Consider the following 112207-nt stretch of genomic DNA (forward strand, 5'->3'; position numbering starts at 1 on the left):
TTCTCAGGCTCTCTTGACTATTCTGTATTGTTCGACGGATCGCCTCTGTCGTTGTGGCGCTGCCGTGAAGAACCTGGCCCATAGTGCATCCTTCCATTCTTGGGAAAACAATGCACCATCAAATGCCAGGATCAAACACCTAGAATGCCGTCGCGGTGCAAAACGACCCCCTGTAGCCACGGGTCTCCGTTCTGCATCGTAGCACCTGTCATGGATGTAACGGCATGGAATCCTGGGGTCTCCGCTTCGCTTCGCCCTAGGATGACGAAGGCGCGGTTCGCGCCCCACCCCACCATCCCGTGCCGCGACCGTCCTTTTGCGCTTCCGCCGCCGGGACCTGGCGACACTTTTCCAACAAAGCCCCGTTCCTTGGAAGGATTTAACTCTACAAACCCGATGGAATTAACCGACGATAGAAAGGCAATCCGGTTTTGTCAGGATTAGGGAGCCTTTCATGTCAACCATTTCACGACGCATTCTGCTTCTGTCGTCCGCCGCGCTCGCGGGCGTTGCCTATCTCGGCCCGGCCGCGGCGGAGGATCTCAAGATCACCATCGGCTACCAGACTGTGGTCGAGCCTTCGAAAGTGCCGCAGGCCGACGGCGTCTACGAGAAAGCGACCAAGGCGGCGATCGACTGGCGCAAATTCGATTCCGGCGCCGATGTCATCGCGGCGGTCGCGTCCGGATCGGTCGATATCGGCTATGTCGGCTCGAGCCCGCTGGCCGCGGCCGCCAGCCGCGAGCTGCCGATCCAGACCATTTTCGTCGTCGGGCTGATCGGCCCGTCGGAGGCGCTGGTCGCGCGCAACGGCGCCGGCATCGAGAAGGTCGCCGACCTTGCCGGCAAGAAGGTGGCCGTGCCTTTCGTGTCGACCACGCATTACAGCCTGCTTGCGGCGCTGAAGCATGAGAGCGTCGATCCGAAGTCGGTCGAGATCCTCAACCTCAGGCCGCCGGAAATCGCCGCTGCCTTCGCGCGCGGCGACATCGACGCGGCCTATGTCTGGGATCCGGCGCTCGGCCAGGTGAAGACGTCAGGCAAGGTGGTGCTTGATTCCGCGCAGGTGGCGGCCTGGGGCGCGCCGACCTTCGACGCCTGGATCGTGCGCACCGACTTCGCCGACAAGCACCCGGAAGCGGTGCGCGACTTCGTCAAGGTGACCGGCGACGCCTATGCCAAATTCCTGGCCAAGCCCGAGGCCTGGTCGGTATCCTCGCCGGAAGCCGGCAAGATCGCCAAGCTCACCGGCGCCAAGCTGGAAGAGGTGCCGGAACTGCTCAAGGGCTATGTCTTCCCGACGCTCGACGAGCAGGCCTCGGACAAGTTCCTCGGCGGCGCTACGGTCAAGGCGATCGCGGCGACGTCCGCCTTCCTCAAGGAGCAGGGCAAGATCGACGCCGTGCTGCCCGACTACTCGAAATACGTGACGACCAAATATGCCAGCGAGGCGCTCGCCTCGAACTGAGCGTTTCTCCCGGCAATTCCGGAAGGAAGACCGCCTTTCCTGGAATTGCTCAACAAGCGCGGCCCCTCTTCCCTGGCCTTGCGCTTGCCTGCCCCGGGACCGCTTACGATGAGCGGCCACGGGGCGGGCCCCCTCGTTTGACGGAGGCCTGGATCCCGATGCCGCATCTCGCCCTCGACAAGGTCAGCGTCCACTATGACGGCCAGCCGGAACCAGCGGTCGAGCGCGTCTCGCTCGACATCGGCAAGGGCGACTTCGTCGTGCTGGTCGGCCGCTCGGGCTGCGGCAAGACCTCGCTGCTCAACGTCGCCGCCGGGCTGGTCGAGCCGGCGCGCGGCCGGGCCACGATCGCCGGCCAAGTCATCACCGCGCGCGGACCGGACCGCGCCGTCGTCTTCCAGAACGATGCGCTGTTTCCGTGGCTGACCGCGCGCGAGAACGTCGCCTTCGCGCTCCGGCTGCGGGGCGTGCCTGCGGACAAGCGGGCGCGGCGCGCCGACGAATTGCTGTCGCTGGTCAAGCTCAACGGCGCCGGCGACAAGCGCATCTGGGAGCTTTCCGGCGGCATGCGGCAACGCGTCGGCCTAGCGCGCGCCTTGGCCGCCGAGCCGGACTTCCTTCTGCTCGACGAGCCGCTCGGCGCGCTCGATGCGCTGACCCGCGAGCGCATGCAGACGACGCTGCTCGATCTGTGGGCGGCTGCCCGGGTCGGCGTGCTGATGGTGACGCATGGCATCGAGGAAGCGCTGGTGCTCGCCACGCGCATCGTCGTGCTGGCGCCGGGGCCCGGCCATGTGGTGCGCAGTTTCGAGACCCATTTCGGCCGGCGCTATGCCGCGGGCGAGCCGATCCGCGCGATCAAGGCCGATCCGGCCTTTGCCGCGGCCCGCGCGGAGCTGACGGATGTGATCTTCCAGGGAGAAGCGGCATGAGCATCGGCAGCTACACGGTGCGGGCCGGAGCAAAGGTCGGTGAGAATGACGGTCTGTCGGTGCCGTGGTCGCGGCCGCGTCGCAAGCGGGCGGGCGTTTTGGCCCGCCTGATTAGCGCCCTCACCATTCTAGCGCTGTTGGCGGCATGGACGGTGTCGGCCCGGCTGCAGCTGGTGTCACCGGTCTTCCTGCCCTCGCCCGCCGCCGTCTGGGCGAAGTTCGTCGTGGTCGCCCGCGACGGGTTCGTCGATGCGACGTTGCTGCAGCACGTCACCGCCAGCCTCTGGCGGGTGTTCGCCGCGCTGATCGTGGCTATCGTCGTCGGCGTTCCCGTGGGGCTCGCCATCGGCATCAGCCGGATCGGGCGTGGCGTATTCGATCCGCTGCTCGAATTCCTGAGGCCGATCCCGCCGCTCGCATATTTGCCGCTGATCGTCATCTGGTTCGGCATCGGCGAGCCGTCGAAGATCCTGGTGATCGCCATTGCCATGCTGGCGCCGGTGGCGCTGTCGACCGCCGCCGGCGTGCGCGGCGTCTCGCGCGAGCGCATCGACGCGGCGCGTTCGCTGGGTGCGACGCGCAGGCAGGTCGTGCGCCACGTCATTTTGCCCAGCGCCTTGCCCTCGATCCTCACCGGCCTGCGCATAGCGCTCGGCGCCGGCTGGTCGACGCTGGTCGCGGCCGAACTGGTGGCGGCGACGCGCGGGCTCGGCTTCATGATCCAGTCGGCGGCGCAGTTCCTGGTCACCGACGTCGTGGTGATGGGCATCCTGGTGATCGCGACCATCGCCTTCGCGCTGGAATTCGTCATCCGCCGGGTCGAGCGGGCGCTGGTTCCCTGGGCGGGCAAGGATTGAGCGGAACAAAGATTGAGCGAAACAGGGAGAATGACGATGACGCATTCCGCCGCCGTGCTTTTCGCTGAGGTCGGCAACTGGCTGCTTGCCAGGTCGAAAGAGAGAGAAACGCCTGAGACCGAGCAGTCGCAAGGCGACCCGAAAGCGCCGGCACCGGTGGGGCCGGACGCCGAGCGTGACCGCCTGCCGCCGCGCGACGAGAGTTTCTATTGGGCCTGGCAGTACTGGTCGCAGTGATCAGCCCCCAATAGACCGGTCCTTTCCCTAATCAGCAAACGAGGAGATGCCCATGAGCAACCTAGCCGCCGTCGACCAGATCATTCCGCCAGCCGATGTCATTCCGCTGACCGCCCGTGTGGGAGCGGAAATCAGGGGCATCCGCCTTGGCGGAAGCCTGTCCGATGCCGCTATCGCGGCGATCAACCAGCTTCTATTGCGGTACAAGGTCGTCTTCTTCCGCGGCCAGGACCATCTCGACGATTCCGAGCATGAACTGTTCGCGCGGCGCCTGGGCGATCTCGTGCCGCATCCCACGCAGGGTCCGGTGGCGGGCACGGCCTCGATCCTCAACCTGGATTCGAGCCGCGGCGGAGGCCGCGCCGACCAATGGCACACGGACGTGACCTTCGTGGATGCCTATCCGAAATTCTCCGTCCTTCGCGGCGTCGTCATCCCCGCGGCCGGCGGCGATACCATCTGGTCCAACACGCATGCCGCATATGAAAGCCTGCCGGCGCCGCTGAAGCTCTTGGCGGACAATCTCTGGGCCATCCACAGCAATGCCTACGACTATGCCGCCGTGCGGCCGCGCGCCACCGCCGAGGAAAGGAAGCATTTCGATGAGGTCTTCACCTCGACGGTCTACGAAACCGAGCACCCCGTGGTGCGCGTGCATCCGGAAACCGGCGAGCGGTCGCTGCTTTTGGGCAATTTCGTCCAGCGCTTCGTCGGCCTGTCGAAGAACGACTCGGCAAAACTCTACGAGCTGTTCCAGAGCTATGTGACCACGCCGGAGAACACGGTGCGGTGGCGCTGGCATGCCGGCGACGTCGCGATCTGGGACAATCGGGCCACGCAGCACTATGCGGTGAACGACTATGGCGACCAGCAGCGGATCGTGCGCCGCGCCACCGTCGATGGTGACGTGCCGGTCAGCGTCGACGGACGCCGCAGCGTGACCCACGTCAAGACGGCCAAGCCGGCGGCGAAAGCCGCGTGAAGGCTGCCAGGGCGGCACCCTCCTTCTCCCTTTGTGGGAGAAGGTGGGCGCTGTCCGCTCAGAGGCGCGAGCGGTTCGCCCATCTGAGGCCGAGCAGGCCGACCAGCACGGTGACGAGGCCGATATAGAGCCATTGCCGCTGGCCGGTCATGAAGCTGCCGTGGACCAGCCCAAGGCCCTGCAGCGACCACAGCACGCCGATCGCCAGCACGAGCAGCGCCAGCAAATTCCTGATCAGTCGCATCAGCGAGATCCCCCCGGAAAGTCGATCCTCCACCCGAATGCATGCGCAATAAAGGAACGCAAGGAAGCGAAGCTATCGCTCCCTCTTCTACTTGCTGACTGACGGCCGATCCTATTCAGGACTTCCTGCAAACCGGCGCGGTCTTCACAAAGAATACGCCCGGGCACACCGGAAATGTCATGACAAACTGTTTCGCGGCGACTCCAAACGTGTGCATTTGCCATGGAACCGCCAGACGGTCGCCGCATTTCCCGCCTCAATCGACACATACGGCGGGTTGTCTATCAACGGAGCCCACCCCTAAAAGATGAAGAAAACCAACCGCACCGCGCTTGTCGCGGTAACGGTCGCGGCTGGCCTGATGGCTGGCGCCTCGACCGCCTCCTCCGCTGCCGCGCAATGCGGCCGCGCCTCCTGGTACGCGCTGCATTCCAGAACCGCTTCCGGCGAGCGCATGAACCCCGCCGCGCTGACCGCCGCGCACCGCTCGTTGCCGTTCGGCACCAAGCTCAGGGTCACCAACAAGAACAACGGCCGCAGCGTCGTCGTGCGCATCAACGATCGCGGACCTTTCGTCCGAGGCCGTGTGCTCGACCTCTCCCGCGGCGCCGCCACCCAGCTCGGCTTCATCGGCTCGGGCCACACAGCCGTGTGCATGGCGCGCGTCTGATATGTCCGACATGTCCGGCAAGAGGGGCCGGACATATTTCCGACACAGTTCGGCAACGCACATTGAGCCGGCTCGGCCGTTCGAGGCGGATTTCCAACGCTTTGGACGAAAGAAGCATTGATCACGCGACGTGACGTATTGCATCGCAACAATATCTTGTTAACCTCGCTGCGAGACATTCAAGGCTCGGCGCTGCTCGTCGGCCCTTTGGTCGCCAGGCAGCAGCGGGGTTCCCGATGTTCTACCAGCTCTACGAATTGAACCATGCGGCGCTGCAGCCCGCCCGCCTCTATGCCGATGCGGTGCGGCTTTTCTACTCCAACCCGCTCAATCCGATCTCGCACACGCCGCTCGGCCGCTCGGTGGCGGCGACCGCGGAGCTCTTCGAGCGCACGACGCGCCGCTACGGCAAGCCGCAATTCGGCCTGACCCAGACAGTGGTCGACTGGAAGACCGTCGACGTGACGGAAAAAACTGTCTGGTCGAAGCCGTTCTGCAACCTCGTCCGCTTCGAGCGCTCGCTGCCGGCCGGCCGCAAGGCCGATCCGAAGCTGCTGATCGTGGCGCCGATGTCCGGCCACTACGCGACGCTGCTGCGCGGCACGGTCGAGGCCATGCTTCCCCACGCCGACGTGCACATCACCGACTGGGTCGATGCCCGCGTGGTGCCGCTGTCGCAGGGCAGCTTCGATCTCGACAACTATATCGACTACGTCATCGAGATGTTCCATGCGCTGGGTCCCGATACCCATGTGATGGGGGTCTGCCAGCCGTCGGTGCCGGTGCTGGCGGCGGTGGCGCTGATGGAAAAGCGCGGCGATCCCTTCGTGCCGTCGACCATGACGCTGATGGGCGGCCCGATCGACACCCGCCGCAACCCGACCGCGGTCAACCTGCTGGCCGAGGAAAAGGGCATCGACTGGTTCCGCGACAACGTCATCATGCAGGCGCCCTGGCCGGTGCCGGGCTTCGGCCGCGAGGTCTATCCCGGCTTCCTGCAGCTTTCGGGTTTCATGAGCATGAACCTCGACCGCCACATCATCGCCCACAAGGACTTCTTCATGCACCTTGTGAAAAACGATGGCGACAACGCCGAGAAGCACCGCGACTTCTATGACGAATATCTGGCGGTGATGGACCTGACGGCGGAATTCTATCTGCAGACGGTCGACACAGTGTTTGTGCGCCATGCCTTGCCGAAAGGCGAGATGACGCATCGCGGCGAGACCGTCGATCCCAAGGCGATCCGCAACGTCGCCCTGTTCACCGTCGAGGGCGAGACCGACGACATTTCCGGCCTCGGCCAGACCCAGGCCGCGCACGACCTTTGCGTGAACATCCCGTCCGACCGGCAAGCCCACTACATGCAGCCGGCCGTCGGCCATTACGGCGTCTTCAACGGCTCGCGATTCCGCTCCGAGATCGTGCCGCGCATCGTCGACTTCATCACCAGCTATGGCCGCCAGACCCGCGTGGCCGCGAAGCCGAGGCTGGTCCGTTCCGCCAAGAGCTGAGCGAGTGGCGCGCCCGACCCGGGCCGGCGCCGGAATGCTTGGCGCTTTTTGTCCGGAAATTTTAGTAGAACCAAATATTTAGCGCGGCGCGGCGGCAGGCGGCTTCCGGCATTCGCCGACGCCGCTGTTGCCAAAGTGCCGCTGTCGGGACCGCGCGGGTAACCATGCCGTCAAACTAGCCGTTGTCTCTAATTGACACGGACTGTAAATCGCCTTTAACGTTTCGTTAATAAAAGAACAGGGCGGACCGGGGGACAATGACTTCCTCACCGATGGCGCGGATGCTGCGTTTGTGTGCAGTCGCAGGGCTGGCGATCTCGGCCCATTGGGCGGTGCCGGCATGGGCGGCGGGCGCCATGACCACCGGCGGCCTGACCTCGCAGCCGATCGGACACTATGATTTCTGCAAGGCGCATCCGAGCGAATGCAACATCCGCCCGGCCAATCTCGCGCCGGCCAAGCTGACCGACGGGCTCTGGCGCAGGCTGACCAATGTCACCGCCAGGGTCAACGCCGCCGTCAAGCCGCTGAGCGATCTCGACAATTACGGCAAGGACGAGGTCTGGACCTATCCGGACAACGGCTTTGGCGACTGCGAGGACTATGTGCTGGAGAAGCGGCGCCAGCTCTACCGCATGGGCGTGTCGCTCGCCGATCTGTTGATCACCGTCGTGCGCAAGCCCGACGGCGAAGGCCATTCGGTGCTGACGGTGCGCACCGACCGGGGCGACTACGTCCTCGACAATCTGACCGACAAGGTCAAAGCCTGGGACGAGACCGGCTATCGCTATCTGAAGCGGCAGGCGATCGACAACACCGGCCGCTGGGTCTCGATCCGCGACGGCCAGCAGGTGCTGGTCGGCTCGGTGCAGTAGGCAGAGCTGGCGGCGCCAACCTCAGTTTCGTCATTCTAGGGCGAAGCAAGGAGCGCAGCGACGCAGCGTAGACCCTAGAAGGGCTTCGCCGCTAATCCAAAACCGCGAACGTTGTCATGAGCAACGCGCCGACTATCGCCTCAACGCGGCCCGGACCGATGCAGTGATCTTCCGCAGCTCCGCCTCGTCCAGCTTCTCGATGCTCTCGGCCAGCAGGTTCGCCAGCTCGGTCGCGGCGGGCGACAGGCCCGACGTGTCGATCCTGACCCTCGGATGCGAGGTTTCGGCGAGGCGGGCGAGGTCCTCGGCGTCGTCCCAGATGATGTTGAAATAGCCGATGATCTTCTGGATCAACGTCCAGGTCGGGGTGCCGCGCCGGCCGTGCTCGAGCGCCGACAGATAGGCGGCGCTGACGCCGATGGCCTCGGCCATCGCCTTCTGGCTGACGCCGCGCTCGGCGCGCAGCGCGCGCAGCCTTTCGCCGAACGGGGTCATGACCGCATCCTCATGCGCGGGTCCGCCTCAGCCGGACATAGAGAGCGCCCGAACCGCCATGGTTGCGGGCGGCATGGTCGTGGCTGGAGACCAGGTGTCGGAAAGCCGGCGTCGACAGCCAGTGCGGCACCGAGCGCCGCAGGATCCCGTCGCCGCCGGAGGATGAGCCCTTGCCGGTGATGACCAGCACATAGCGGATGCCGCCGGCATGCGCGCGATGCAGGAAGGTTAGCAGCAGCGAATAGGCCTCGTCCTGCGTCATGCCATGCAGGTCGACGCGGCCCTCGATCGGCAGCCGGCCTTTTTTCAGCTTCTCGTGCGTCTGGTCGTCGAGCGCATGCGAGACATGGTGCGGCTTCGGCTTCGCGGCTGTGGCCGCAACACCGTTGACCGGCGCGGGCATAGGTGCCGGCTTCGGCTCGATAATTTCGGGAATCTCGACCGCGGCCTTGCCTTTCAGCGGCCGCGTCGTCTTCGCCACCAAGTTCCAGAGGATGCGGTCGTCCTCGCTGAGCGTGTCGTCGCGGCGGGTCACGCGCCCCTCCTCTCGACCAGCCCGCGCGGGACAAGCGCGTAGAAATCGGCGGCGTTGCGCACCACACCGGCGATCTCGCCGGCGGCGTCGCCGGAGCCGGCGAAGAGGTCGCCGCGAGCCGGACCGGTGATGGCCGAGCCGGTGTCCTGCGCGATCATCAGCCGCCGAAACGGATTTCCATCAAAAGCGGTGAGCGTCGGCGCGTCGATGTAGAAAGGCGTGCCGAATGTGTGCAGCAGCCGGTCGACGGCGACGGAGCGGCCGGGCGTCAGCGGTACCTTGGCGGCGGCGATCGGACCGAGCGCCGGATCGTCGACCGGCGCCTCGCGGAAGAAGATAAAGGATCGGTTCTGCCAGAGAATCTCGTCGACGCGGTCGGGATGCGCCTTGAACCAGGCGCGGATCGACTGCATCGTCACCTTTTTCAGCGGGATTTCGCCGAGCTCGCTCAAGATCCTGCCCGGGCCGGTGAAGCGCTGGCCGGATTTCGCGGCATAGGTGACGCGGCAGAGCCTGCCGTCGGTCATCCTCAGCCGCGCCGCGCCCTGCACATGGATGAAGAATGCGTCGACCTTGTCGGCCAGCCAGGCGATCTCGAGGTTCCGGCCGGCGAGCGCGCCGCGCTCGATCTCGCCGCGGTCGAAATATTCGACGGGGCCTGCCGCCGTGTCGCGCGCGAAGGCGAGATAGGGGTCCATGCCGGCAGGGCGGCTCTTATCGTCGATGTCGATCAGGTCGGCGGGGCGAGAAAGCAACGGCACGGTGAACCGCGCCGTCCCGGCCGGCGAAGCCTCGACCTCCGGCTCGTAGAAGCCGGTGACGAGCCCGGCGCCGCCGTTCTCCGCCGCCACCGAAGCGGGAACGAAATGGCGCTCGAAGAAGGACCGCGCCTCGGACCGATTCGCCGGCGAAACGCTGCGCGCCTCGGCATAGGCCGCGGCGAAAGCGTCGAACGCGACGCCGAGCGAACCGGTGCGATAAGGCTTGGTCGGCACGTAGAGAGCGCAGCGTTTGAACGCGGCGAAAGCGTCGAGGTGGTCGTCCTCGCCCCAGCCGGGCAGGTCGGTGAAGGATTTTCCGTTGAATGTAGGAGAGAGCGGCACGACTGGCCCCGCCGCTTTATCTCAGTCTTCTTCTTCCGTTGCGACCAGCTTCCAGTTCGGATCCCGCGAGCGGGTATCGCGGAAGAAAGTCCAGACGTCCTTGACCTCGGCAACCTTCTCGGGATCGCCGTCGATGACGGCGCCGACCTTGTCCCGGGTCGCCGAGATCAGCTCGCTGACGATGCGTAGCGTGATATGCGCCTCGGTGCCCTTCATCTCGGCGGCGACGACGTCGACCTTGTCGATGCCGACGAAGGAAGACTGAATCTTTTCCGCTTTCGCCTCGCGCTCGCCGATCGCGGCGGCGAAGCTGTCGTAGACCTCACGCGACAACAGGTTCTTCAGCGTCTTGCGGTCGCCGTCGGCAAAGGCCATGACGATCATCTCGTAGGCCATCTTGGCGCCGTCGATGAAGGTTTTTGGGTCGAAGGACGGGTCGTTGTCCTTGATCGCGCGCAGACCCTTGTTGAGGTCGGTCTCGGGCTTGGCGAAGGCGTCGATGGCGGCATAGGTTTCGGCCGCCGTTTCGCCCGGCATGCGCTTGCGCGGCAGCGACACCACATTCTCGGACTTCTGCGCCGCGTCCTGCTCGCGCGTGCGGCTTGCCGAATAGGGATCGAAGGGCGGGCGTTCGTTTCCGGTGCGACGTCCCAGCACGTTGCGCAGCTGGAAGAAGATCACAACCGCCGCAATCAAGAAGAAAATCGTACCGAAGTCGAAGAAACCCATATCTTCCGCCAATTCGATCCCTGTCCTGGCCGGACCACCAGAGCCCCTAGGATGGCGGCGGTCGCATAGCGTTCATTACCCAAAGCATATAGAACGGCGGGCGCAATCATTCAAATCAAAGCCAGCCATACCTATCTAAAGACCCCAGTGCCAGCGGCGATTGCCCGCGTGGCCTCCAAAAGAAGAAAGCGATCGGTCGAGACTTGCGACTTTCACTCTTCCCGCTGTTCCTGCTCCTGCTGCCGCTGCTGGAGATCGCCGGCTTCGTCATCGTCGGCCGCGAGGTGGGCGCCTTGGCGACGGTCGGGCTGGTTCTCCTGTCCACCATTGCCGGCAGCCTGCTGCTTCGGCATCAGGGTTTCGGGGTGATGGCACGGGTGCGGACGGAAATGGATGCCGGGCGCGATCCCAGCCGCCAGCTCGCGCATGGCGCGATGATCGTGCTGGCGGCGATCCTGCTCATCATTCCAGGCTTCATCACCGACATTGCCGCCATCCTGCTCCTCCTGCCGCCGGTGCGCGATCTCGCCTGGCGCCTGCTCAAGAACCGGATCGTGCTGGCGACGAGCCTCAGCAGCGGCTTTCGCGCCCGCCGCGACAAGGTCATCGATCTCGACGACAGCGACTATTCGCGCGAGGACGATTTCAAGCGCGGGCCGGACCACAATTCGCCCTGGCGACGGCTCAAGGACGACTAGTCCCGTTTCACGGGTGATTGCGGCTCCTTTGAGCGTTTGCGCATCGGCGCGGCCCGTCTTGCCATCGTCCCGTGCCAGCGACGCGATGATCGCCAATATCGATTTCAATCGACCGAAGCAGGAGGTTTCAGTGTCGCTCGAGCTCATCAACCCACAGGATCTGCCGGTTCCGGAGATGTACACGCAGGTTGTCGTCGCGACGGGATCCAGGCTGGTGTTCGTCTCGGGCCAGCAGCCAGAAGGCATAGACGGCAAGCTCGTCGGGCATGGTGATTTTGCCGCGCAGGCGCGCCTGGCATTCGGCAATCTCGGCCGGGCGCTCAGCGCGGCAGGCGCACGGCCCGGGCAGGTTTGCAAGATCACGATCTACATTGTCGACTATAAGCGCGATGACCACCTTCCGATCCTCGAAGAAGCCCAGATTTCGCTGTTTGGAGATCACAAACCGGCGAATGTGATCGTCGGGGTCGCGATAATGTCCCCAGGCTACCTCATCGAGGTCGACGCGATGGCGGTCATTTGACGAGGCCGTCAGAAGCTGGCGTCGCCCGGGTCGCTGCCCCTTCCTGGGCGGCGGGCCGCAAAACTTGTCTTGTCCTGCCGAGCATGGTAGCGAACCCCCGATTTCAATCCGGTCAGCAATGCTGCCCAGGCAAAAGGACTAAGGCTCATGGCCAGCAATGATGATGCCGCGGCGGGCGCCGCCAACGGCAACGGCAACCAGGCACAGCCCTCGCTGAACGTGCTCGCCCAATATGTGAAGGACCTGTCCTTCGAAAGCCCCGGCGCGCCGAACTCGCTGCGCGGCCGCGACAAGGCTCCGGGCATCGCCATCAACGTCAACGTCAACGCCAATCCGCTTTCGGACAAGCAGTTCGACGTCAACCTGACCTTGAACGCCAAGGCTTCCTTCGACCAGGAAGTGCTGTTCAACGTCGAATTGGTCTATGGCGGCGTCTTCGCCATCAGCGGCTTCCCGCAGGAGCACATGCTGCCGATCCTGTTCATCGAATGCCCGCGGCTGCTCTTCCCGTTCGCCCGCCAGATCATCGCCGACGCGACCCGCAATGGCGGCTTCCCGCCGCTGATGCTCGACCCGATCGATTTCGCGCAGATGTTCCAGCAGCGCATCGCCGAGGACCAGGCGGCGGCCAAGGTCCAGGTGAGCTGAGGCGAGCCTGCCGCACTCCTATCAGAGGCCCGGCCGCGCGCCGGGCTTTTTTGTTAAATGTTGGAGATTGGCGAGGCCGTCCTTTCCATCGTCATCCTAGGGCGGAGCAAGAGCGAAGCGACGCGCGCAGACCCTAGGATCCATGCCGTTATGCTAAGGCATTGCTGCGCTTACAGAATTCTGCACCGTTGCACTCTACGGCGAGGGTCACGGCATCGATACTCGGGTCAAGCCCGAGTATGACGAAGGGATGGGCGATTCGGCTAATCTCCGACGTTGAAGCGCCCGCTCAACCCGCCGCCGCCACCTTCAGCCACAGCGCCTTTTCGCCGAGCGTGCCGACCAGGCCGGCATGCGCCGCCCGATCCGCCTCGGTGAGGCGCGGCGGCAGGGCGATCGGCCTTGCGCCGATCGAAATGTCGATGTCGGCCACCTCGCCGTTGCCATTCATCTGCACGGCCACGCTCTCGAGCACCAGCGCCGCCTGCTTGCCGCCGATGAGCTCGATATAGACCTCGGCCAGCAATTCGGAGTCGAGCAGCGCGCCGTGCTTGGTGCGGCGGGTGTTGTCGATGCCATAGCGCCGGCAGAGCGCGTCCAGCGAATTCGGCCCCATCGGATGCTTGCGGCGCGCCAGCGCCAGCGTGTCGACGATGCGGCCGGGATCGATGGCCGGATGGTCGAGCCGGCTGAATTCGAGGTTGAGGAAGCCGATATCGAAAGTGGCATTGTGGGCGATCAGCTTGGCGCCGTCGGTGAAGGCCAGCCACTCCTCGACGACTTCGGCGAAGGTCGGCTTGCCGGCCAGGTCGGCGGCGCTGATGCCGTGCACGGCCTGCGCCTCGGCGTGAATCGCCCGGCCTTGCGGATTGATGAATCTGTGGAAGGTGCGGCCGGTCGGGAAGCGGTTGACCAGCTCGACGCCGCCGAGCTCGATGATGCGGTCGTCGCGCAAATCGAGGCCGGTGGTTTCCGTATCGAAGATGATCTCACGCATTCGAATCAGTTCGCTCCAAAGCGAGCAGAATCATACACCAGAACAAAATGGCAATGGGGACTGCTGACGGCCTGCCTTCAGGATTGGGCCTTGCCGGACTTTTCCCCCGAGAGTTCGGCGATGATCGCCTTGACCGCCGCACGCGCGGCATCGAAGCCCTGGCCGGTGTCGACGATGAAATCGGCCTGGCGGCGCTTCTCGGCGTCCGGCACCTGCTTGGCCAGGATCGCGGCGAATTTTTCTTCGCTCATGCCCGGCCGCTCCAGCACACGGGCGCGTTGGACCTCCGCCGGCGCGGTGACCACCACGACCTTGTCGACGCGCCCGCGGCCGCCGGTCTCGAACAGCAGCGGGATATCGAGCACGACGATCGGCGCGCCGGCGGCACGGTGGAGGCCGAGAAACGCATCGGCGTCGGCGCGCACCAGCGGATGGATGATCGCCTCCAGCGTCTTCAGCGCGGCGGGATCGCCCAGCACTTTCTCGGCCAGCCTGGCGCGATCGACCACGCCGGCTTTCGTGGTGCCGGGAAAGGCCGCCTCGACCAGAGGCGCCGCCTTGCCGGCATAGAGGCGATGCACTGTCTCGTCGGAATCATGCACCGGCACGCCGGCGTCGGTGAACATCTTTGCGGTCGTCGACTTGCCCATGCCGATCGATCCGGTGAGGCCGAGCACGATCATGTCCCTGCCAGTCATCTCAATGCGCTTCGATGTCGGCGACGATCATGCGCCGCAATTCCGGCGTCACCTCCGGCCGGCTGCCGAACCAGCGCTCGAAGCCGGGCACCGCCTGGTGCAGCAGCATGCCCAGCCCGTCGACCGTCTTCAGGCCACGCGTCCTGGCGGCCGCGAGCAGCGGCGTTTCCAGCGGCACATAGACGATATCGGTGACGATGGCATGGCCGGGCAGGCCCGCCGGATCGGCGGCGAGGCTGTCGTTGCCATGCATCCCGAGCGCCGTTGTGTTGATGAGCAGGCCGGCGTCGGCAAGCAGCTCGCCGATCGCGGCGGCGCCGTGCGCCGAGACGCCGGCGCCAAAGTGGCGGCCGAGTTCCTGGGCTCTCGCGAGCGTGCGGTTGACGATGCGGATGTCCTTGATGCCGCGCTCCTTCAGCGCATGGATGACGGCGCGGGAAGCGCCGCCCGCTCCCAGCACCACCGCCGGGCCGTTTTCCGCCCAATCCGGCGCATGGTCGTCGAGGTTGGCGGCGAAGCCGTAGCCGTCGGTATTGCCGCCCCAGAGAACACCGTCCTCGAGCCACAGCGTGTTGACGGCGCCGATCTCATCGGCCGCATGGTCGCGGCGGGCCACTGCGGCGAAAGCGGCTTCCTTGTGCGGAATGGTGACGTTGCCGCCGCGAAAGCCGTTGTCGCCAAGCGATGTCAGGAAGGCGGCGAAATCCTGCGGCCTGACGTCGATCGCTTCGTAGCTGCCGTCGATGCCGTATTTCGCCAGCCAGTGGCCATGGATCTTCGGCGAGCGCGAATGCGCGATGGGGTGGCCGGTGACGAAGGCCTTTTTCTCAGCCATCGATCGCCCCCAGCGCGCGAAGCTCCTTCAGCAGGGCCAGCAGCGGCAGGCCGACGATGGTGAAATAGTCGCCCTCGATCTTCTCGAAGAGCTGGATGCCCTCGCCCTCAATCTGATAGGCGCCGACGCTTCCCAGCGCCTTGGCGCCGACCCGAGCCAGGTGCCGGCCGACGAAGGCGGGATCGAGCTTGCGCATGGTAAGGCTGGCGACGCCGACATGGCGCCACAGCACCTCGCCGTCGCGACAGAGCACCGCGGCGCTGTTCAGCTGATGGGTCTTGCCCGACAATGCCAGGAGATGGCGGCGGGCGCCTTCCATGTCGGCCGGCTTGTGGAATATCTCGTCGCCCAGTGACAGCGTCTGGTCGCAGCCGAGCACCAGGGCGCCCGGCCGGCGTTCGCTGACTTCGGTCGCCTTGGCTTCGGCGAGGATCGAAGCGACGTCTTCGGGAGACACGCCGCTGTCTTTCAGCGGCGCCTCGAGCGCGCGCTCGTCGACATCGGCCGGGACCGCCTCGATGTCGAGCCCGGCATTGATGAGCATCGCCTTGCGGAACGGGCTGCCCGAAGCGAGGATGATTTTCTCGGCCATGGTTTTTTCGCGCCCATCGCGTCCCGGTTTACCGGGGCAATGGGTTATCTGTTCTTGCCGCGCAGGGCAACGATCGCCGCCGCCGTTTCCTCGATCGAGCGCCGGCTGACGTCGATCATCGGCCAGCCATGTCTGGTGCAGAGCTGGCGCGCATAGGCGAGCTCCTCGTTGATCGCGGCGCGGTCGATGTAATCGGTCGGCACATAGGCGCTGGTGTTGCCGAGGATGCGGTTTTGCCTGACGTGCGAGATGCGCTCGGCCGTGGCGACCAGGCCGACGATCAGCGGCGTCTTGGCGGCGATCAGGCTTTCCGGCAGCGGCACGCCGAGCACGATCGGGATGTTGGCGGTCTTGATGCCGCGGTTGGCGAGATAGATGCTGGTCGGCGTCTTCGAGGTGCGCGAGATGCCGATGAGCACGATATCGGCATCGTCCATGTTGGCCGGCAGCTGGCCGTCGTCATGCTCCATGGTGAAATTCAGCGCGTCGATGCGGCGGAAATATTCGGCGTCGAGCACGTGCTGGGCGCCGACGCGGCGGCCGGCCGGCGTGCCGAGATAGGACTGGAAGACGGCAAGCACCGGCTCCAGCACCGAAACGCAAGGCAGGCCCATGGCGGCGCAGCGCTCGTCGATCGAGCGCGCCAGCTTCTGGTCGACCACCGTGTAGAGAATGATGCCCGGCTCCTCCTCGATATCCTCGAACACCTTGGCGACCTGTTTTTCGGTGCGGATCAGCGGATAGATGTGCTCGATGGCGCGCGCATCCTTGTATTGGGCGGACGCCGCGCGGCCCGCCGCCAGCAACGTCTCGCCGGTGGCGTCGGAAATCAGATGCAGATGGAAGAAGCTCTGGGGTTTGTTCACAGGGGATGGGTCCTGGCTGTGGGCAATTGTGGACAAGGCTGGACGGAGAAGTCCGGCCGTTCGGGGCGACTGTATCAGATGACGGGTTGTCCACAATTCGCCCCGCTGTCGGCTCTATCGCGGCGCTGGGGACAAAACCGGGGATCAATTTTTCCAGAGCGGTTTCGTCCACAGCCACGAGTTCGATCGCGGAACGCCAAGCCGCTGACTCGAAAAGCGGAATCCGGTCCTTCCCCAGATCCCTCCAATTTGCGAACAGGACCGCGCGACAATATGCTGACTGGCCTTTTCGGGCGGCAGACGGGACAGGTCGCAACCACCACAACCAACAGACTCTTAGAATCAGAAGACTCTTTTAAAATAGATATTTGATTTAAGAGACCGCGCATGATCCCGAACCGGAGGTTCGGAAAGGATCATGCGCCAGATGAAAGTGCTACAGCGTCCTTTGCGCGTCTTAGGACGCGCGGCGCTGTAGGGAGGCGAGCGCTGGATGACTGGGAAACGGATCATGCTGGACGTCCTCAAGGGCGAGACGGTTTCACCGCCGCCGCTCTGGCTGATGCGTCAGGCAGGCCGCTATCTTCCGGAATACCGCGAGACCCGTAAGCGGGCCGGATCCTTCCTCGATCTCTGCTACGATCCAGACCTCGCCGTCGAAGTGACGCTGCAGCCTATCGAGCGTTTTGGCTTCGATGCCTCGATCCTGTTCTCCGACATCCTGGTCGTTCCCAACGCGCTGGGCCGCGAGGTCCGCTTCGAAGAGGGGCGAGGACCGATCCTGAAGCCGATCGCCGCGGCCGAGATTGCGGCGCTGGACGGCGAAACGTTTCACGTGAATCTCGAGCCGGTCTACGAGACGGTCCGACGGCTGCGCGCCACGCTTCCCGACCAGACGACGCTGATCGGCTTCTGCGGCGCACCCTGGACTGTCGCGACCTATATGATTGCCGGCCACGGCACGCCGGACCAGGGGCCGGCGCGGCTCTTCGCCTATCGCGAGCCGGAGGCCTTGGCGCGGCTTCTGAAGATACTGGCCGATCACTCGGCCGCCTATCTCATCCGCCAGATCGAGGCCGGCGCCGATGTGGTGCAGATCTTCGATTCCTGGTCGGGTGTTCTCGATGAGCCTTCCTTCGAGGCGTTCTGCGTCGAACCGGTGGCGGAGATCGTCCGGCAGGTGAAGGCGGCGCACCCGGATGTTCCGGTGATCGGATTTCCGAAGGGCGCCGGCGAGCGCTATCGCGACTACAGGAAGAAGACAGGCATCACGGGCCTCGGCCTCGACTGGACCGTGCCGCTGTCGATGGCGAAGGAGTTGCAGGGCGAAGGCGCCGTGCAGGGCAATCTCGATCCGCTTCGCCTGGTCGCCGGCGGCAGAGCGCTGGCCGACGGCGTCGACGCCATCCTTCGCATGCTGGGCGACGGGCCGCTGGTCTTCAATCTCGGCCATGGCATCACGCCGGAAACGCCGGTGGCGCATGTCGAGGCCATGGTGAAAATGGTGAGGAGCCACCGATGACCGACACGGCTAACGAGAACGGCGCCGGCCGGGCGATGAAGCGCATGACGGTCGGCATCGTCGTTCTCGTCGCGCTGACGGCGCTCCTCTATTTCGCGGCGCCCGACAGTTTCTATCCCTGGGCGAAGGCCATCCATGTCATTGCCGTCATCTCCTGGATGGCCGGCATGCTCTATCTGCCGCGGCTCTTCGTCTATCACGTCGATGCCGAGAAGGGCTCCGTGCAATCCGAGACGTTCAAGGTGATGGAGCGCCGGCTGCTGAGGGGCATCATCAATCCGGCGATGATCGTCACCTGGATGTTCGGGCTTTGGCTGGCCTGGAAGGGGTTCAATTTTCAGGGTGGCTGGCTGCACGCCAAGATCGCGGCGGTGCTTCTGCTTTCGGGGCTGCACGGCTATCTCGCCGGGGCGGTGCGGAAATTCGCCGAGGACAAGAACGAAAAGCCGGCCAGGCACTGGCGGATCGTCAATGAAATCCCCACATTGCTGATGATCGCCATCGTCATCCTGGTCATTGTGAAGCCGTTCTGAGGCTCGAACGACCCCGCAAAAGGCGGCTTGCTCTTTCAGACGACCGACGATAAAAGACGGGTCTTCCTTCCCGTCATGCGCCGCCCCTTTCTCGCTTTCGGCCGCGCCCGGCATTTGTCGCATCCAGCCGATTTTTTTCTCCCCAAAGCCTGCCCAGAGTCCATCTAATGCAAGAAATGAAACTCACCGAGTTCAAGAACAAGAAGCCGCCGGAGCTGATCGCTTACGCCGAATCGCTCGAGGTCGAGAACGCCAGCGTGATGCGCAAGCAGGAGCTGATGTTCGCGATCCTGAAGAAGCTCGCCACCCAGGACGTCGAGATCATCGGCGACGGCGTGGTGGAGGTGCTGCAGGACGGTTTCGGCTTCCTGCGCTCGGCCAATGCCAACTACCTGCCCGGTCCCGACGACATCTACATTTCGCCTTCGCAAATAAGGCGCTTTTCGCTGAAGACCGGCGACACCGTCGAGGGACCGATCCGCAGCCCGAAAGAGGGCGAGCGCTATTTCGCGCTGCTCAAGGTCAACTCCATCAATTTCGACGATCCGGAGAAGATCCGCCACAAGATCCACTTCGACAATCTGACGCCGCTCTATCCGACCTCGCGGCTGAAGATGGAGGTCGACAATCCGACCACCAAGGACATCTCGCCGCGCGTGATCGACCTGGTGGCGCCGATCGGCAAGGGCCAGCGCGCGTTGATCAACGCCCAGCCGCGCACCGGTAAGACGGTGCTTTTGCAGAACATCGCGCACTCGATCACCGCCAACCATCCGGAATGCTACCTGATCGTGCTTCTGATCGATGAGCGCCCGGAAGAAGTGACCGACATGCAGCGCTCGGTCAAAGGCGAAGTGATCTCCTCGACCTTCGACGAGCCGGCGGCGCGCCATGTGCAGGTCGCCGAAATGGTGATCGAGAAGGCCAAGCGCCTGGTCGAGCACGGCCGCGACGTCGTCATCCTGCTCGATTCGATCACGCGCCTCGGCCGCGCCTACAACACCGTCGTGCCGTCATCCGGCAAGGTGCTGACCGGCGGTGTCGACGCCAACGCGCTGCAGCGGCCGAAGCGCTTCTTCGGCGCGGCCCGCAACATCGAGGAAGGCGGCTCGCTGACCATCATCGCCACCGCGCTGATCGACACCGGAAGCCGCATGGACGAAGTCATCTTCGAAGAGTTCAAGGGTACCGGCAACTGCGAAATCCAGCTCGATCGCAAGGTGGCCGACAAGCGTATCTACCCGGCGATCGACATCCTCAAATCCGGTACCCGCAAGGAAGACCTTCTGGTACCGCGCTCGGACCTGCAGAAGATCTTCGTGCTGCGCCGCATCCTGGCGCCGATGGGAACGACCGACGCGATCGAGTTCCTCATCGATAAGCTCAAGCAGACCAAGACCAACGGCGATTTCTTCGATTCGATGAATACGTGATTGGGCGACCGTCCCCCTTGTGGAGACGGTCGATCCGCGCAGCGCTCCCCCTTCTCCCCTTGTGGGAGGAGGCACTATCGCCGCAACAGCTTCTCCATCTCCGTTGGATCCGTCACCGCCGGCAAGCACACCTGGCCGCTGCAGAACCAGGCGCCCGGCCTGTCCGTCGGCGGCAGCACGCCGCCCGGCAGAAGCGGTCGATTCGCTTCCGTACCGACCGCCACGACGATATCGATCCGGCGCGGATCCGGATTCCGATTCGCAGCCGGAACAAGGCTTGCTGACTCTGGGTCGTCGATGAGGATCAGCTTCAACGGCTCGAGCGCCAGGGCGCAGGCGTTGACGATGCCGGCCTGGCCGTAGGCCTGCTGCGCGGCGCGACCCATGGCATGTTCGGCCGTCGTCCAGGCTTCTTCCCAAAGATCGGGGTCGCCGGTGAGCGAAGAAAGCCGCACCAGCGCTTCGACGATCTGGCTGGTGGCCGAAGGGATCGCCTCGTCGACATCGCCGCGGATGCGGATCGGGACGTCGCCGCTGTCGGATGCCGTCAGATAGTAGCCGGTCTTTTCGCCGTCCTGATGCCAGCGGTCGAGCTCGGCGATGAAACGCTTGGCGTGGTCGGAATAGGCTGGATCCCCGGTAGCCTCGAACAGCGCGATCGCCGCATTGGTCATGGCGGCATAGTCGCTCGACAGCGCCGGAAACAGCTTCTTGTCGCCAAGCATGGAATGCGCCAGCCGGCCGTCCTTGCCGGCAGCGACGATATGGGCGAAGGCCCTCGCGGCAGCGTCGATCCAGTCAGCTCGTTCGAGCGAACGACCTGCCTCGGCGAGGGCGGCGATCATCAGGCCGTTCCAATCGGTGAGCGCCTTGCCGTCGCGGCCGGGCCTGATGCGCTTTTCTCGGGTGGCCAGCAGCTTCGCTTTCAGCGGGGCGATTTGGTCGCGGTCAGCGACGCCCTGGCGCTGTTGAGCCTCGCCCTGGCGGATGATCGGCTTGCCTTCCCAGCCAGGCGGGGCGACGAGCTCGAAATATCGGAAGAACGCGGCCGGATCGCCGTGAAGCGCGGTTTCGACCTCTTCCCGGCTCCAGGTGTAAAAAAGCCCCTCCTCGCCTTCGCTGTCGGCGTCGAGGCTGGCGGCGAAGGCGCCGCCTTCGACCCGCATCTCGCGTAGCAGCCAGGCGACGGTTTCTTCGATTCGTATCCGGAACAAGTCGTTGCCGGTAGCGGCATAGGCCCAGTTGCACATACGAACGAGCTGGGCGTTATCGTAAAGCATCTTCTCGAAATGCGGCACCAGCCATTTGGCGTCGGTCGAATAACGGCTGAGGCCGCCGCCGACATGATCGTAGATGCCGCCGGCAAGCATCTTTTCCAGGCTGATGAGCACCGCGTCGCGATGGGTGGTCCGGCCGTCGCGCAGCCAGGACAGCCAGAGGGTCTGCATGAAGGGCGCATTGGGGAATTTCGGCGCGCCGCGCAAGCCGCCGAGGTCGCGGTCGATCATGCCGTCGAGGCGGGCGGCAAGATCGGCAAGCGTGTCGCCGTCGAGCGCCGTCTTGCCTTTCGCGCCGGCCAGCCGCTGCTCGACATGGACGGTCAGGCCATCGGCGCTTTCGGCGAGGCTTTGCTGCTTTTCGCGCCAGGCCTTGTCGACCGCTTCCAGCACCTGAACGAATCCCGGCCGGCCATAGCGCGCCTCGCGCGGAAAATAGGTGCCGCCCCAGAAGGGCTTGCCGTCGGGCGTCAGGAACATGGTCAGCGGCCACCCGCCCTGCTCGCCCATGGCATGCAGCGCTGCCATATAGATCTGGTCGATGTCCGGACGCTCCTCGCGATCGACCTTGATATTGACGAAGAGCCGGTTCATGACGGCGGCGACGGCGTCGTTCTCGAAGCTTTCATGCGCCATGACATGGCACCAATGGCAGGCGGCATAGCCGATGGAGAGCAGAATCGGGCGCCCGCGTTCCCTGGCTTCGGCAAGGGCGTCCGGCGACCAGGCTCGCCAGTGCACGGGATTGTCGCTGTGCTGCTGCAGATAGGGGCTCGCCTCTTCGGCAAGCAGGTTTCGCGCGGGCAGGGTCACGATGGGCGGCTCGGTTCGTTGATGGCAACGCAATTCCGCGAAAGCCGCGGCTTCCGTGCGGAACGGCGCGTGAACAAGATACCTAGGGTGGTTCGGCAGGTCGGGCAAATGGTAACTTCGAAGGATACGATCGCGGCGCTGTCGAGTGGCCGCTTGCCCGCCGGCATCGCCGTGATCCGCGTCTCCGGCCCCAAGACTCGATTCGCGGTCGAAACGATCGCCGGCGGCACGGTTAAGGATCGGTTTACCACGTTGCGCAAGCTGAAGGCGCCCGACGGCTCGGTCATCGACCACGGGCTCGTCCTGTTCTTTCCGGGGCCCGGCAGCTTCACCGGCGAGGACGTTGCCGAGTTCCACGTCCACGGCAGCCGCGCCGTCGCCGCGAGAATGCTGGAGACGATCACCGGCTTCGAGGGCGTCAGACATGCCGAGCCCGGCGAATTCACCCGGCGCGCATTCCTTAACGGGAAACTCGATCTGGTCGAGACGGAGGCATTGGCCGACCTCGTCAACGCCGAGACCGAGGCCCAGCGCCGCTTCGCCGTGCGCAATGCCGAGGGAGCGCAGAGCGCGCTCTATTCGAGCTGGCGCCGACGGCTGATCGAGGCGCGGGCGATGATCGAAGCCGAGATCGACTTCGCCGACGAAGAGGACGTGCCAGGTTCCGTGTCCGACGCGGTCTGGGCCGATGTGGCAAGAATGATCGATGAGATCGGACACCACATCCGGGGATTCAAAGCCGCCGAGGTCATCCGCGATGGATTCGAGGTGGTTATTCTCGGGGCGCCGAATGCCGGCAAGTCCAGCCTGTTCAATGCGCTGGCCCGACGCGAGGCTGCGATCGTCACCGACGAACCGGGAACGACCCGAGACCTGCTTGAAGTGGTGCTTGATCTCAACGGGATGATGGTGCGGGTGGTCGATACGGCTGGGCTGCGCGATGGTAGCGGCAAGGTTGAAGCGATCGGGATTGAAAGAGCGCGCGCCCGGGCCCGTGAAGCGAACCTTGTCTTGTTGCTGGAAGACATTGCCAACCCGCTGGCGGTGGGCGCAGTTCCCGACGATATTCCTTCGCTGAGGATAGGCACGAAGGTCGATCTCGGCGCAGCGCCGTCGCATGCGTATGACCTGGTGATTTCCTCGACGACCGGAACCGGCCTTTCGGATTTGCTGGACGAGATCGCACGGCGCGCGGCGTCGGCAATCGGAGACACCGGAGACGTCCTGCCATCCAGGCTGAGGCATGTCGAATTGCTGGCCGAAGCTCAGGATTTCCTCTCGGCTGCCGTAGTGGGATTGAGCCAGGAGTTGCGGGCGGAGGAATTGCGGCTGGCAAGCGAGCGGCTCGGGCGGATCGTCGGCGCGGTCGATGTCGAGGATATGCTCGACGTCATCTTCTCGCAGTTCTGCATCGGTAAGTGATTCACGTGAAACACCGATTCGCCATCGAGCGAGCGATTGACTCACGTGAAACATCCACAAGCGGTATCGGACAGATGTTTCACGTGAAACGAGTGCGGGCTTCGTCCTTGACAGCGAAGGCCGTCGGGGACATGTGTCAACCGATCTCTGAAAGCGGATTCTTGAAATGACCGATCACTATGATGTGGTGGTGGTGGGCGGCGGCCATGCCGGATGCGAGGCGGCCAGCGCTGCCGCGCGCGCCGGCGCCAGGACGGCACTGGTGACGCTGCGTTTCGACACGATCGGCGTCATGTCCTGCAACCCGGCGATCGGCGGCCTGGGCAAAGGCCATCTGGTGCGCGAGATTGATGCCATGGACGGATTGATGGGGCGCATAACAGACGCGGCCGGTATCCAGTTCCGTCTGCTCAACCGCCGCAAGGGCCCCGCCGTGCGCGGTCCGCGCGCCCAGGCCGACCGCAAGCTCTATCGCCTCGCCATGCAGGCCGCGATCCGCGAGCAGGCCAATCTCGACGTGGTCGAGGGCGAGGTGCTCGATCTGGAGATCGAGCTCGGCCGGATCGCGGCCGTGCTGGTCTCCGGCGACCGGCGCCTCGCTTGCGGCGCCGTCGTGCTGACCACCGGCACGTTCCTGCGCGGGCTGATCCATATCGGCGAGAAGAAGATCGTCGCCGGCCGCATGAACGAGCAGGCAAGCCACGGGCTTTCGGCGACGATGGCTCGTGCAGGCTTCAAGCTCGGACGGCTGAAGACCGGGACGCCCCCTCGCCTCGACGGCCGCACGATCGACTGGGCGTCGCTGGAGAGCCAGGCGGCGGACGAGGACCCGGTGCCGTTCTCGCTGATGACCGACCGCATCGCCAACCCGCAGATCCATTGCGGCATCACCCGCACCTCGACGGCGACGCATGAGCTGATTCGCCTCAATCTCGGCCGTTCGGCGATGTATTCCGGCTCGATCGAAGGTGTCGGCCCGCGCTACTGCCCTTCGATCGAGGACAAGATCGTGAAGTTCGGCGATCGCGAAGGCCACCAGATCTTCCTCGAGCCGGAAGGCCTCGACGACAACACCGTCTATCCGAACGGCATTTCGACCTCCCTGCCGGAAGACGTGCAGCTCGACATACTGAAGACGATCCCCGGCTTGGAGAAGGCGACGATGCTGCAGCCCGGCTACGCGATCGAATACGACCATGTCGATCCGCGCGAGCTCAAGACAACGCTGGAGACGAAGCGCGTCGAGGGCCTGTTTCTGGCCGGGCAGATCAACGGCACCACCGGCTACGAAGAGGCCGGGGCGCAAGGCCTGCTCGCCGGCATCAATGCCGCGCGCAAGGCGTCGGGCGGCGAGCCGGTCGTGCTCAGCCGCACCGAAGCCTATATCGGCGTGATGGTCGACGACCTGACCAGCCGCGGCATCGCCGAGCCCTATCGCATGTTCACCTCGCGGGCCGAGTTCCGGCTTTCGCTGCGCGCCGACAATGCCGATGAGCGGCTGACGTCGCTGGCCGGCCGGCTCGGGATTGCCTCGTCGGAGCGCATGCAGCGATTCGACGGCATGGCGAGCAAGCTCGACCATGCGCGGGCGCTGGCAAAGTCGATTACATTCACGCCGAACGAAGCGGCGCGGCATGGGCTGGAGATCAACAAGGACGGGGTGCGTCGCTCGGCCTACGAGCTGCTCGCGCATCCGGGCGTCGATATGGCCTGGCTGATTCGTGTCGAGCGGGGTTTCGCCGCGCTTGACGCCAAGACGGGCGAGCGGCTCGAGACGGAAGCGAAGTATGCCGTCTATCTCGAACGGCAGCAGGCCGACGTCGCGCAGATCAGGCATGAAGAGTCACGGCTCATTCCGGAGAGCATCGACTTCTCCGAGGTGCCGGGCCTTTCCAACGAGCTGAAGCAGAAGATGAAGATGCGGCAGCCGCGCTCGATCGCCGACGCGCAGCGCATGGAAGGCATGACGCCGGCGGCGCTGGCGATCATTGTCGCCCATGTCCGCAATGCCGAGCTCGCTGCGCGAAGGTCGGTGGCGTGAGCGCCGATGCCTGGGCGGAGTTGCAGAAAGCGGCAGGTCCGGTTTCACGTGAAACATTCGAACGCCTGCAAGTCTTCGAGCAGCTCTTCCTGAAATGGAACCGCAGCATCAATCTGGCGGCGCCGTCGACACTGGACGATGTCTGGCGCCGCCACATCCTTGACAGCGCGCAGCTTGCCCGAATCGCACCCGCCGCAATGCGCTGGGTCGACCTCGGCTCGGGCGGCGGTTTTCCCGGGCTGGTGCTCGGCTTCCTGCTTGCCGAGCGGCCGGGCGCCTCGATCGATCTGGTCGAGAGCAACCGCAAGAAAGCATCGTTCCTGCAATCCGTCATCGGCCAATTCGACCTGCCGGCGCGCGTCCTGGCCAAGCGAATCGATGACAGCTATCCCCTTGTTTCCGAACCGGAAATCGTGACGGCGCGGGCATTGGCGGCGCTTCCGGACCTGCTTGATCTGTCGACGCCGTGGCTGACCAACGGGGCGCGCGGGCTTTTCCACAAAGGCCGGGATTACCGGGCCGAAGTGGAAGAAAGCGCTCACCGCTGGGCCTTCGATCTGGTAGAACATCCAAGCATGACCGACCCTCATGGCGTCATCCTCGAAATCACCGATCTGCGCCCGGCGACCCCGCAATGAATTACTGGCATAAACCCATGAAAACTGGACCGCGTATCATCACCGTCGCCAACCAGAAGGGCGGCGTCGGCAAGACCACCACGGCCATCAACCTCGCCACGGCGCTGGCGGCGATCGGCGAGCGGGTGCTGATCGTCGACCTCGATCCGCAGGGCAATGCCAGCACCGGGCTGGGCATCGACCGCAAGGACCGCACCGTCTCGTCCTATGACGTGCTGACCGGCGAGCTCGAGCTGGAAGCGGCCGCGGTGCCGACGGCGGTGCCGGGCTTGTCCATCGTTCCTTCGACGCTCGACCTGCTCGGCATCGAAATGGAGATCGCCTCGGCGCCGGACCGGGTGCTGAGGCTGCGCAACGCGCTGCGCGCCGCGGCCGAGCGTTCGGCGCCGTTCGGCTACGTGCTGATCGACTGCCCGCCCTCGCTCAATCTTTTGACCTTGAATTCAATGGCGGCAGCCGATTCCGTTCTGGTGCCGCTGCAATGCGAGTTCTTCGCGCTCGAAGGTCTAAGCCAGCTCCTCGAAACGGTCGAGCAGGTGCGCGGAACGATCAATCCGGATCTCACCATCCAGGGCATCGTGCTCACCATGTATGACGGGCGCAACAACCTCGCCAATCAGGTGGTGCAGGACGTGCGCACCCATATGGGCGACAAGGTCTATGAGACGATCATCCCGCGCAACGTGCGCGTCTCCGAAGCGCCGTCCTACGGCAAGCCGGCGATCCTTTACGATCTCAAATGCTCCGGCAGCCAGGCCTATCTGCAGCTCGCCTCGGAAGTGATCCGCCGCGAGCGCAAGCTGCGCGCGGCTTGAGGCGAACAGGCCGAATTCCATTGACGAATAGCCGATTCGATTCCGAAACGATCTGGACAGGGTAATGAGCGAAGACCAATCGAGAAAAAGACTGGGCCGTGGCCTTGCGGCGCTGATCGGCGAGATCGACCGTCCGGCGGCGCCGGAAAAGCCGAGCGCGGTCACCGCGGACGGCAAGGTGCCGATCGAGTTCGTCAGCCCGAATCCAAAGAACCCGCGCCGGCATTTCGGCGACGCCGAGCTTACCGATCTCGCGCAGTCGATCCGCGAGCATGGCGTGGTGCAGCCGGTGGTGGCGCGGCCCTCGCCCTCATCTCCCGGCCGCTACGAGATCATCGCCGGCGAGCGGCGCTGGCGGGCGGCGCAGCGCGCCGGCCTGACCGAGATTCCGCTCATCGTGCGCGACGTCAACGACCGCACGGCGCTGGAACTGGCGATCATCGAGAACGTGCAGCGCGCCGACCTCAACCCGGTCGAGGAAGCGCAAGGCTACCAGCAGCTGATCGACGAGCACGGCTACACCCAGGCCGATCTCGGCCAGGTGATCGGCAAGAGCCGCAGCCATGTCGCCAACACGCTGCGTCTTTTGAAGCTGCCCAATGTCATCCGCGACATGCTGGTCGATGGCGATTTGTCGGCCGGCCATGCCCGCACGCTGGTCACAGCCGAGGATCCGGCCGGCCTTGCCAAGCGCATCGTCAAGGAGGGGCTTTCGGTGCGCCAGGCCGAGGCGCTGGCGCAGATGCCCGCCGGCCCGACGCCCGCCAAGGTGAAGTCCGCGGCGAGCGCGCCGGAGAAGGACCCCGACACGCTGGCGCTGGAGAAGCTGATGACCGACACGATCGGCATGATCGTGTCGATCGAGCACAAGGGCAAAGGCGGCACGCTGCGGGTCAGCTACCGCACGCTGGACCAGCTCGACGAGCTGTGCCGGCGCCTGAAGGACGAGCGGTAAGTTGCTGATGCGCAAGGAATTAGCCGGCTAATGAAAGTTCTGGCTTAAGGCCGGATGTGCCTGATATATCGGTGATAGACGCGTGAAGGGGGGGCGATGTGCCGGCCCTTTTTCTATGGCGATTGGCAATCGGCGAGGATCTGCAAATCTCCCCTCTGAGAAAGGTACGCTGTCTCGCCAACGCATCCGTCGTCATTCTAGGGCGGAGCAAGGAGCGAAGCGACGCGCGCAGACCCTAGAATCCATGCCGTTACATGGGAGCGCCGCAACGGCGCAGAACAATCACCAGCCAATTCCGCGAAAGAGCTCGAACCATTCCGGGTTGGCTTTCTCTATGAGCTCGACCTTCCATCGGCGGGGCCAGCGCTTCGGCGATGTCGAAATACTCCCCGTACCAGACCAAACGCTGCACGCCGTAGCGGCTGGTGAAGCGCGAGCCTTTGCCGGTTTTGTGCTCCGGCATCCGACGAGCAAGGTCGTTGGTGACACCGATATAGATCGTGCCGCCTTTCTAGCTCGCGGTCATATAGACGTAGCCTGTCATATTGCGATCTTAGCTGGCGCTGTCGCTAGCGGCTATTCTGGACGGCAGCATTCTACGGCCAATGTCACGGCATGGATTCTAGGGTCTGCGCGCGTCGCTTCGCTCCTTGCTCCGCCCTAGAATGACGAAGGATATGTTGGCGGGACAGCGCCCCCCTCTGGCTTGCCAGCCATCTCCCCCGCAAGGGGGGAGATCAGCCGGCATCTCGGCTCTCGCCAATCGCCGGGGTTGCTCTCTACTTCTGCCCCAATCTCGCGCTCTCAATCGCAATGCCGAGCAGCGCTTGTCTTGTCAGCGTCTCCAACAGGTCCGGCCGTCTGGCCAGCGCAGCCGCCGGTGCCGGGTGCTCGGCTTGACTGTGCCGGGCTTCGGCGTACGCTTAAATCAGCAAGTTAAATCATATGCCCTGGCGTGCCGATCAGTCGCGGCGTGGGCTATTTGCCGCGATCGACGTGAAGCGGCGCCACAAGAAGCGATCCTGCCGACGCGCCTGACACAAATGGGAGGTGTAGATGGCGGTCAGCTGGCAATTGTCTGGAAGTTACTTCGAAAATTGTAGCTGCGATGTCGTATGTCCTTGCCTGCTGTCCACCAATGCGCAGCTGACATCGAAGCCGACGAAAGGCGTTTGCGACGTCGGCCTGGTCTTTCATATCGACAAGGGCAATTTCGGCGACGTTCGATTGGATGGCCTCAGCGTCGCGATGGTTGCCCACACGCCGGGTCCGATGGCGGACGGCAATTGGACGGCTGCCGCCTATATCGACGAACGCGCCGATGACAGGCAAACGGAGGCGCTGGGCGCGATCTTCACCGGCGCCGCGGGCGGTCCGATGGCCTTGCTGGCACCCATGATCGGCACCAATCTCGGAGCCAAGAAGGTTCCGATAAGCTACCGGATAGACGGCAAGAAGCGGTCGGCGGAGATTGCGGGCGTCCTGAAGATGGCGGTCGAACCGCTGCCGACAATGCGCGAGGACGGGCAGATGTGGGCGGCCACCGGCCATCCGATCAATCCCGACTGGCTGGCTCTGGCGTTGGGGGCGGAGGGCAGCACGTTCAGCGACCATGGCATGAGTTGGGACAATTCGCGCCGGAACGGACATTACGCGCCGATCAATTGGTCCGGCCAGCAATAGCGCCTGGCGGCATGCTCGGACCTCACTCGCCCATGGCGCTGACGTTGCAGCGAAACATCGTTCTGGCGCTGCTGATCGCTATCGCGGCGGCGGCGTGGACCTTGCTCATCTGGCAGCAGATCGGCAACGACGCGGACATGCGCATGGACATGTACTCACCCACCATGGGCATGACGGCGCCGCTGTTTCTCGCCGCCTGGATGATCATGATGGTTGCGATGATGTTTCCAACGGCCGCGCCGATGATCCTGACGTTTCACCAGGTCCAGGCCGGCAAGCAGGGTCGCGGCGAAACCTTTGTCTCGACCTGGGTGTTCATGGCGGGCTACCTGCTAGTTTGGGGGCTGATGGGCGTTCTCGCCTTTGCCGGCGCGGCGGGCGCGGAGATGCTCGCCGAGCATGTGGGATTGTCCGCGGCGGCGGCGGCGCGCATCGGCGGCGTGCTGTTGATGATGGCGGGCGCCTATCAGCTCTCCCCGTTGAAAGATCTGTGCCTCGCCAAATGCCGGACGCCGATCGGCTTCATCCTAACCTCGTGGCGTGATGGTCAGTGGGGCGCGGTGCGCATGGGCCTGGAACATGGCCTCTTTTGCCTGGGCTGCTGCTGGCTGTTGTTCCTTGCTCTCTTTCCTCTCGGGATCATGAACCTCGCCGCTATGGCCGTGGTCACCTTGCTGGTTTTCGCGGAAAAGACCCTCGCGTCAGGAGCGCGGATAGCGAAGCTGTCGGGTGTCGCTCTGATTCTCTACGGCGCGGCGGCACTGGTCTTTCCACAAGCGCTGCCAACCTTCCAGCCGGCGGACGCCATGATGATGAACTGAGCGGCAGGACAAGTGCGATGGCGCGCGAAGGGGGCCGTTTACGCCTGATATATTGGTGATAGCCGGGAAGGCTACGCCGGCTTTTGTTAGCGGCGGTAATTGGCGAAAACGGCCGCGACGGCTGATCTCCCCCCTTGTGGGGGAGATGCCCGGCAGGGCAGGGGGGCGTGAAGGAATGCTTCGTCTGAAAGGTTCGGCCACTCGCACGACTCCACGGGGAGGCTGCGAGACCGATTGAGGCGCTGGCGGGACAGCGCCCCCCTCTGTCCTGCCGGACATCTCCCCCACAAGGGGGGAGATCAGCTAATCGCTTACCTTTGCCCCAGCCGAGCGCTTTCCACCGCGATGCCGAGCAACGCCTGCCTTGCCAGCGCCTCGGACAAATCCGGCCGTTTGCGGGTCTGCAGCACCGCCGTCTGCAGGCGGTTGAGCGCCCGCCCAAGCGCCTCGACATTCCAGCGCTCCAGCGTTTTTTCCACCAGCTTGCGGCGCGAGAAGAAGACAGGCGGGCGGGCGCCGGCCACGACCGAGGCGGCGTTGCGGCCGCCGGCCTCCATCTGGCCGCGCATCAGCTGGATCGCCTGCAATTGCCGCATCGCCGACGACAGCACCAGGAAAGGGTGGCCGCCCGACTGGCAGTGGCGGGTGAAGGCGGTGTCGAAGTCGCCGACCTTGCCATCGAGCATGGCGTCGACCGCGGCGTCGAAGGAAGCGCCGGAGACATCGCCCGACAGCGCGCCGACGTCGTCGATGCCGATCTCCTTGCGGCCGTGCGCGTAGAGAACCAGTTTCTCGATCTCGCCGCGCGACGCAAGCCGGTCGCCGCCAAGATTGCGGCGCAGCGCCTGGCGGGCGTCGAGCGTCATCGACATGCCGGCCTTGCGCAATTCGTCGTCGATCACCGAATCCAGGTCGCGGGCCTCGTCGGCGTAGCAGGGCAAGGCGATGGCGTTGCCGGCGGCCTCGACGATGGCCCGAAGCCCAGTGCCCTTCTTCAGGTCGCCCGCTTCAATCAGAATGATCGCGTCCCGCGCCGGTTCGGCCGTCAGCGCCTTGATGTCGTCGGCCAGCGCCTTCTGGCCGCTGGCGTTGCGCACCCAGAGCAGACGCCGGTCGGAGAACATCGGCACGGTGCGGGCCTCGTCGAGCAGGCGGCCCTCGTCGCGGTCGACCTCCGCGCCGTCGAGCTTGACCACCGAGAACGGGTCGTCGAGCGGCAGGCCGGTCTTGCCGGCAAAAGCCTTGGCCCGTTCGGCGACAAGGCCGCGGTCGGGGCCGTAAAGCAGCACGATTGCCATGGCCGGATCCGGCTTCGCGAGCCACGAATCGACCTCATATCCCTTCTTCTGTGCCATACGGGCTGAGTTAGCATGAGGCGGGGTGGGGGAACCAGCGTTTCGGTGCATCGGGCGTGCGGCGCATGTGCCGCGAGCATTTTGGTTGACACCGGCCGATCACTCGGGCCTGGGAGCCAATGTCAAAGGTCGGCGCTGCCCCTCACCTGCCGGGCACTTCTCCCCGTATAGTGACGGGGAGAAGGGGGCTGGCCGCAACGCTGGTATCTTCTCTGCAACGTTGGAGATTTGCGAAATCAACGGCGAGAGAGCCCCTCTCCCCGTCACTATACGGGGAGAGGATGCCGGCAGGCAGGTGAGGGGCAGCGCCAACGCTGACAAAACTTGGCCGCTGACCGAACCTACCGCTTTTGCCTCCTCTTGCGCCTAAAGCTCTGCCGGCATTCGCCAAATTGCGCATGGCCCGAAAACATCGACAAGAAATTTCGCCGCCATATCTGCATCTTGGCGCCTGCGTGCCGCATCGGGTCCACAGGGCCGACGACCGGAGGATGGCCGCGCTCTGATCCGGCGAAATCGCACTGGTCTGGCGGCGCGGATGTGCCACTATCGCACCGGCAACATTGGAGGATGAAGGTCATGGCCGATGCTGGAATGTTGCGCTTTCATGTGCCCGAGCCCGAGGTCCGGCCCGGCGGCACGCCCGATTTCTCGAATGTGACCATTCCCAAGGCTGGCTCGGTGCCGCGCCCGGAGATCGACGTCGATCCGCGCACCATCCGCGACATGGCATTCTCCATCATCCGGGTGCTCAACCGCGCCGGCGAGGCCGTCGGTCCATGGGCCGGGCTGCTCACCGACGAGGAGCTGCTCGAGGGCCTGCGCAACATGATGCGGCTCAGGACCTTCGATGCGCGCATGCAGATGGCGCAGCGCCAGGGCAAGACCTCCTTCTACATGCAGCATCTCGGCGAAGAGGCGGTGAGCTCGGCCTTCCGCAAGGCGCTCAAGCCAGGCGACATGAATTTCCCGACCTATCGGCAAGCCGGCCTGCTGATCGCCGACGGCTATCCGATGGTCACGATGATGAACCAGATCTATTCCAACGAGGCCGATCCGCTGAAGGGCCGGCAGCTGCCGATCATGTATTCGTCGAAGGAGCACGGCTTCTTCTCGATCTCCGGCAATCTGGCGACGCAATACATCCAGGCGGTCGGCTGGGCGATGGCCTCGGCGATCTCGAAGGATTCGCGCATCGCCGCGGCCTGGATCGGCGACGGCTCGACGGCGGAATCGGATTTCCACTCGGCGCTGGTCTTCGCCTCGACCTACAAGGCGCCGGTCATCCTCAACGTCGTCAACAACCAGTGGGCGATCTCGACCTTTCAAGGGATCGCGCGCGGCGGCTCCGGCACTTTCGCCGCGCGGGGCCTGGGCTTCGGCATTCCGGCGCTGCGCGTCGACGGCAACGACTACCTCGCCGTCTATGCGGTGGCCAGGTGGGCGGCCGAGCGGGCGCGGAACAACCTCGGGCCGACGCTGGTCGAATATGTCACCTACCGCGCCGGCGCGCATTCGAGCTCGGACGATCCGTCCGCCTATCGGCCGAAGGCGGAGTCAGATGCCTGGCCGCTCGGCGACCCGATCATCCGGCTGAAGAACCATCTCATCCGCCAAGGCGCCTGGTCGGAGGAGCGCCACACCCAGGCAGAGGCGGAGATCCTGGAGACGGTGATCGCGGCGCAGAAGGAGGCCGAGAGCCACGGCACGCTGCATGCCGGCGGCAAGCCCTCGACCCGCGACATGTTCGAAGGCGTCTACGCCGAGATGCCGCCGCATCTCAGGCGTCAGCGCCAGCAGGCGGGGGTCTGACCATGCCCAGACGGACGATGATCGAGGCGATCCGCGACGCCATGGACGTGTCCATGGGAAGCGACGAGCGCGTCGTTGTGTTCGGCGAGGATGTCGGTTTCTTCGGCGGCGTCTTCCGCTGCACACAAGGGTTGCAGGCCAAATACGGCAAGAACCGCTGCTTCGACGCGCCGATCAGCGAATCCGGCATTGTCGGCGCCGCCATCGGCATGGCCGCCTATGGGCTGAAGCCGTGCGTCGAGGTGCAGTTCGCCGACTATGTCTACCCGGCCTACGACCAGATCGTCTCGGAAGCGGCGCGGCTGCGCTACCGCTCGAACGGCGACTTCACCTCCCCGATCGTGGTGCGCATGCCGACCGGTGGCGGCATTTTCGGCGGCCAGACGCACAGCCAGAGCCCGGAAGCTCTATTCACGCATGTGTCGGGCCTGAAGACGGTGGTGCCGTCCAACCCGCACGACGCCAAGGGGCTCCTGATCGCGGCGATCGAGGATCCGGACCCGGTGATCTTCCTCGAGCCGAAGCGGCTCTACAACGGTCCCTTCGACGGCCATCACGACCGGCCGGTGACGCCATGGTCGAAGCATCAGCTCGGCGAGGTCGCCGACGGCCATTACACCATCCCGCTCGGCAAGGCGGCGATCCGAAGGCCGGGCTCGGCCGTCACCGTGCTCGCCTACGGCACCATGGTCTATGTCGCGCAGGCCGCGGCCGACGAGACCGGCATCGATGCCGAGATCATCGATCTCAGGACGCTGTTGCCGCTCGATCTCGACACCATCGTCGCGTCGGTGAAGAAGACCGGGCGCTGCGTCGTGGTGCACGAGGCGACGCTCACCTCCGGCTTCGGCGCCGAGCTGGTCGCGCTGGTGCAGGAAAACTGCTTCTACCATCTGGAATCCCCGGTGGCGCGGGTCGCCGGCTGGGACACGCCCTACCCGCACGCACAGGAGTGGGAGTATTTCCCCGGCCCGGCGCGGGTCGGGCGCGCCCTCGTCGAGACGATTGAAGCTTGAAGAAGAGGGAAGCCTGAGGATGGGTGAATATGTGATCAAGCTTCCCGATGTCGGCGAAGGCGTCGCCGAGGCCGAGCTTGTCGAGTGGCATGTCAAGATCGGCGACCTGGTGCGCGAGGACGCTGTGCTGGCGGCGGTCATGACCGACAAGGCGACGGTCGAGATCCCGTCGCCGGTCGACGGCGAGATCCTTTGGCTCGGCGCCGAGATTGGCGACACGGTGGCGATCGGCTCGCCGATCGTGCGACTGAAGGTAGCCGGCGAGGGGAATGTGAAGGGCGGCGCCAATGAGAGCAGCGAGAACACCACCGCCGCTGGGGCGGACCACGGTTCTCGCCCTCCCGTTCAGTCCAGCCAAGAAACAACGCCGTCATCCTCGGGCTTGTCCCGAGGATCCACCGCCCCCTCAGGATTGGCAACGTCGCATCCTTCCAGGCCGGCAGATCCTCGGGACAAGCCCGAGGATGACGGCGTAAAAACGAATCGCGCCACGCCTGGCCCCTTAGGCGCACCACGCGCCGAAGGCGAAAAGCCGCTGGCTTCACCCGCCGTTCGTCTGCGCGCCAAGGAAGCTGGCATCGACCTTCGCCAGGTTGCGGGCAGTGGCCCGGCCGGGCGCATCAGCCATGGGGACATCGACGCCTTCCTGGCGCGCGGGCCGCAGCTTGCCCGCGCCACCGGCCTTGCGCCGAAGGACGGCGTCGAGGACATCAAGGTTGTCGGCCTGCGGCGCAAGATCGCCGAGAAAATGTCGCTCGCCAAATCGCGCATCCCGCACATCACCTATGTCGAGGAGATCGACGTCACGGCGCTGGAGGAGCTGCGCGCAACCCTCAACAAGGAGAAGCGCGGGACCAAGGGGGCGGAAAGGCCGAAGCTCACGCTGCTGCCCTTCCTGATGCGGGCGATGGTCAAGGCGATCGCCGACCAGCCGAACCTCAACGCGCTGTTCGACGACGAGGCCGGCGTCATCCATCGGCATGAAGGCATCCATATCGGCATCGCCGCGCAGACGCCCACCGGACTTGTGGTGCCGGTGGTCAAGCATGCCGAGGCGCGCGACATCTGGGATTGCGCCGCCGAGGTCAACCGGCTTGCCGAGGCGGCCAAGTCCGGCACGGCGAGCCGCGAGGAGCTTTCCGGCTCGACCATCACCATCACCTCGCTCGGCGCGATGGGCGGGGTCGCGACGACGCCGGTCATCAACCATCCGGAGGTGGCGATCGTCGGCGTCAACAAGATGATGGTGCGGCCGGTATGGGACGGCACCCAGTTCATCCCGCGCAAGATGATGAACCTGTCGTCCAGTTTCGACCATCGCGTCATCGACGGCTGGGATGCCGCGGTGTTCGTGCAGCGGATCAAGGCGCTGCTGGAGACGCCGGCGCTGATCTTCGTGGATTGAGGGGGAACATCCGAGATGATGGCGGGACAGCGCCCCCCTCTGCCTTGCCAGGCATCTCCCCCACAAGGGGGGAGATTGGACGTCACGCCGGATTTCGCCAATCACCAACGCTCCCGAAATGAGCGAGGCGCCGAAGCTGCTGATCTCCCCCCTCGTGGGGGAGATGTCCGGCAGGACAGAGGGGGGCGCGAAGGATCTCGACGGAACGTTCCCTCGGATCGAAGGATCACGTCATGAAAGAAATCTCCTGCAAGCTGCTCGTCATCGGCGCCGGTCCCGGCGGCTATGTCTGCGCCATCCGCGCCGGCCAGCTCGGCGTCGACACGGTGATCGTCGAGGTTGCGAAGCCGGGCGGCACCTGCCTCAATGTCGGCTGCATCCCGTCCAAGGCGCTCATCCATGCGGCGGAGGAGTTCGAGAAGATCGCTCACGTGGCCGGCGGCAAGGACCCGCTCGGCATCAAAATAGGCGAGCCGACGCTCGATCTGACCAAGACAGTGGCGTGGAAGGACGGCATCGTTAGCCGGCTCAACAGCGGCGTGGCCGGACTGCTCAAGAAGGCCAGGGTCAAGACCGTGCATGGCTGGGCGACGTTCCGGGACGGCAAAACCGTCGAGGTCGAGACCGAGACCGGCACGCAGGTGATCCGCGCCGAGACGGTGGTGATCGCGACCGGCTCGGCGCCGGTGGAATTGCCGTTCCTGCCCTTCGGCGGACCGGTCATCTCGTCGACGGAAGCGCTGGCGCTGAGCGAGGTGCCGAAGAAGCTCGCCGTGGTCGGCGGCGGCTATATCGGGCTGGAGCTCGGCATGGCCTTCGCCAAGATGGGCGCCAAGGTGACCGTGGTCGAAGCGCTGCCGCGCGTGCTCGCGCAATATGACGCGGAATTGACGCGGCCGGTTCTGAAGCGGCTCGGCGATCTCGGCGTCGAGGTGATGACCAATGCCAAGGCCAGGGGGCTGTCGACCCAGGGGCAGATGGGCAAGGGCGACGCGCTGCTGGTCGAGACGGCCGACGGCAAGAACGGCAAGGTCGCCGCCGACAGGATCCTGGTCACGGTCGGCCGCAAGCCGCTCACCGAGGGCTGGGGGCTGGAGCAGATCGACCTCGATATGGCGGGAAAATTCATCCGCATCGACGACCAGTGCCGGACCTCGATGCGCGGCATTTTTGCCATCGGCGACGTCACCGGCGAGCCGATGCTGGCGCACCGCGCCATGGCGCAGGGCGAGCTGGTGGCCGAGATCGTCGCCGGCCACAAGAGAAGCTGGGACAAGCGCGCTATTTCCGCGATCTGCTTCACCGATCCGGAGCTGGTCACTGCGGGCCTGTCACCGGACGAGGCGAAGGCGCTCGCCGGCGAGATCAAGATCGGCCAGTTTCCCTTCGCCGCCAACGGCCGCGCCATGACCAAGCAGGGCGAGGACGGCTTCGTGCGCGTCGTCGCCCGCGCCGACAATCATCTGGTGCTCGGCATCCAGGCGGTCGGGCAGGGCGTGTCGGAACTGTCGGCGGCGTTCGGCCTGGCGCTGGAAATGGGCGCGCGGCTGGAGGACATCGCCGGCACCATCCATGCGCACCCGACGCAGGGCGAAGGTTTCCAGGAAGCGGCGCTCAAGGCGCTCGGCCACGCGCTGCATATTTAGAGCTCCCCCTTCTCCCCTTGTGAGAGAAGGTGTCGCCGAAGGCGACGGATGAGGGGTGTTCCAGGGAACGCCGACGTCTCATTCCGTCCAAAACCCCTCATCCGTCTCGGCGCTGCGCGCCGATCCACCGCCCGGGCCACGGGTCTCGCCCCGTCCTTCGGACCCCACAAGGGGAGAAGGAGAGGGCACAACTCAGCTCGCCAGCCGGCTCACCATCTCGTGCTGGGCGTAGGCGCGGCCGAAGCGGTTGGCCAGGAAGGCGTCGAGGGCGATGTCCTCCTGGCGGACAAAACCCCGGGCCGGCAGCGAGCCGTCGGCCAGCATGTCGAGCACGGCGCAGATACCGGAGGCGGTGGTGATCTGGATGGCGCTGCGCACGATGGTGCCGGCGCGGTGCGAATAGATCTTGTTGGCGTAGGTTTCCTGCAGCAGGCGGCCGTTCTTGCGGCCCGAGACCGTGACGAAGACGATGACGACATCCTGCAGCGTCGCCGGAAGCGCGCTTTCGAAAATGTCCTTCAGAACGTCGCGGCGGTGGCGGAGCCCCAGATCGTTGAGCAGTGCCTTCATGATCGCGGCGTGGCCGGGATAGCGGATGGTGCGGTAGTTCAGCGTGCGCACCTTGCCTTTCAGCGTCTCGGCCAAAGTGCCGAGCCCGCCCGAGGTGTTGAAGGCTTCATAGGTGACGCCGTCGAGCGAGAATTCCTCGCGCTCTTCCAGCGGCGGCACCTCGATCAGCTCGCCTTCGACGATCGCCTCGCAGGGCTCGCAATATTCGTTGATGACGCCGTCCGTGCTCCAGGTGAGGTTGTAGTTCAGCGCGTTCGACGGATATTGCGGCAGCGCGCCGACGCGCATGCGCACACTCTCCAGCGTGTCGAAGCGGCTGGCGAGATCGTTGGCGACGATCGAGATGAAGCCGGGCGCCAGGCCGCATTGCGGGATGAAGGCGCTCTTGGCGTCGCGCGCCAGTTCCTTCACGCGCCGGGTCGAGACGACGTCCTCGGTGAGGTCGAGATAGTGCACCCCGGTGGCGGCGGCTGCCTCGGCGATGCGCGTGGTGAGGTGGAAGGGGGCGGCGCTCAGCACGGCGAACTTGCCGGCAAGGGTTTTCTCCAGCGCGCCTGGTGCTGCGATGTCGAGCTCCTGCGTCTCGACGCCGGCCGGCAACTCGGCGGCGGCAAGCTGGGCGGCCGAGCGATCGACGAGCGTGACGTGGTAGTCGCCCGTGGAGCTGAGCATCTCGGCGATGGTCGAGCCGATCTTGCCGGCGCCGACGACAACGATGTTCTTCATGGTCAATACCCCTGCCAATTCGAGTTGCCGGGAATCATCGCAGCTTGCCTGTCGAAAGGAAGCGTGGAATCTGGCAAAGTGAAGCCCATGTTTAGGCAATATGCCGAAGGAGATCGTCGAAATGATCAGCGATGCGGAACAGGCCCTGCTTTCGCTTTTGCGCGCCAACGCGCGCGCTTCGACCGCGGAGCTGGCGAGGAAGCTCGGCGTGTCGCGCACCACGGTGCAGAGCCGCATCGAGCGGCTGGAGCAGCGCGGCATCATCGCGGGCTACGGTGTGCGGCTATCGCCCGACTATGAGCAGGGACTGGTCCGGGCGCATGTGCTGCTCACCGTCACGCCCAAGCTCGCCGACAAGGTGGTGCGCGCCTTGCAGGCGCTGCCGCAGGTGCGGACGCTGCATTCGGTGAGCGGCAACTTCGACATGATCGTCATCGTCGACGCGCCGTCGATCCGGGACCTCGACGCGCTGCTCGACCGGATCGGCGCTATGGACGGGGTGGAGCGGACCTCGTCGTCGATCATCCTGTCGACAAGGGTGGATCGGTAGGCGGGATCAGGCGGGACAGCGCCCCCCTCTGCCCTACCGGGCATCTCCCCCACGAGGGGGGAGATCAGATTTCACGCCGGCTTTCGCCAATCTCAAACGTTGCAGGAATGAGCAAGGCGCCGAAACTGACAATCTCCCCCCAAGTGGGGGAGATGGCCGGCAGGCCAGAGGGGGGCGCGAAGGAATGAGGCGTCCATTTTTTGCTCGCCCGTAATTTGACTCTACGCCCTCCTCCGTTCCGGTCCCTCATCCAGCCACGCCAAGTCCTCCGGCGTAAGCTCGATATCCAGCGCCCTGAGGCTGTCCTCCAGCTCGTCCAGCGTGCGCGGGCCGATCAGCGGCACCGACGGGAAGGGCTGCGCCAGGACGTAGGCCAGCGCGACATGGATCGGGCTCTTGCCCAGCCGCTTGGCGAGCTCGATGGCGCGGTCGCGGCGGCCGAAATTCTTTTCCGAATACCAGACCCGCACGAGCTCCTCATTGTCGGTCCGGTCACGCCCGGCGCGCTCGGTGAAGAAGCCGCGGCCCTGGCTCGACCAGGCGAAGTTGGGCATCTGCCGCGCCGCCAGCCAGGCTTTCCAGGCATCGGTGGACGAGGTGATGCAGCCCGCCCAGATCGGCTCCAGCATCTCGGCCAGCGAGAAATTGTTGGAGAGGGCGCCGGGCTTCTGCTTGCCGTTCCTTTCGGCATAGGCGATTGCCGCGTCCATGCGCTCCATCGTCCAGTTGGAGCCGCCGAACAGGCCGCGGATGCGGCCGGCCTTGGCCTCGCGGTCCATGGCGTCGACGAACTCGCCGACCGGCACGTCCGGATTGTCGCGATGCATGAAATAGATATCGACATGGTCGGTCTGCAGGCGGTCGAGCGACTGGGCAAGCTGCTTGCCGATGACATCGGGATAGCAGAGCGGCGAATGCGCGCCCTTGGCGATGATGACCGACTGCTCGCGCACGCCGCGATTCTTAAGCCACTGGCCGAGCAGCGTCTCGGTGTAGCCGGCGCCATAGACATAGCCGGTGTCGAACAGATTGCCGCCGGCCTCGAAGAAGGCGTCGAGCAGGATCGCACCGGAAGAGAAGGTGCGGAAATCCTCGAAGCCGAGCGCCAGCCGCGAGGCTGGGCGCGGCAGGCCCGGAATGGCGCGTTTGCCGATGGCGGTGCCGTTGGTTTGCAGCGGCCGGCCGGCGATGGTGTTGACGCGCTTAGCCGGCTTTTCGATCTCGTACTCCAGTCCGACCGCTGCCCGCCATCTGTCCAAAACACGCAGATTGTTGAGGCTGTCGGCCCAGCCCATGCCCGGCCAGGCGAATTCCTGCCGGCCGGCCAGGATCGCCTCGCCGGCGGCATCGACCTCGAAGGAATAGAGGTGGCGCGTCTCGTTGACGCTGATCGTCTCGCGCTCGCCGCCGGACCGGATCACCTCGATCCGGCCCGGTCCGACATCGCGATTGCCGCCGGCGAACCAGAAGTCCGGCACCTCGATCTGGCCCTTGGTGCCAAGGATGCGCAGCACATTGTCCTGGTTGAGCGAAATGCTGCAGGAGACCTCGGCGACGATGCCGCCGGGAAAGTGCAACAGTGCCGAGGCCCATTCGTCGACGCCGGACTGGCCGAGATGGGCGGCGCCCGCGACCTTGTCGGGCTCGAGCAAGGGCTGCCCCGCCGCGGCGCCGGCGATCAGCCTGGCCATCGACACCGGATAGCCGCCGACATCGAGGATGCCGCCGCCGGCCAGCTCGTTGGCATAGAGCCGGTGCTCCGGCATGAAGCCCGGCATGGCGAAGCCGAAGCTCGACTTGATCATGCGCACCTCGCCGATGACGCCCGACTTGATCAGCTCCACCAGCTGCAGCGTCTGCGGGTGCAGCCGGTACATGAAGGCTTCGCCCAGAAACGTGCCGGCCTTGCGCGCCGCGTGCATCATGGCGTCGGCCTCGAAGGCGGTCAGCGCCAGCGGCTTTTCGCACAGCACATGTTTGCCGGCTTCGGCGGCCTTGATCGCCCATTCGGCATGGCCGGGATGCGGGATCGAGATGTAGACGGCGTCGACGCCGCGGTCGGCCAGCAGCGCGTCATAGCCGTCGAGGATGCGCGCGCCGCGGAAAGTCTCGGCAAGACCGGGCTTGCCTGGATTGCGGGCGCCGAGCGCGACCAGCTCGCCGGTGCGCGACCGCGCCACGCCGCCGGCAAAGGACCTTGCGATGCTGCCGGGTCCAAGAATGCCCCAGCGGATTTTTCCAGATGTCATGTCGAATTCTCCATGGGTCGCCGCCACGCCTTCGCAAGCGGGCGGAAAAGGAAGTCAGCGGATCCTCGCGCCTGTCTTGTCGAAGAGCAGCGAGCGCTCGGCCTTGATCGCGACGGTGAAATGTTCGCTGCTGGCGCGCTGGCGGGCGGCCTCGCGCTCGATGATCAGCTCCTCGGGTCCGGCATCGGCGTAGACATAGCTCACCGAGCCCAGATGCTCGGCGACGTCGGCCTTGACCGGGATGTCGCAATCGCCCTCGCCGGCCTCGAAGAAATGCTCCGGCCTGACGCCGAGCACGACGTCGGCGCCGATCGCAGGCATGGCCTTGCACACCGGCTTGCGCAGCCTGGCGCCGCCGTGATTGACGAGCTCGATGATTGCTGCGCTGTTGGACGTCTCGACGACCTTCGCCGCGATGAAATTCATCTTCGGCGAGCCGATGAAGCCGGCGACAAAGCGGTTGGCCGGATCGTCATAGAGGTCGAGCGGGGCGCCGATCTGCTCGACATTGCCGCCTTTGAGCACGACGATGCGGTCGGCCAGCGTCATCGCCTCGGTCTGGTCGTGCGTCACATAGATCATGGTGACGCCGAGCTCCTTGTGCAGGCGCGAGATCTCGACCCGCATCTGCACCCTCAGCTCGGCGTCGAGATTCGAGAGCGGCTCGTCGAAGAGAAAAACCTGCGGCTCTCGCACGATGGCGCGGCCGATGGCGACGCGCTGGCGCTGGCCGCCGGAGAGTTGCTTCGGCCGCCGCTGCATCAATTCGTCGATGCGGAGGATCTCGGCGGCGCGCTTCACGCGCCGTTCGGTGTCGGCTTTCGGGTTGCCGTTCATGCGCAGCCCGAAGGAGAGGTTCTGCTCCACCGTCATGTGCGGATAGAGAGCGTAGGACTGGAACACCATGGCGATGCCGCGGTCGGCCGCCTCGACGTCGTTCACCAGCTTGCCGCCGATGGCGATCTCGCCGCCGCTGATGTCCTCCAGCCCGGCGATCATGCGCAGAAGCGTGGACTTGCCGCAGCCGGAGGGACCGACAAAGACGACGAACTCACCGTCGGCGACGTCGATGTCGGCGCCGTGGACGACCTCGAAATTGCCGAAGTGCTTGACGACGTTGCTAAGTGTGACCGCTGCCATCTCGCTCCTGTCCTATTTGACCGCGCCGGCGGCGATGCCGGCGATGAAATGACGCTGCAAGAGCACGAACACGATGAGCATCGGCACGGTCAGCATCACCGCGCCGGCCATGATGCCGCCCCACGAGACCTTGGTCAGGCCGATCAGCGTGCCGAGCGCCACCGGCGCCGTCATCGCGCCGGGCTGGCTGTTGATCAAAAGCGGCCAGAGATAGTTGTTCCAGGACGCAAGGAAGAGGATGATGGCCAAGGCCGCCAGCATCGGCCGCGCCAGAGGCAGCGCGACGAACAGGAAGATGCGCCATTCCTTGACGCCCTCGACCCTTGCGGCGTCGAACAGCTCGGCCGGCATCATCGAAAAAGCCTGGCGCATGAAGAGCACGCCGAGCGAATTGAACAGCGGCGGCACGATCAGCGCGATCCAGGTGTTGGCGAGCTGGAAGTCGCGCGCCACCATGATGAATTGCGGGATCAGCACCACGGCATAGGGCAGCGTGATGGTGCCGAGGATGATCGCCACGACGATACCCTTGCCGAGGAACTCGTAGCGCGCCAGCGCCCAGCCGGCCATCGAGGTGAGCAGCACCGAGAGGAAGGTGTAGGTCACCGCCACCGAGACCGAGATGCCGATGGCGCCAATGAAATTGGTGTCGCGCTGCAGATTGTTGACGTTCTCGAGGAAATTGTCGTGCGGCAGAAGCTCGATGCTGGGGCTGAAGATGCCGTTGTCGGGCATGGTGGAGAACACCACCATCATCCACAGCGGAAACAGCCAGACCAGCGCCAGCGGCGTCAGGACAAGATGCAGCAGGATGCTGCGGCCGAGGCGTCTTTGGGAGCGCGAGGTCATTTCGGCTCTCTCGTCAGCCAGAGCTGCACCAGGGTGATGGCGATGGCGAGGCCCGCCATGGTGTAGGCGACGGCCGAGGTATAGCCGAAATTGAGCGAGCGGAAGCCCTGCCGGTAGAGCAAGAGACCCAGTGTCTCGGTGCCGCCGCCCGGTCCGCCGCGCTCGGTGATCAGGAACGGTTCGGTGAAAAGCTGCATGGTGCCGATGATCGACAGCACGGCGCAGAAGACGATGACCGGCTTCAACAGCGGCAAGGTGATGTGGAAGAACTGCCTAACCTTGCTGACACGGTCGAGCGTCGCCGCCTCGTAGACGTCGTCGGGAATCGACTGCAGGCCGGCAAGGATGATGATGGCGTTGTATCCGGCCCAGCGCCACGTCACCGCGATCATGATCAGCGCCATGGCCGGCGTGACGTTGGAGAACCAGTCGATCTTGGGCAGGCCGACGCCGTTCAGGAGCTTGTTGACGATGCCGAAATCGAGGCTGAACATCAGCCGGAACACCGCCGAATAGGCCACCTCGCCGACCACGACCGGGGCGAAGAAGGCGAAGCGGTAGAGGCCGCGCGCCTTGAGCAGCGGCGAATTCAAAAGCACCGCCATCACGATCGCCAGCGAGATCATGACCGGCACCTGGATGACGAGGATGAGCAGCGTGTTCTTCAGCGCGTTGAAGAAGGCGGGGTCGCCGATCAGGCGGCCCCAGTTGAAGGTCGGCGCGAAGCGCCACGGCACGGTGCGTGTCGCCTGGAAGGAGATCAGGAACGAGCTGATGATCGGCCAGATCCAGAAGATGGCGAAGATCAGCAGATAGGGCGTGAGGAAGCGATACGCGGTGGCGTTGCGGTAGCGCATCGTGCTCCTCCTTCCTTTCCTGTCGCGCCTTCTTGACCAGCGCAGTTTCGATATTCGCCTGGAGTTTGCCTGAGCAGCGCCATTGTCGATCTAGGCGCTGCCCTATCTTGCCTTCTCCCCTGTGGGAGAAGGTGGCCGCGAAGCGGCCGGATGAGGGGTGTTCCAGCTTGGCAACGACGGCAGTCCGTCCAACACCCCTCATTGGTCTTGGCGCTGCGCCAATCCACCTTCTCCCCCACAAGGGGAGAAGGAAAAGTGGCGCTCACTTGACCGGCAGGCCGGTCGCCGCGGCGATCTGGCTGGCGGCGTCGTCGAGCGCGGCCTTGGCGTCCGCGTAGCCGCCGGCCAGATACTTGGTCTGCACGGCGCGCACGATGATCTCGGCGTCGCTCTGGAACGGCGTGCCGCGGCTCGGCGCGACCTTTGGCAAGGTGGCAAGGATGTCCTTCCACACCGCCTGGTCGCCCCAATAGGGCTGGCCGTGCGCGACGTAGGGATCCTCGAGCGCCGAGATCAGAGAGGGCACCAGGCCGAAATCCTTCAGCATGGTGATCTGACCCTCATTGGTCTCCAGCGTGTATTTGAGATAGGCGTAGGCCGCTTCCTTGTTCTTCGAGGCGGCGGTGATGGCCAGGGAGGAGCCGCCGAGATTGGCGGCGCGCGGGCCGTCGGCGGTCAGGCTCGGCATCAGGTAGACGCCCCATTTGCCGTTTTCCTTCGGCGATTCGGTGCGGATCGTGCCCTCGTACCAGCCGCCATAGACCTGGGTGGCGACGGTGCCGGCGGTGTTGTTGGTGATCTTGGTCGACCAGTCGGCCGAAGTGACGATGCCGGCGTCCTTCATCTCCTTGACCTTGGTCATGGCGTCGACGCATTTCGGCTGATTGACCGTGATCGACTGGCCGTCCTCGGCGAAATAGGCGCAGCCCTGTTCGTTCGAGATCATGCGGAAGAATTCGGTGTCGCCGTTGAAATCGGCATTGGTCATCGAGACGCCTGGATTGGCGGCCTGGATCTTCTTGCCGGCGGCGATGAAATCGTCCCAGGTCTTGATCGAGGCCGGATCGACGCCGGCCTTCTCGTAGAAGTCGCGGCGATAGAAGACGGCGACCGGGCCGGAATCCCAGGGCATGGCATAGGCCTTGTCGCCGACCTCGAGCTCGGTGCGCTTGAAGTCGGGGAATTTCTTCTCATCGTCCGCCGTGTAGCCCAGCGTGTGCAGGTCGACGAAGCAGTCGGGGAACTGGCTCCAGTAGTTCTCGGCCTCGCCGTTCTCGATCGAGACGATGTCCGGCAGGCCGACGCCGCCGGCGGCGCAGCCGGCGATCGACTTGTCATAGGTCGGCTGGTTGCCGAGGTCCTGAACCGTGACCTTGATATCGGGGTATTTCTTGTTGAAGCCCTCGATCGTCGACTTCAGCGACGAAGCGGCGATGTTCCAGCTCCAGATCGTCAGTTCGCCGGATTGCGCCAAGGCCGGGCCGGAGCCCAGGGCAAGCAAAAGCGTGGCGCAGGTCAGTGTGGTGCGCATTGAAATCCTCCCATTTCGTTTGCTCTCTCACCGTGAGCATGGCTAGAATATGCGGCGCGGAAGGCTTGTCCCCGACAAAGGGAATAAGAAGTTGGCGGAAAGTAAGATGCCGGAGCGTCCGTTCTATCAGCCAGGCGCGGGCGTCGAAGGCCTGCCTTTCGCCATGCAGATGTTCCACAACCACCCGCTGGTGATGCTGAAGCCGCATTGGCACGCCCAGGTGGAAGTGAATTTCATCGTGCGCGGCAGCGTGCATTACCGCATGGCCGAGCATGAGATCTCGCTGTCGGCCGGCGAGATGTGCCTGTTCTGGGGCGGGCTGCCGCACCAGATGGACGATCTCTCCGACGACGCGATCTATGCCGGCGCGCATCTGCCGCTGGTGCATTTCTTCAGGCTGCATCTGCCGGCCGATGTCCGGCACCGGCTGATGACCGGCGCGACACTGGTGACGAATGCCACCGACCAGTCCGACAACGACAATTTCAAGCGCTGGAACGAGTATGCGCGCTCGGGCGATGCGGCCAAGGCCGAACACGCCGTCAACGAGCTGCTGCTGAGGCTTGAGCGGGTGCGTTTCGAGCCCTACCGGCTGGTGCCGGAAACGGCAATCGGACACGGCGCCGGCAGCCCCTTCGACCAGCAGTCCTCGCGCAATGTCGGGCGCATGTGCGATTTCATCGCCGAGAATTTCCTCTACGACATCGACTGCGTGAACATCGCCTCAGCGGCCGACATCCATCCGAAATACGCCATGAGCCTGTTCAAGAAATCGACCGGCATGACGCTCAACGAATATGTCAATCTCTTGCGGCTGAGTTACGCGCAGGCGCTTCTGATGCATGAGGGCGCCAATGTGCTGAAGGTGGCCATGGACTCGGGCTTCGGCTCGCTCAGCGCCTTCAACAAATCCTTCCGCAAGCTTGCCGGCATGTCGCCCTCCGATTTCCGCCGGGCGGGAGCCGCGCGGTAGCGGAACGCTCTAACTCTTTGGAACATATCCCCTTCAAGCAAATGTAAGCGCGCCTTAAGAAAATTCTGCGCAGCGTCAAGTGAACCGTGGATTTGTCCTAATCATTAGGTAAGGATGCGACGCATGGCCGGGGGTGCACAGGAACGGATTCCGTTTAACAGCGAAGTTTTTCGCTGGGCGAGGAACCGTGTCCACGGCGATATCAAGGAAATTGCACGGCGGATCAACGTAAGCCCAGACAGGCTTGCGGAATGGGAATCAGGCGACAGATCGCCCACGGTCAAACAGGCGAGACGCCTAGCTGATATCTACGATCGGCCGTTTCTGGAGTTCTTCTCCAAGGAAATTCCCCACGTGCCGCCGACTGAGCTTGTGCCCGACTTTCGTTTTCATAGTGGGGGCACGCCAGGGCAAGAACTCGCTGCTCTGGAGGAGGTCCAGCGGTGGGCGGAAGAACAACGGCTCAACGCTCTAGATCTTCTGGAAATCATCGGAGACGAACCACCAAAATTCCCGTCCGATCTATATTCGTCGGTGAATGATGACGTCGAATCGATAGCTGAGAAGGTGCGTGACACCATCAAATTCAGCGTCGAAAGACAGCTTTCCATACGATCTGATCAACGCGACCAATTCCCAAATTTTCTCAGGCGCAAATTCGAAGAAATCGGAGTTCTGGTTCTTCGCATGAACGGGATAACGCGGCTTCGGACGAGGGGTATTTGCCTGTTCGCGGAGCCGCTTCCAATTATTGTGTACGGAGGCGAGGCACCTAGCGCGCAGGCATTTACGCTTTCGCACGAGCTTGCCCATATCCTGCTTAGGCAAAGCGCCATTAGTGGCCCACCCAGGTTTGGAGGGGCAAAGGGCCTCAAACAAATCGAGGCATGGTGCAACCGCTTTGCAGCGGCCTTTCTTATGCCGAAGAAGGCCATCGAAAAAGAAATGGGCGGCCTGAAAGCGCCAATGGATGAGATTGGAGAAAAAGAGCTCCGGTCGATGGCAAATCGCTATGCCGTAAGTCGTCATGCGATGCTGATCCGGCTGGTAGCGCTTGGGTTCGTGAAGCCCGCTTTTTATTGGTTCGTCAAGCGCCCCGAGTTCATCAAAGAGGAAGAGGAATACGTGGGAGGCGGAAGGCCGAAGTATTACGGCCAGCGCTATCGCTCAAGTCGCGGTGATTTCTATACGGGACTGGTTATCGAAGCTTGGAACAGCGGACGAATTACAAACCACAACGCGGCAGAATTCATGGGGATCAAGAGCCTGTCGCACCTATACGACATAAGGAACCACTTCGGGGACTAGAGTGCCGGCTTATTGCCTCGACACGTCTGGCTTCAGTAATCCTCTGGAGAACCTTCCGGAGGATATTTTCGCATCCCTGTGGGCGCAAGTTTCGAAGGTAGTCGAGGCGGGCAAGCTTTGCTGCAACCAAGAAATCCTGGACGAACTTGATTCCATTGAAGGCAAGATCGGCGAGTGCCTAAAATCGTGCGCTGAATCAATGTGTTACGAAGTCGGCGATGACAAGTGGCCGTGGACGGAGTACCTTGATTGCGTCGAGATGCTAAAGGCCAAGTACGAATCGGTGATTTCCGAATATAACGGAAACCGCAAGGGCACAGTTGGCTTGAATGATATTTCAATCATAGCGCTGGCGATGACCTTGAAGCTTCCGGTGATAAGCATGGAGAAGCCGAACACGTACCAGCAGAGCGCCAAGAAAATGCGCATTCCGGACATCTGCAAGATGGAAGGCGTGGCGCACCTGTCGTTCAATGAGTTCCTAAGAGCGGAAGGGATATCGATATGACGTTGTCGCTTCCTCGACCTCGGCCTGGGCGGAATAGGTGACGGTGATCTTTTCGCCAGGGTCTTCACCTCGTTCCCGAACCGGCGGACTTCGCAAGCCTAAAGACCGGAGTTTTCGAGCGGCTGGCAGCGGCTATACAAGTGCGTAAGACGGTTCGAACAGAACATACCAGTCCCGTCAGGCAGCTGGAGTTCCCACGGCCGGGAAGCTGACGATCACGGCGAGCCCTGGATTGTTGTCCTCCAGCGTGATGGTGGCGCCATGCAGGTCGGCCACCGCCTTGACGAGGCTGAGGCCCAGGCCGCTGCCAGGCGTCGTGCGGCTGGAATCCAGCCGGTAGAGCCGCTGGAAGACTTTTTCGCGCTCCTCCGCCGGGATGCCGGGACCGTTGTCGCTTACATGGACCAGGATTCGGTCGTCCTGCCCGGTCACCGCCAGCTCGATCGACGTGCCCGGCGGGCCGTGCCCGAGCGCGTTCTCGACCAGATTGGCGAGCATCTGCATCAGCAGGTCACGATCGCCGTGGATATACCATTTGGTGTCCGGAACGAGTTTTGTGGACAGGGACTTCCCGTCATCCTCCGCTACATCGGCATAGACCTCGCCGATGGTGCCGACGACGCTGCCGACGTCGAGATCGACGAAGCGCGCCTTGCGCGCGCCGGCCTCGATCTGGGCGATGCGCAGCAGCGCGTCGAAGGTCTCGTTGATCTGCCGGCTTTCGGCGCGGGCGTCCGACAGCTCGGCCGCGACTTCCTCGCCTGCAGCCGTCTTGTCGGCTGCCTGCTCCAGGATCATCTGCAGCCGGTTGAGCGGCGTCTTGAGGTCATGCGCGATGTTGGCGCTGACCTCCCTCATGCCGTCGACCAGCGCGGACAGCCGGTCGAGCGCGGCGTTGACCTGGGCGGAGACGGCGTCGATGTCGTCACCATTGCCGATCAGCGGGATGCGCGCGTCCAGCCGTCCGTGCGAGACGTCGACCATGGTGGCGGCGATGCCGTCGAGCCGCCGCTGGACACGCGAGGCGAGCAAGGCGCCGCCGGCGATCGCGAGCCCGGTGATGAACAGCATGCCCCAGCCGAAGCTCATCAGCACGATGGTCTCCAGCTCGTCGGTCTCGGCCAGCGAGAAGGCGACCGTGAGGCTGTTGCCGCCGACCTCGCCCGTATAGGCGCGATACATCGTGTCGGGCGGCACCCCCGGCAATCTGGCGGCAAACATGGAGAAACCGTCGGGCAGGCCTGAAGCGGTGAAATTTCCGGCCAGATGGTTGCCGTCGGCGTCGCTCAGCGAGAAAAGCTGGTCCTTGTCGGGGCTGAGGTCGGCGTTGTTGTTGACCGAGGCGACAAGGTCCTCCTTCTCGTTCCCGGCATAGGTCAGGGCCACGACCGTATAGGTTTCCTTGATCGATTGATCGAGCCGTCTCGCGAGGTCCGCGCTCATCAGCTGGTAGACGACAGCGCCGGACAGGATGAAGGCGAGCACGAACAGGAAGGCAAAGGTCAGCGCCAGCCGGAACGGCGTGCTGCGCAGCAGGCTGACGCGTGTTTCTTTCATCGCTCAAACTATTTGTTCTTACGCAATTCCGAACGGAAAACCGTTACACACTTTTCCTGGAATTGCTCTAGACGGACTTCGGCCAGAACAACCACAGCAAGGCCAGTGCCGCCAATATCCAAACCGCGATCATGAAGATCAGCCCCGCCTTGCTGACCGGCTTGGCGCGGCGCGTGGCCTCGTCGCGGAATTCCTGCATAAGACCGGCAGGGACCAGCTTCACCGCCAGCATGATGCCGAGCGGGACGATCAAAAGGTCATCCAGATAGCCGAAGACCGGGATGAAATCCGGAATGAGGTCGATGGGGCTGAGGGCATAGGCCGCGACCGCACCGGCAACGGCCTTCGCATACCAGGGAACGCGCGGATCGCGGGCAGCGAGCCACAACGCCACCACGTCGCGCTTGATGCCGCGCGCCCATCGCTTTGCAGTGTCCAGCATCGACATGCCGCTTATATACGGGCAGCTTGTCGGGCATGCGAGATGCGATCAGGCCTGGATCGTCAACCTTGGGGTCAACCTTGGGCGTGCAGGCTGTAGCCGGTGTTGCGCACGGTGTGGATGAGCGCCAATTCGAACGGCCTGTCTACCTTGGCCCTGAGCCGGCTGATATGGGTCTCGACGACGCTGGTCTTGGGGTCGAAATGGAAATCCCAGACGCGCTCCAGCAGCATGGTGCGCGTGATGACGCGGCCCTCGCCGCGCATCAGCACCTCGAGCAGGCTGAATTCCCGGGGCTGCAGGTCGATCACCTGGCCCTGCCGGGTCACGCGGCGCATGATCAGGTCCATTTCGAGATCGGCGACGCGCAGGCTGGTCTTCTGCTCCTGCGCCGCCGGCCGCCGGCCGAGCGCGTTGATGCGGGCGAGCAGCTCGGAAAAGGCGAAAGGCTTGACGAGATAGTCGTCGCCGCCGGCCTCGAGCCCTTCGACCCGGTCGTCGACGCCGCCGATCGAGGTCAGGAATATGGTCGGCGTCGTGACGCCCGCCGCGCGCACCGCCTTGATCATCGACAGGCCGTCGAGGCCGGGGACCATGCGGTCGGCCACGATGACGTCATAGGCATCGCGGGTCGCCGCGACGAGCGCGTCATGGCCGTTGCGCAAGAGGTCGCAGGCGTGCCCGGCTTCGCAGAGCCCCCTGACGATGTAGTCGGCCGTCCTTGGGTCATCCTCAACCAGCAGAAGTCGCATGTTGGCGTATCGTCCGGATTCCATCGCAGACGCCATGGTAGCATCGGCGATGAGCCATTCCCACAAGCCGGGCTTACGCGCGCCTGTCCAGCTCCTTACAAATTCGTAAGAATGACCGAAAATACTGATCGGGCCTCGCAATGAGGTTGGAGAAAGGCTAGTGGGGTAACGTCCCGCCCGGGCCGGAGTGACCGAAACCGAATGGCTTACACATTGCTCAAGTCAGCGCCGAAAGCGTTCGACCAGCACAGGCGCCTGATCGTCGTCCAGGCCGCAGCGGTGGTGGCCATCGTGCTGCTGCTGTTCTCCAAGCCGTTTCTCAGCGAGGGATCGAGCGGGCACGAGCTGGTGGAGACGGCCGGCTTCGGCCTCGTGCTGATCTGCTTCCTCGGCCGGCTGTGGAGCATCCTCTATGTCGGCGGCAGGAAGAACGACGAACTGATCGTCTCGGGTCCGTTCTCGATGACCCGCAACCCGCTCTATTTCTTCTCGACCATCGGCGCGGTCGGCATCGGGCTGATGTTCGGATCGGTGCTGGCGGCCGTGACGCTCGGCCTCGCGAGCTTCCTCGTCTTCCGCTTCACCGCCGGCCGGGAAGCCGAGTTCCTGTCCGGCAAGTTCGGCGCCGCCTACACCGCCTATGCCGAACGAACGCCGCGTTTCTGGCCGAACCCAATGCTTTACCGCGACCAGGATCAGTGGGTGTTTTCCACCGGCGCGCTGAAAAGCACGTTCCGGGACGGGCTTTATTTCCTGGCCTTGTTCCCGCTCATCGAGACGGTCGAGCATTTTCGCGTGATCGGCATGCTGCCGACCTTGTTCACGATCTACTGATCGCGATCGACCCGATTGCACCCAAAAGAAGTCAGCGGCAACGCCTTGAGTCCGGGCTGGCGAAGCATATACGTAGATATAACTTTGGCGGTCGGCTGGCGCGATGGACGTTCGCATATCGAAACACAATAGGCTCTCGGTGTTCGAGCTCGACGCCTTGCGAGAAGCTTTCAAGCGATCGGTCCGCGAGAACAACGTCACCGAAATCAAGTGGGCCGAGCACGCCGAGCTTTTCGTGAAACGCATGATCCGCAAGGAAAGCCGCGCAATCCGAGGTTGACCTGACCTGCCCGATGCCTCGGCTTAAAGCACGTCGCGTGGGAAAGATTCACGCGCCCCGCTTTAAATCTTTGATTTCAAGCATGTCTTTGTCCCGAAACCGGTCCACGGGAGACATGCTTTAGGTCCGGCCGCCGCCGCGCGCGGCGCGCCTCGTGCTTTCCAAAAGGATCGCCAGACAGCCGACCAGGATCAGGACGCCGCCGGCGAGCGGCGGCAACGCAAGCAGCTTCACGGCGCCGGCCACCAGGGCAATCAGGAGCAGCGACAGAAGCGCGAGACTGCCGTCGTCGACGAACATGCCGATGAGCTCCTTCAGGACAAGGCGGATGATCCTCATCGGGCAATTCCTTCAGCGGGCGCCGCGTGGCTGCCGCGCAGCCGTCGCACCATGGCGAAGGATGCGGCGGCGATGACGGCAAAGATGGCAAGCAGCGCAAGGTCCTCGCCTGGCCATTCGGCGCCGAGGCCTTCGCCTGTCCAGAACACGCCGAAGCTGGTCAGCATCAGGCCGACGACGAATTTGAGCGCATTTTCCGGCACGCGCGCCAACGGCCGGTGCACGGCCAGCCCGATCAGCATCACCAGCATGAAGGCCGCCAGCGCGCCGAGGCCGGCTTGAAGCGTCCGGCCGTGGGCGCCGCCGACGGCAATGACGATGAACACCACCTCGACGCCCTCGAGCAGCACCGCCTTGAAGGCGGCGACGCCGGCCAGATAATCGGCGCGGCGGTCTTCGGCCTGGTGGCTGAGCGCGTCGGTCTCGCGCGAAAAGGCGGCCTCCTCGTCGCGGAGCGCGATGACGCCGGCGCTGCGCAGGATCGCCTTCCTGAGCCAGCGCATGCCGAACAGGACCAGAAGCACGCCGACCGCGAACTGCAACGGCGTGATGGGGACGAGCGCCAGCAGCGGCCCGAAGGCCAGCACCAGCGCGGCCAGCACCGCGAGCGCCGATGCGGCGCCGGTCAGCGCCGGCCGCCAGCCGCGCGTCACGCCGACGGCGAGCACGATTGTGAAGGCTTCGACCACCTCGACGAAGGACGCCAGGAAGGAAGCCGCAACGGTGGAGAGAACGGGCGTCAGCTCATGCATGAACGGGTGCCGGGCTCCGTTTTTGCCGCCCCCTTGCCGGATGGCGGGCCGGTTCGGCCTTGTTCAGCAGGCGATGAAGCACAAAGTATGGCGGATGGACAAATCAGGCGCCGGCGACCGGACATTCGACGGCGGAGCAAACTTGCGCCCATGCGCGGGCCGGTGCCATAACTCCATGCTCATCGGAGGAAGCGGCTTCAGATGACGTTATCGGTGAGGGACCTTTCCTTGCACACGCCGATCGACGGCCGGCACCGGCAGATGCTGATCGATGGTGAATGGCGCGATTCGGTGAGCGGCCGGACTCTCGAGACGCGCAACCCCGCCACCGGCGCCGTGATCGGCACCGTGCCGCTGTCGGATTCCCGGGACATCGACCTGGCGGTCGCGGCGGCGCGGCGGGCCTTCGAGGGGCCGTGGAGCCGCTTCAAGCCCTATGAGCGCCAGCAGCTGCTGCTCAAGATCGCCGATCTGATGGAGCGGCATTGGGAGGAGCTTGCGCTTTCCGACACCACCGACATGGGCATGCCGGTCACCCGCACCTTGGCCAACAAGAACCGCGTGCTCGGCATGCTGCGCTTCTACGCCGGCATGGCGACGTCGATCCATGGCCAGACCATCGGCAACTCGCTGCCGGGCGAGATCGTCTCCTTCACGCGCAAGGAGCCGGTCGGCGTGGTCGGCGCGATCATCCCCTGGAATGCGCCCACCGCCGCCTCGATCTGGAAGATCGGCCCGGCCCTGGCCACCGGCTGCACCATCGTCCTGAAGCCCTCGGAAGAAGCGCCGCTGACGCCGCTTCTGATCGCCGACCTGATGCAGGAAGCCGGCGTGCCGCCCGGCGTCGTCAATGTCGTGACCGGAACCGGCGCGGAGGCCGGCGCGCCGCTGGCCGCGCATATGGATGTCGACAAGCTGGTCTTCACCGGCTCTACCGCCACCGGACAGGCGATCCTGCGCGCCTCCGGCGCCAACATGAAGCGCGTGTCGCTGGAGCTCGGCGGCAAGTCGCCGGTGATCGTCCTGGCCGATGCCGACATCGAGCGCGCCGTGCCGGTGGCGGCGATGTCGGTCTTCGCCAATTCGGGCCAGGTCTGCATCGCCGGGTCGCGGCTCTTCGTCGAGCGGCCGATTTATGAGGAGTTCGTCGAGCGCGTGGCTGGTTTTGCCGCCAGGCTCCGGATCGGCGACGGCGCCGATCCGGAGACCGAGATCGGGCCGCTGATCTCGCCAAGGCAGCTCGAGCGCGTCGGCGGCTTCATCGCGGACGGCGCGCGCGAGGGCGCGCGGCTGGTGACGGGCGGTCAGCGCATCACCGAAGGCGCTTTGGCCGCCGGCAATTTCATGACGCCCGGCATCTTTTCCGGCGTCACCGACGGCATGCGCATCGCGCGCGAGGAAATCTTTGGACCGATCATCGCGGCGCTGCCCTTCGACACGCTGGACGAAGCGGTGCGGCGCGGCAACGACACGCCGTACGGCCTCGGCGCCGGCGTGTTCACCAAGGATGTCGGCAAGGCGCATCAGCTCGCCAACCGGCTGCGCGCCGGCTCGGTCTGGGTCAACACCTATCACGCGATCGACCCGGCCGTGCCGTTCGGCGGCTACAAGATGAGCGGCTACGGCCGCGAGGGCGGCGCCGATCATCTCGAGGAATATCTCAACACCAAAGGCGTCTGGATCCGGATCGATTGACGGTCTGTATCCTGCTGCGTTGCGTTGAACCGCCGCTCGGCTTCGACTATCTGCCTTGCGCAATCCCGACGCGGGAGCCGTTCTACGCTGTTCCTTGGTATTGCGTTGGAGCAACACAACAGTTCGGGCGGCCGAGCAGGCCCGCCCTGAAGCGGAATGGAGCGCATGAAAAAGATCGGGTTTCTGTCCTTCGGGCATTGGTCGCCGTCGCCGCAATCGGGCACGCGCTCGGGCGCCGACGCGCTGCTGCAGTCGATCGACCTCGCGGTCGCGGCCGAGGAGCTCGGCGCCGACGGCGCCTATTTCCGCGTCCACCATTTCGCCCGCCAGCTCGGCTCGCCCTTTCCGCTGCTTGCCGCGGCCGGCGCCAAGACCAGCCGTATCGAGCTCGGCACCGCCGTCATCGACATGCGCTACGAGAACCCGCTCTACATGGCCGAGGATGCGGGCGCCGCCGACCTCATCGCGGGCGGGCGTTTGCAGCTGGGAATCAGCCGCGGCTCGCCGGAGCAGGTGATCGATGGCTGGCGCTATTTCGGCTACGTGCCGGAAGAGGGCAAGACCGACGCCGACATGGCGCGCCGCCACGCCGAAGTCTTCCTCGAAGTGCTGCGCGGCCAGGGTTTCGCCCAGCCCAATCCGCGGCCGATGTTTCCCAATCCGCCCGGCCTGCTGAGGTTGGAGCCGTTCTCGGAGGGCTTGCGCGAACGGATCTGGTGGGGCGCGGCGACCAACGCCACCGCCGAATGGGCGGCCAGGCTCGGCATGAACCTGCAGAGCTCGACGCTCAAATTCGACGAGAGCGGCCAGCCGCTGCACATCCAGCAGGCCGAGCAGATAAGGGCCTACCGCGCCGCCTGGAAAGAAGCCGGCCACGAACGAGAGCCGCGCGTCTCGGTGAGCCGCAGCATCTTTGCTTTGGTCAACGACATGGACCGCGCCTATTTCGGCGGCAGCGAGGGCGAGGACCATTTCGGCTATATCGAGCCGGAAAAGCGCGCCGTGTTCGGCCGCACCTACGCCGCCGAGCCGGACAAGCTGGTCGAACAGCTCAGGGAAGACCAGGCGATCGCCGAGGCCGACACGCTGCTCTTGACCGTGCCCAACCAGCTCGGCGTCGACTACAACGCCCATGTCATCGAGGCGATCCTGAAGCACGTCGCGCCGGCGCTCGGCTGGCGGTGATGATCGATCGGACCGTGGCCGACCCGGGCCACGGCCGGTAAATTTTTCTACAGTCGAGGATCCTTTTCATCGGCCATCGCGTCTTGGCAAGACGAGAGGTTTTGCCGGCGGATACGGCGGGCCGCGAAAAGGAAAGACCAATGATACTGGTGACAGGCGCGACCGGCTTGAGCGGTCAGATAATTGTTCGTGAGCTGGCCCATAACCACGTGCCGGCCAAAGCGCTGGTGAGAAACGCTCGCAAGGCGTCGGCCACCGGGATCGACAAGCTGCCGGGCATCGACGCGATTGAAGGCGACATGCGGGCCGGCGACGACGTCAAGGCAGCGCTCGACGGTGTCACGCGGGTGCTGCTGATCTCGTCGGGGACACCGGACATGCGCGAAACGCAATGCAGCTTCATCGATCTTTGCAAGCAGGCCGGTGTCCCGCATATCGTCAAATTCTCCGGAGCGGAGTCCGGGATCGGGTTCGATCCGGCCAAATTCCGCTTCACGCGAATGCATGAAGAGATCGAAGACCATCTTGAAGGATCGGGTCTGGCGTGGACGCACCTTCGGCCGTCCCAGTTCATGCAGGTCTATCTCAGGGAGGCCCCGACCATAAGCCGGGATGGCGAGCTGCGTCTGCCGCTCGCGGATATCGAGCTCGCGCCAGTGGCTATCGAGGACATCGCGAAAGTCGCCTGCCGGCTGCTGCGGGAGGGAGGTCACGAGAGCGAGAGCCTGAACATGACAGGGCCGGAAGCGCTGACGATGAACGAAGTAGCTGAACGGATATCGGCCACGACAGGCAGGCCTGTCAGATATGTCCCGATCAGTTGGGACGAACGCCGCAGCGTGTTGCTTGGGAGCGGCGCGCCTGCGGATTTTGTCGATGCGCTCGACGAGCAGCTGCAAGAGCGGCTCAGGCGCCCGAAGTCCCGCGTCAATCTCGCGACGCATGATGCCTTCGGTGTCAGGCCGACCAGTTTCGCCGAATTCGCCCGGACCTATGCACGGGCTTTTTCCGGATAGGCATCAACCCGACCACGCCATGAGGGGCCGCGCCAGCCTCTCAAGGAGGCCCGCAGGCACCAACAAATCGCGCGCCAATAGCTCGCTTGCGATATTGACATCTGATAAAATCGCAATCTAGTCTGCCGCGTAATCGGTTACGTAACCGATTACGGCTCATTAAAAGTGGAGGAAAGCATGAGCAAAGTTTCAAATACGCATAGGCTCGAGCTGGGCTCGTTCTCGCGTCGCCAGTTCCTCAAGACCAGCGCGCTTGCCGCGGGCGCGCTCGCGCTGCCGCTCGGACCGGCCTTCGCCGCCGACAAGCCGAAGGTCGGCCTGGTCATGAAGTCGCTCGCCAACGAGTTCTTCAAGCAGATGCAGGCCGGCGCGGAGGCGTACGCGGCCAAGAACAAGGACAAGTTCGATTTCGCCGCCGTCGGCATGAAGGACGAGCGCGACTTCGCCGCTCAGGTCGACGCCATCGAGAACTTCATCACCCAGAACTACAACATCATCGTCGTCGCGCCCGCCGATTCCAAGGCCATGGTCACCCCGATCGCCAAGGCGCTGAAGGCCGGCATCAAGGTCATCAACATCGACGTCGCGCTCGACGAGAAAGCCAAGAAGAAGGCCGGCGTCGATCTCGCCTTCTTCGGCCCGGACAACCGCGCCGGCGCCAAGCTTGCCGGCGACGCGCTCGGCAAGGCGCTGGGCAAGGGCGGCAAGGTCGTCATCCTGGAGGGCAATCCGGAGGCCGACAACGCCAAGCAGCGCAAGCTCGGCTTTGACGATTCGGTGAAGGAGTACAAGCTGAAGCTGCTCGACTCCAAGACGGCGCATTGGGAGACCGAGGAAGCCAACACCCTGATGACCAACTTCCTCACCCAGCATCCTGACATCCAGGGCGTGATGGCGGCCAATGATTCGATGGCGCTCGGCGTCGTCAAGGCGATCGACGCGGCCGGCAAGTCGGGCCAGATCAAGGTCGTCGGCTTCGACAACATCCCGGCCGTCGGCCCGCTGCTGAAGGAAGGCAAGATGCTCGCCACCGTCGAGCAGTATGGCGCGCAGATGGCGGCGATGGGCATCGACTACGGCCTGCGCGAGCTTGCCGGCGAGAAATTCTCCGGCTGGGTCAAGACGGACGTCAAGCTGATCACGGCATGAGGCGAGCAAGGGCGCCGGCACTCCCTCTGGCGCCTTCCATTCGCTTGTCCCATCATCGCCGCCGGCAGAGCGTCGGCGGCGATGACGCGCTCGTACCGCCGTTGCGGTAGAAGAGCGCCATTCAGGATTGCTGCATGGATGATGTGATTCTTTCCCTTGAAGGGGTCGGAAAGATCTTTCCCGGCGTCGTCGCGCTGAGCGACGTCTCGCTGTCGATCGCGCGCGGCGAAACCCATATCGTGCTGGGCGAGAACGGCGCCGGCAAGTCGACGCTGATCAAGCTGCTCGCCGGCATCTACCAGCCGGACAGCGGTGCGATCGCCTTCAACGGCCAGCCCTACCGGCCCAGGACGCCGCATGACGCGCAGCAGAGCGGCATCCGCATCGTGCATCAGGAGCTGAACCTCCTGCCCTATCTCAGCATCGCCGAGAACCTGATGCTGGAAAACCTGCCGCGCCGCGCCTTCGGCGTCGTCGACCGCGGGGCGCTGAACCGCCGGGCCGTCGCGCTGCTCAAGGAGGTCGGCCTCGACATCGATCCGAGGACGCGGGTCGAGGCGCTCGGCGTCGCGCAGATGCAGCTGGTCGAGATCGCCAAGGCGCTGAGCTACGACAGCAAGCTCCTGGTGCTGGACGAGCCGACGGCGACGCTGACGCCGCCGGAGATCGAGCGGCTGTTTTCCATCATCAAGCGGTTGAAGGCCAAGGGCGTCACCATCATCTACATCTCGCACCGCCTGCACGAGGTGTTCGAGATCGGCGACCGCGTGACCGTCCTGCGCAACGGCCGGCTGGTCGCGACCCGCGACCTTCACGGCCTGTCGGTGCCGGATATCGTGCGCATGATGATCGGCCGCGACATCGCCGACGAATTCGGCTTCGATGCCAGGGTCGTGCCGGGCAAGGTCGCGCTCAGCGTGACCAATCTGAAGCGCGATGCCGCGACCCCCGCGATTTCCTTCGACGTCCGCCATGGCGAGATCCTGGGCGTAGCCGGCCTGGTCGGCAGCGGCCGCACCGAAGCGATGCGGGCCCTGTTCGGCGCCGATCCCAAGCTCGACGGCGTCGTCGAGATCGACGGCCGGCCGGTGGCGATCACGGCGCCCAAGGACGCGGTCCGGGCTGGGCTCAGCCTGCTCACCGAGGACCGCAAGGGCCAGGGCCTGCTGCTCGACCTGGCCGTGGACAGGAACATCACCATCACCGACCTCGGCAAGGTCTCGCGCCACGGGCTGCTCAACCGCCGGGCCGAGAGCGCGGCAGCAAATGATCTCGTCGGCCAGCTGCGCGTCAAGGCAAGCTCGATCGAGCAGGCGGTGCGCAATCTTTCCGGCGGCAACCAGCAGAAGGTGGTTTTGGCCAAGTGGCTGTTCCGCGGCACCTCGACGCTGATCCTCGACGAGCCGACGCGCGGCGTCGACATCGGCGCGCGGCGCGAGATCTACCAGCTTCTGTGGATGCTGGCGGCGGCGCAAAAGGGCATCATCATGGTGTCGTCCGACCTGCCCGAGCTGATGGGCATGTGCCACCGCATCATCGTCTTTTCCAAGAACAGGATCGTCGGCGAGGTGCCGCGACCCGAATTCGACCAGGAGCGCATCCTGTCGCTTGCCTACCAGGAGTACGTGCGGCCATGAGCGAGACGTCCCAATCCCTCGTGTCGGCGCCGGTTTCCCCCGGGCGGGCGAAGTTCCTGCGCTTTCTCGTGCGCGACGCCGGCGTGCTGCTCGCCCTGGTGCTGATCACGCTGTTCTTCTCGGTCAGCGCGCCCTATTTCGCCACGCCCGGCAACGCGCTCAAGATCTTCGTGCAGATCGCCATCAACACGGTGCTGGCCGCCGGCATGACCTTCGTCATCCTCACCGGCGGCATCGACCTGTCGGTCGGTTCGGTGCTGGCGCTCTGCACCGTGGTTGGGGCGACCGTCATGATCAATGAGAGCCTCTCGCCGGCGATGGCGATCACGCTGGCGCTGCTCGCCTGCATGGCGACGGGCGCGGTCTGCGGCTTCCTCAACGGCTGGATCTCGACGCGCTGGAAGATCCCGTCCTTCATCGTCACGCTCGGCATGCTCAACATGGCCGCCGGCGCCGCCCGCGTGGTCAGCGACAATTCGACCATCACCGGCCTGCCGCAAAGCTTCGTCGATTTCGGCAATCTCATCATCGGCGGCTTCCTGCCGTCGATCTTCTTGGTCGCGGTGCTGGTGATCGCGGCCGGCTGGTTCGTGCTGCGCTTCACCGTCTTCGGCCGCATGATCTTCGCCGTCGGCACCAATGACGAGGCGGTGCGGCTCTCCGGCCACAATCCGGACTTCTACAAGGTCGCCGCCTTCACCATCAGCGGACTGACGGCCGGCATCGCGGCGATGGTCTATCTTTTGCGCCTCAACATCGGCAGCCCGATCGCCGGCGTCGGCTACGAGCTCAACGCGATCGCCGCCGTCATCATCGGCGGCACCAGCCTCAGCGGCGGCAAGGGCTCGATCGTCGGCACGCTGGTCGGCGCCTGCATCTTGCAGGTCTTGAGCACCGGGCTGCAGCTGCTCGGCGTCGGCGACAATTTCAAACCGATCGTGATCGGCCTTGTCATCGTGCTCGCGGTCATTCTAGACGCATATCGGGAGAGGCTGTTGCGGAGGATCCGCTAGAGCAGTTCCAAGGAAAAGTGCGTAGCGGCTTTTCGTCCGGAGTTGCGTAGGAAATGTAGGGAGTCACCGGGACCAAGGGACCATGACAACGATTGCCGATGTCGCACGCTACGCGGGGGTGTCCGTCGCAACCGTCTCGCATGTGATGAACCGCACGCGCCATGTCGAGCCGGAGACGGCCGAGCGCGTGCGCGCGGCGATCACCGCCTTGCGCTATAGCCCGAATTCGCTGGCGCGCAGCCTCAGGCGCGGCGAGACCAAGACCATCGGCCTGCTGCTCCCCGACAATTCCAATCCGTTCTTCGCCAGCGTGGCTCGCCAGATCGAGGATGCCGGCTTCGTCGCCGGCTATACCGTGATCCTGTGCAATTCCGACGGCAGCGCCGAGAAGGAGGAGCGCTATCTGTCGGTGCTGATGGCCAAGCAGATCGACGGGCTGATCTTTGCCGGCTCGTCCGACCATGCGCGGGTGTTTGCGAGCCTTTCCGCCGCCGTGCCGGCGGTGCTGCTCGACCGCGAGATCCATTCGGTCAATGTCGATTCCGTGCTGGTCGACCATGATCACGGCGGCTATCTCGCCGGGCGCCATCTGGTCGGGCTCGGCCACAAAAGGATCGGCGTCATCGGCGGCCCGCGCGATTCGAGCTCTAGCCCTGCCCGCCTGCGCGGCTTTACCCGCGCGCTCGAGGAAGCAGGCCTCGCACTGCCCCCCTCGTCGGTGGTCGATTCCGACTATCATTTCGCCGGCGGCCGGCTGGCGATGGAGCGGCTGCTGGAACAGGCGCCGGAGATCACCGCGGTGTTCGCCTGCAACGACCTGATGGCCATGGGCGCCATCACCGCGCTGCGCTCGCGCGGCTTGCGGGTGCCAGACGACATGTCGCTGATCGGCTTCGACGACATTCCCTACGCCGTCACCACCTGGCCGCCGCTGACGACGATCGCCCAGCCGGTCGAGAAGATCGGCACGCGGGCGGTGAGCCTGCTGCTCGAGCGCGTCGTCGAGCCGGAAGCGCCCTCGCGCCGCGAGGTGCTGACGCCAGTCCTGGTGGAGAGGGAGAGCTGCGCGGCGGCGCGCCGGTAGCGCGCCGTCGATTTCGGTCAAGCCGCCGGCTGCATGGCGGCTCTCAGCAGCATGCCGAACAGGTCGCGCGGCTCGTCGGGATCGGCGAGCAGGTCGAGCTCCTCGTAGAGGCCGGTGGCCTGGAGCTGATCGCGGACATAACGCAGCGCGGAAAAATCTTCCGTGGCGAAGCCGACGGAATCGAACAGCGTGATCTGCTCCGGCGTCTTGCGGCCTTTGGCCTGGCCGGTCATCACTTGCCACAGCTCGGTCACCGGATGGTCGGCGTCGAGCTGCTGGATCTCGCCCTCGATGCGCGTCTGCGGCGGAAACTCGACGAAGATGTCGGAGCGCAACAGGATGTCGCGGTGCAGCTCGGTCTTGCCGGGGCAGTCGCCGCCGACCGCGTTGATGTGCACGCACGAGCCAACCATATTGTCGGTGAGGATGGTGGCGTACTGCTTGTCGGCGGTCACGGTGGTGATGATGTCGACGCCTTCCACCGCGTCCTGGCCGGTCTGGCAGATGGCGATGTCGAAACCCTTGCCGGCCAGGTTGCGGGCGCATTTTTCCGAGGCCGAACGGTCGATGTCGTAGAGCCGCAGCCGGTCGATGCCGAGCAGCGCCTTGAAGGCGATGGCCTGGAACTCGGACTGGGCGCCGTTGCCGATGATCGCCATGGCTCGGCTGCCCTTGGGCGCCAGGTATTTGGCGGCGACGGCGGAGGTGGCGGCGGTGCGCAGCGCCGTCAGGATCGTCATTTCAGTCAAGAGCATCGGATAGCCGGAACCGACATCGGCGAGCACGCCGAAGGCGGTGACCGTCTGGCGGCCCTCGCGCATGTTCTTCGGATGGCCGTTGACATATTTGAAGCCATACATCTTGCCGTCGCTGGTCGGCATCAGCTCGATGACGCCGTCATGGCTGTGCGAGGCGATGCGCGGCGTCTTGTCGAATAGCTCCCAGCGGCGGAAATCCTCCTCGATATAGGCGGCGAGCTCGGTGAGGAAGCGTTCGACGCCGATGGCGAGCACCAGCTTCATCATGCGGTCGACGCTGACGAAGGGGACGATGGCAAGGCGCGAAGGCTGGGTCATGATCAGAGGCTTCCGGAATGGCTGCGGGTCGGGCGGTCCATGATGCGGCGGCCCATCAGGCTGGCGGTGAGGTCGACCATCAGCGTCGCGGTGCGGCCGCGCTCGTCGAGGAAGGGATTCAATTCCACAAGGTCGAGGCTGGAGACCAGGCCGCTGTCGGACAGCATCTCCATCACCAGATGCGCCTCGCGGAAGGTGGCGCCGCCGGGCACGGTGGTGCCGACCGCCGGCGCGATCGACGGGTCGAGGAAATCGACGTCGAGGCTGACATGCAGGAGCCCGTTTGCCGCTTCGACCTTGGCCAGGAAAGCGCGCAGCAGCGGGGCGATGCCGTGCTCGTCGATGGCGCGCATGTCGTGCACGGTCACGCCTGCCTCTTTCAGCGCGCGGCGCTCGGCCGGATCGACGCTGCGCAGGCCCATCGTGCAGATGCGGGCCGGGTCGACGGCGGCCGGCAGATCCGGAAAATAGCCCTGGAAACCTGCCTGTCCGCTGGCATAGGCGAGCGGCACGCCGTGCAGATTGCCGCTGGTGGTGGTGTCGAGCGTATGGAAATCCGGATGCGCGTCGAGCCACAGCACGAAGAGCGGCCGGCCGCGTTCGGCCGCGCGGCGCGCCACGCCGGACACCGTGCCGGCGGAGATCGAGTGGTCGCCGCCGAGGAAGATCGGCATGGCATCCTTCGAAGCCGCACAGGCGGTCTCGGCGATCGCCGTCGTCCAGGCGGAAATCTCCGGCAGCGCCTTGAGCGCAAGATTGCCGTGGACGACGGCGCGCGCCTGAGCCTTCTCGACCGCGCCCCAGTCCTCGACCTCATGGCCGAGCTCCGACAGCACCGAGACGAGCCCGGCGGTGCGCAGCGCGCTCGGCCCCATCTCGCATCCCATCCTGCCCGCGCCGTCCTGCACCGGCGCGCCGACGATCCTGCAGCGCATGATTCTTTTTAGCCCTTTTGCGAATAGATCTGGCGATTTGATCGAGAGAGTGAACCACTGCGGCCTGGCGGTTTGAATAGGGAAAATTGGCATTTCGAAAAGCTTGATCTATCATATTGCGCAGATATCCTGATCGAAATGGACAAGCATGGATGCGCTCGACGAAAGGCTGGTGACGCTGCTGAGGCACGATGCGCGGCGCAGCGTCTCCGACCTCGCGCTCGATCTCGGCGTCTCGCGCGCCACGGTCAGGGCGCGCATGGAGCGGCTGCAGAAATCAGGCGAGATCATCGGCTATACGGTGGTGCTGCGCGCCGACGCGGTCGACCAGCGCATACGCGGCGTGATGATGATCGAGATCGAGGGTCATGCGGCGGACCGCGTCATCCGGGCGCTAGGCGGTTTTCCCGAGGTTTCGACCATCCACACCACCAATGGCCGCTGGGACCTTGTGGTCGAGCTCGGCACCGCTTCGCTGACCGATTTCGACGCCGTGCTGCGGCGGATAAGGCTGATCCCGGGCATCACCGGCAGCGAGACGAGCCTGCTGTTGGCGACGCCGCGGACGACCAGGGCACGGCTGGGGTAAGGTGGGGGAATATCCGAGCTCAAAACGCGAAAAGCCGCGGTTCTCCGCGGCTTTTCGTTTGCTTGATCCGTGGAGAACGCTCCAATTTGCCAGAGCACGCATCCGCGCAGGCGGATACAAAGCTCCTTCCCCGAGCCAGAGCCGACCCCGCTTGGGTTGCCGGGCCATAACCCTTCACCACATCAATTGATCCCCTCGCCATCAACCGCGACGGTGTTGTCGGACGGAAGTTTGTCGCCAGCTTGCGGCGATTGCGATGTCACCTTGATCTTGCTGTCTGGAAACTGAAGCGTGTATCCATCCATTAGCGTTATCGCTGACAGTGACATTATCTTGTCACTATACCCCAGTGTCACGCCAAAACGTTCGGCAAGTTCGGTCGCCGCAGCTACTGTCATGCCCACGAAGTTCGGAGCCGCCAGTGGCATGGCCATTCCGGATTTCATTGTTGGTATAGGGGACGGTATCGATCCGAGTGGAAATGACTTGCCCTGTTGCTTAGCGAAGTCAGCTGGCATGACCGCCTTGGTAACTTGGCGCATCGCCTGCGAAGCGCAGCCCGCTACCACGTCCAGATCAGACTCGTAGCCGTTCGATGCCTTGATGAAGTCAGCAGCAGATAACCCATCAGTAAACTCGCACCGGTAGGCATTTTCAGTGATGAAATTGACCAGATTCCAGCTATCGAGGATACGGCTTCGTGTTTTAGCACAGATAGCAAGTACATCTGACGCATGCTGAATATCCGCTTCGTTAGGTGCTGGCGGCGCTTTTGCAATCGTCATTGGTGCCAATGTGGCAGAGTAGGGCACCGAATTTGCGGTTGGGTCATCGCGAAACGATGTCAACCACTTGCGCAGCATATCATAAAGATCCGAAGTGGAATTTGGTGAGCTAATATCCAAATCGACCGGGCCGCCTTCATGATACGTTTCGACATGGAGCTCGCTTGCATACTTCTGATGCAATTCGTCGAGCTTCATTTTGCCTTCAGCGGAAAAGGCGGAATAGGAACCACCAAGGCTGGCGGCAATCGACATTGCGTCTTGTTTAGACAGAGCGTCAATACGCATTACGGCGAAAAATAAGCCGCCGCGATCGACACCACGCACGAACATGTTGCCATAGCGGCCGTTAAAAGCTTTGGGTTCGGAGATCAATTGTTTCGCGGCATCTGTAAGCTCTGGTTCGTCTATCGACAGATATTCCAACTTGACAAATGCGCTGAGCATCAAAAATAGGGAGCTGCTTTGAACTTTTGATCGCTTGGCGAAATCGAAGCGGGCGCTTGCGCCCTGAAAGGCGGGAACCCCATAACTTGCCTCGGCACTGATGCCCAAAGCGCTCTCTAGCTCTTCAGTTGTGGTGATGCGAGTAATGGACCAGCTCGCAGTCGAGCCCCCGGCATTCTTAACGCCTGTTATCTCCCCCTGAACAGCTCTGTTCATGGGACTACCCGTTGAATAATCCACGCCAATGCCAAAGTCATAGCTCTTGATCATCGGCACGACGACTTGAGTCAAACCCATTGAACTCTCCAATTTGCTGGTGTGGCAAGCAAGGCGTAGTACGACTACTAAGAGTCATCATCTAGTAGACGCGAAAGTGTTTGTCGCGATGGAAATTGGCAATTCCCGAAACCGACGAAATCTCGACCGGCAGGAGGGGTACACCTCGATCCTGCGCCCTAAGAATGAGGCGCTGGTCCTGAGCTATCGGGAAATTCCGACCGCCACAAAATACCACGCAATTGGGATAACGCGTGTGAAGTGCGTCACGCCGTATGGACTTTCAGCGTGCTCTCCGCAACGGTTTGGTCTTGTAGAAATCAGCGACGATCTTGGATCATCGCCGCCGAGTGTGGACGGTTTCGAGAACGCGTTCCAGCCATGGCCGGGCTGGTAACCCGCTCGTGATCCCGGCCCTTTGATCTGGCTCTTGCCGTCCGGGCTCTTCGTGCGTTCAAACGCGTTTCGTTTGCCGGGGCGGGTGAGGCTATATTCGAACGCCTCAAAGGCGAACGCATCAAACAGCCCAGACGCCGGCGACCCGGAAAGGATAGCGGCCGAAGCGGTCGATCTCGGCCTGGGTGGCGCCCGGCCGCAGGAAATGCGTCGGCCGCGCCGAGATCGACAGCAGGGCCGTGTCGTTCACACGCTCCGGCAGCGGGATGCGGAACAGCTTCGTCACCTCCGCCTTCGAATGTCCGCCGCCGGACCGGGCACGCAGCCGCGCGATCGCGACGCCGTCGACGCAGACGTCGAAAAAGAGCCGGCGCGACCGGCCGGGGCGGTCGAGCCCGAGCTTCAGGACGAGATGCGAGCGATGCCGCAGACCGGCAAGATGATGACGATAGTCGAGATGTTCCACCGAGGCCGGAACCAGGCTTGGCCGGGCCTGTCGGATGAAAGCCCGCGGCGACAGCGTCGGACGGGCGACGGTGATGGCGCTGTGATCCTTGACCACGACGGAAAACCCGTCGCGGCTCAGCATCGCATCCGCCAGCCGGTTTGCGATCTTCTCCGCCAGGCCACGCTCGCCGCGGTCCCTTACGTTCGACCAGTATTTCAGCCGCTGCGAGACGGGCACCCGCGCGGCGGAGAAGGCGGCGAGCACGTGCCCGGGCACCGGCAGCCCGATGCGCCAGGACAGATAGGCGAGGCCGGCAAGGCATGCCGGCACGATGCCGCGCCTGCCGGCCGTCTCGACCAGACGGTCCCAGTCGATGTGCTGCCCGGCCATCCGTGTCGCGACATCCATCGTCCAGTCGCCGTTCGAGCTTTCCGTGGCATGCGCCAGCACAATCAGCACCGAATCGGTCGGGTCGGGAACACGCACCCGGCAGGGACCGAGGCTTGCCGTCCCGGCCCGCATCCACAATGCCTCGTCGAGCGAGGCGTCATTGCGGCTGTAGTGGAACGGGCTGACATGCAGATCGACATTGCCGTGGTGGCCCTTCCTGAAATTGCCGTTCAGCCTGACCGTGGCCAGCCGTCGAAGATATTCGAAGGATTCGCCGTTCGCGGCGGTCCAGCCGGATGCCTCCAGGCGCTCGAGCGCGCCAACGGCGTCCCGGTGACGGATGAGGATGTCGACGTCGCCGATGACACGACGGTTGGCCATGGCCAGGCCCTCCGCCTGATAGGCTCCGCCCTTGAAGACGAGCACCGGGATGCCGCTGTCGAGAAGCGCCGCGAATGCGTCGTAGGTTTCCCTCAGCTTCAGCTGGGCCAGCACCCAGCGATTCTTCAGGATGCCGTCGATGCGCGGCCGCAACGGCGTCTCCGGGTCGAGTTCCGGCAACCGCGCATAGACCGGCCCGAGCAGGCGAATCTCCTGCCAGGAAATGTCCTCGAAGCGCGCGGCATTCTTCCATGCCCGCCAGGCGGCCATGGCCTGGGGCTCTGGGGAAAGGGCTGCCTGGACAAGCAGGTCCAGGCTGCCCTTGGGCCAGCTTCTGAATTCTCTCGTCACGGCTCTTCGGCAACCACGGCCGGCGTGGCGGGGCGACCGGGCCCCGGCATTTCATCCAGGGCGTCGGCAAGTTCGGAGTAGGTGCAGAACCGCACATCCGGGCGATGGATCACGCTCCCGATGAACCGCATGAGGGCGCGTTCGTAGGCCTTGCCGACATAGTCGGTGAAGTGATGGCCGATATGGATCGGGGCGCGGTTGCCGACATAGTTCTTCTTGAAATAGTTGAGATAGGCCTCGACGACGTCATCCTCCAGGCGCCGCGGATCGTTGAGCACATCGGGATTGCCGAGCGACTGCGCAACGAACAGATTGTAGTCCATCGACAGCGGCTTCAGCCGGCAATCCCTGAGCGGGATGCTGGCCAGCCTGAACTTCCAGACGTTGTCGCGGTTTTTCGTGGGCCAGTCACCGGCCCGTCCGGCCGAGCTCGCATCGTAGCGAAAGCCGCGCGCCGCGAGCGCCGCCGCCAATCCCGGGCCGGTGCTGAGGAACGGAGCGCGAAAGCCCTTGATGTCGCGCGATCCGAAGGCCAGCCCATGCTCCGGGCCCAGGCCGTTGTTGGCCGGGAAGTTGTCGACAAGCCGGTCGTAGAGGCTGAATTCGTCAAGCCACTGCCCGGATGTCCATGCCGCGCCGTCGAGATGGCCGACGGCATGGGAGGCGATCTCATGCCCCGACCGGAACAAGGCGTCCATGTAGCCGGCCCTGGCGGCCAGCTGCGATTGCGTGCCGCCGAACCGGATGCGGGCCTTGCCCGGCTCGGAACCGGGACCGCAATAGAGGCGGCGCCTTTCGTCCGACAGGAATGAGGTTCCGCTGACGAAGAATGTCAGGCGAAGCGAGGGGTGTTTGGCCGCGAATGCCGCCCAGGCGCTCCAGCTGTCGAGGTCGACGCACCCATCGAATGAAACAACCACATATTGGATGGGCAATTTCCGCCGGCCTTCGCAAATCCGCACATTGGGCATTGTGGCATGTGATGGTATTGCAATCCAGCGGCGCACGGCGGGGACCCGGCGGCGGGTGGGTTGTCTTCCTTGGCGGATATCGAGCGACATTCTTCAGCAGGCGATGCGGCGCTGGTCGGCTCCATGCTGACGAATGCACGTCTCGGCAAATGGCGGGAGGCGTTCGCGCAGGCCAACCAGGTCGCGATGCTGGATCACGCCGACCCCATGCATCTGGCGTCGGCGGGCCGCATGCTGGAGATATCCGGTGTCTGGGCCGATGCGGAGCGTCTTTACCGGCGGTTCGCGCAATATGCCCCGCATCTGCTTTTTCCGCGGTTCAGGCTCTGCCAGGTCCTGGCACGGGCCGGCCGGCGCGCGGAGGCGACCGGGCTCTTCGATCAGTTGAAAAGCCGGGCGCCGTCCAATCCGCGGATCGCGGCGCTGCAGGCCTTGCTCGTCCCCGCCGCGGCCGAAAATGTGCCGGACGCGATTTCTCCCGGTCTCTGGCGACGATGGTTCGGCGGCGAGGCCCAATGGCACGAGGGCGGCTCGGTAGGGCGCGCCGAGATGGCGGTCGTCGTCATCGGCTTCAGGTGCCAGCCAGGCCTTGCCGATGCGGTGAGGTCGATCCTCGAGCAAGGCGACGGCGCCGAGATCGTGGTGGTCAACAGCGGCGGCGGATGTCCCGAGGCGCTGCTGGCCGACTGCGCCTCCCGTCTGCGCATCATCAACATCCTCGCCCCGCTCTATGCGGGTGCCGCACGCAATGTCGGCATCGACGCAAGCGCGGCGCCCTATGTGTCGTTCCTGGCAGCGGACTGCCGGGCGCGGCCGGGCTGGATCAGCGCGCGGCTCAACGCGCACCGGCGCGGGGCGAGAGCCGTCGCCTCGGCGATCGCTCCGCCGGACGCTGGCGGCAGCCTGGCCATGGCAGCCCACATCAGCCTGTTCGGGGCGCGCTCTCCGCAGGTGCCGCCGGTTCAGGCGCTGCGCTACGGAGCATCCTACGACAGGCAGGTTTTTCGGGAGTTCGGCTATTTCAACCCGGCGCTGAGGATAAGCGAAGACACCGACTTCGCCAGGCGCATTGGCCGCAAGGTGTTCCCGATCTGGGACCCGCGCGTGCTGACCGAGCATGCCGGCCCGGCAAGCCTCGTTCGTTTCGCATCCGAAATGTTTTCCCGGGGCCGGCGCGCGGCGCGCCACCAGTTTCCCGGCGCTGGCCAATCGGCCTGGCGGCTGCCGACGGCATTGTTAAACGCGGTCCGGCAGCGGAACGACGCGGCACGACGGATTGCGCGCGAGATCCTGCGGCTCGAGACGCCTCGCCAGAGGGCCGTCATGCGGCGCCTTCTGCCGGCATCCCTGGCGTATGGGGCCGGCATCCTCGCCGGACTGCTGGATGGCCGCAGCGCCGGTCGCGAACACGGAAAAAGCCTGCGCGCCGGCCCGGATGACGCGCTTCGCCACGCCGGCCGGGCGACGCGCTGGGACCCGGAAAGCACCGCCTTCCTGCTCACCCATGCCGAGCTGCTTCGTTCGCGGCCGGACACCGATGCGCAGGAGAAATCGATGCGCGAGCTCGACGCCGCCGGCCGCCTGTCAGGTTTCCGGGAGGACGGATTGCTGTCGCTGGCCCGGTGGCTCGTCGAGCGCGGCCTCTATGAGCGAGCCTGGATGCTTGGGGACGCCGCCACCTTCGACCTGCCCGCGGCGGCGGGCATTCACGAATATCTTGCCGAGGCCGCGCATGCGCGCGGCGACGCGGCGGCGTTCGAACTGGCGGCCCTCGATGCCTTCGCCCGCAATGCCTTGTCCGAACGGCTGCGGCTTCAGTTTCAGGCTTTTCTGAAGTCGGGTCCGTCCGGCGCCTAAATCAGCCGGGAAGCCGCTCCACGAAGTGGCACAGCAAGTCGCCATTCCTCCTGGCGTCGGCGGACAGGTCCAGCTGGAAGCAGGGCATTCCGGCCAGGAAGCGCGAGAAGAAGCGCATTCCATCGTCCTCTTCACCGGCAAACTGATGCAGGTTCGAGGTCATCAGCGCCAGCATCGCTGCCTGCGGGCGCACGTCAACCAGCGACGGTTTTTCGGCATGCGCGATGCGGGGCAGGATGACCGCCTCGATCGACATCTCTGCGGCGAATGCGCCGTTGAAATAGGCGCTCGGATCGAACTCGGCCTTGCCGCGCCAGTTGACGTCGAGATTGGCGGCGTGACCGGCAAGCCCCTGGATCCGGGACAGCCCGGCCCTGTCCTGCTTGACCATGCGATAGAGCGGCCTGGCCAGCGGGCGTGGGGAGAGGCCAAGCGCTATGTAGTCGTCGCCGACGGTGGAAAGCCCGGCCGCGAGGCCCGCCAGGGTGGTTCCGGATTTTCCCGCCCCGCCACGGCCAAACAAGATGACGCCGCGCTTGTCGAGACCGAGGGTCGCGGCATGCGCCAGCCGCATGCCGGTGTCTTCCAGCATCCAGTGCAGATGCTGGCGCAAGGGCGCGGAGCCGTCCCATGGCGGCAATTCGGAAGGCGCCGCGCACCATTGCAGGCCGACACGGGAACGCTCGTCGAACAGCCGCCACAGGCGCTTCTGGAACGGATAGGCCGCCCGCAGGCCGGCCGCCTTCAGCCTGGCGTGGAATTCCTTCGGCTGAAATGAGGGGTCATCCCACTCGGCGAGCGTTTCGAACCCATTGCTGCTGCCGGTCAGCACATGGACACGCGTAGCGGCGCGGCCGGCAGGCGCGCTGCTGTGGAAGCGACTCCTGTAGCCTGCGCTCAGGCCGCCATCGTCGAAACGCAGCTCCATGGGCATCGCCGCCGGCGAGACCTGTTCCAGGGCTGCGGCTTCTCGTGGGAGCGCTTCGGCGGCGGCGATGATCTCGCGGCACCAATCGACGAGGTTGTCGCGACCCACGCTGCGCGCGGCGTTGCAAATCATTGTCATCGACCCATTCTGTCCCGCTCGATCTGCTATCTGATACCTACGCTGGAAAACCTACGCTGGAAAAACGCGGGTGAGCCCTATGAACGAGATTGTCGATGTCGAGGTGCGACATGCAAGCCCGGCGGTCGAAAGGCGAGTCAAAGCCTGGTTCCTGTCCCAGTTCAAGGGCGCCGCCGCCGATGGCAACCGTTCCATCCATTTGCCGCATCCGGAAAGACCGGGATACGCGCTGAAGATCAAGGGGGCAGGCTATAATGCCGGGCCGATCCGCTTCGGCACCTACAGCCGCACGGGTCCGGCGGCCTTGGCCTTCGACTTCGAAGGCCGCGCCGCGAGCGACGTCGCGTCCGGTCACGACAACGCCTATCTCGGCGGGGCCTCTTTCCAGCAGGCCGTCACCGAATACAATGTCAGCCGCCTGCTCGCCGATCGGGGCGTCGCCGTCGTGCCTTGCCTCGGCTACGGCCGGGTTGCAACGAAAGACCACACGGCCTGGTTCTCGCTCTTCGATTGGCATCGCGGCTGGTCGAGCATTTCGGTCGCGGAGGCAGGCTCGGTGCAGGCGTATCTTGAAAGCGCGGCGCGCCTCGCCGGCGAGATGCTGCGATTGGCGATCGAGCATGAATTGATCGGATATTGCGGCCTGGTCCGGGCCGCCGAGGGCCAATATCTGCTCAAGGATCTGCATCCGTTCCGGCGTGCCGACCCGATCACGATGTCGCAACTGTCCTGGGTCATGCAGGTCATATTCGCGCTGAACATCCGCTGCAGGGCGACGCAGCTCTTCACTGCGGCGGCGCAAGACGCCCCGGCCGACGCCATCAGCCGATCGCTGCGGGCGGTGCTGCCGGATGCGAGCCAGGCGGACTACGAGGCGTTGAGGGCCAGGATCGTCAAGCCGTACATGACATTGCCGCTGCAAAGCTTCGATCCGCGTGCGCTTTTCCAGGCCTTGCGCGACACGCGCGTCGGCGGCGCGCTTCTGGAGCTCTGCCCGTCCCGATATACGCGCTGGTAGGCGCAAGCCCGGCATCAAAAGCCCGACATCAAAGGCTTGTCCCGCCGGGCCCGGGCTTTTATGGCTGATCGGGCGGCGATGGGGACTTGGATGCAAAAGACCGGGATGCAAAGGAAGACAGCTTCGGATCGGGGCGAACGGATCAGCGTCGTCATTCCGGCCTTCAATGCCGAGAAATACCTGGCCGAAGCGATCGGGAGCGTGCGGCGCCAAAGCTTTCCCGCCGCCGAGATCGTCGTCGTCGACGACGGGTCGACCGACCGCACCGCCGAGATAGCGAAGCGCTTTTCCGGGGTGACCTATGTCCGGCAGGCCAATGCCGGCGTCGCCGCGGCGCTCAATCACGGCGTCCGCGTCGCGCGGGGCGACCTCATCGCCTTCCTCAGCGCCGACGATATCTGGTGCGACGACAAGCTCGCGCTGCAGCGGGCGGCGCTCGAAGGCGCCGCAAGCCGGCTCGTGTTCGGCCACATGCTGCATTTCCTTTCGCCGGAACTCGCGCCGGAGGAAGCGCGCGGACTTGTCTGCCCGCCCGACCCGATGCCGGCGTTCTCCGCCGGAACGATGCTGACCCGCCTCGATACGTTCCGCGGCATCGGGGAGCTCAATGAGACCTTCGCCGTCGGCGAGTTCATGGATTGGTACGGCCGCGCCAGGGACGCAGGCGCCGAGATCGTCATGCTCGACGCCGTCGTCTCGCGGCGCCGGGTCCACCTCGGCAACCAGTCGACCAAAGCGCTGCGGCAGAAGAGCTACGCGCCCGTGCTCAAGGCGCTGATCGATCGGCGCCGCGCCGCCAAGACCACATGACGCGGTTGATCGCCCTTCTTCAGGCCCGCAACGAAGAACGGTTCCTGCCGGGCTGGCTCGAAAACGTCGCGCCCGCGGTGGACGGCATCATCGCGCTCGACGATGGTTCCGAGGATGCGACGGCCAGGATGCTTTCGGCGCACCCGAAGACGCTCGAGGTCATCGGCAATCCGCCCGGCCAGGGCTGGAACGAGCGCGCCAACCACATGGCGCTGATCAAGGCAGGCAGGCGGCATGGCGCCGCGTGGTTCCTCTGCGTCGACGCCGACGAGCGGCTGGAGCGGCGGTTTGCGGCCGACATCGCGCAAATCCTGGACGATGCGGAGCGCAAGGGCATCGAAGCCTACACGCTGCAGCTGCGCGAACTGTGGAGCGACCGCCATCACTACCGCAAGGACGGCATATGGGGCCGCAAGGCCCGCTATCGGCTGTTCAGGAACGACCCCCGCCACATCAAGTTCGATCCGCGGCCGCTGCATCGCTACTGGATGCCGCTGGAAATCGTGACGAGGCTGGCCGATGTCGGCGCGCACCTGCCGCACAGTCTCTATCATCTGCGCATGGTTCTGCCCGACGATCGGCGCGCCCGCCATTTGCGCTACGTGACGCTGGATCCGGACAGCCGCTACCAGCCCGAGGGCTATGATTACCTTGTGGACGAAACCGGGATCGAGCTTGCGGAAATACCGCCGGAACGGGACTTTCTGCCGCTGCGGGATAGTTCGCTGTTCGAATAGCGTTTAAGGTCGGACGCTCCCGCTGCCCGGCAATGAAAGGACAATCGGTGTCGACGCGCTTCCTCGAACAGGCATTGCCGCAATGCTCGGCCGACGATTTCGACGGCGAGATCGTCGCCATCAATCTCGACACCGGCATCTATTACAGCATCAAGGATAGCGCCGCGCTGATCTGGCACGATCTGGCGGACGGCCATTCGGTGGAGTCGCTGCTCGGGCTTGTCCAGGCCAGGCCGGACCTCCATGAAGCCGTCGAAGGTTTTGTCAATGAGCTGGTGAAAACCGGACTGATGCGGCCGGCCGAAGGCAGCGTTGCCCCGGCTCCGCCGAGAATCGCCGCCGTCGCCGCGACGATGCCGGCACCGGTGCTGGAACCCTTCGGGGACATGCAGGACCTTCTGCTGCTCGACCCGGTGCACGAGGTCGACGAGGATATCGGCTGGCCGAAGGCGCCGGCTTGAGCGGACTTGGCCTGAGCCGCCGCATCGACCCCAAACGCGAAAAAGCCGCGGAAAACCGCGGCTTTTCGTTTGCTTGATCCTCGGTGAGGAACTGGAGCGGGTGAGGCGATTCGAACGCCCGACCCCAACCTTGGCAAGGTTGTGCTCTACCCCTGAGCTACACCCGCTCGCGCGGCCTTGGGCCGCAAGCCGCGCCTATATGGCCGAAGAGCGCGCCGATTGCAACAGGGAAATGACGGTCTTTTTGGAGCTAGCTCTTCATGCGCGGACGGTTCGTTTCGAACCGGCGGAGTCCGTTGGGCCACTCAAAGCTTCTTGCGCAATTCCGGGCGTCTTGCGCAATTCCGGGCGCGTCTTACGCAATTGCGGACGGAAACCGCTTCGCGCTTTTTCTCGAATTGCTCCGGCGATCTTGCCGCGAGGGGATGGTTGGCCGTAAACGGCATATCCTTCCCGACGATGCGAGGACCGATGCCGAAGACCGAAGCCGAGCTTTACGCCTTTCTTGCCGATCTCGGCATCTCCGTCTCGACGGTGCGCCATCCGCCCTTGTTCACGGTCGCCGATTCGCAGGCGCTGCGCGGCGAGATCCCAGGCGGCCACACCAAGAACCTCTTCCTCAAGGACAAGAAGGACAATTTCTTCCTCGTCACTGTCGGCGAGGAGGCGGAGGTCGATCTCAAGCAGATCCATCATCTGATCGGCGCCGCCGGCCGCGTTTCGTTCGGCAAGCCGGAAATGCTGATGGAGCTGCTCGGCGTCATTCCGGGCGCCGTCACCGTGTTCGGCCTGATCAACGACACGGCCGGGCGGGTGAAGGTGTTTCTCGACCAGGAATTGATGAGCCACGAGGTCATCAACGGCCATCCGCTGACCAATGAGGCGACGACGACCATCGCCGCCGCCGATCTCGTCAGATTCGTCGAGGCAACCGGCCACGATGCTGTTATCTTGAAAGTCTCATTATCTTGAAAGTCGGGGCCTGATCGCCACATGGATGGCGAAACCGAACTCCGACAATGACGCGCCGCGCCTTCATGCCGGCGGCGGCGCGACCGAAAGGGCGACGACATGAGTGACAACAACCCGTTCAGCGGTTCATTTGGCGGCAATGGCGGCCAGTACGCCCAATCCGTCCAGTATGGCGGGGCAGACCGCGCCAAGGCATCGCTCGGCGAGGCGCCGGCGGCGGCCGACCTGATCAAGGACACCACGACCGCGACATTCGCGGCCGACGTCATCCAGGAATCGCGCCGCCAGCCGGTGCTGGTCGACTTCTGGGCGCCCTGGTGCGGTCCCTGCAAGCAGCTGACGCCGCAGCTCGAAAAGGCGGTCAAGGCCGCCGGCGGCAAGGTCAAGCTGGTCAAGATGAACATCGACGACCATCCCTCGATCGCCGGCCAGCTCGGCATCCAGTCGATCCCCGCGGTCATCGCCTTCAAGGACGGCCAGCCGGTCGACGGCTTCATGGGCGCCATTCCCGAGAGCCAGATCACGCAGTTCATCCAGAAGGTCGGCGGCACGGGCGGCGGCGGCGCGCCGCAGATCACCGAAGCGCTGGCCGCGGCCGCCGAGGCACGCGAGGCGGGCGACGTCCAGACGGCTGCCGACATCTATGACGCGATCCTCGAGCAGGCGCCCGAGACCATCGAGGCGATCGCCGGGCTGGGCGAGATCCTGTTCGAGGCCGGCGACAGCCAGGGCGCCGAGGCGGTGCTTGCGAAGGCGCCCGAGGACAAGAAGGACGCGCCGGCGCTTAGCGCCCTGCGCGCCAAGATGACGCTGGCGGCGGAAGCGGCCGCGCTCGGCAATCCGGCAGAGTTCGAGCGCCGGCTCGCCGCCGATCCGAACGATCATCAGGCGCGGTTCGACCTGGCGATGGTGCAGAATGCGCGCGGCCAGAAGACGCAGGCCGCCGACAACCTGCTGGCCATCATCAAGGCCGACCGGACCTGGAACGACGACGGCGCCCGGGCGCAGCTCTTGAAGTTCTTCGAGGCCTGGGGGATGACCGACGAGGCGACGCTGGCGGCACGGCGCAAGCTGTCGTCGCTGTTGTTTTCCTGAGCGCTTTGCCGGCTCTATTGCCGGGCGGGCTTGCGCGAGGCGGCAACTGCGCCAGATAGTGGGCTTGCCCGGCCGGCGAACGGGTCGGGCAAGCCGGGCTGCGTCGGAGGAGATCGCCGGTTTCAAAGCTGGCCGGCGACGACGCTTTTTGGAGGGTTGAAGTGCAGGTCGGAAACGCCCGCTACCGGCTCGCGAGGGATCTGCCGTCGACGATCCCGGTGTTTCCGCTCGACGGAGCGCTGCTCTTGCCGGGTGGCCGCATGCCGCTCAATATTTTCGAGCCGCGCTATCTGCAGATGATCGACCAGGCGATGGCCGGGCCCCGGCTGATCGGCATGATCCAGCCCAGCCTCGACGGCGCGTTGCGCGACGATGGCGAGCCGGAGCTTTGCAGTGTCGGCTGCGCCGGGCGCATCATCTCGCTCGCCGAGACCGGCGACGGGCGCTACCTGATCTCGCTGCAAGGCGTCTGCCGCTTCCGCGTCACGCAGGAGCTGACGGTCAAGACGCCGTTCAGGCAATGCCGGATCGCGCCCTTCCTCGCCGATCTCGAGGAGGACCCGGCCGGGGCCGAGGTCGACCGGCCGGCGCTGCTCAAGGCGTTCCGCGCCTATCTGCAGGCCAATGACCTCGAGGCCGACTGGGAAAGCGTCAGCCGCGCCGAGAACGCCATGCTGGTCAACGCGCTGTCGATGATGGCGCCCTATGGGCCGGCCGAGAAGCAGGCGCTGCTCGAAGCGGCGGACCTGAAGACGCGCGCCGAGACGCTGATCGCCATCACCGAGATAACGCTGGCGCGCGAGGACGAGGATTTTGGCTCCAGCATCCAGTAAAGTGTATCGATATTCAGGTGAGGCGGCCTGCAATGGCGGCTTCCTGCGCTTGCGGCCTTCGCCGGCCGAAGGCACTCATGCGTGGCGTGGCAATTAAAGTCAGGCTACGGTCGGTGTAGGCCGGTGCTCACGTACCTTGAGTACGCTCCGCTGCGGTTCTCGAAAGCCACCATTTTCGGCTCGGCCTGACCTGAATCTCAACACACTTGGTCTGTGGCGTTGGGCCTATGGCAGTTGGACAAAGGAAAAGTGCGATGGCGGCAGACGGACGTGACGCGCGCAAAGCCACGGTCGACCCAAAGCTGCTGGAACTGCTCGCCTGCCCGCTGACCAAGGGACCGCTGACCTGGGACGCGGAGCGCAGCGAGCTGATCTCGCGCGTGGCGAAGCTCGCCTATCCGGTGCGCGACGGCATCCCGATCATGCTGCCTTCGGAAGCGCGCACGATTTCGGCCGAAGATGCGCTGCCGCCGCAGCCGCGGCTGAGCGGGCCGTCGTGAGTGGAGCGTCTTCAAAGGCAGCAACGCAGAGGTCGGCGATCCTTCGCGCCCCCCTCTGGCCTGCCGGCCATCTCCCCCACAAGGGGGGAGATTGGCAGCTTCGGCGCCTTGCCCATTCTGCAATGTTGGAGATTAGCGAAAGCCGGCGTGACATCTGATCTCCCCCCTTGTTGTGGGGGAGATGTCCGGCAGGACAGAGGGGGGCGCTGTCCTGCCGACATCAAAGTTGTGCATCGTGACGGAACCCGCAGTTGGGCCTCTGCTTCCTCGTGTCGTCGTCCTACTGAAAATTCCGCCCTTTCGGCATGACCTGTTGCGCGGTACTCGACAGCGTCTCGATGTCCTGGCGGACTGGCAGACTGCGGTTCGCCGGGGCAGACCGGTTTGCATCCGGCTGATGCTCGATTACGGGCGGCCGCAAAAGCACGCCCAGCCAGGGGGTCAAATCCTCGATCCTGTCGGCGACGATGTGGATGACATCCGATTCCTGCTGCAGCTTGCCGGTGACGCGGATGAAGCGCGCGCCCATCACGACAGAGCGGAAGCGGTCGAAGACGCGCGGCCAGATGATGACATTGGCGATCGCCTTCTCATCCTCAAGGGTGATGAAGATCGCATTGCCCTTGCCGGGACGCTGGCGCACCAGCACCAGGCCGGCGACGGTGACGCGGCGGCCGTCACGCACCGACGGCAGGCTGGCATTGGGCGTGATGCCGGCGCGGGTGAGCCGCTCGCGCAGGAAGGCGACCGGATGCTCCTTCAGCGACAGGCCGAGCGAGCGGTAGTCATGGACGACATGCTCGCCGAGCGGCATTTTCGGCAGCCTCGTCTCGGGCTCCAGCTCGCGCAGGCCGAGCGACGGCCGGTCGAACAGCGGCAGCTTTTCGGCAGCGCTCCTGCCGTCGAGCGCGCGCACTTCCCAGAGCGCGGCGCGGCGGTCGAGGCCGAGCGAGCGGAAGGCGTCGGCCTGCGCCAGTTTCTCGATCTCGCCGACATCGAGGCCCGAGCGCAGCCAGACATCCCTGACCGATCGATAGCCGTCGCCGCGACGGGCGACGGCGGCCTCCATGCGCTCCCCGGACAGTCCCTTGATCTGGCGGAAACCGAGCCGCACGGCATGAGCCGCCTCGATGACACCGCGCATCGAGGCATGACGTTCGAGGATGCGGGACGGATCGAAGGCCGACCTTTCCAGCGTGCAATCCCAGACGGAATGGTTGATGTCGACCTCGCGCACCTCGACGCCATGGTCGCGCGCGTCGCGGACGAGCTGGGCCGGCTGGTAGAATCCCATCGGCTGCGCGTTCAGGATCGCGGCGCAGAAAACGTCGGGAAAGAAGGTCTTGAACCAGCAGGAGGCATAGACCAGCAGCGCGAAGGACGCGGCATGGCTTTCGGGGAAGCCATATTCGCCAAAACCTTCGATCTGCTTGAAGCAGCGCTCGGCGAAGTCCTGCTCGTAGCCATTGTTCATCATGCCGTCGATCATGCGCTGGCGGTAATTGCCGATCGTGCCGGTGCGTTTGAAGGTCGCCATGGCGCGCCGCAATTCGTCGGCCTCGCCCGGCCTGAAGCCGCCGGCGACGATGGCGATCTTCATCGCCTGTTCCTGGAACAGCGGCACGCCAAGCGTCTTGCCAAGGATCTTCTCCAAGTCCGGGCTGGGATAATTGACGTCCTCCTTGCCCTGCCGTCTGCGCAGGTAGGGGTGCACCATGTCGCCCTGGATCGGGCCGGGCCGCACGATCGCCACCTCGATGACGAGATCGTAGAATTCGCGGGGCTTGAGCCGCGGCAGCATCGACATCTGGGCGCGGGATTCGATCTGGAAGACGCCGAGCGTATCGGCCCGGCAGATCATGTCGTAGACGCGAGGGTGCTCCGGCGGCAGGGAATTCAAGCCATAGGGCCGGCCGTAGTCGTCCCGCGCCGCCGGATAATGCTGCGTGAGCAGGGTCAGGGCGCGCTTCAGGCAGGTCAGCATGCCGAGCGCCAGCACATCCACCTTAAGGATCTTCACCGCGTCGAGATCGTCCTTGTCCCACTCGACCATCTTGCGCTCCTCCATCGCCGTCTTGACGATGGGCACGACCTCGTCGAGGCGGTCGCGGGTGATGACGAAGCCGCCGACATGCTGGGAGAGGTGGCGGGGGAAGCCCATGATCTCGTTGGCGCGCTCCAGCACCTGCCGCGACAGCGGATCGGTGCGGTCGAGGCCGCCGGCATTGGCTTCCCTTTCGCCGAGCTCGGAGGTCGACCAGCCCCAGATGGTGCTCGACAGGGCGCTCCTGACGTCCTCCGAAAGGCCCATGGCCTTCGCCACCTCGCGCAACGCCGAGCGGCCGCGATAGCTGATGACGGCGGCCGCGAGCGCGGTGCGCTTGGCACTGTATTTCTCGTAGATATAGGCGATGACCTCGTCGCGCCGCTCATGCTCGAAGTCGACGTCGATATCGGGCGGCTCGTTGCGCTCCTCGGAGATGAAGCGCTCGAACAGCGCATCGATCCGGTCGGGGCCGACCTCGGTGATGCCGATGCAGAAGCAGATGACGGAATTGGCGGCCGAGCCGCGGCCCTGGCAAAGGATGTCCTTGCTGCGGGCGAATTTGACGATGTCGTGGACGGTCAGGAAATAGCGCGCGTAATTCAGGCGCTCGATGAGCGCGAGCTCTTCCGCGATGCGCCGCGTGACATGGACGGGAACGCCGGCCGGATAGCGTCTTACGGCGCCTTCCCGCGCCAGGCGTTCGAGCTCGGCCTGCGGGCCGAGGCCGGATTCGGTCGGCTCGTCCGGATAATTGTACTCGAGATCGCTGAGCGAGAAGGTCAATTCGTCGGCGAAGCACAGCGTCTCGGCCAATGCCTCAGGATGGCGGCGGAAAAGGCGCGCCATTTCGAGCGGCGGCTTCAGGTGGCGCTCGGCATTGGCCGTCAGCTCCAGTCCGACCTCGGAAACCGGCGTGTTGAGGCGGATCGCGGTGAGCACGTCCTGCAGCGGCCGGCGGTCGGCGGCATGATAGAGCACGTCGTTGGTCGCCATCAGCGGAATGCCGGCATGTTTGGCCATCGCCGCCGCCTGCTCGATGCGGAAGCGGTCGTTGCCGCCGTAATCCGGCGCCACGGCGAGCCGGAGCGCTGCGCCGAAGCGACCCTTAAGCCGGCTAATGAGCGCCAGATTGCCTTCCGCGCCTCCCGACAGGCCGGGCAGCACCGCCAGCGACATCAGGTCGCCCCATTCGAGCAGGTCGCCGAGCTCGAGCAGCGTCGCGCCCTTCTCGTTCTCGTCGCGCAGATTGGCCTGCGTCAGCATGCGGCAGAGATGCCCCCAGCCCTTGCGGTCGCGGGGATAGGCGAGGATGTCGGGCGTGCCGTCGCGGAAAACCAGGCGGCAGCCCGGATGATAGGCGAGCTTCTCGACCTTGGCCTGCTGCCAGGCCCGCACGACGCCGGCAACCGTGTTCCTGTCGGCAAGGCCGATCGAGGAAAAACCGTAGAATTTGGCCGTCACCACCAGTTCCTCCGGCTTGGAGGCGCCGCGCAGGAAGGAGAAATTCGAGCTTATGCCGAACTCGGCATAGGGGATGGCGGTCAGCGCGTTCATGCGAAGACACCGTGCATGAACCAGCGCGGCGCGGCCTGCGCGGCGCCGCCGTAGAGGCCCTGGCGGTAGAGCCAGTAGCGGCGGCCCTCGCTGTCCTCGATGCGGTAATAGTCGCGCGTCGGCGCTTCCTCCTCGCCGGGCAGCCGCCGCCACCATTCGGCGGCGATGCGCTCCGGCCCTTCGGCGCGGGCCACACGATAAAGCGCGCGCCGCCAGCGGAAATTCATCGGCGGGCCCTCGGGGATCTCGGTCGCCGGCACCTCGATCGGCTCGGGCGAGCGGAACAGCCGCACCGGCCGCTCCGGCGGATAGATGGTCATCGGCGGGGCGGCCCGGTCGGATTGTTTCGGCGGCATGCGCCTTTGCGGCGCTTCCGCGAAAGGAACGATTGCGACGGCGCGTTCCGGCAGGTGGCTTTCGACGACGGCCGGCTTCAGCACGGCGGCCTCGCCGAGGCGGGCGCGGATGCGGTCGGCGAATAAAGCGATGTCGGCGTCGTCGTCGTCGGCCTCGCCGGCAAGGTCGCCCTGAGCCAAGTCGAAGGCGGCGACCGAAAGCACCGACAGCCGCACGAGGTCGAAGCCGAAGCCGGCATCGATGTTTTGCTCCAGCGCGGTCAGCCGCTCATGGAACAGTTTTCGGATCAGTTGCGGCTCGCGCATCGGGCGCGAGGTACCGACCGCGATGCGGCTGACGGCGCCGTCGACGCGGAAGAGGAGAAGGGCGAGCGCCCTGGCACCCTCGCCGCGGCGCTCGAGATCGGCCTTCAGAGCGATGGCAAGCCGGCTCACCAGCCGCTCGATGTCGTCGGTGAGCATGACCGGTTCGGCAAGATGGCGCTCGACCGAGAGCGGCGCCACGGGAAGGCGCGGCGACACGGCCTCGTCGAGGCGGCCGAGCGCCTGATCGAGGCGCAGAAGCAAGGTGGCGCCGAAGCGGCGGGCGAGCGGGGCGCGGGGCGCGGCCATCACCGCGCCCGCCGTGCGCAGGCCGACGCTTTCCAGGCTGGCGCGGGTCTCCGGCGCGATGCGCAGCGCGGACAAGGGAAGCGGCGCCAGAAGCGCCTCCTCCTCGCCGAAGGCGACGATGCGGTCGCCGTGGAAGCGCGCCGCCGCCCAGGCGGCTCCGGGCGTCGAGGCAAGGCCGGCGCGGACATCGAAGCCCTGCTCGAAGAAACGGGTGAGGATCTCGTCCTGCATGGCGCGCTCGCCGCCGAACAGATGCGTGCAGCCGGTGACGTCGAGGAAGAGCCCGTCCTCGCCGTCGATCGCCACCAGCGGCGTGTAGCGGTCGCACCAGTCGGCGAGGCCTTCGAGCAGACGGCGGTCGGCCTCCGTGTCGGCCTCCATCACATCGATCGACGGATGCATGGCGCGCGCATCGGCAATGCCCATGCCGCGCTTCAATTTGAGCGCCTCAGCCCGCTCGTCGAGGGCCGCGATGCGCTGGGTGTTGTTGTCGCGATGGCTGATCACCAGCGGTGGGTGAGGCGAGGGCAGGTGATGCGAGGGCCGGGAACGCCAGGACCGCCCCAGACGCTGGCGCAGGATCCGCTCCGCGCAAAGGTACGGGAACCACAGCGACAGAATTCTCTGTTCTTTCGGCAAAAGCGTGCTCATCGGGGTTCCACTCCAGTGTGAATTGTCCGGGCAGGGCCTTGCGGCTCTTGCCGATATCGACGGTGAAGGCGGGGCGGCCGATCGAGCCGGCGAGTGGGCCGGCGACCGTCCGGCGCGCTGCCGCCGGCGCGGCCGAGACGATGAGGCGCACGGGCGCGGCGGTGGGCTCGGCCTCGCCGGCCTGGCGCAGCAAAAGCACCGGGCGGCCGGCGCTTTGGGCGCGGGCGTGCAGCCGCCGCGTCGCGGTCAGGTCGAGGAGCCGCGGGCTGCCGCGGATCTCGAGGATGACGGCGGCGAAGGCCGTCATGCGGGCGGCCTCCTCGGCGATCCACAGCGCGTCGAGCAGTTTCGGCGCCTCGGAGAACAGCAATTGCTCGGGCTCGATGCCGAAGAGGGCGTGGAGCCCCTTGGCATAAGGAAAGCCGGCCTCGCGGAAGATCTCCGCCGTGCCGATCCAGAGGACCGGCAGGCCGTGCTTCTTTCTGAGGATCAGGCTGGTGAGGGAGAGCGCGAAGCCGGCGCCGGCGCCGGCATCGCGGGTCTCCAGCCCATGGATTTCGCTGAGCGCTGCCTTGGGCAGGCCGCCGCCGAGTGCCGCGTCGAGACCTTCGATGCCGGTGTGCAGGAAGGCATCCGGCGAGGCCACGGCAAGGCCGCGCCGGACAATGTTGGTCCCGGGGGTGATGCCCGATCCGGCGGCATCGCCAGCTATTTGTTTTTCCGCAATTCCGGACGGAAAACCGCTTCGCACTTTTCCTGGAATTGCTCGCCCCGGAATTGTTCGGGGCGCGCCGCTTGCCGGCGCTTCCAGGCGCTCGGGCAGCGTTCCCTCGATCTTCGCGATCTGGCGGCGCAGGGCAAAAACAGTTTCCCGCGCCACGACGCTCATCGCCATGACGTTCACTTCCGACAGCAGTTGTTCCTGTTATGTTCTTATAGATTCCAGAGGGCTTCGGAAGAGTCAAGCGGAGTCATAAAGAATTTATTCCTTCTCTCTTCAGCCTAAGGCGTCCCGCCAGCCGGCTCATTTGCCTCGATCGGCGCGAAAGCCTATATGCCGGGATCAAAGGAAATTTCATGGCCCGCATCTACAAGACCCGCACCTGGCACGACCAGCTCTCGCCGTCGATGGACGAAATGGAGCTTCTGGCGCTGGAGGCCTACGCCCATCTGCCGGAAGACTTCCGCAAGCTCACGGGCGAGATCATCATCCAGATCGCCGACTTCCCGACCGACGAGATCATGGACGACCTGTCGCTCGAGACGCCGTTCGACCTGCTCGGCCTGTTCGAGGGGCGCGGCATCGCCGATCGCTGGAACCCGCAGACCGGCGAGGGGCCGAACCGCATCACGCTCTATCGCCGCGCCATCCTCGACTACTGGGCCGAGAACGAGGAGACGCTGGGCGACATCGTCACCCATGTCCTGATCCACGAGATCGGCCACCATTTCGGCCTCTCGGACGACGACATGGAGCGGATCGAGGAGGCGGCCGAGCAAGCGGCGGCGGGGTAGAGACTGTTTGGAAATTCTACTCCGGCGGCCATCTGCTGGCGTTTTCTGCGCTTCCGGTGCTCACGGACCCAAATGTCCGCTCCGCTCCGGTTCTCGAAACCACCACCATATGACTCGCCAGAGCGAATTTCGAAACAGTCTCTGAGCGCTTTCGCCGTTTCCGGGCGCCGCCTCGTTCCTTCGCGCGCCCCTCTGCCCTGTTGGCATCTCCCAGGGAGAACTCGGCTGTAATCTACCAATCGCTGAGCTTGGTGTCGGGTCCGTATTCCTGGCCCTCGACGTCCTTCACCACGGCCTGGCCGCAGCGCATCGACTTGGTCGTCTTGTCATAGGCATAGGTCGGCGAGCCGAACAGGTGCCAGCCCTTGTTCAAGGCCGCCGTCACCTTGTGGCAGAAGGTGGCGTCGTCCGGACCAGACAGAAAGCGGTAAAGTTTCATTTTTTAACCCTGTCATGAATATCCGCGCATCATGCGCCGATGATTGCGGCCTTCGCCAGAAGTTTCTCGGCCTCGGCCAGATGCAGCCGCTCGACCATGCGGCCGTCCAGCGCGATGACGCCCTTGCCGGCATTTTCAGGCAGCGCGAACGCGTCCCTGATCGCGCGCGCCCTGGCCAGCGCCTCCGGCGCCGGCGCAAAGGCGCGGTTCGCCGGCTCGATCTGGGCAGGGTGGATCAGCGACTTGCCGTCGAAACCCATGGCGGCCGCCTCGGCGCATTCGCGGGCGAAGCCGTCCAAGTCGCTAAAGTCGTTGGCGACGCCGTCGATCACATCGAGGCCGCCGGCGCGGGCCGCGAGCACCAGCTGCAGCAGCCAGGGCATCAGATAGCGCCGGTCGGGCGTCGCCAGAATGCCGGTCGCCTTCACCAGATCATTCGTTCCGGCAACGAAACAAGCCAGACGAGACGCCCGGTCGCGGCCGAGCTCGGCGATGGCGCCGACGTTGAGCAGCGCCTTCGGCGTCTCGATCATCGCCCACAGCTTCACCGTATCCGGCGCGAAATTGTCATCGAGCAGATCGCCGGCCTCGAGGATGTCGCGCGGCGTGCCGACCTTGGGCAGAAGGATGGCGTCGGGCTCGGCCTTGGCGACGGCCAGCAGGTCGTCGATGCCCCATTTGCTGGAGAGCGGATTGACGCGCACCACCATCTCGCAACGCCGTTGGCGTCCGGCAAGGATGCCGGCAACCCTGTCGCGAGCGGTCGCCTTGTCGGCGGGCAGGACGGCGTCTTCCAGGTCGAGGATGACGGCGTCGCAGGCCAGCGAGGCGACCTTGGCCAGCGCCTTGTCGTTCGAGGCGGGGATGTAAAGCACCGAGCGGCGCGGTTTGTAAGGGTCAACGGCCATGGCCGATCTATGCCGCCTTGAGGCGGGTGAGGCAAGGCGCAGCCCCCTTGAGAGGTCTCAAGGGGAGATTGCGCCTGCACCAAATCTGCAAATCAATGCGGAAAACCTCCTCCAATCCGCCCCGACCCCACCGCGCCAGCGCGCCAAACAGCCGGCCATGCAAACACATCGCAAACCCCGCCGGTCCCTGCCGCGCCGGCTGCGCAACGAAGGCTGGTGGCTCGTCGAGCCGCAAGGTCCCACGGCGGCGGTGCTTCGCTTCACCCTGAAATCGCGTCCGGCATGGAGCCGCCGCATGACAAGCGGCGGGAAGGCGCAGCGATGACGACGATGACCATGCCGGCGCCGACGATGAAGAGGTCGCTCGCCCCGAGCTATTGCCGCCGCATCGGCGCCGGCATCCTGCTGGTGGCGCTCGCGGATTTCCTTTTCTACGGCCAGCCGGCCGGCATCACGGTCTTCCTGTTCGGCATCGTGCTTGCCGGCGCGGTCGTCGCCGTGCATCCCGCCGCCCTGAGCGACGGCCGGGTCTGGCTCAGGCCTCTCGCGCTTTTCGCAGCGCTGCTGCCGCTCATCGAAAATGTCAGCCCGCTATCGGTGCTGGTCGCGATCGTGGCGCTGGCGGCGTTCGCGCTGTCGCACGCCGGGCGGCTGCGCGCGGGCGTTGCCCGTATCGCCGGCCAGCTCTGCCTCTTCTCGATTGCGGCGCCATTCCGGTTCGTTCGCGACTTCTTCCGCTGGCGCAAGGTGGCGCGCCGGCTCGGGCGGCGGCGCATCCGGCTGGCAGCGACCGCCGTCTGGGCGATGCCGCTGACCCTCGGCGCCGTCTTCCTGGCGCTGTTCGGCGTCGCCAACCCGATCATCGAACACTGGCTGTCGCTGATCGACCTCTACGCGCTGCTGGAACGCATCGAGGTCGGGCGGCTTGTCTTCTGGGTGATCGTACTGGCCGGCGCCTGGGCTTTCCTAAGGCCGCGCCTGCCCCGCTTCCTGTCAGGCATCAAGCGGGTCGCGCGCGCCGCGCCGGCGGCGCGGCCGGCGAGAACCGCGGCCGAGGACATCATCTTCGGCAAGGCGGCCATCCTGCGCGCGCTGATCGTCTTCAACGCCCTGTTCGCCGTGCAGACGGTGCTCGACGCCGCCTATCTCTGGGGCCGCGTGGCACTCCCGGACGGGCTGACCTATGCCGCCTATGCGCATCGCGGCGCCTATCCACTGGTCGTCACCGCGCTGCTCGCCGCCGGCTTCGTGCTGGCGGCGCTGAGACCCGGCAGCGAGACCTCGAGCGACCCGCTGATCCGTGGGCTGGTCTATCTCTGGGTGGCGCAGAACATCGCGCTGGTCGTCTCCTCGATCTTGAGGCTGAACCTCTATGTCGGCGTCTACGCGTTGACCTATCTGCGCGTCGCCGCCTTCATCTGGATGGGACTGGTGGCGGCAGGGCTGGCGCTCATCATCGCCCGCATCGCGCTCCAAAAATCCGGCGAATGGCTGCTCTCCGCCAATCTTCTGACGCTTTCGGCGGCGCTTTATGCCTGCTGTTTCGTCAACTTCGCCGCGCTGATCGCCAACTACAATGTCGACCATTCCCTCGAAATGACCGGACAGGGCGTTCCCCTCGACATCTGGTATGTGCGGTCGCTAGGTGCGGGCGCATTTCCCGCCCTCGACCGCTTCATTGACCGTCACGCCCCGACGAACGCCGAAGATCCAGCCTTTCGCCAACTAATAGGGATACGCCCGGTCGACGAAGGCGCGTATCGCGCTGTCCTGAATCACTGGCGGGCCTGGAGCTTTCGCGACTGGAGGCTTTTGCGCTATCTCGACAGGCGCGGCTCGCTTGCCAATCCTGCCGTCACCCAACCTTATGCGCCGGGCCACTGATCGATGCCGCACACCATCCTCGTCGCCGACGACGACCCGCATATCCGCGAGATCATCTGCTTCGCGCTGGAAAAGGCCGGCATGAGGACGCAGGCCGTCGCCGACGGCGGCGCCGCCCTCGAGGCCGTCGGGCGGCGGGCGCCCGACCTCATCGTGCTCGACATCGGCATGCCGGAGATGGACGGGCTGGAGGTCTGCCGGCGGCTCAGGCAGCGCTCCGACGTGCCGGTGCTGTTCCTGTCGGCGCGCGACGAAGAGATCGACCGTATCCTTGGCCTCGAAATGGGCGGCGACGACTATGTGACGAAGCCGTTCAGCCCGCGCGAGCTGGTCGCCCGCGTCAACGTCATCCTGCGGCGCGCGCGTCCTCAGGCGGCGGCGGAGGAAGAGGACGGCCGGCAGTTCGCGCATGGCAAGCTCGTGCTTGTTCCGGCAAGCCATGCCGCGAGCTTCGACGGCAAGCCGCTCACCTTCACGGCCATCGAGTTCGCCATCATAAAAGGGTTTCTCGCCCGCCCGCTTCATGTGCTCGGCCGCGACGTGGTGATGGCCAACGCCTATCAATCGAACATCCATGTCTCGGAACGCACCGTCGACAGCCATATCCGCAACATCCGCGCCAAGCTGGCGGCCGTCGGCTGCCTTGACGCGATCGCGACCGTGCATGGCGTCGGCTTCCGGCTCGGCCGATGCGGTGGTTGAGCAAGGAAAGATGGCGGCCCAGGCTCGCCACCGTCGTGGTCGCCATCCTGATCGTGGTGATGGCGCTGCCGCTGGTCGGGCTGTTCTTCTTCCGGCTCTATGAGAACCAGCTGATCCGCCAGACCGAGGCCGAGCTCATCGCGCAGGGCGCGGTCGTTGCCGCCATCTATGCCGATGCGGTGCGCGCTGCTGGCATTTCGCCTGAAAAGCTCGGCGCGCAAATCCCCCCGATTCATGACAGCGTCAACTATCCTTACGAACCGATCGAGCCGCAGCTCGACCTTGCCTCCGACTATGTCATGCCATCGCGCCCGGCGGGTCTTCCCGCGGTGGCCGATCCGGCTTTCGCGGCCATCGGGGCGCGGCTCGACGGTATTCTCGACGAGACGCAGAAGACGACGCTCGCCGGCTTCCGGCTGCTCGACCCGCATGGCGTGGTGATTGCCGGCGGCGGTGAGGTGGGCTTGTCGCTCGGCCAGGTCGCGGAGGTGCGGCAGGCGCTTGCGGGCTCCTATGCCAGCGAGCTCCGCCTAAGGATCCCCGACCAGCCGGTGCCGCCGCTTTATTCGGTGAGCCGCGGCACCAAGGTGCGCGTCTTCGTCGCCCTGCCGGCCGAAGTGGGAGGCAGGGTCGCCGGCGTGGTCTATCTGTCGCGAACGCCCAACAACATCGTCAAGCATCTCTATGGCGAGCGCGGCAAGGTGACCTTGGCGGCGATCGCCATCCTCGGCGGCACGCTGCTGATCGCGCTGGTGTTCATCCGCACCGTCAGCCGGCCGATCTATGCGCTGATCGAGCGGACGAAACGCATCGCCGCCGGCGACCGCGAAGCGATCAAGCCGCTCGACCATCACGGCACGCGCGAGATGGCGGCGCTGTCGGCCGCCTTCCTCGACATGGCCGCCAAATTGCAGGCGCGCTCCGACAGCATCCAGACCTTCGCCACCCATGTCTCGCACGAGCTGAAATCGCCGCTGACGGCGATCCAGGGCGCGGCCGAGCTGCTCAGGGATTCCGGCGGGACGATGGACGAGGCCGAGCGGCGGCGTTTCTCCAACAACATCGTCACCGATGCCGGCCGGCTCAATCTCCTGGTGCGCCGGCTGCTCGAACTGGCGCGCGCCGAAAACCTGGCGCCGAGCGGCGAAAGCACGACGCTCAAGGCGGCGCTGGCGCTGCTGCCGGTCGACGCCAGGCTGGAGGCGCGCGTCGAGGCCGGCGGTGATATCGGCCTCGGCATTTCGGGCGAGAACCTCGCGATCGTGCTTGCCAATCTCATCGACAATTCGGCGCGGCACGGCGCCGGGAAGGTGACGGTCGGCGCCGAAAGAGCAGGCGAAAGAGCGGCTGTCCATGTCGGCGACGACGGCGACGGCATTTCGGCCAGCAACCGCGCAAAAGTGTTCGAGCCGTTCTTCACCACACGGCGCGAGGCCGGCGGCACCGGCATGGGGCTCGGCATCGTGCTGGCCCTCCTGAAAGCGCATGATGGCACGATAACGCTGGTTGACTCCGAGCGCGGCACGCGCTTCGAGATCAATCTGCCTTTATCAAGTTGAGCATGATCTTATCCGAAGACCGGTACCCACTTTTCGGGATCATGCTCTGGAGCCGGAGAGCCGAAAGAAGTGCGCTACGACATCGTCATCATCGGCGGGGCCATCGTCGGGTCCTCGGTCGCCTATTATCTGCGCGAAGAGGGCTTTACCGGCTCCATCGCGCTGATCGAGCGCGATCCTCAATTCTCCCATGCGGCGACGACGCTGTCCTGCGCCTCGATACGCCAGCAGTTCTCGATCGGGGAGAACATCCGCCTGTCGCAGTTCACGCTGAAACTGTTCCGGCGGCTGAAGGAAACCTTCGGCGCCGATGCCGATATCGGTTTTCGCGAAGGCGGCTACCTGATCCTCGCCGGCGAGGCCGGGCTGCCGATCCTGAAGGCCAATCACGAGGCGCAGATCGCCGAGGGCGCCGACATCGTGCTGGAGGACGCCGGGCAGCTGACGCGCCGCTTTCCATGGCTATCGACCGAAGGCATTTCGGCCGGCGCCTACGGCCGCAGCGGCGAAGGCTGGTTCGACGCCCATGCGCTGCTGATGCTGTTCCGCAAGGCGCTGCGCGAGAAGAATATCGACTTCATCGCCGCCACGGTCACCGGCATCGCGCGCCAGGGCAATCGCGTCACCGCAGTGAGCCTCAACAATGGCGACACGCTTAAAGCCGGCATCGTCATCAACGCCGCCGGCCCCAACGCCGGCAAGGTGGCGGCTTTGGCCGGGCTCGCGCTGCCGGTCGAGCCGCGCAAGCGCAACGTCTTCGTCTTCGAGGCGCGCGAGAAATACGCCGACATGCCGCTGCTGGTCGACCCCTCCGGCATCTATGTGCGGCCTGAAGGGTCGGTCTACATCACCGGCGGCGCCGAGCCGGAGGAAGGCGACCATGCGCCCGATCCCACGGATTTCGAGGTGAATTGGCCGCTGTTCGAGGAGGTGATCTGGCCGACTTTAGCCACCCGCATCCCGGCCTTCGAGGCGATCAAGCCGACGCGCGCCTGGGTCGGGCATTACGACTACAACACGCTCGACCAGAACGCGGTCATCGGCCCGCATCCGGAGGTCGAAAACTTCCTCTTCGCCAACGGCTTCTCCGGTCACGGCCTGCAGCAGGCGCCGGCGGTCGGCAAGGCGCTCGCCGAGCTCATCGTGCATGGCGGCTACCGGACTGTGGATTGCTCGGCCTTCGGGTATGTGCGCGTGGCGGAGGGAAGGGCGTTCCGGGAGCTGAATGTTATCTAGCGGGCTCCCCCTTCCCCCCCTTGTGGGGGAAGGTGTCGCCGAAGGCGACGGATGAGGGGTGTTCCAGGGAACGCCAGGGTCTCACTCCGCTGGAGCACCCCTCATCCGTCTCGGCGCTCCGCGCCGATCCACCTTCTCCCACAAGAAGAAGGGGAGAAGGGGGCGCTACGCCGCCTGCCTTCCCGCAACAAAATACCTCTGCAGCCACCCGAGCACCCGCGCCCATCCCTCCGCATGCTCGGCGGCGGCGTCCGGGAAGCCGGCGAAACCGCCGTGGCAGATGGTGAGCCGCGTGCCGCAAACGGTCGGCTCCAGCAGATAGGCGACCGTCGTCTCGTGACGGCCGAGCGTCGGATGGTCCCAGTCATAGCGCCGGGTCTGCACGATGCGGCGCGGCGTCTCGATCTCGATGAAGGTGCCGCCGGCGGGCAGGGGCCTGCCGTCGGCCGTTCGCACCGTGACGCTCCAACGCCCGCCGACGCGAAGATCGGCGGTCCAGCCGGTCATCCGGTAGGTGTCGGTCGAGCCCCACCAGCGCTCGACGTCGCTGGTGACGAGCGCTGCGACGACCTGCTCCGGCGAGGCGAGAATTTCGGCCGAAGCCATGACCGTCTCGCCGTTCGCCATGGCTCGCGGCCAGTCATGCGGCAGCATCATTGCAACCTCCTTGGCGGCTGTCCGGCGACGAAGCTCAACCCTTTGACGGCGGGCGCTCATAGCCCTTGCCGGTCTCGAGCAGGCTCTTCAGGCTCGACAGCACCAGCGGCCAGCCCTTGGCCACGTTTGCGATCAGCTTGTGCGGGCCGTCGGCCTCGTGGGTGACAGCAAGCTTCATCAGCTCGCCATCCTGCTCGATGGTGAAGGTGCAGCGGGTGTAGCCGTCCTCCTTCACCTCAGGCATCCATTCGTTGCGCCATTTGATGACGAGGCGCCTTGGCGGGTCGATCTCGAGGATCTCGCCCGAGTCGGCAACGCGGCCGTCGGGAAACATCAGTTTCCAGCTCGAGCCGACCTTCCAGTCGCTCTCCTGATAGGAGCAGAGGAAGAACTGGCGGTTGAATTCCGGGTCGGTCAGCGCTGTCCAAAGCTTTTCGGGCGTGGTGCGGATGTAGGTGATATAGACGAAGCTGTTGTTGCTCACGGCTCTTCCCTTTCAAGTCGTTTCTTCAGGTCGCTCAATGCATCCAGCCGATGGCGCTCGAACTTGCCGATCCAGCGCTCGGCGATCTCGTTGATCGGAACGGGGTTGAGGTAATGCTCCTTCTCCCGGCCCCGGCGGACAGTGGTGACGAGGTTTGCTTCTTCCAGGATCGCCAGGTGCTTGGTCACCGCCTGGCGCGTCATCTCCATCCGTTCGCAGAGCGCGTTCAGCGTCTGCCCGTTCCGGGCATAGAGGCTGTCCAGCAATTGCCGGCGGGTCGGGTCGGCCAAAGCGCGAAAGACGGCATCCATGCTCATGACTCTAATATGCAACCAAATGGTTGCATGTCAAGTGGCATGCCAGACCCGGGCAATCACTTGCCGGTGAATGGCGTCAGCGCTTGCGGGAGAACCAGAAGGCGTCGGTCATGCGCTGCATGCCAATGCGCTCGTAGAAGCCGACGGCGTCGGGCATCGAGATCAGGCCGATGGCGACAGCTGGGCCGAGCTGCCGGCGGGCCTCGTCCATCAGGCCCCTGCCGACGCCCAGCCCCTGCGCCGAAGCCGACACAGCAAGCTCGGAGACATAGCAGACCCAGGAGAAGTCGGTGATGGCGCGGGCGACACCGACAAGCGGCCTGCCTTCGACGTCGAGGCGCGCCGTCAGCACAAGATTGGCGCTGCCGAGCATCGACTTGAGGCGGGCTTCGTCATCGACCGGCCGCGTTTCGCCGAGCCCGGACTCCACCAGCACGCGGCGGAAATCGGCAACATCGAGCGCGGGCTCGCTTGCGTAAAAAACCTTCGAAGTCGGTGTCATGCCGCCAAGGTGCACGAAAGACCCGCGTTTTGAAAGCAGGCGATGCGATCTCAACTGCCAACAGTTGCCTTTCATTTGCCCGCTGCTTTGTGTAAAGCGTGCGCCAGCAAATCCCCCGCAGCGAGAAGAAGACGGGCAAGGAACCATGGACAAATTCACCAAGCTCACCGGCGTCGCCGCGCCCATGCCGATCGTCAATGTCGACACCGACATGATCATCCCGAAGGATTATCTGAAGACGATCAAGCGCACCGGGCTTGGCACCGGCCTGTTCGCCGAAATGCGCTACAAGGACGACGGCTCGGAGAATCCGGATTTCGTGCTCAACAAGCCGGCCTACCGCAAGGCGCAGATCCTGGTCGCCGGCGACAATTTCGGCTGCGGCTCGAGCCGCGAGCATGCGCCCTGGGCGCTGCTCGATTTCGGCATCCGCTGCGTCATCTCGACCTCGTTCGCCGACATCTTCTACAACAACTGCTTCAAGAACGGCATCCTGCCGATCACGGTCAGCCCGGAAGACCTCGACAAGCTGATGGACGACGCCTCGCGCGGCTCGAACGCGACGATCTCGGTCGATCTCGAGGCCAAGGAGATCCGCGGTCCGGACGGCGGCGTGGTCAAGTTCGACCTCGACGACTTCAAGCGCCACTGCCTCTTGAACGGCCTCGACGACATCGGGCTGACCATGGAGAAGGCCGGCGCCATCGCTTCCTTCGAGAAGAAGAACGCCGAGCTGCGCCCCTGGGCCTGAGACTGGTCTGAACTCATGGCCGGCCATCGCAGGCCGGGTTTGCGGCGGCTGAATGGAGGGACAGTCATGACACGCTCGCTTCTGCCCTGCGCCTGCGCTTCAATGGCAATCCTTCTGGCTGTGGCTGGCGCAAGCGCGCAGACGCAAACGTCCGCTGCTTCCGACCAGCCCGCCGCCGATCAAGGAGCGGCCGATCAAGGCACTCCCGCCGACGAGGATAGCCAAGCGCCAATCCCGTTCGAGGGCGGCCAGCTGACCATCACGCAGCCGGAGCAGGATGGCGAGAAGGTGCTGGCCTATGACGGCAAGGAGCTCGCCAGCAATTACGACGTCTTCTTCGACAGGATCGTCAAGATCGGCGACGTCAGCGTGGCGCTGGTCGATGTCGGCGACGGCGGCAATCAATGCGGCCCGGCCAAGGTGATCGTCTGGAAGAAGGACGGCGAGATCCAGACCACGACGGTCGAGCAGGACGAATGCGGCGCGCCGCCGGCCGCGGTTTCCGACGCCGCCATCTATTTCGTGCCCTATCTGCTGCCGGGCGAGACGCGGCCGGCGCTGCAGTGGTCGCCGACCACCGGGCTGACGACGTCCGGCGAGCTCACCTATGCGCCGGAACCCGGCACCGGCTGGAAGGATGTCGATCCGTCGAAATACGACAACATCATCGACGCCTTCCACAACGAGGCCGTCTACAAGGCGGCCGAGGCGCTGCTCGGCAAGGCCATGCCCGACGTGGCGACCAGCCTGCTGGTCGGCGGCGGCACCGAAAAGACGGCGTCCGGCGCCTTCTACGCCAGCGGCTGCGTGCCGCATGACTGCGGCGGCAATGACGGCTTCATGGCGGTCGACCCGGTGAAGCACAAGGTCTATTTCGCCCGCCGCGGCGACAATCCCGAGCCGGACGCCTGGCCGCCGGTGAAGGACTGGCCGGCGGATATCAAGAAAGCGCTGGACGCGGCGCAGGGGTCGGGGAATTAGCCTAAGCCACTTCTTCTAGGCTGTGATCCTTCGCGCCCCCCTCTGGCCTGCCGGCCATCTCCCCCACAAGGGGGGAGATTGGCTGTTTCGGCGCTTCGCTCATTCTGCAACGCTGGTGATTGGCGAAAGCCGGCGCGACATCTGATCTCCCCCCTTGTGGGGGAGATGCCCGGCAGGGCAGAGGGGGGCGCTGTCCCGCCAGCATTGCGTTGTCTGGCTCACGACTGGATCGTGGATGCATTTCAGAATGACTGAAACAAATCCTGAGAGACCCCCATGCGCAAGCTCATCTCCACTGGCTCCCCCTTCGAAAGGACCGCCGGCTATTCGCGCGCGGTGGTGCAGGGCGACTGGTGCTTCGTCTCCGGAACGACCGGCTACGACTATGCCACAATGACCATGCCGGAGACCGTCGAGGCGCAGACGCGCAATTGCCTCGCAACAATCGCCAAGGCATTGCGCGACGGCGGCTTCGAGATGGCCGACGTGGTGCGGGCGCATTACTATATCACCGACCAGGCCTATGTTGACGTGGTCTTCCCGATCCTCGGCGAGGCGTTCGGCGACATCCGCCCGGCGGCGACGATGATCGTCTGCCAGCTCAACAAGCCCGAGATGAAGATCGAGATCGAGGTCACGGCGCTCAAGCGCACGGCCTGATGCGGTTCGCTCAACAAGCCGTTTGGGCAACGGCTGCATGAAGCGAGGATCAGCCCATGGTGAAGGTCAAGCGCATCGTCGCCAACATCGCCACGCAGGACACCGCCGCGGCGAAACATTTCTATCAGGACGTGCTCGGACTTGATGTGTTGATGGATCAAGGCTGGATCGTCACGTGCGGCTCGGCCGAGACGATGCAGGTGCAGATGAGCTTCATGGCCGAAGGCGGTTCGGGTACGCCGGTGCCTGACCTTTCGATCGAGGTCGACGATGTCGATATGGCGTTCGATGCCATGAAGAGCGCCGGCTTCGCCATCGAATACGGACCCGCCGACGAGCCCTGGGGCGTACGGCGCTTCTATGTGCGCGACCCGTTCGGCCGGCTGGTCAATATTCTCTCGCACCGTTGATGGTTCAAAGGCTTGCGCGGCAAGCGCTCGGCGTTTAGCAAGGCCGCGGTTCAAAAACTTTCCCGGGACGGTTCTCCATGGCTTCGAAAAATCTTTTCCTGCTCGCCGGCGACGGCATCGGCCCCGAGGCCATGGCCGAGGTGAAGAAGCTGATTGCCGCCATGAACGAAAAGCTCGGCAGCGGCTTTGCCACCGACGAGGGGCTGGTCGGCGGTTGCGCCTACGATGCGCATGGCGCGGCGATCTCCGACGCCGACATGGAAAAGGCTGTTGCCGCGGACGCCGTGCTGTTCGGCGCCGTCGGCGGGCCGAAATGGGACAAGGTGCCTTACGAGGTGCGCCCCGAGGCCGGGCTGCTGCGCCTGCGCAAGGACATGGAGCTGTTCGCCAATCTCAGGCCCGCGATCTGCTATCCGGCGCTGGCGGCATCCTCCTCGCTCAAGCAGGAGGTGGTCGAAGGCCTCGACATCCTCATCGTGCGCGAGCTCACCGGCGGCGTCTATTTCGGCGAGCCGAAGCAGATCATCGATCTCGGCAACGGCCAGAAGCGCGGCATCGACACCCAGGTCTACGATACGTTCGAGATCGAGCGCATCTCGGGTGTCGCCTTCGAGCTGGCGCGCACGCGCAAGAACCACGTCACCTCCATGGAAAAGCGCAACGTCATGAAGTCGGGCGTGCTGTGGAACGAGGTGGTGAGCCAGACGCACAAGGCCAGGTACAGCGACGTCAAGCTCGACCACATGCTGGCCGACGCCGGCGGCATGCAGCTGGTGCGCTGGCCAAAACAGTTCGACGTCATCGTCACCGACAATCTGTTCGGCGACATGCTTTCCGACGTGGCGGCAATGTTGACCGGCTCACTCGGCATGCTGCCGTCGGCCTCGCTCGGCGCGCCGGATGCCAAGACCAAGAAGCGCAAGGCGCTCTACGAGCCGGTTCACGGCTCGGCGCCCGACATCGCCGGCAAGGGCATCGCCAACCCGATCGCGATGATCGCCTCCTTCGCCATGTGCCTGCGCTATTCCTTCGGCATGGTGGCGGAAGCCGACAAGCTCGAAGCCGCGATCGCCGCGGTGCTCGACGACGGCCTGCGCACCAAGGACATCATGTCGGAAGGCATGACCGAGGTCGGCACGGTCGAGATGGGCGACGCCATCATCGCCAAGTTCCTGGGCTAAGCTTTCGGGCAGGCTTTCAGGCCGGGCCGGCTCCAGCCGGTATCGGCCCCCACCGGTTCTCCTTGAATTGAGATGGAAGAAGGCCGAAGACGAGCAAGGCAACAGCCCCCAAAACCGGAGTGTAGCAAAGCAAGACAAGCCAGCCGGTGAGACCGATGTCGTGCAAACGCCGCACGACCACTGCGATCGACGGCAGGATTGCAGCCAGCACGAAAAGCAGGGCCGGAATGTGCCCGATCGAGGTCTTTGGACCATCATCGAAACCGCTTATCGCCAGGTTTAGCAAAATGCCGAAACCGAACAACGCGGCAGATACCACGCAGAACCAGAGATAGAACGCCCAAAATTCCTTAGGGCGGGCTCGGCCGGTGAAATTGTGGTAGTCGTCGCCGAACGCACGTAGAAAATAGGCCCACAGTCCCATGGACCTGGCGGAACGGTTTTCGGTGGTGCGGCCGAACTGCTGCGGACTGCCAGTTGGCGACGGTGCGGGTGGGTTCGCGGCTACGATGTCGTGCGCAGTCCCGTCGTCCGGCGTGAACTCGACCAGCATGCTTCCGACTGGGGTCATGCCCCGGGTCAGATTGTCCCGGCTGAAGATGTAGCGCTTGCCGTCAACGCCGGTGATATAGCCGTAGTCGTGGTCCTCGTCGTAGTGAAACACAGTGCCGCGCATTGACTCCCCCTGCATCGCCTTACCGCAACTATCTACAGTTGCTGTCAATTGCAAGATGCACGTTTGGCGCTAGATCCTGACGCCGGCCGGCACCGGTCCCCATTTGTTGTCGCCGGCTTGGGTCGGGATCAGCGCGAAGACCAGGGTGGCGAGCCCGCCGACATAGGGGACAAAGCACAGGATCGCGAGCCAGCCGGTCACGCCGAGGTCGTGCAGGCGGCGCACGATCAGCGCGACCCATGGCAGCAAGGTCAGCAGGATGTAGAGAACGACAAGGCCGATCATGACGATCGGCAGGTCGTCGCCCTGTTCGATGCCGCTTCCCAAATCCACGGAGAGGCCGACGCTGACAATGACGGCGAGGCCGATCGTCCAGAACAGGCAAAAGCCCCAGAACTCCTTGCGTCGTGCACGGCCGGAGAAGTTGACGTAGTTCGTCGTCAGGCCGCGCCAGAAATAGCTCCACAGGCCGGTGGATTCGACCGTTCCGTTCCCGGCGTTGCGGCCAAAATGCGCCGGCGCCGCGGGCACACTGCCCGGCAACGCAGGGGCGGCCGCCGCGGCTGGAGCGGGACCCTCCGCCGGGACGGCCATGCGGGCGCGGACAGAAAAGATATTGCCGGCGCGGTCGCCGTTCGGCAGGAACTCGACCTCGGCGCCCCTCGCCAGCGCCATCTCGCGGCGCAAATCCTCGCGCGCGAAGCTGTAGCGCTTGCCGTCGGCGCCGGCGATGAAGCCGAAGCCCTGCTCCTGGTCGTAGTGAAGCACCTCGCCGCGCATTGCCTTGTCCCCCTTTGCCGCGCCTACCCAGACTGTTCAAAGTCGCGGCGAACCGCAAGAGGCATGCGGAAATGGAGAGCATTTGGTCAGGTCTAAAGCCTCGTCTTTGCCTATCCGACGTAGGCGCTGCCCCTCACCTGCCTGCCGGCATCCTCTCCCCGTATAGTGACGGGAGAGGGCGCTGTCGTTGCCGCCTTCGCCAATCGCCAATGTCGCAAGAAGAGCGCCGAGGTCGCGGCCAGCCCCCTTCTCCCCGTCAGTATACGGGGAGAAGTGCCCGGCAGGGCGATGAGGGGCGGCGCAGACTTCTGTAGTTGGTTCCGTTGCCCTGGCGAGTCCTTAGGTGGCTATGGACCACTGAATCGGGTCGAGGGCTCAGCCAGGCCGTTTCCTTGCCTTTTTGTGCTTGGTCGGCCCGGCCTTCTCGAATTTCGCTTTGCCGGGCTTCTTTGCCCAGGGTTTTGAGTCCGGCGCCCCGGCAGGCTTACGCTCGCTCGGTGCCCGCTTCTCGAACCCGGGAGCATCCTGGTCAAACGCGCGCTTGCCGCGATGCGGCCTCTTCTCCGGTTTCGGCGGCTGGTATCCGGCCCGCGACAGGTCGGGCGTGCCGTCGAGCCTTCTCACCGCGATGTTGCCCTGCAACTTGCGGTCGGGCCCGATCGCTGCGAGGAAGCGGTCGGCCCAGTCGGCGGCGATCTGCACGAAGGTCTCTTCCGGCTGCATCTTGATGGCGCCGATCTCGCGCTTGGAGATGCCGCCGGTGCGGCACAGCATCGGGATCAGCCAGCGCGGCTCGGCATTCTGCCGGCGTCCCACCGACAGCGAGAACCAGACGCTGTCGCCGAAATCGTCGCGGCGGCCGGGCGCTTCCTCCCTGCGCGAGAACTTCTCCTTCGACGGCGCGAACGGCGCGACGTCGAGCAGGTCCTCGGGCGCCGAGCGGCTGCCGCGGCAAAGCCGCACGAAGGCCGCGGCCACCAGTTCGGCGCCATGCCGCGCGAGAAGCGCCGTGGCGAAGTCACGCTCCTCGTCCTTCACCGGCTCGCCGAAGGCCGGATCGGCCAGGATGCGTTCGTCGTCGCGCCTCAGAACCTCGTCGGCCGAGGGCGGGCTCGCCCAGGCAGCGGTGAGGCCGGCATTGTTGAGCAGGCGCTCGGTGCGCCGGCGGGCGTTGCCCGGCACGATCAGCGCGCTGACGCCCTTGCGCCCGGCGCGCCCAGTGCGCCCGCTGCGATGCAGCAGCGTCTCCGGATTGGTCGGCAGGTCGGCATGGATGACCAGGTCGAGATTGGGCAGGTCGATGCCGCGCGCCGCCACGTCGGTGGCGATGCAGACCCTGGCGCGGCCGTCGCGCATTGCCTGCAGCGCGTGGCTGCGCTCGTTCTGGCTGAGCTCGCCGGACAGCGCCACGACGGAGAAATTGCGGTTGTTGAAGCGCGCGGTGAGATGGTTGACGGCGGCACGGGTGTTGCAAAACACCATCGCGTTGGTGGCCTCGTAATAGCGCAGCACGTTGATGATGGCGTTCTCGCGATCGGCGGGCGCGACGGAAAGCGCCCGGTACTCGATGTCGAGATGCTGCCTCTCCTCGCCGCCGGCCGAGATGCGCACCGCATCGCGCTGGTAGCTTTTCGCCAGCGTGGTGATGGAGCGCGGCACGGTGGCGGAAAACATCAGCGTGCGGCGCTCGGCGGGCGCAGCGTCGAGGATGAATTCGAGGTCCTCGCGGAAGCCGAGATCGAGCATCTCGTCGGCCTCGTCCAGCACCACGACCTTCAGCGCCGACATGTCGAGCGCCCCGCGGGTGATGTGGTCGCGCAGCCGGCCCGGCGTGCCGACGACGATGTTGGCACCGCGCTCCAGCGCGCGCCGCTCGCTGCGCATGTCCATGCCGCCGACGCAGGAGGCGACCGTCGCGCCGGTCAGTTCATAGAGCCATTCCAGCTCGCGCCGCACCTGCAGCGCGAGCTCGCGCGTCGGCGCCACGATCAACCCCAGCGGCGCGCCGGCCTCGGCAAAACGCTCGGCGCCGGCAAGCAAGGTCGGCGCCATGGCGAGGCCGAAGGCGACGGTCTTGCCGGAGCCGGTCTGCGCCGAAACCAGGGCGTCGGCCTGGCCCAACTCCGGCGCAAGCACCGCCTGCTGCACCGGCGTCAGCGCGGCGTAACCGCGCTTTTCCAGCGCCTCCGCAAGCGCAGGCACGATAGTATCGAAACTGGACATTTTCTTCTTTCGGAATTCGGAGCTTGCTTATCGGGCAGCACGCCGGGCTGACACATGCCAGCCAAAGGATATTTGGGCGTTCGTACTTCCTGCGACCGCACTTGTATAGAGCAGGCGCCGGCGCTTTCCCTTCTCCCCTTGTGGGAGAAGGTGGATCGGCGCGCAGCGCCGAGACGGATGAGGGGTGCGTGAAGGAACGAGGCGGAAGAACAAATGCTTCAAGCGATCGATTCCTTAAACGCCGCGATCCTTCCAACACCCCTCATCCGGCCGCTTCGCGGCCACCTTCTCCCACAAGCGGAGAAGGAGAGGCACTGCCAATTGACTCTTTTAGCAAAGCGCGTAAAAGCCGGCACCGAACGGGATCATCCTCGATGCGCGGCCTTCCGACGGCTCTTCTTGCATTCGATGTCCCCAGCCGCGATGCACAATATCGGGCCGGGCGCTTCGGCGCGTCCTCTCGTTCCAGCAAAACTATGGCCAAAACCACCAAAACGGTGTGATTCCCTTGGCCTAACCACCCTCTCCCGGGTTCGGCCCGGGGGACGGAACCCGCATGAGGCCGGCGGGTTTTCTCCCAACAACCAAGCGGAGAGGGACAGGAGATCTTTATGAGTTTCAAGGTTGCGGTAGTCGGCGCCACGGGCAATGTGGGCCGCGAAATGCTCAACATTCTGGACGAGCGCGGCTTCCCGGCGAGCGAGGTGGTGGCGCTGGCCTCGCGGCGCAGCCAAGGCACAGAAGTGTCCTTCGGCGACCGCACGCTGAAGGTCAAGGCGCTCGACACCTACGACTTTTCCGACACCGACATCTGCGTCATGTCGGCCGGCGGCAATGTTTCCAAGGAATGGTCGCCCAGGATCGGCAAGCAGGGCTGCGTGGTCATCGATAATTCGTCGGCCTTCCGCTACGACCCGGATGTGCCGCTGATCGTGCCGGAAGTGAACCCGGACGCGATCGAGCAGTTCTCGCGCAAGAACATCATCGCCAACCCGAACTGCTCGACGGCGCAGCTGGTGGTGGCGCTGAAGCCGCTGCACGACGTCGCCACCATCAAGCGCGTCGTCGTCGCCACCTACCAGTCGGTGTCCGGCGCCGGCAAGGAAGGCATGGACGAGCTGTTCACGCAGACGCGGGCGGTCTTCGTCGCCGATCAGGTCGACGTCAAGAAGTTCACCAAGCGCATCGCCTTCAACGTCATCCCGCATATCGACGTCTTCCTCGACGACGGCTTCACCAAGGAAGAGTGGAAGATGGTGGCCGAGACCAAGAAGATGCTCGACCCCAAGATCAAGCTGACGGCGACCTGCGTGCGCGTGCCGGTGTTCATCGGCCATTCGGAAGCGGTCAACATCGAGTTCGAGAAGCCGATCACCGCCGACGAGGCGCGCGAGATCCTGCGCGAGGCGCCGGGTTGCCAGGTCTTGGACAAGCGCGAGAACGGCGGCTACATCACGCCGCTCGAATCGGCCGGCGAGGACGCCACCTTCATCTCGCGCATCCGCGAGGATTCGACCGTCGACAACGGCCTGTCGATGTGGGTCGTCTCCGACAATCTGCGCAAGGGCGCGGCGCTCAACGCCGTCCAGATCGCCGAGCTGCTGGTCGAGCGCGGTTTGATCCAGCCCAAGAAGAAGGCGGCTTAGTTTTCGCTCACGGGCTGTTCCGCCGCTGCCGCGGCGGGCGCTGCGCGGGCGCGCCGGACGACCGGCGGCCCGCAGTCGCGGGCTCGGCCTTCGGCCGTTGGCACGACGCTGAAACTGCCGATCTCCCCCCTCGTGGGGGAGATGCCCCGGCAGGGCAGAGGGGGGCGCTGTCCCTCCAGCCTAACAGACAAATACTTGGCAGATCCCTGCGAATGCAGTTCCTGGCGCTATCGGATTTGTGCCAACGATGGCGTTCCTTCGCGCCCCCCTCTGGCCTGCCGGCCATCTTCCCCACAAGGGGGGAGATCGGTCGTCGCGCGCGTCTTCGCCAATTGCCAGCGCTGCAGGAAGCGCCGTCGGCGAAGCATCATGCCCGGCTCTCTTCCACCAGCTTTGCCAGTATCGCCATCGCCTCTTCTGCCCGCTCCGCCGGGACGAAGAGATGGTCGTGGTAGAAAGCCGAGACCGGATTGACGCCCATGCCGGCGGCGGCCAGCCGTGTTGTGATGGCGGCCAGGAAGCCGACAGCCTCCAGCGAGGAATGGATATTCAGCGTGATCATCCGGCAGCGGAACGTGCCGGCAAAGCCCGCTGATTTCGCCGCGTCCTCCGTCACGATCAGCGTCAAGCCTTCCCGCTCCCGGAAGCTCATCATCGGATCGAGCCCGTCCGGCACGGCTACGCCCGGCGCCAGCGTCGCAAAGACATGGACATCGGGCAGCAGTTGCGGCGTCATCGACGCCAGCAGTCTTTGCAGGTTGGTCTCGCCGATCATGTTGCCTCCCGCCCCATCACCATCTCATTGAAGCACGCGTTTGAAAAAAGCGCACTGACCCTTGTAGGATCGTCGCACGGTCCCTCGTCCTTGGCTCGAACCCGGCAAAACTGCCAGGGCTGCAACCAACCGGAGGGAACACCAATGAGCATCTCGGAAGCCGCGCCGGCCTCGAACGGCGCGTTGTGGACCGGGCGCGTGCTCAGCGCCATCGTCGTCCTGTTCGACGGCCTCATGAAGCTGCCGCCGCTCGCCATCGTCACCCAGACCATGGCTGAACTCGGCTGGCCGTCCGATCCAAGCATCGCGCGGCTGCTCGGCATCATCGGACTGATTTCGACCGCACTCTACGCACTGCCGCGCACCTCGGTTCTCGGCGCCATCCTGCTCACCGCCTATATGGGCGGCGCCATCGCCACCAAGGTGCGGGTGGACAGCCCGCTGTTCTCGCACACGCTGTTCGGCGTCTATCTCGGTGTTATCCTGTGGGGCGGGCTTTATCTGCGCGATGCAAGACTGCGCGCGCTGATCCCGTTGACGCGATAAGCGAGGAGAAAAAAGATGCTTGCCACCATCCTGATCATCCTGGTCGTCATCATCGCCGCCGTGCTCATCTATGCCGCCACACGGCCGAACGATTTCGTCGTCAGCCGCTCCGCCAGGATCAACGCGCCGGTCGAGGCGATCTTCCCGCTGATCAACGACTTCAAGCGCTGGCCCGAATGGTCGCCCTTCGAAAAGCTCGATCCGAACATGAAACGCACGCTCTCGGGCGCTGAAAGCGGCAAAGGCGCCGCCTATGCCTGGGAAGGCAACAGCAAGGCCGGAAAGGGCCGCATGGAGATCGTCAACGCGGTGCCGTCGTCGCTGGTCTCGATGAAGCTCGATTTCGAAAAGCCGTTCCGGGCGAACAACAGCGTCGACTTCACCTTGGCGCCGTCGGACGGGAACACGACCGTCACCTGGGCGATGCGGGGCGGCCGGCCGTTCATCGCCAAGCTCATGGGCCTGTTCATGAATTTCGACGCGCTGATCGGCAAGGACTTCGAGGCCGGGCTCGACAATCTGAAGCGCGCCACCGAGCGGTAAAAAGCCAGCAATCTCAACTGTATCGCCTAAGGGCAACGCAACCGGCGCCGCCAAACTTCACTGTCTACGGGATCAAATTAGCCGTCTGAGAGTTAAGGACAGGGCGGCGAGGACGGCGATCCGCGTGTGAGAGGAACGACAATGAAGAAAGCAATTACCATACTGGTGCTGACCATGGCGCTTGGCGCCTGCTCGCAGACGGAAAAGGGTGCGGCTGTGGGTGGTCTGGGCGGTGCGGCCGTAGGCGCCGCAGTGGCGAATGATCCGGTGGAGGGCGCTGTCGTTGGCGGCGCCGTGGGCGCAGTGGCCGGCGCACTGATCGGACGGGCCAGCGAACCCGATCGCTGCCGCTATCGCGACCGCTACGGACGCGTCTATATCGCCCGCTGTCCGCAAGGCTATTGAGGCGGAGGCAAATCCAAAAGCAAACCGGCGGGCCATGGCCCGCCGGTTTCGTAAGCGACAGGGGCCGGACTATTCGGCGGTCGCGGCTTCGGCCTCGGCCGGTGCTGCGCTCGCCGCGGCAACGGCGGCGGCGGCGTCTTCCTGGGCCTTCTTCAAGAGGGCGGCGCGCTCCTGCGCCTTCTTGCCGGGCAGGGCCTTGTTCGGGTTCGAGCGGGCCTCGCGTTTGGCGATGCCGGCCTCGTCGAGGAAGCGCAGCACGCGGTCGGTCGGCTGGGCGCCGTGCGAGAGCCAGTGCTTGAGGCGGTCGGCGTCGACCTTCACGCGTTCGCCGTCCTTCGGCAGCAGCGGGTTCCAGGAACCCAGCGCCTCGATGAAACGGCCGTCGCGGGGCGAGCGGGCGTCGGCGACGACGACGTGGTAGTAAGGACGCTTCTTCGAGCCCGCACGGGCCAGTCTGATCTTCAGTGCCATTCTTTATCTCCTAAAAGCTCTGATTTCTTTCATTGATCTCCGGCTGGTTAGCCGGCTTTCGTCACGCCGTTGGCAGCGGCGATCTGTTCGTGATGACGGATCACTTCGCGGATGACGAAGTTCAGGAACTTCTCCGCGAAATCCGGATCGAGATGCGCATCCTTCGCCAGCTGGCGAAGGCGGGCGATCTGCTGCTGCTCGCGCGCCGGATCGGCAGGGGGCAGACCATGCTCGGCCTTGAGCACGCCGACCGCCTTGGTGCAGCGGAAGCGCTCGGCCAGCATATGGATGAGGGCGGCGTCGATGTTGTCGATCGAAGCGCGGTAGCCCGCCAGAACGGCGCGTGCGTCGGCCATGTCCTTCTCCTCGTTCATCGCCCACTCACTTCTTTTTCCCGAGACCAGGCAGCCCGCCGCCGCCGAGGCCGGGAAGGCCCGGCAACTTCATGCCGCCGGGCAGGCCCGGCAACCCGCCACCGGGAAGCCCGCCGGGCAACCCGCCCGGCAGGCCTTTGCCGAGACCGGCAGCCTGGGCCTGCTTCTGCAGGGCCTCGAGCTGCTTCGGATCCATCTTGGAGAGGTCGGGCATGCCGCCGCCCGGCATCATGCCGCCAAGGCCCATCTTCGAGGCAAGGCCGCCCATCATGCCGCGCATCAGGCCGCCGCCTTTGCCCTTGCCGCCCATCGCCTTCATCATGTCGGCCATGCCGCGATGCATCTTCAGAAGCTTGTTGATCTCGGCGGCATCCGTGCCGGAGCCGGAAGCGATGCGTTTCTTGCGCGAGTGCTTCAGGATGTCGGGGTTGGCGCGCTCGGCCTTGGTCATCGAGGAGATGATGGCGAGCTGGCGGCGGAACATCTTGTCGTCGAAACCGGCCGCGGCAAGCTGGTCCTTCATCTTGCCCATGCCGGGCATCATGCCCATGATGCCGCCCATGCCGCCCATCTTCGACATCTGCTGAAGCTGCGCGGCAAGGTCGTTCAGGTCGAACTTGCCCGACTGCATCTTCCTGGCCATCGCCGCCGCCTGCTCGGCGTCGATGGTCTCGGCGGCCTTCTCGACGAGCGAGACGATGTCGCCCATGCCGAGGATGCGGTCGGCGATGCGCTTGGGGTGGAATTCCTCCAGCCCGTCCATCTTTTCGCCGGTACCGATCAGCTTGATCGGCTTGCCGGTGACGGCGCGCATCGAAAGCGCCGCGCCGCCGCGGCCGTCGCCATCCATACGGGTCAGCACCAGGCCGGTGATGCCGACGCGCTCGTCGAAGCTCTTTGCGAGGTTGACGGCGTCCTGGCCGGTGAGCGAGTCGGCGACCAGCAGGATCTCGTGCGGCGACGACACCTTCTTGATGTCGGCCATCTCGACCATCAGCGGCTCGTCGATATGGGTGCGGCCGGCGGTATCGAGGATGACGACGTCATGGCCGCCGAGCCTGGCCGCCTGCACGGCGCGCTTGGCGATGTCGACAGGGCTCTGGCCGGCGATGATCGGCAGCGTCGCAACCCTGGTCTGCTCGCCGAGCTGGCGCAGCTGTTCCTGAGCGGCCGGTCGACGCGTGTCGAGCGAGGCCATCAGGACCTTCTTGTTCTGGCGCTCGGTCAGGCGCTTGGCGATCTTGGCCGAGGTCGTCGTCTTGCCGGAGCCCTGCAGGCCGACCATCATCACGACGACGGGCGCCGGCGCGTTGAGGTCGATGGCGACGCCTTCGGCGCCCAGCATGTCGACCAGCTCGTCATGGACGATCTTGACGACCATCTGTCCGGGCTTGATCGACTTCAGCACAGCGGCGCCGACGGCCTTCTCGCGCACCTTGTCGGTGAAGGAACGCACCACCTCCAGCGCGACGTCGGCCTCGAGCAGCGCCCGGCGCACCTCGCGCAGCGCCGCCGAGACATCCGCCTCGGACAGCGCGCCGCGGCCCGTCAGGCCGTTCAGGATGGAGCCAAGGCGCTCTTGCAGGGACTCAAACATTGATCAAACCGCCCTGTATGAGCGCCTTGGATTCTTGTTGATCCCTGTCGGGCCTTTGGCCCTCCGCGCCTCTTGTGGGCTCCTGGAGTGATTCAAACATCGGTCGTCCTTCGATCTCGGTTCGGTTCGACCCGAGAGGTAGTGCGTTCGCGCCGGGTCGCCAAGCAAAAGTCCAAAGCCAAAAAGCACCCGGGGGCGCATCGCGCTGCCGGGTGTTGGCCTCCAGGATCGGTTTACAGCTCTGGCCCCAAAGGGCGTCGGCGTCCTGGTCGGCTTTCGCGGAGGTGTACTCGTCGCGGAATTCGTGCGCGTCTAGACAGGAAATCGGCGGCGGAGTCAAGGCTTGGGGTGGGAACGGAGCCAAAACGCCGTGATCTAGGCCAGCTTTTCGCCGTCGAGGATGCGCGTGTAGAGATCGAGATAGCCTTTTGCAGTCTTTGCGATCGGAAACCGGTCGGCGGCGGATTCACGGCACCGTTCGGGCGAAAGCGCGGCGATGTCGGCCAGGGCCTGCGCGAACTCGGCATCGGTGTCGAAGAGGCGGCCGGTGGCGTCGTCGACGATTTCCGGCAGCGCGCCGCGCGGCGTTGTCAGCACCGGCGTGCCGCACAGCATTGCTTCGACCGGCGCCATGCCGAACGGCTCCTCCCAGGCGATCGGATTGAGGAAGGCCCTGGCCTCGCCGAGCAGGCGCAGCTTCTCATCGCCGTCGACTGTGCCGTGGTAACGGAAGCGGCGGCCCAGGCTCTTGAAGAAGACGCCCTGGCGGCGAACCTTCGTGCGCAGCAGGAGCTGCCAGCGCGCGCCGCCGGCGATGTCGAGCTGGAAATCGAAGGCCCTGGCGAGATCGACGGCCCGGTTGAGGTTCTTGCCGGCCCGGGCGATGCCGGCCAGGAACAGCAGCCGGCTCGTATTGCTGGCGGACAGCCGATAGGCATCGATCGGAAAGCCGTTGTAGACGAAGGTTTCCCGCCCGTGATTGCGCGCATGGCTGGCGCTGACGAAGCTCCAGTTCTGCCCCTGTTTCTGGTATCCCGGGGCAAAGCCGTGCATGGTGTAGAGCGCCGGGCGCGACGTCTCGACGTACCAGCCGTTGAAATGCACGATGTCGGCGTCGGCCGGGATCGCGGCGCGGCATTCGGCGGCCGAAGACGCCTGCCGCACTTCGCAAAGCGGGTGGCTCGAGCCGCGACCGGCGATCAGGACCACCTTGTGGCCGAGGCGCGAAAGCTCATTTGCCAGCCAGTCGACCTGCCGCTCGGTGCCGCCATAGCCTTGGCAGGGAATGGTGCGTTCCGCCACCAGCGTGATGCGCATCAGCTGAGCCCGCCGTTCTTCTGCCCGACCCCGATCCGGTCCAGAAGCCGGTTTCCGCCTTTCCGGATCATGGTGCCTCCGGCCCGACTTTCAGGGGCGAGCGGCGATGCAGAAGCAAGAACATCGTCAGCAGCGTGCTCGCGACGCCGATCGCGGCGATGAGAGCAGCGTCCCAATTCGTCCAGCCGGGGCCTTCGAGCGGCCTGGCGGTGAAGAGGGCGAAGGAATTGTAGCTCTGCTGGTGCGAGATGAGCAGGAAGCCGGTCAGGTTGTTGCCGAGATGGGCGCCGAAGGCGGCGCCCAAATTGCCGGTCACATAGACCAGCAGCGTCAGCAGCAGCGCGAATGTGCCGATCGAGACCAGAACGCAGGCATTGATGGCAAGCGACGAGGCCGAGCTCCAGTGCAGGGCGGTGAACAGGAGCGCCGGCAGCGCGCCCCAGATGAGCGGGCTGCCAAACCGGTTGCTGAGGCCGCGCAGCAGATAGCCGCGGAACAGGGCCTCCTCCGCCGAGGTCTGCAGGAAGGCGAGCGGCACGATCGGAACGAGGAAGAGCAGCCAGGACGAGAAGGCGATCGATCCGCGGGTGATCTCCGGCTGCAGCCAATAGAGCAGCACCTCCGAGAACAGGGAGGTGATCAGAACAGCGACGAGGCCCTTGAGAAAGCTGCCGCGCGAGATGCGGCGGCTGGTCCCGATCAGCGCCGAGAGCGGCTCGCCATGCACGAAGCGCATCGCCACCCAAAGGCCGATCCAGATGCCGGCAAAGGACGCCAGCGCGGTGAGGATGCCGACGGGCGAGGCAAGGAAATCCTGGATCGGCTGTCCGGTCGCCGGTCCAGGGAGGCGCAAGACGATGAAGGCGGCGGTGCCGGCGACGAGCACGACAAGCGTCATGGCGAGCCAGAAGAAAACGACGATCGCCGCTCCCAGCAGGAGCCGGAGCGGGGTGGTCTTCTCGTTCGGCGAGCGCCGGTAACGCTCGAAGGCGGCACTGTCGATGATCACGCGGCTCCCCTGCCGGACGCTTCCGGGTCGCCTGATCTAGGGGATTGGCGTTTTCGGCGCAATCGCTCGCGTCGAATCCGGCAACGGGTTGGATCGCTTGAAGCCGGTCGGAAACAATTTCGGTCGCGGATTAACCGTTTTGCCGCTTTTTCCGCTTAAGAAGCTCACCATGAAACGCGTCATCGCCATCGCCGACCGCGCGGCCTTCGTCTCGTTGAGACTGCTCGCAGCGCTCAACATGTTGTTTTTCCTGTCGTTCCTCATCGTCCTGCTGCTGGCCGGCAGGGCGCATGCCGAAGCGGCCGCCTGCGCCGGCAGCGATCTGCTGGCAAGTCTCGCAAAGACCGATCCCGCCGCCTTCAAGAAGGTCGAGACCGAGGCCGCCGCCGTTCCGAACGGCAAGGTCCTGTTGTGGAAGCTGGAGAAACCGGGCGAAAGGCCGTCCTTCCTGTTCGGCACCATGCATATCACCGACCAGCGCGTCACGACGCTGCCGGCCGCGGCGCAGCAAGCCTATGACGGCGCCGACACCGTCATTATCGAAACCACCGACGCGCTCGATAAGGCCAAGATGATGGCCGCCTTGGCCGCCGAGCCTGGCCTGATGATGTTCACCGACAACACGACGCTGTCCTCGTTGCTGTCGCCCGAGGACGTGGCGGTGCTGAACAAGGGGCTCGACGCGCGCGGCATCCCGCCCCTGACGGTCGCCAAGATGAAGCCGTGGATCCTGTCCGCCATGGTGGCGCTGCCGGCCTGCGAGGTGGCGCGCCAGGCCGCCGGCGCGCCGGTGCTGGACGTCAAGCTGGCCGCCGAGGCCAAAGCGTCCGGCAAGGACGTCGAGGGCTTGGAAACCGCCGCCGACCAGTTGCGCGCCATGGCCTCGCTGCCGCTCGCCTACCACATGAAGGGGCTGGTGGAGACGCTGAAGCTCGGCGACAGGGTGAACGACGTCAACGAGACCATGATCATCCTCTACCAGCGCGGCGAGGTCGGCATGTTCTGGCCGCTGTTCCGCGCCGTGCTGCCCGACGCCGCGGACGACCAGGCCGGCTATGCCGCCTTCGAGCAGACCATGATCACCAGCCGCAACAAGGTCATGGTCGCCCATGCCATGCCTATGCTGGCCAAGGGCAATGCCTTCATGGCCGTCGGCGCGCTGCATCTGCCCGGCCCTGACGGACTGGTCGAAGATTTCCGCAAGGCGGGGTATACTGTTACCGCCGTCAACTGAGTCGTCTGGCGGCTGGGGAGCGGAAAACGCCGGTTTTTCAGCGCTTTCCGTCCGCCTGCGTGAAACCGATTGGTGGGATCGCGCGTTGATGGCTGTTGATTGAAGCCTTTCATTCCAAGGAGGACACGTT

The 112207-nt window shown here is 64.9% G+C and carries 110 protein-coding genes, 1 tRNA gene and 1 pseudogene; 63 read left to right on the forward strand and 49 right to left on the reverse strand.

What is annotated here, in order from left to right; translation table 11 throughout:
- Positions 1-454: 454 nt before the first annotated feature.
- The 5 genes from tauA (at position 455) to EN874_RS20645 (ending at position 4476) form a co-directional block, all read left to right on the forward strand.
- Positions 455-1468 (forward strand): taurine ABC transporter substrate-binding protein, encoded by a 1014-nt coding sequence (gene tauA, locus EN874_RS20625; RefSeq protein WP_127427021.1) that lies wholly within the window; start codon positions 455-457, stop codon positions 1466-1468.
- Between the two features lie 158 nt (positions 1469-1626).
- Positions 1627-2400: a taurine ABC transporter ATP-binding protein gene (locus EN874_RS20630; RefSeq protein WP_127427022.1), complete on the forward strand. Its 774-nt coding sequence runs from the start codon at positions 1627-1629 to the stop codon at positions 2398-2400.
- Entirely contained in the window at positions 2397-3257 is an 861-nt protein-coding gene (locus EN874_RS20635; protein ID WP_127427023.1) for an ABC transporter permease subunit, read from the forward strand. Before EN874_RS20630 ends, EN874_RS20635 begins: the two co-directional genes overlap by 4 nt.
- Before the next feature lie 36 nt (positions 3258-3293).
- Entirely contained in the window at positions 3294-3494 is a 201-nt protein-coding gene (locus EN874_RS20640) for a hypothetical protein (RefSeq protein WP_127427024.1), read from the forward strand.
- A 52-nt stretch (positions 3495-3546) separates the two neighbouring features.
- The gene (locus EN874_RS20645; protein ID WP_127427025.1) at positions 3547-4476 is read left to right on the forward strand and encodes a TauD/TfdA family dioxygenase; all 930 of its coding nucleotides are present in this window, start codon (positions 3547-3549) and stop codon (positions 4474-4476) included.
- Between the two features lie 58 nt (positions 4477-4534).
- Here EN874_RS20645 and EN874_RS20650 read toward each other — a convergent pair whose 3' ends face one another.
- The gene (locus EN874_RS20650) at positions 4535-4720 is read right to left on the reverse strand and encodes a hypothetical protein (protein ID WP_126086734.1); all 186 of its coding nucleotides are present in this window, start codon (positions 4718-4720) and stop codon (positions 4535-4537) included.
- Positions 4721-5027: 307 nt separating this feature from the next.
- Between EN874_RS20650 and EN874_RS20655 the strand changes: the two genes are divergently transcribed.
- The 3 genes from EN874_RS20655 to EN874_RS20665 all read left to right on the forward strand — a co-directional run bounded on the left by EN874_RS20655 (position 5028) and on the right by EN874_RS20665 (position 7779).
- Positions 5028-5390: a septal ring lytic transglycosylase RlpA family protein gene (locus EN874_RS20655; RefSeq protein WP_126086735.1), complete on the forward strand. Its 363-nt coding sequence runs from the start codon at positions 5028-5030 to the stop codon at positions 5388-5390.
- A gap of 236 nt (positions 5391-5626) precedes the next feature.
- Entirely contained in the window at positions 5627-6904 is a 1278-nt protein-coding gene (locus tag EN874_RS20660; protein WP_127427026.1) for a polyhydroxyalkanoate depolymerase, read from the forward strand.
- Positions 6905-7161: 257 nt separating this feature from the next.
- Positions 7162-7779, forward strand: coding sequence for a transglutaminase-like cysteine peptidase (locus EN874_RS20665; protein ID WP_127427027.1), 618 nt, complete (start codon positions 7162-7164; stop codon positions 7777-7779).
- Positions 7780-7911: 132 nt separating this feature from the next.
- On the opposite strand, the gene EN874_RS20670 is transcribed toward EN874_RS20665, so the two are convergent.
- The 4 genes from EN874_RS20670 to EN874_RS20685 are packed head-to-tail and all read right to left on the reverse strand — an operon-like array spanning position 7912 to position 10641.
- The gene (locus EN874_RS20670) at positions 7912-8274 is read right to left on the reverse strand and encodes a helix-turn-helix transcriptional regulator (protein ID WP_127427028.1); all 363 of its coding nucleotides are present in this window, start codon (positions 8272-8274) and stop codon (positions 7912-7914) included.
- 10 nt (positions 8275-8284) lie between these two features.
- A complete protein-coding gene (locus tag EN874_RS20675) occupies positions 8285-8809 on the reverse strand; it encodes a Smr/MutS family protein (protein ID WP_127427029.1) in 525 nt (174 codons plus the stop codon).
- A complete protein-coding gene (locus tag EN874_RS20680) occupies positions 8806-9912 on the reverse strand; it encodes a murein transglycosylase A (RefSeq protein WP_127427030.1) in 1107 nt (368 codons plus the stop codon). Before EN874_RS20680 ends, EN874_RS20675 begins: the two co-directional genes overlap by 4 nt.
- A gap of 21 nt (positions 9913-9933) precedes the next feature.
- The gene (locus tag EN874_RS20685) at positions 9934-10641 is read right to left on the reverse strand and encodes a Tim44/TimA family putative adaptor protein (protein ID WP_127427031.1); all 708 of its coding nucleotides are present in this window, start codon (positions 10639-10641) and stop codon (positions 9934-9936) included.
- Between the two features lie 203 nt (positions 10642-10844).
- On the opposite strand from EN874_RS20685, the gene EN874_RS20690 reads away from it, so the two are divergent.
- The 3 genes from EN874_RS20690 (at position 10845) to secB (ending at position 12510) form a co-directional block, all read left to right on the forward strand.
- Complete coding sequence (locus EN874_RS20690; protein WP_127427032.1) at positions 10845-11339, forward strand: FxsA family protein; 495 nt, start codon at positions 10845-10847, stop codon at positions 11337-11339.
- Between the two features lie 85 nt (positions 11340-11424).
- Positions 11425-11862 (forward strand): RidA family protein, encoded by a 438-nt coding sequence (locus EN874_RS20695; protein ID WP_245513620.1) that lies wholly within the window; start codon positions 11425-11427, stop codon positions 11860-11862.
- A 147-nt stretch (positions 11863-12009) separates the two neighbouring features.
- Positions 12010-12510, forward strand: a complete 501-nt coding sequence (gene secB / locus EN874_RS20700) for a protein-export chaperone SecB (protein WP_126086743.1) — start codon at positions 12010-12012, stop codon at positions 12508-12510.
- A 289-nt stretch (positions 12511-12799) separates the two neighbouring features.
- Here secB and dnaQ read toward each other — a convergent pair whose 3' ends face one another.
- From dnaQ to EN874_RS20725, 5 genes are all read right to left on the reverse strand, one after another.
- Positions 12800-13507: a DNA polymerase III subunit epsilon gene (gene dnaQ / locus EN874_RS20705; RefSeq protein ID WP_127427033.1), complete on the reverse strand. Its 708-nt coding sequence runs from the start codon at positions 13505-13507 to the stop codon at positions 12800-12802.
- Positions 13508-13584: 77 nt separating this feature from the next.
- Entirely contained in the window at positions 13585-14190 is a 606-nt protein-coding gene (gene coaE, locus EN874_RS20710) for a dephospho-CoA kinase (RefSeq protein ID WP_127427271.1), read from the reverse strand.
- 16 nt (positions 14191-14206) lie between these two features.
- Complete coding sequence (locus tag EN874_RS20715; protein WP_127427034.1) at positions 14207-15040, reverse strand: shikimate dehydrogenase; 834 nt, start codon at positions 15038-15040, stop codon at positions 14207-14209.
- Entirely contained in the window at positions 15033-15632 is a 600-nt protein-coding gene (locus EN874_RS20720; protein ID WP_127427035.1) for a Maf-like protein, read from the reverse strand. The genes EN874_RS20715 and EN874_RS20720 overlap by 8 nt, the downstream gene beginning before the upstream one ends.
- Positions 15633-15676: 44 nt before the next feature.
- Entirely contained in the window at positions 15677-16498 is an 822-nt protein-coding gene (locus EN874_RS20725; RefSeq protein WP_127427036.1) for a pyruvate, water dikinase regulatory protein, read from the reverse strand.
- A 493-nt stretch (positions 16499-16991) separates the two neighbouring features.
- On the opposite strand from EN874_RS20725, the gene hemE reads away from it, so the two are divergent.
- The 3 genes from hemE to rho all read left to right on the forward strand — a co-directional run bounded on the left by hemE (position 16992) and on the right by rho (position 19986).
- Positions 16992-18020, forward strand: a complete 1029-nt coding sequence (hemE, locus tag EN874_RS20730; protein ID WP_127427037.1) for a uroporphyrinogen decarboxylase — start codon at positions 16992-16994, stop codon at positions 18018-18020.
- The gene (hemJ, locus tag EN874_RS20735) at positions 18017-18553 is read left to right on the forward strand and encodes a protoporphyrinogen oxidase HemJ (RefSeq protein WP_127427038.1); all 537 of its coding nucleotides are present in this window, start codon (positions 18017-18019) and stop codon (positions 18551-18553) included. The genes hemE and hemJ overlap by 4 nt, the downstream gene beginning before the upstream one ends.
- 167 nt (positions 18554-18720) lie before the next feature.
- Complete coding sequence (gene rho / locus EN874_RS20740) at positions 18721-19986, forward strand: transcription termination factor Rho (protein ID WP_126086750.1); 1266 nt, start codon at positions 18721-18723, stop codon at positions 19984-19986.
- Between the two features lie 74 nt (positions 19987-20060).
- On the opposite strand, the gene EN874_RS20745 is transcribed toward rho, so the two are convergent.
- Positions 20061-22076 carry a thioredoxin domain-containing protein gene (locus EN874_RS20745; RefSeq protein ID WP_127427039.1) on the reverse strand — a complete coding sequence of 672 codons (2016 nt, stop codon included), beginning with the start codon at positions 22074-22076 and terminating at the stop codon, positions 20061-20063.
- 108 nt (positions 22077-22184) lie between these two features.
- Here EN874_RS20745 and mnmE point away from each other — a divergent pair, with 108 nt between their 5' ends.
- The 5 genes from mnmE (at position 22185) to EN874_RS20770 (ending at position 27947) form a co-directional block, all read left to right on the forward strand.
- On the forward strand, positions 22185-23498 hold the full coding sequence (gene mnmE, locus EN874_RS20750; RefSeq protein WP_127427040.1) for a tRNA uridine-5-carboxymethylaminomethyl(34) synthesis GTPase MnmE: 1314 nt from the start codon (positions 22185-22187) through the stop codon (positions 23496-23498).
- A 166-nt stretch (positions 23499-23664) separates the two neighbouring features.
- Positions 23665-25539 (forward strand): tRNA uridine-5-carboxymethylaminomethyl(34) synthesis enzyme MnmG, encoded by a 1875-nt coding sequence (mnmG, locus tag EN874_RS20755; RefSeq protein ID WP_127427041.1) that lies wholly within the window; start codon positions 23665-23667, stop codon positions 25537-25539.
- Complete coding sequence (gene rsmG, locus EN874_RS20760; RefSeq protein WP_127427042.1) at positions 25536-26177, forward strand: 16S rRNA (guanine(527)-N(7))-methyltransferase RsmG; 642 nt, start codon at positions 25536-25538, stop codon at positions 26175-26177. Before mnmG ends, rsmG begins: the two co-directional genes overlap by 4 nt.
- Positions 26178-26194: 17 nt before the next feature.
- Positions 26195-26992: a ParA family protein gene (locus EN874_RS20765; RefSeq protein ID WP_126086756.1), complete on the forward strand. Its 798-nt coding sequence runs from the start codon at positions 26195-26197 to the stop codon at positions 26990-26992.
- Positions 26993-27056: 64 nt separating this feature from the next.
- Entirely contained in the window at positions 27057-27947 is an 891-nt protein-coding gene (locus tag EN874_RS20770; RefSeq protein WP_127427043.1) for a ParB/RepB/Spo0J family partition protein, read from the forward strand.
- Positions 27948-28229: 282 nt separating this feature from the next.
- Here the strand turns inward: EN874_RS20770 and EN874_RS20775 are convergent.
- Positions 28230-28446: pseudogene (locus EN874_RS20775) on the reverse strand (GIY-YIG nuclease family protein).
- A 557-nt stretch (positions 28447-29003) separates the two neighbouring features.
- On the opposite strand from EN874_RS20775, the gene EN874_RS20780 reads away from it, so the two are divergent.
- Together EN874_RS20780 and EN874_RS20785 are read left to right on the forward strand one after the other, a co-directional pair.
- On the forward strand, positions 29004-29630 hold the full coding sequence (locus EN874_RS20780) for a DUF1326 domain-containing protein (protein ID WP_127427044.1): 627 nt from the start codon (positions 29004-29006) through the stop codon (positions 29628-29630).
- 32 nt (positions 29631-29662) lie between these two features.
- A complete protein-coding gene (locus EN874_RS20785) occupies positions 29663-30451 on the forward strand; it encodes a DUF2182 domain-containing protein (RefSeq protein ID WP_127427045.1) in 789 nt (262 codons plus the stop codon).
- 311 nt (positions 30452-30762) lie between these two features.
- On the opposite strand, the gene holA is transcribed toward EN874_RS20785, so the two are convergent.
- A complete protein-coding gene (holA, locus tag EN874_RS20790; protein ID WP_127427046.1) occupies positions 30763-31806 on the reverse strand; it encodes a DNA polymerase III subunit delta in 1044 nt (347 codons plus the stop codon).
- A 579-nt stretch (positions 31807-32385) separates the two neighbouring features.
- Here holA and EN874_RS20800 point away from each other — a divergent pair.
- The 4 genes from EN874_RS20800 (at position 32386) to lpdA (ending at position 37685) form a co-directional block, all read left to right on the forward strand.
- Positions 32386-33618 carry a 3-methyl-2-oxobutanoate dehydrogenase (2-methylpropanoyl-transferring) subunit alpha gene (locus EN874_RS20800; RefSeq protein ID WP_127427048.1) on the forward strand — a complete coding sequence of 411 codons (1233 nt, stop codon included), beginning with the start codon at positions 32386-32388 and terminating at the stop codon, positions 33616-33618.
- A 2-nt stretch (positions 33619-33620) separates the two neighbouring features.
- A complete protein-coding gene (locus EN874_RS20805) occupies positions 33621-34634 on the forward strand; it encodes an alpha-ketoacid dehydrogenase subunit beta (RefSeq protein WP_127427049.1) in 1014 nt (337 codons plus the stop codon).
- A gap of 19 nt (positions 34635-34653) precedes the next feature.
- Positions 34654-36039, forward strand: coding sequence for a dihydrolipoamide acetyltransferase family protein (locus EN874_RS20810; protein WP_127427050.1), 1386 nt, complete (start codon positions 34654-34656; stop codon positions 36037-36039).
- Positions 36040-36272: 233 nt separating this feature from the next.
- Positions 36273-37685, forward strand: coding sequence for a dihydrolipoyl dehydrogenase (gene lpdA / locus EN874_RS20815; protein ID WP_127427051.1), 1413 nt, complete (start codon positions 36273-36275; stop codon positions 37683-37685).
- 192 nt (positions 37686-37877) lie between these two features.
- Here lpdA and EN874_RS20820 read toward each other — a convergent pair whose 3' ends face one another.
- The gene (locus EN874_RS20820; RefSeq protein WP_127427052.1) at positions 37878-38981 is read right to left on the reverse strand and encodes a saccharopine dehydrogenase family protein; all 1104 of its coding nucleotides are present in this window, start codon (positions 38979-38981) and stop codon (positions 37878-37880) included.
- Between the two features lie 121 nt (positions 38982-39102).
- Here EN874_RS20820 and EN874_RS20825 point away from each other — a divergent pair, with 121 nt between their 5' ends.
- Positions 39103-39531 carry an Lrp/AsnC family transcriptional regulator gene (locus EN874_RS20825; RefSeq protein ID WP_127427053.1) on the forward strand — a complete coding sequence of 143 codons (429 nt, stop codon included), beginning with the start codon at positions 39103-39105 and terminating at the stop codon, positions 39529-39531.
- 221 nt (positions 39532-39752) lie between these two features.
- Here the strand turns inward: EN874_RS20825 and EN874_RS20835 are convergent, their stop codons facing one another.
- The 5 genes from EN874_RS20835 to EN874_RS20855 form a co-directional block, all read right to left on the reverse strand.
- Positions 39753-41780 carry an aldo/keto reductase gene (locus tag EN874_RS20835; RefSeq protein WP_127427054.1) on the reverse strand — a complete coding sequence of 676 codons (2028 nt, stop codon included), beginning with the start codon at positions 41778-41780 and terminating at the stop codon, positions 39753-39755.
- A gap of 54 nt (positions 41781-41834) precedes the next feature.
- Positions 41835-42920: a sn-glycerol-3-phosphate ABC transporter ATP-binding protein UgpC gene (gene ugpC / locus EN874_RS20840; protein ID WP_127427055.1), complete on the reverse strand. Its 1086-nt coding sequence runs from the start codon at positions 42918-42920 to the stop codon at positions 41835-41837.
- Positions 42921-42932: 12 nt separating this feature from the next.
- Complete coding sequence (locus tag EN874_RS20845) at positions 42933-43769, reverse strand: carbohydrate ABC transporter permease (protein WP_126086770.1); 837 nt, start codon at positions 43767-43769, stop codon at positions 42933-42935.
- Positions 43766-44626 carry a sugar ABC transporter permease gene (locus EN874_RS20850; protein WP_127427056.1) on the reverse strand — a complete coding sequence of 287 codons (861 nt, stop codon included), beginning with the start codon at positions 44624-44626 and terminating at the stop codon, positions 43766-43768. Before EN874_RS20850 ends, EN874_RS20845 begins: the two co-directional genes overlap by 4 nt.
- A gap of 262 nt (positions 44627-44888) precedes the next feature.
- Positions 44889-46157, reverse strand: coding sequence for an ABC transporter substrate-binding protein (locus EN874_RS20855; RefSeq protein ID WP_127427057.1), 1269 nt, complete (start codon positions 46155-46157; stop codon positions 44889-44891).
- A 106-nt stretch (positions 46158-46263) separates the two neighbouring features.
- Between EN874_RS20855 and EN874_RS20860 the strand changes: the two genes are divergently transcribed.
- The 3 genes from EN874_RS20860 (at position 46264) to EN874_RS20870 (ending at position 48946) form a co-directional block, all read left to right on the forward strand.
- Entirely contained in the window at positions 46264-47130 is an 867-nt protein-coding gene (locus tag EN874_RS20860) for a helix-turn-helix domain-containing protein (protein WP_127427058.1), read from the forward strand.
- A gap of 123 nt (positions 47131-47253) precedes the next feature.
- Positions 47254-48438 (forward strand): XRE family transcriptional regulator, encoded by a 1185-nt coding sequence (locus EN874_RS20865; protein WP_168247537.1) that lies wholly within the window; start codon positions 47254-47256, stop codon positions 48436-48438.
- Position 48439: 1 nt separating this feature from the next.
- Positions 48440-48946 carry a DUF4411 family protein gene (locus tag EN874_RS20870; protein ID WP_127427060.1) on the forward strand — a complete coding sequence of 169 codons (507 nt, stop codon included), beginning with the start codon at positions 48440-48442 and terminating at the stop codon, positions 48944-48946.
- A 177-nt stretch (positions 48947-49123) separates the two neighbouring features.
- On the opposite strand, the gene EN874_RS20875 is transcribed toward EN874_RS20870, so the two are convergent.
- The 3 genes from EN874_RS20875 to EN874_RS20885 form a co-directional block, all read right to left on the reverse strand.
- Positions 49124-50503 carry a HAMP domain-containing sensor histidine kinase gene (locus EN874_RS20875; protein WP_127427061.1) on the reverse strand — a complete coding sequence of 460 codons (1380 nt, stop codon included), beginning with the start codon at positions 50501-50503 and terminating at the stop codon, positions 49124-49126.
- 67 nt (positions 50504-50570) lie between these two features.
- Positions 50571-50951, reverse strand: coding sequence for a YkvA family protein (locus EN874_RS20880; RefSeq protein ID WP_127427062.1), 381 nt, complete (start codon positions 50949-50951; stop codon positions 50571-50573).
- Between the two features lie 68 nt (positions 50952-51019).
- Positions 51020-51697 (reverse strand): winged helix-turn-helix domain-containing protein, encoded by a 678-nt coding sequence (locus EN874_RS20885; protein ID WP_127427273.1) that lies wholly within the window; start codon positions 51695-51697, stop codon positions 51020-51022.
- A gap of 201 nt (positions 51698-51898) precedes the next feature.
- Between EN874_RS20885 and EN874_RS20890 the strand changes: the two genes are divergently transcribed.
- Complete coding sequence (locus EN874_RS20890; protein ID WP_127427063.1) at positions 51899-52531, forward strand: isoprenylcysteine carboxylmethyltransferase family protein; 633 nt, start codon at positions 51899-51901, stop codon at positions 52529-52531.
- Positions 52532-52670: 139 nt separating this feature from the next.
- Entirely contained in the window at positions 52671-52811 is a 141-nt protein-coding gene (locus tag EN874_RS33770; RefSeq protein ID WP_168247538.1) for a hypothetical protein, read from the forward strand.
- Positions 52812-52931: 120 nt separating this feature from the next.
- On the opposite strand, the gene EN874_RS20895 is transcribed toward EN874_RS33770, so the two are convergent.
- Both EN874_RS20895 and EN874_RS20900 read right to left on the reverse strand, forming a co-directional pair.
- Entirely contained in the window at positions 52932-53150 is a 219-nt protein-coding gene (locus tag EN874_RS20895; RefSeq protein ID WP_127427064.1) for a hypothetical protein, read from the reverse strand.
- Positions 53147-53902 (reverse strand): COG4280 domain-containing protein, encoded by a 756-nt coding sequence (locus EN874_RS20900; RefSeq protein ID WP_127427065.1) that lies wholly within the window; start codon positions 53900-53902, stop codon positions 53147-53149. Before EN874_RS20900 ends, EN874_RS20895 begins: the two co-directional genes overlap by 4 nt.
- Positions 53903-54103: 201 nt before the next feature.
- On the opposite strand from EN874_RS20900, the gene EN874_RS20905 reads away from it, so the two are divergent.
- From EN874_RS20905 to EN874_RS20935, 7 genes are all read left to right on the forward strand, one after another.
- Positions 54104-55597, forward strand: coding sequence for an aldehyde dehydrogenase family protein (locus EN874_RS20905; RefSeq protein ID WP_127427066.1), 1494 nt, complete (start codon positions 54104-54106; stop codon positions 55595-55597).
- A gap of 165 nt (positions 55598-55762) precedes the next feature.
- Complete coding sequence (locus EN874_RS20910; RefSeq protein WP_127427067.1) at positions 55763-56782, forward strand: LLM class flavin-dependent oxidoreductase; 1020 nt, start codon at positions 55763-55765, stop codon at positions 56780-56782.
- Positions 56783-56922: 140 nt separating this feature from the next.
- Positions 56923-57798 carry an SDR family oxidoreductase gene (locus EN874_RS20915; RefSeq protein ID WP_127427068.1) on the forward strand — a complete coding sequence of 292 codons (876 nt, stop codon included), beginning with the start codon at positions 56923-56925 and terminating at the stop codon, positions 57796-57798.
- A 177-nt stretch (positions 57799-57975) separates the two neighbouring features.
- The gene (locus EN874_RS20920; RefSeq protein ID WP_127427069.1) at positions 57976-58947 is read left to right on the forward strand and encodes a sugar ABC transporter substrate-binding protein; all 972 of its coding nucleotides are present in this window, start codon (positions 57976-57978) and stop codon (positions 58945-58947) included.
- Positions 58948-59081: 134 nt separating this feature from the next.
- On the forward strand, positions 59082-60584 hold the full coding sequence (locus EN874_RS20925; RefSeq protein WP_127427070.1) for a sugar ABC transporter ATP-binding protein: 1503 nt from the start codon (positions 59082-59084) through the stop codon (positions 60582-60584).
- Positions 60581-61597 (forward strand): ABC transporter permease, encoded by a 1017-nt coding sequence (locus EN874_RS20930; RefSeq protein ID WP_127427071.1) that lies wholly within the window; start codon positions 60581-60583, stop codon positions 61595-61597. Before EN874_RS20925 ends, EN874_RS20930 begins: the two co-directional genes overlap by 4 nt.
- An 82-nt stretch (positions 61598-61679) precedes the next feature.
- Positions 61680-62681 (forward strand): substrate-binding domain-containing protein, encoded by a 1002-nt coding sequence (locus tag EN874_RS20935; RefSeq protein ID WP_127427072.1) that lies wholly within the window; start codon positions 61680-61682, stop codon positions 62679-62681.
- A gap of 17 nt (positions 62682-62698) precedes the next feature.
- Here the strand turns inward: EN874_RS20935 and EN874_RS20940 are convergent, their stop codons facing one another.
- Both EN874_RS20940 and rocF read right to left on the reverse strand, forming a co-directional pair.
- Entirely contained in the window at positions 62699-63757 is a 1059-nt protein-coding gene (locus EN874_RS20940) for an ornithine cyclodeaminase (protein WP_127427073.1), read from the reverse strand.
- A 2-nt stretch (positions 63758-63759) separates the two neighbouring features.
- Positions 63760-64692: an arginase gene (rocF, locus tag EN874_RS20945; protein ID WP_127427074.1), complete on the reverse strand. Its 933-nt coding sequence runs from the start codon at positions 64690-64692 to the stop codon at positions 63760-63762.
- Between the two features lie 148 nt (positions 64693-64840).
- On the opposite strand from rocF, the gene EN874_RS20950 reads away from it, so the two are divergent.
- Positions 64841-65281, forward strand: coding sequence for an Lrp/AsnC family transcriptional regulator (locus EN874_RS20950; RefSeq protein WP_127427075.1), 441 nt, complete (start codon positions 64841-64843; stop codon positions 65279-65281).
- A 182-nt stretch (positions 65282-65463) separates the two neighbouring features.
- Here the strand turns inward: EN874_RS20950 and EN874_RS20955 are convergent, their stop codons facing one another.
- From EN874_RS20955 to EN874_RS20965, 3 genes are all read right to left on the reverse strand, one after another.
- Positions 65464-66810 carry a PASTA domain-containing protein gene (locus EN874_RS20955; protein WP_127427076.1) on the reverse strand — a complete coding sequence of 449 codons (1347 nt, stop codon included), beginning with the start codon at positions 66808-66810 and terminating at the stop codon, positions 65464-65466.
- Between the two features lie 496 nt (positions 66811-67306).
- Positions 67307-68674, reverse strand: a complete 1368-nt coding sequence (locus EN874_RS20960; RefSeq protein ID WP_127427077.1) for a nucleotidyltransferase family protein — start codon at positions 68672-68674, stop codon at positions 67307-67309.
- A 77-nt stretch (positions 68675-68751) separates the two neighbouring features.
- A complete protein-coding gene (locus tag EN874_RS20965) occupies positions 68752-69690 on the reverse strand; it encodes a hypothetical protein (RefSeq protein WP_127427078.1) in 939 nt (312 codons plus the stop codon).
- A 159-nt stretch (positions 69691-69849) separates the two neighbouring features.
- On the opposite strand from EN874_RS20965, the gene EN874_RS20970 reads away from it, so the two are divergent.
- Entirely contained in the window at positions 69850-71583 is a 1734-nt protein-coding gene (locus EN874_RS20970) for a glycosyltransferase (RefSeq protein WP_127427079.1), read from the forward strand.
- A 1-nt stretch (position 71584) separates the two neighbouring features.
- On the opposite strand, the gene EN874_RS20975 is transcribed toward EN874_RS20970, so the two are convergent.
- Positions 71585-72649 carry a hypothetical protein gene (locus EN874_RS20975; protein ID WP_127427080.1) on the reverse strand — a complete coding sequence of 355 codons (1065 nt, stop codon included), beginning with the start codon at positions 72647-72649 and terminating at the stop codon, positions 71585-71587.
- Between the two features lie 79 nt (positions 72650-72728).
- Here EN874_RS20975 and EN874_RS20980 point away from each other — a divergent pair, with 79 nt between their 5' ends.
- From EN874_RS20980 to EN874_RS20995, 4 genes are all read left to right on the forward strand, one after another.
- Entirely contained in the window at positions 72729-73667 is a 939-nt protein-coding gene (locus tag EN874_RS20980; protein ID WP_127427081.1) for a hypothetical protein, read from the forward strand.
- Between the two features lie 105 nt (positions 73668-73772).
- Positions 73773-74477, forward strand: a complete 705-nt coding sequence (locus EN874_RS20985) for a glycosyltransferase family A protein (protein ID WP_168247539.1) — start codon at positions 73773-73775, stop codon at positions 74475-74477.
- The gene (locus tag EN874_RS20990) at positions 74474-75214 is read left to right on the forward strand and encodes a glycosyltransferase family 2 protein (RefSeq protein WP_127427083.1); all 741 of its coding nucleotides are present in this window, start codon (positions 74474-74476) and stop codon (positions 75212-75214) included. Before EN874_RS20985 ends, EN874_RS20990 begins: the two co-directional genes overlap by 4 nt.
- 47 nt (positions 75215-75261) lie before the next feature.
- A complete protein-coding gene (locus tag EN874_RS20995; RefSeq protein WP_168247540.1) occupies positions 75262-75675 on the forward strand; it encodes a PqqD family protein in 414 nt (137 codons plus the stop codon).
- Positions 75676-75767: 92 nt separating this feature from the next.
- Here the strand turns inward: EN874_RS20995 and EN874_RS21000 are convergent.
- Positions 75768-75842, reverse strand: a tRNA-Gly gene (locus EN874_RS21000).
- A 304-nt stretch (positions 75843-76146) separates the two neighbouring features.
- Here EN874_RS21000 and EN874_RS21005 point away from each other — a divergent pair.
- From EN874_RS21005 to EN874_RS21020, 4 genes are all read left to right on the forward strand, one after another.
- Complete coding sequence (locus tag EN874_RS21005; RefSeq protein WP_126086790.1) at positions 76147-76647, forward strand: prolyl-tRNA synthetase associated domain-containing protein; 501 nt, start codon at positions 76147-76149, stop codon at positions 76645-76647.
- Positions 76648-76746: 99 nt separating this feature from the next.
- Entirely contained in the window at positions 76747-77742 is a 996-nt protein-coding gene (gene trxA / locus EN874_RS21010) for a thioredoxin (protein WP_127427085.1), read from the forward strand.
- A gap of 161 nt (positions 77743-77903) precedes the next feature.
- Positions 77904-78575 carry an LON peptidase substrate-binding domain-containing protein gene (locus tag EN874_RS21015; protein WP_127427086.1) on the forward strand — a complete coding sequence of 224 codons (672 nt, stop codon included), beginning with the start codon at positions 77904-77906 and terminating at the stop codon, positions 78573-78575.
- A 254-nt stretch (positions 78576-78829) separates the two neighbouring features.
- Positions 78830-79075: a Trm112 family protein gene (locus tag EN874_RS21020; protein ID WP_127427087.1), complete on the forward strand. Its 246-nt coding sequence runs from the start codon at positions 78830-78832 to the stop codon at positions 79073-79075.
- Between the two features lie 280 nt (positions 79076-79355).
- Here EN874_RS21020 and EN874_RS21030 read toward each other — a convergent pair whose 3' ends face one another.
- Genes EN874_RS21030 through EN874_RS34425 form a run of 3 tightly spaced genes read right to left on the reverse strand, consistent with a single transcriptional unit; the run spans position 79356 to position 85190 of the window.
- Positions 79356-82676 (reverse strand): error-prone DNA polymerase, encoded by a 3321-nt coding sequence (locus tag EN874_RS21030; protein WP_127427089.1) that lies wholly within the window; start codon positions 82674-82676, stop codon positions 79356-79358.
- On the reverse strand, positions 82673-84151 hold the full coding sequence (locus tag EN874_RS21035; protein WP_127427090.1) for a DUF6504 family protein: 1479 nt from the start codon (positions 84149-84151) through the stop codon (positions 82673-82675). The genes EN874_RS21030 and EN874_RS21035 overlap by 4 nt, the downstream gene beginning before the upstream one ends.
- Positions 84093-85190: a hypothetical protein gene (locus EN874_RS34425; protein ID WP_127427091.1), complete on the reverse strand. Its 1098-nt coding sequence runs from the start codon at positions 85188-85190 to the stop codon at positions 84093-84095. Before EN874_RS34425 ends, EN874_RS21035 begins: the two co-directional genes overlap by 59 nt.
- 182 nt (positions 85191-85372) lie before the next feature.
- Between EN874_RS34425 and EN874_RS21045 the strand changes: the two genes are divergently transcribed.
- On the forward strand, positions 85373-85810 hold the full coding sequence (locus tag EN874_RS21045; RefSeq protein ID WP_127427092.1) for a metallopeptidase family protein: 438 nt from the start codon (positions 85373-85375) through the stop codon (positions 85808-85810).
- A gap of 232 nt (positions 85811-86042) precedes the next feature.
- Here the strand turns inward: EN874_RS21045 and EN874_RS21050 are convergent, their stop codons facing one another.
- Together EN874_RS21050 and EN874_RS21055 are read right to left on the reverse strand one after the other, a co-directional pair.
- Positions 86043-86249 carry a DUF1737 domain-containing protein gene (locus tag EN874_RS21050; RefSeq protein ID WP_127427093.1) on the reverse strand — a complete coding sequence of 69 codons (207 nt, stop codon included), beginning with the start codon at positions 86247-86249 and terminating at the stop codon, positions 86043-86045.
- A 29-nt stretch (positions 86250-86278) separates the two neighbouring features.
- Positions 86279-87157, reverse strand: coding sequence for a CoA ester lyase (locus EN874_RS21055; RefSeq protein ID WP_127427094.1), 879 nt, complete (start codon positions 87155-87157; stop codon positions 86279-86281).
- A gap of 321 nt (positions 87158-87478) precedes the next feature.
- Here EN874_RS21055 and EN874_RS21060 point away from each other — a divergent pair, with 321 nt between their 5' ends.
- The 4 genes from EN874_RS21060 to EN874_RS21075 all read left to right on the forward strand — a co-directional run bounded on the left by EN874_RS21060 (position 87479) and on the right by EN874_RS21075 (position 92538).
- Positions 87479-89041 (forward strand): DUF4173 domain-containing protein, encoded by a 1563-nt coding sequence (locus tag EN874_RS21060; RefSeq protein WP_348631738.1) that lies wholly within the window; start codon positions 87479-87481, stop codon positions 89039-89041.
- 3 nt (positions 89042-89044) lie between these two features.
- Positions 89045-89743, forward strand: a complete 699-nt coding sequence (locus EN874_RS21065) for a response regulator transcription factor (RefSeq protein ID WP_127427095.1) — start codon at positions 89045-89047, stop codon at positions 89741-89743.
- Entirely contained in the window at positions 89731-91302 is a 1572-nt protein-coding gene (locus EN874_RS21070; protein WP_127427096.1) for a HAMP domain-containing sensor histidine kinase, read from the forward strand. Before EN874_RS21065 ends, EN874_RS21070 begins: the two co-directional genes overlap by 13 nt.
- Before the next feature lie 69 nt (positions 91303-91371).
- Positions 91372-92538 (forward strand): FAD-binding oxidoreductase, encoded by a 1167-nt coding sequence (locus tag EN874_RS21075; RefSeq protein WP_127427097.1) that lies wholly within the window; start codon positions 91372-91374, stop codon positions 92536-92538.
- A 165-nt stretch (positions 92539-92703) separates the two neighbouring features.
- Here the strand turns inward: EN874_RS21075 and EN874_RS21080 are convergent, their stop codons facing one another.
- The 4 genes from EN874_RS21080 to EN874_RS21095 form a co-directional block, all read right to left on the reverse strand.
- Positions 92704-93195 carry an SRPBCC domain-containing protein gene (locus tag EN874_RS21080; RefSeq protein WP_245513621.1) on the reverse strand — a complete coding sequence of 164 codons (492 nt, stop codon included), beginning with the start codon at positions 93193-93195 and terminating at the stop codon, positions 92704-92706.
- Positions 93196-93229: 34 nt separating this feature from the next.
- The gene (locus tag EN874_RS21085; RefSeq protein WP_127427098.1) at positions 93230-93679 is read right to left on the reverse strand and encodes an SRPBCC family protein; all 450 of its coding nucleotides are present in this window, start codon (positions 93677-93679) and stop codon (positions 93230-93232) included.
- Positions 93676-93996, reverse strand: coding sequence for a metalloregulator ArsR/SmtB family transcription factor (locus EN874_RS21090; RefSeq protein ID WP_126086805.1), 321 nt, complete (start codon positions 93994-93996; stop codon positions 93676-93678). Before EN874_RS21090 ends, EN874_RS21085 begins: the two co-directional genes overlap by 4 nt.
- 76 nt (positions 93997-94072) lie before the next feature.
- Positions 94073-94498, reverse strand: coding sequence for a GNAT family N-acetyltransferase (locus EN874_RS21095; RefSeq protein WP_127427099.1), 426 nt, complete (start codon positions 94496-94498; stop codon positions 94073-94075).
- 145 nt (positions 94499-94643) lie between these two features.
- On the opposite strand from EN874_RS21095, the gene leuD reads away from it, so the two are divergent.
- The 5 genes from leuD (at position 94644) to leuB (ending at position 98481) form a co-directional block, all read left to right on the forward strand.
- On the forward strand, positions 94644-95249 hold the full coding sequence (gene leuD, locus EN874_RS21100; protein WP_126086807.1) for a 3-isopropylmalate dehydratase small subunit: 606 nt from the start codon (positions 94644-94646) through the stop codon (positions 95247-95249).
- Positions 95250-95315: 66 nt separating this feature from the next.
- Positions 95316-96230 carry a hypothetical protein gene (locus EN874_RS21105; protein WP_127427100.1) on the forward strand — a complete coding sequence of 305 codons (915 nt, stop codon included), beginning with the start codon at positions 95316-95318 and terminating at the stop codon, positions 96228-96230.
- Between the two features lie 276 nt (positions 96231-96506).
- Positions 96507-96890: a RidA family protein gene (locus tag EN874_RS21115; protein WP_127427102.1), complete on the forward strand. Its 384-nt coding sequence runs from the start codon at positions 96507-96509 to the stop codon at positions 96888-96890.
- Positions 96891-96949: 59 nt separating this feature from the next.
- A complete protein-coding gene (locus tag EN874_RS21120) occupies positions 96950-97300 on the forward strand; it encodes a VOC family protein (RefSeq protein WP_127427276.1) in 351 nt (116 codons plus the stop codon).
- A 77-nt stretch (positions 97301-97377) separates the two neighbouring features.
- Positions 97378-98481 carry a 3-isopropylmalate dehydrogenase gene (leuB, locus tag EN874_RS21125; protein ID WP_127427103.1) on the forward strand — a complete coding sequence of 368 codons (1104 nt, stop codon included), beginning with the start codon at positions 97378-97380 and terminating at the stop codon, positions 98479-98481.
- Positions 98482-98497: 16 nt separating this feature from the next.
- Here the strand turns inward: leuB and EN874_RS21130 are convergent, their stop codons facing one another.
- The 3 genes from EN874_RS21130 to EN874_RS21145 form a co-directional block, all read right to left on the reverse strand.
- Positions 98498-99157, reverse strand: coding sequence for a DUF805 domain-containing protein (locus EN874_RS21130; protein ID WP_127427104.1), 660 nt, complete (start codon positions 99155-99157; stop codon positions 98498-98500).
- A 69-nt stretch (positions 99158-99226) separates the two neighbouring features.
- Positions 99227-99937, reverse strand: a complete 711-nt coding sequence (locus EN874_RS21135; protein WP_127427105.1) for a DUF805 domain-containing protein — start codon at positions 99935-99937, stop codon at positions 99227-99229.
- Between the two features lie 375 nt (positions 99938-100312).
- Positions 100313-102160, reverse strand: a complete 1848-nt coding sequence (locus tag EN874_RS21145; RefSeq protein WP_127427106.1) for a DEAD/DEAH box helicase — start codon at positions 102158-102160, stop codon at positions 100313-100315.
- A 611-nt stretch (positions 102161-102771) separates the two neighbouring features.
- Here EN874_RS21145 and EN874_RS21150 point away from each other — a divergent pair.
- Entirely contained in the window at positions 102772-103806 is a 1035-nt protein-coding gene (locus tag EN874_RS21150) for an aspartate-semialdehyde dehydrogenase (RefSeq protein ID WP_127427107.1), read from the forward strand.
- 367 nt (positions 103807-104173) lie between these two features.
- On the opposite strand, the gene EN874_RS21155 is transcribed toward EN874_RS21150, so the two are convergent.
- Positions 104174-104581 carry an ACT domain-containing protein gene (locus EN874_RS21155; RefSeq protein ID WP_127427108.1) on the reverse strand — a complete coding sequence of 136 codons (408 nt, stop codon included), beginning with the start codon at positions 104579-104581 and terminating at the stop codon, positions 104174-104176.
- Positions 104582-104725: 144 nt separating this feature from the next.
- On the opposite strand from EN874_RS21155, the gene EN874_RS21160 reads away from it, so the two are divergent.
- From EN874_RS21160 to EN874_RS21170, 3 genes are all read left to right on the forward strand, one after another.
- Positions 104726-105127, forward strand: a complete 402-nt coding sequence (locus EN874_RS21160; protein ID WP_127427109.1) for a DoxX family protein — start codon at positions 104726-104728, stop codon at positions 105125-105127.
- Positions 105128-105142: 15 nt separating this feature from the next.
- The gene (locus EN874_RS21165; protein WP_127427110.1) at positions 105143-105670 is read left to right on the forward strand and encodes an SRPBCC family protein; all 528 of its coding nucleotides are present in this window, start codon (positions 105143-105145) and stop codon (positions 105668-105670) included.
- A 141-nt stretch (positions 105671-105811) separates the two neighbouring features.
- Entirely contained in the window at positions 105812-106075 is a 264-nt protein-coding gene (locus tag EN874_RS21170; protein ID WP_127427111.1) for a glycine zipper domain-containing protein, read from the forward strand.
- A 69-nt stretch (positions 106076-106144) separates the two neighbouring features.
- On the opposite strand, the gene rpsP is transcribed toward EN874_RS21170, so the two are convergent.
- The 5 genes from rpsP to EN874_RS21200 all read right to left on the reverse strand — a co-directional run bounded on the left by rpsP (position 106145) and on the right by EN874_RS21200 (position 110843).
- On the reverse strand, positions 106145-106546 hold the full coding sequence (gene rpsP / locus EN874_RS21175) for a 30S ribosomal protein S16 (protein WP_127427112.1): 402 nt from the start codon (positions 106544-106546) through the stop codon (positions 106145-106147).
- A 47-nt stretch (positions 106547-106593) separates the two neighbouring features.
- The gene (locus EN874_RS21180) at positions 106594-106920 is read right to left on the reverse strand and encodes a chorismate mutase (protein ID WP_126086825.1); all 327 of its coding nucleotides are present in this window, start codon (positions 106918-106920) and stop codon (positions 106594-106596) included.
- A gap of 7 nt (positions 106921-106927) precedes the next feature.
- A complete protein-coding gene (gene ffh / locus EN874_RS21185) occupies positions 106928-108517 on the reverse strand; it encodes a signal recognition particle protein (protein WP_127427113.1) in 1590 nt (529 codons plus the stop codon).
- Positions 108518-108892: 375 nt separating this feature from the next.
- On the reverse strand, positions 108893-109834 hold the full coding sequence (locus EN874_RS21195) for a glycosyltransferase (RefSeq protein WP_127427115.1): 942 nt from the start codon (positions 109832-109834) through the stop codon (positions 108893-108895).
- Positions 109835-109901: 67 nt separating this feature from the next.
- Positions 109902-110843, reverse strand: coding sequence for a CPBP family intramembrane glutamic endopeptidase (locus tag EN874_RS21200; protein ID WP_127427116.1), 942 nt, complete (start codon positions 110841-110843; stop codon positions 109902-109904).
- 169 nt (positions 110844-111012) lie between these two features.
- On the opposite strand from EN874_RS21200, the gene EN874_RS21205 reads away from it, so the two are divergent.
- Positions 111013-112077: a TraB/GumN family protein gene (locus EN874_RS21205; protein ID WP_127427117.1), complete on the forward strand. Its 1065-nt coding sequence runs from the start codon at positions 111013-111015 to the stop codon at positions 112075-112077.
- The last annotated feature ends 130 nt before the right edge of the window (positions 112078-112207 follow it).

Origin of the sequence: Mesorhizobium sp. M1D.F.Ca.ET.231.01.1.1, assembly GCF_003999155.2 — a bacterium.
GTDB lineage: Bacteria > Pseudomonadota > Alphaproteobacteria > Rhizobiales > Rhizobiaceae > Mesorhizobium.

Coding starts and splice junctions, on each gene's coding strand:
- EN874_RS21155 (WP_127427108.1), bottom strand. CDS start 104,581: ATGATCGGCGAGACCAACCTGCAAAGACTGCTGGCGTCGATGACGCCG.
- EN874_RS20640 (WP_127427024.1), top strand. CDS start 3,294: ATGACGCATTCCGCCGCCGTGCTTTTCGCTGAGGTCGGCAACTGGCTG.
- EN874_RS21060 (WP_348631738.1), top strand. CDS start 87,479: ATGACGACGATGACCATGCCGGCGCCGACGATGAAGAGGTCGCTCGCC.
- EN874_RS21020 (WP_127427087.1), top strand. CDS start 78,830: ATGGCGGCAGACGGACGTGACGCGCGCAAAGCCACGGTCGACCCAAAG.
- EN874_RS20855 (WP_127427057.1), bottom strand. CDS start 46,157: ATGCGCACCACACTGACCTGCGCCACGCTTTTGCTTGCCCTGGGCTCC.
- EN874_RS20860 (WP_127427058.1), top strand. CDS start 46,264: ATGCCGGAGCGTCCGTTCTATCAGCCAGGCGCGGGCGTCGAAGGCCTG.
- EN874_RS20885 (WP_127427273.1), bottom strand. CDS start 51,697: ATGCGACTTCTGCTGGTTGAGGATGACCCAAGGACGGCCGACTACATC.
- EN874_RS20765 (WP_126086756.1), top strand. CDS start 26,195: ATGAAAACTGGACCGCGTATCATCACCGTCGCCAACCAGAAGGGCGGC.
- EN874_RS20925 (WP_127427070.1), top strand. CDS start 59,082: ATGGATGATGTGATTCTTTCCCTTGAAGGGGTCGGAAAGATCTTTCCC.
- EN874_RS20875 (WP_127427061.1), bottom strand. CDS start 50,503: ATGAAAGAAACACGCGTCAGCCTGCTGCGCAGCACGCCGTTCCGGCTG.
- EN874_RS20935 (WP_127427072.1), top strand. CDS start 61,680: ATGACAACGATTGCCGATGTCGCACGCTACGCGGGGGTGTCCGTCGCA.
- EN874_RS20930 (WP_127427071.1), top strand. CDS start 60,581: ATGAGCGAGACGTCCCAATCCCTCGTGTCGGCGCCGGTTTCCCCCGGG.
- dnaQ (WP_127427033.1), bottom strand. CDS start 13,507: ATGCGTGAGATCATCTTCGATACGGAAACCACCGGCCTCGATTTGCGC.
- coaE (WP_127427271.1), bottom strand. CDS start 14,190: ATGATCGTGCTCGGCCTCACCGGATCGATCGGCATGGGCAAGTCGACG.
- EN874_RS20975 (WP_127427080.1), bottom strand. CDS start 72,649: ATGACAATGATTTGCAACGCCGCGCGCAGCGTGGGTCGCGACAACCTC.
- EN874_RS34425 (WP_127427091.1), bottom strand. CDS start 85,190: ATGGCGATGAGCGTCGTGGCGCGGGAAACTGTTTTTGCCCTGCGCCGC.
- EN874_RS20660 (WP_127427026.1), top strand. CDS start 5,627: ATGTTCTACCAGCTCTACGAATTGAACCATGCGGCGCTGCAGCCCGCC.
- EN874_RS20785 (WP_127427045.1), top strand. CDS start 29,663: ATGGCGCTGACGTTGCAGCGAAACATCGTTCTGGCGCTGCTGATCGCT.
- EN874_RS21165 (WP_127427110.1), top strand. CDS start 105,143: ATGCTTGCCACCATCCTGATCATCCTGGTCGTCATCATCGCCGCCGTG.
- leuB (WP_127427103.1), top strand. CDS start 97,378: ATGGCTTCGAAAAATCTTTTCCTGCTCGCCGGCGACGGCATCGGCCCC.
- EN874_RS20670 (WP_127427028.1), bottom strand. CDS start 8,274: ATGACCCCGTTCGGCGAAAGGCTGCGCGCGCTGCGCGCCGAGCGCGGC.
- EN874_RS20715 (WP_127427034.1), bottom strand. CDS start 15,040: ATGGCTGAGAAAAAGGCCTTCGTCACCGGCCACCCCATCGCGCATTCG.
- EN874_RS20955 (WP_127427076.1), bottom strand. CDS start 66,810: ATGGGTTTGACTCAAGTCGTCGTGCCGATGATCAAGAGCTATGACTTT.
- hemE (WP_127427037.1), top strand. CDS start 16,992: ATGACTGGGAAACGGATCATGCTGGACGTCCTCAAGGGCGAGACGGTT.
- EN874_RS21005 (WP_126086790.1), top strand. CDS start 76,147: ATGCCGAAGACCGAAGCCGAGCTTTACGCCTTTCTTGCCGATCTCGGC.
- ffh (WP_127427113.1), bottom strand. CDS start 108,517: ATGTTTGAGTCCCTGCAAGAGCGCCTTGGCTCCATCCTGAACGGCCTG.
- EN874_RS20780 (WP_127427044.1), top strand. CDS start 29,004: ATGGCGGTCAGCTGGCAATTGTCTGGAAGTTACTTCGAAAATTGTAGC.
- EN874_RS21160 (WP_127427109.1), top strand. CDS start 104,726: ATGAGCATCTCGGAAGCCGCGCCGGCCTCGAACGGCGCGTTGTGGACC.
- EN874_RS20810 (WP_127427050.1), top strand. CDS start 34,654: ATGGGTGAATATGTGATCAAGCTTCCCGATGTCGGCGAAGGCGTCGCC.
- EN874_RS20865 (WP_168247537.1), top strand. CDS start 47,254: ATGGCCGGGGGTGCACAGGAACGGATTCCGTTTAACAGCGAAGTTTTT.
- EN874_RS20990 (WP_127427083.1), top strand. CDS start 74,474: ATGACGCGGTTGATCGCCCTTCTTCAGGCCCGCAACGAAGAACGGTTC.
- EN874_RS21195 (WP_127427115.1), bottom strand. CDS start 109,834: ATGCGCATCACGCTGGTGGCGGAACGCACCATTCCCTGCCAAGGCTAT.
- EN874_RS20655 (WP_126086735.1), top strand. CDS start 5,028: ATGAAGAAAACCAACCGCACCGCGCTTGTCGCGGTAACGGTCGCGGCT.
- trxA (WP_127427085.1), top strand. CDS start 76,747: ATGAGTGACAACAACCCGTTCAGCGGTTCATTTGGCGGCAATGGCGGC.
- EN874_RS21115 (WP_127427102.1), top strand. CDS start 96,507: ATGCGCAAGCTCATCTCCACTGGCTCCCCCTTCGAAAGGACCGCCGGC.
- EN874_RS21205 (WP_127427117.1), top strand. CDS start 111,013: ATGAAACGCGTCATCGCCATCGCCGACCGCGCGGCCTTCGTCTCGTTG.
- EN874_RS21180 (WP_126086825.1), bottom strand. CDS start 106,920: ATGAACGAGGAGAAGGACATGGCCGACGCACGCGCCGTTCTGGCGGGC.
- EN874_RS20960 (WP_127427077.1), bottom strand. CDS start 68,674: ATGGCCGCCTGGCGGGCATGGAAGAATGCCGCGCGCTTCGAGGACATT.
- EN874_RS20940 (WP_127427073.1), bottom strand. CDS start 63,757: ATGACCCAGCCTTCGCGCCTTGCCATCGTCCCCTTCGTCAGCGTCGAC.
- EN874_RS20915 (WP_127427068.1), top strand. CDS start 56,923: ATGATACTGGTGACAGGCGCGACCGGCTTGAGCGGTCAGATAATTGTT.
- EN874_RS21050 (WP_127427093.1), bottom strand. CDS start 86,249: ATGAAACTTTACCGCTTTCTGTCTGGTCCGGACGACGCCACCTTCTGC.
- lpdA (WP_127427051.1), top strand. CDS start 36,273: ATGAAAGAAATCTCCTGCAAGCTGCTCGTCATCGGCGCCGGTCCCGGC.
- EN874_RS20800 (WP_127427048.1), top strand. CDS start 32,386: ATGGCCGATGCTGGAATGTTGCGCTTTCATGTGCCCGAGCCCGAGGTC.
- EN874_RS21070 (WP_127427096.1), top strand. CDS start 89,731: ATGCGGTGGTTGAGCAAGGAAAGATGGCGGCCCAGGCTCGCCACCGTC.
- EN874_RS20980 (WP_127427081.1), top strand. CDS start 72,729: ATGAACGAGATTGTCGATGTCGAGGTGCGACATGCAAGCCCGGCGGTC.
- EN874_RS20665 (WP_127427027.1), top strand. CDS start 7,162: ATGACTTCCTCACCGATGGCGCGGATGCTGCGTTTGTGTGCAGTCGCA.
- EN874_RS21105 (WP_127427100.1), top strand. CDS start 95,316: ATGACACGCTCGCTTCTGCCCTGCGCCTGCGCTTCAATGGCAATCCTT.
- EN874_RS20905 (WP_127427066.1), top strand. CDS start 54,104: ATGACGTTATCGGTGAGGGACCTTTCCTTGCACACGCCGATCGACGGC.
- EN874_RS21150 (WP_127427107.1), top strand. CDS start 102,772: ATGAGTTTCAAGGTTGCGGTAGTCGGCGCCACGGGCAATGTGGGCCGC.
- tauA (WP_127427021.1), top strand. CDS start 455: ATGTCAACCATTTCACGACGCATTCTGCTTCTGTCGTCCGCCGCGCTC.
- EN874_RS20825 (WP_127427053.1), top strand. CDS start 39,103: ATGATCAGCGATGCGGAACAGGCCCTGCTTTCGCTTTTGCGCGCCAAC.
- rocF (WP_127427074.1), bottom strand. CDS start 64,692: ATGCGCTGCAGGATCGTCGGCGCGCCGGTGCAGGACGGCGCGGGCAGG.
- EN874_RS21170 (WP_127427111.1), top strand. CDS start 105,812: ATGAAGAAAGCAATTACCATACTGGTGCTGACCATGGCGCTTGGCGCC.
- holA (WP_127427046.1), bottom strand. CDS start 31,806: ATGGCACAGAAGAAGGGATATGAGGTCGATTCGTGGCTCGCGAAGCCG.
- EN874_RS21055 (WP_127427094.1), bottom strand. CDS start 87,157: ATGGCCGTTGACCCTTACAAACCGCGCCGCTCGGTGCTTTACATCCCC.
- EN874_RS20805 (WP_127427049.1), top strand. CDS start 33,621: ATGCCCAGACGGACGATGATCGAGGCGATCCGCGACGCCATGGACGTG.
- EN874_RS21090 (WP_126086805.1), bottom strand. CDS start 93,996: ATGAGCATGGATGCCGTCTTTCGCGCTTTGGCCGACCCGACCCGCCGG.
- EN874_RS21135 (WP_127427105.1), bottom strand. CDS start 99,937: ATGCGCGGCGAGGTGCTTCACTACGACCAGGAGCAGGGCTTCGGCTTC.
- EN874_RS20895 (WP_127427064.1), bottom strand. CDS start 53,150: ATGAGGATCATCCGCCTTGTCCTGAAGGAGCTCATCGGCATGTTCGTC.
- EN874_RS21080 (WP_245513621.1), bottom strand. CDS start 93,195: ATGATGCTGCCGCATGACTGGCCGCGAGCCATGGCGAACGGCGAGACG.
- EN874_RS21095 (WP_127427099.1), bottom strand. CDS start 94,498: ATGACACCGACTTCGAAGGTTTTTTACGCAAGCGAGCCCGCGCTCGAT.
- EN874_RS20880 (WP_127427062.1), bottom strand. CDS start 50,951: ATGTCGATGCTGGACACTGCAAAGCGATGGGCGCGCGGCATCAAGCGC.
- EN874_RS20685 (WP_127427031.1), bottom strand. CDS start 10,641: ATGGGTTTCTTCGACTTCGGTACGATTTTCTTCTTGATTGCGGCGGTT.
- EN874_RS20720 (WP_127427035.1), bottom strand. CDS start 15,632: ATGGCCGAGAAAATCATCCTCGCTTCGGGCAGCCCGTTCCGCAAGGCG.
- EN874_RS21030 (WP_127427089.1), bottom strand. CDS start 82,676: ATGAACGCGCTGACCGCCATCCCCTATGCCGAGTTCGGCATAAGCTCG.
- EN874_RS20770 (WP_127427043.1), top strand. CDS start 27,057: ATGAGCGAAGACCAATCGAGAAAAAGACTGGGCCGTGGCCTTGCGGCG.
- rpsP (WP_127427112.1), bottom strand. CDS start 106,546: ATGGCACTGAAGATCAGACTGGCCCGTGCGGGCTCGAAGAAGCGTCCT.
- EN874_RS20970 (WP_127427079.1), top strand. CDS start 69,850: ATGCTGACGAATGCACGTCTCGGCAAATGGCGGGAGGCGTTCGCGCAG.
- EN874_RS20650 (WP_126086734.1), bottom strand. CDS start 4,720: ATGCGACTGATCAGGAATTTGCTGGCGCTGCTCGTGCTGGCGATCGGC.
- EN874_RS21045 (WP_127427092.1), top strand. CDS start 85,373: ATGGCCCGCATCTACAAGACCCGCACCTGGCACGACCAGCTCTCGCCG.
- EN874_RS20850 (WP_127427056.1), bottom strand. CDS start 44,626: ATGCGCTACCGCAACGCCACCGCGTATCGCTTCCTCACGCCCTATCTG.
- EN874_RS20985 (WP_168247539.1), top strand. CDS start 73,773: ATGCAAAGGAAGACAGCTTCGGATCGGGGCGAACGGATCAGCGTCGTC.
- EN874_RS20910 (WP_127427067.1), top strand. CDS start 55,763: ATGAAAAAGATCGGGTTTCTGTCCTTCGGGCATTGGTCGCCGTCGCCG.
- rho (WP_126086750.1), top strand. CDS start 18,721: ATGCAAGAAATGAAACTCACCGAGTTCAAGAACAAGAAGCCGCCGGAG.
- EN874_RS20845 (WP_126086770.1), bottom strand. CDS start 43,769: ATGACCTCGCGCTCCCAAAGACGCCTCGGCCGCAGCATCCTGCTGCAT.
- EN874_RS21065 (WP_127427095.1), top strand. CDS start 89,045: ATGCCGCACACCATCCTCGTCGCCGACGACGACCCGCATATCCGCGAG.
- EN874_RS20630 (WP_127427022.1), top strand. CDS start 1,627: ATGCCGCATCTCGCCCTCGACAAGGTCAGCGTCCACTATGACGGCCAG.
- hemJ (WP_127427038.1), top strand. CDS start 18,017: ATGACCGACACGGCTAACGAGAACGGCGCCGGCCGGGCGATGAAGCGC.
- ugpC (WP_127427055.1), bottom strand. CDS start 42,920: ATGGCAGCGGTCACACTTAGCAACGTCGTCAAGCACTTCGGCAATTTC.
- EN874_RS20695 (WP_245513620.1), top strand. CDS start 11,425: ATGATCGCCAATATCGATTTCAATCGACCGAAGCAGGAGGTTTCAGTG.
- EN874_RS21130 (WP_127427104.1), bottom strand. CDS start 99,157: ATGCGCGGCACTGTGTTTCACTACGACGAGGACCACGACTACGGCTAT.
- leuD (WP_126086807.1), top strand. CDS start 94,644: ATGGACAAATTCACCAAGCTCACCGGCGTCGCCGCGCCCATGCCGATC.
- EN874_RS20890 (WP_127427063.1), top strand. CDS start 51,899: ATGGCTTACACATTGCTCAAGTCAGCGCCGAAAGCGTTCGACCAGCAC.
- secB (WP_126086743.1), top strand. CDS start 12,010: ATGGCCAGCAATGATGATGCCGCGGCGGGCGCCGCCAACGGCAACGGC.
- EN874_RS20645 (WP_127427025.1), top strand. CDS start 3,547: ATGAGCAACCTAGCCGCCGTCGACCAGATCATTCCGCCAGCCGATGTC.
- mnmE (WP_127427040.1), top strand. CDS start 22,185: ATGGTAACTTCGAAGGATACGATCGCGGCGCTGTCGAGTGGCCGCTTG.
- EN874_RS20635 (WP_127427023.1), top strand. CDS start 2,397: ATGAGCATCGGCAGCTACACGGTGCGGGCCGGAGCAAAGGTCGGTGAG.
- EN874_RS20950 (WP_127427075.1), top strand. CDS start 64,841: ATGGATGCGCTCGACGAAAGGCTGGTGACGCTGCTGAGGCACGATGCG.
- EN874_RS20835 (WP_127427054.1), bottom strand. CDS start 41,780: ATGACATCTGGAAAAATCCGCTGGGGCATTCTTGGACCCGGCAGCATC.
- EN874_RS21145 (WP_127427106.1), bottom strand. CDS start 102,160: ATGTCCAGTTTCGATACTATCGTGCCTGCGCTTGCGGAGGCGCTGGAA.
- EN874_RS20820 (WP_127427052.1), bottom strand. CDS start 38,981: ATGAAGAACATCGTTGTCGTCGGCGCCGGCAAGATCGGCTCGACCATC.
- mnmG (WP_127427041.1), top strand. CDS start 23,665: ATGACCGATCACTATGATGTGGTGGTGGTGGGCGGCGGCCATGCCGGA.
- EN874_RS20900 (WP_127427065.1), bottom strand. CDS start 53,902: ATGCATGAGCTGACGCCCGTTCTCTCCACCGTTGCGGCTTCCTTCCTG.
- EN874_RS20920 (WP_127427069.1), top strand. CDS start 57,976: ATGAGCAAAGTTTCAAATACGCATAGGCTCGAGCTGGGCTCGTTCTCG.